The 94,635-nt window shown below is 64.3% G+C and carries 80 protein-coding genes and 8 tRNA genes; 31 read left to right on the plus strand and 57 right to left on the minus strand.

The window, feature by feature from the left end; genetic code table 11:
- Nucleotides 1-189: 189 nt before the first annotated feature.
- From coq7 to purD, 4 genes are all read right to left on the minus strand, one after another.
- Nucleotides 190-831: a 2-polyprenyl-3-methyl-6-methoxy-1,4-benzoquinone monooxygenase gene (gene coq7, locus DOM57_RS10060; protein WP_110649076.1), complete on the minus strand. Its 642-nt coding sequence runs from the start codon at nt 829-831 to the stop codon at nt 190-192.
- Nucleotides 832-893: 62 nt separating this feature from the next.
- A complete protein-coding gene (locus DOM57_RS10065) occupies nt 894-1,238 on the minus strand; it encodes a histidine triad nucleotide-binding protein (RefSeq protein ID WP_110649077.1) in 345 nt (114 codons plus the stop codon).
- Between the two features lie 49 nt (nt 1,239-1,287).
- Nucleotides 1,288-2,160, minus strand: a complete 873-nt coding sequence (locus DOM57_RS10070) for a phosphoribulokinase (RefSeq protein WP_110649078.1) — start codon at nt 2,158-2,160, stop codon at nt 1,288-1,290.
- A gap of 191 nt (nt 2,161-2,351) precedes the next feature.
- Nucleotides 2,352-3,647 (minus strand): phosphoribosylamine--glycine ligase, encoded by a 1,296-nt coding sequence (gene purD, locus DOM57_RS10075; protein WP_110649079.1) that lies wholly within the window; start codon nt 3,645-3,647, stop codon nt 2,352-2,354.
- A gap of 149 nt (nt 3,648-3,796) precedes the next feature.
- Between purD and DOM57_RS10080 the strand changes: the two genes are divergently transcribed.
- Complete coding sequence (locus DOM57_RS10080; protein WP_110649080.1) at nt 3,797-4,507, plus strand: 16S rRNA (uracil(1498)-N(3))-methyltransferase; 711 nt, start codon at nt 3,797-3,799, stop codon at nt 4,505-4,507.
- Here DOM57_RS10080 and DOM57_RS10085 read toward each other — a convergent pair.
- The 3 genes from DOM57_RS10085 to DOM57_RS10095 form a co-directional block, all read right to left on the minus strand.
- Nucleotides 4,504-4,911 carry a hypothetical protein gene (locus DOM57_RS10085; RefSeq protein ID WP_110649081.1) on the minus strand — a complete coding sequence of 136 codons (408 nt, stop codon included), beginning with the start codon at nt 4,909-4,911 and terminating at the stop codon, nt 4,504-4,506. The two genes, DOM57_RS10080 and DOM57_RS10085, sit on opposite strands and share 4 nt — an antisense overlap.
- On the minus strand, nt 4,908-7,184 hold the full coding sequence (gene flhF / locus DOM57_RS10090; RefSeq protein ID WP_110649082.1) for a flagellar biosynthesis GTPase FlhF: 2,277 nt from the start codon (nt 7,182-7,184) through the stop codon (nt 4,908-4,910). Before flhF ends, DOM57_RS10085 begins: the two co-directional genes overlap by 4 nt.
- Nucleotides 7,185-7,354: 170 nt before the next feature.
- Nucleotides 7,355-8,725: a lytic murein transglycosylase gene (locus DOM57_RS10095; protein WP_239496175.1), complete on the minus strand. Its 1,371-nt coding sequence runs from the start codon at nt 8,723-8,725 to the stop codon at nt 7,355-7,357.
- A gap of 281 nt (nt 8,726-9,006) precedes the next feature.
- On the opposite strand from DOM57_RS10095, the gene DOM57_RS21780 reads away from it, so the two are divergent.
- The 7 genes from DOM57_RS21780 (at nt 9,007) to DOM57_RS10125 (ending at nt 15,340) form a co-directional block, all read left to right on the plus strand.
- Nucleotides 9,007-9,183 (plus strand): hypothetical protein, encoded by a 177-nt coding sequence (locus DOM57_RS21780; protein WP_162619506.1) that lies wholly within the window; start codon nt 9,007-9,009, stop codon nt 9,181-9,183.
- 324 nt (nt 9,184-9,507) lie between these two features.
- A complete protein-coding gene (locus tag DOM57_RS10100) occupies nt 9,508-12,312 on the plus strand; it encodes a monovalent cation/H+ antiporter subunit A (RefSeq protein WP_110649083.1) in 2,805 nt (934 codons plus the stop codon).
- Nucleotides 12,312-12,662 carry a Na+/H+ antiporter subunit C gene (locus DOM57_RS10105; RefSeq protein WP_110649084.1) on the plus strand — a complete coding sequence of 117 codons (351 nt, stop codon included), beginning with the start codon at nt 12,312-12,314 and terminating at the stop codon, nt 12,660-12,662. The genes DOM57_RS10100 and DOM57_RS10105 overlap by 1 nt, the downstream gene beginning before the upstream one ends.
- Nucleotides 12,659-14,176, plus strand: coding sequence for a monovalent cation/H+ antiporter subunit D (locus tag DOM57_RS10110; RefSeq protein ID WP_110649085.1), 1,518 nt, complete (start codon nt 12,659-12,661; stop codon nt 14,174-14,176). The genes DOM57_RS10105 and DOM57_RS10110 overlap by 4 nt, the downstream gene beginning before the upstream one ends.
- Nucleotides 14,173-14,670, plus strand: a complete 498-nt coding sequence (locus DOM57_RS10115) for a Na+/H+ antiporter subunit E (protein ID WP_110649086.1) — start codon at nt 14,173-14,175, stop codon at nt 14,668-14,670. Before DOM57_RS10110 ends, DOM57_RS10115 begins: the two co-directional genes overlap by 4 nt.
- Nucleotides 14,667-14,936: a K+/H+ antiporter subunit F gene (locus tag DOM57_RS10120; RefSeq protein WP_110649087.1), complete on the plus strand. Its 270-nt coding sequence runs from the start codon at nt 14,667-14,669 to the stop codon at nt 14,934-14,936. Before DOM57_RS10115 ends, DOM57_RS10120 begins: the two co-directional genes overlap by 4 nt.
- An 11-nt stretch (nt 14,937-14,947) precedes the next feature.
- Complete coding sequence (locus tag DOM57_RS10125) at nt 14,948-15,340, plus strand: Na+/H+ antiporter subunit G (RefSeq protein WP_110649088.1); 393 nt, start codon at nt 14,948-14,950, stop codon at nt 15,338-15,340.
- Nucleotides 15,341-15,355: 15 nt separating this feature from the next.
- Here DOM57_RS10125 and hemH read toward each other — a convergent pair whose 3' ends face one another.
- The 11 genes from hemH to rnr form a co-directional block, all read right to left on the minus strand.
- A complete protein-coding gene (gene hemH, locus DOM57_RS10130; protein ID WP_239496176.1) occupies nt 15,356-16,339 on the minus strand; it encodes a ferrochelatase in 984 nt (327 codons plus the stop codon).
- Nucleotides 16,340-16,602: 263 nt separating this feature from the next.
- Nucleotides 16,603-16,905, minus strand: a complete 303-nt coding sequence (locus tag DOM57_RS10135; RefSeq protein WP_110649090.1) for a DUF6482 family protein — start codon at nt 16,903-16,905, stop codon at nt 16,603-16,605.
- A 169-nt stretch (nt 16,906-17,074) separates the two neighbouring features.
- Nucleotides 17,075-18,853, minus strand: a complete 1,779-nt coding sequence (locus tag DOM57_RS10140; RefSeq protein ID WP_239496177.1) for a bifunctional diguanylate cyclase/phosphodiesterase — start codon at nt 18,851-18,853, stop codon at nt 17,075-17,077.
- A gap of 89 nt (nt 18,854-18,942) precedes the next feature.
- On the minus strand, nt 18,943-19,236 hold the full coding sequence (locus DOM57_RS10145) for a hypothetical protein (protein WP_110649091.1): 294 nt from the start codon (nt 19,234-19,236) through the stop codon (nt 18,943-18,945).
- 39 nt (nt 19,237-19,275) lie between these two features.
- Nucleotides 19,276-20,661 carry a replicative DNA helicase gene (dnaB, locus tag DOM57_RS10150; protein WP_110649092.1) on the minus strand — a complete coding sequence of 462 codons (1,386 nt, stop codon included), beginning with the start codon at nt 20,659-20,661 and terminating at the stop codon, nt 19,276-19,278.
- A gap of 168 nt (nt 20,662-20,829) precedes the next feature.
- Entirely contained in the window at nt 20,830-21,276 is a 447-nt protein-coding gene (gene rplI, locus DOM57_RS10155; protein WP_110649093.1) for a 50S ribosomal protein L9, read from the minus strand.
- A 16-nt stretch (nt 21,277-21,292) separates the two neighbouring features.
- Nucleotides 21,293-22,144, minus strand: a complete 852-nt coding sequence (locus DOM57_RS10160; RefSeq protein WP_110649094.1) for a hypothetical protein — start codon at nt 22,142-22,144, stop codon at nt 21,293-21,295.
- Between the two features lie 43 nt (nt 22,145-22,187).
- Complete coding sequence (rpsR, locus tag DOM57_RS10165) at nt 22,188-22,415, minus strand: 30S ribosomal protein S18 (RefSeq protein ID WP_035472385.1); 228 nt, start codon at nt 22,413-22,415, stop codon at nt 22,188-22,190.
- Between the two features lie 26 nt (nt 22,416-22,441).
- Nucleotides 22,442-22,852, minus strand: a complete 411-nt coding sequence (gene rpsF, locus DOM57_RS10170) for a 30S ribosomal protein S6 (RefSeq protein WP_110649095.1) — start codon at nt 22,850-22,852, stop codon at nt 22,442-22,444.
- A gap of 218 nt (nt 22,853-23,070) precedes the next feature.
- Nucleotides 23,071-23,892 (minus strand): 23S rRNA (guanosine(2251)-2'-O)-methyltransferase RlmB, encoded by an 822-nt coding sequence (rlmB, locus tag DOM57_RS10175; RefSeq protein ID WP_239496178.1) that lies wholly within the window; start codon nt 23,890-23,892, stop codon nt 23,071-23,073.
- On the minus strand, nt 23,892-26,333 hold the full coding sequence (gene rnr / locus DOM57_RS10180) for a ribonuclease R (RefSeq protein ID WP_110649097.1): 2,442 nt from the start codon (nt 26,331-26,333) through the stop codon (nt 23,892-23,894). The genes rlmB and rnr overlap by 1 nt, the downstream gene beginning before the upstream one ends.
- Nucleotides 26,334-26,654: 321 nt before the next feature.
- Here rnr and DOM57_RS10185 point away from each other — a divergent pair.
- The 3 genes from DOM57_RS10185 (at nt 26,655) to DOM57_RS10195 (ending at nt 26,982) form a co-directional block, all read left to right on the plus strand.
- A tRNA-Leu gene (locus DOM57_RS10185) sits at nt 26,655-26,741 on the plus strand.
- A gap of 49 nt (nt 26,742-26,790) precedes the next feature.
- Nucleotides 26,791-26,877: transfer RNA gene (locus DOM57_RS10190), tRNA-Leu, on the plus strand.
- Between the two features lie 18 nt (nt 26,878-26,895).
- A tRNA-Leu gene (locus DOM57_RS10195) sits at nt 26,896-26,982 on the plus strand.
- Between the two features lie 131 nt (nt 26,983-27,113).
- Here DOM57_RS10195 and DOM57_RS10200 read toward each other — a convergent pair.
- The 14 genes from DOM57_RS10200 to DOM57_RS22295 form a co-directional block, all read right to left on the minus strand.
- Nucleotides 27,114-27,968 (minus strand): DNA/RNA non-specific endonuclease, encoded by an 855-nt coding sequence (locus tag DOM57_RS10200; protein WP_239496179.1) that lies wholly within the window; start codon nt 27,966-27,968, stop codon nt 27,114-27,116.
- A gap of 5 nt (nt 27,969-27,973) precedes the next feature.
- The gene (locus DOM57_RS10205) at nt 27,974-28,249 is read right to left on the minus strand and encodes an Lrp/AsnC family transcriptional regulator (protein ID WP_075571652.1); all 276 of its coding nucleotides are present in this window, start codon (nt 28,247-28,249) and stop codon (nt 27,974-27,976) included.
- Between the two features lie 100 nt (nt 28,250-28,349).
- Nucleotides 28,350-29,906 carry a SpoVR family protein gene (locus DOM57_RS10210; protein ID WP_110649098.1) on the minus strand — a complete coding sequence of 519 codons (1,557 nt, stop codon included), beginning with the start codon at nt 29,904-29,906 and terminating at the stop codon, nt 28,350-28,352.
- A 42-nt stretch (nt 29,907-29,948) separates the two neighbouring features.
- Nucleotides 29,949-31,232: a YeaH/YhbH family protein gene (locus DOM57_RS10215; protein WP_110649099.1), complete on the minus strand. Its 1,284-nt coding sequence runs from the start codon at nt 31,230-31,232 to the stop codon at nt 29,949-29,951.
- A 108-nt stretch (nt 31,233-31,340) separates the two neighbouring features.
- Complete coding sequence (locus DOM57_RS10220; protein ID WP_110649100.1) at nt 31,341-33,263, minus strand: PrkA family serine protein kinase; 1,923 nt, start codon at nt 33,261-33,263, stop codon at nt 31,341-31,343.
- A 326-nt stretch (nt 33,264-33,589) separates the two neighbouring features.
- Nucleotides 33,590-34,639 (minus strand): threonine aldolase family protein, encoded by a 1,050-nt coding sequence (locus tag DOM57_RS10225; RefSeq protein ID WP_110649101.1) that lies wholly within the window; start codon nt 34,637-34,639, stop codon nt 33,590-33,592.
- A gap of 243 nt (nt 34,640-34,882) precedes the next feature.
- Complete coding sequence (locus tag DOM57_RS10230) at nt 34,883-36,907, minus strand: NADPH-dependent 2,4-dienoyl-CoA reductase (RefSeq protein ID WP_110649102.1); 2,025 nt, start codon at nt 36,905-36,907, stop codon at nt 34,883-34,885.
- Nucleotides 36,908-37,124: 217 nt separating this feature from the next.
- A tRNA-Asp gene (locus DOM57_RS10235) sits at nt 37,125-37,201 on the minus strand.
- A 4-nt stretch (nt 37,202-37,205) separates the two neighbouring features.
- Nucleotides 37,206-37,282: transfer RNA gene (locus DOM57_RS10240), tRNA-Val, on the minus strand.
- A 59-nt stretch (nt 37,283-37,341) separates the two neighbouring features.
- Nucleotides 37,342-37,418, minus strand: a tRNA-Asp gene (locus tag DOM57_RS10245).
- A gap of 87 nt (nt 37,419-37,505) precedes the next feature.
- Nucleotides 37,506-37,582: transfer RNA gene (locus tag DOM57_RS10250), tRNA-Asp, on the minus strand.
- Between the two features lie 40 nt (nt 37,583-37,622).
- Nucleotides 37,623-37,698, minus strand: a tRNA-Val gene (locus DOM57_RS10255).
- Between the two features lie 77 nt (nt 37,699-37,775).
- Nucleotides 37,776-38,090, minus strand: coding sequence for an alpha/beta family hydrolase (locus DOM57_RS22290; RefSeq protein WP_239496180.1), 315 nt, complete (start codon nt 38,088-38,090; stop codon nt 37,776-37,778).
- Between the two features lie 98 nt (nt 38,091-38,188).
- Nucleotides 38,189-38,503 (minus strand): alpha/beta family hydrolase, encoded by a 315-nt coding sequence (locus tag DOM57_RS22295; RefSeq protein ID WP_239496181.1) that lies wholly within the window; start codon nt 38,501-38,503, stop codon nt 38,189-38,191.
- Nucleotides 38,504-38,593: 90 nt separating this feature from the next.
- Between DOM57_RS22295 and hpxO the strand changes: the two genes are divergently transcribed.
- Complete coding sequence (hpxO, locus tag DOM57_RS10265) at nt 38,594-39,766, plus strand: FAD-dependent urate hydroxylase HpxO (RefSeq protein WP_110649103.1); 1,173 nt, start codon at nt 38,594-38,596, stop codon at nt 39,764-39,766.
- Nucleotides 39,767-39,841: 75 nt separating this feature from the next.
- On the opposite strand, the gene ttcA is transcribed toward hpxO, so the two are convergent.
- Nucleotides 39,842-40,768 (minus strand): tRNA 2-thiocytidine(32) synthetase TtcA, encoded by a 927-nt coding sequence (gene ttcA / locus DOM57_RS10270; protein WP_110649104.1) that lies wholly within the window; start codon nt 40,766-40,768, stop codon nt 39,842-39,844.
- A gap of 236 nt (nt 40,769-41,004) precedes the next feature.
- Between ttcA and DOM57_RS10275 the strand changes: the two genes are divergently transcribed.
- The 3 genes from DOM57_RS10275 to DOM57_RS10285 are packed head-to-tail and all read left to right on the plus strand — an operon-like array spanning nt 41,005 to nt 43,955.
- Nucleotides 41,005-41,901, plus strand: a complete 897-nt coding sequence (locus DOM57_RS10275) for an amidohydrolase family protein (protein WP_110649105.1) — start codon at nt 41,005-41,007, stop codon at nt 41,899-41,901.
- A 26-nt stretch (nt 41,902-41,927) separates the two neighbouring features.
- Entirely contained in the window at nt 41,928-42,692 is a 765-nt protein-coding gene (locus DOM57_RS10280) for an MBL fold metallo-hydrolase (RefSeq protein WP_162619507.1), read from the plus strand.
- Between the two features lie 12 nt (nt 42,693-42,704).
- The gene (locus DOM57_RS10285; protein ID WP_110649106.1) at nt 42,705-43,955 is read left to right on the plus strand and encodes an Nramp family divalent metal transporter; all 1,251 of its coding nucleotides are present in this window, start codon (nt 42,705-42,707) and stop codon (nt 43,953-43,955) included.
- 72 nt (nt 43,956-44,027) lie between these two features.
- Here DOM57_RS10285 and DOM57_RS10290 read toward each other — a convergent pair whose 3' ends face one another.
- The 5 genes from DOM57_RS10290 to DOM57_RS10310 form a co-directional block, all read right to left on the minus strand.
- Nucleotides 44,028-44,252, minus strand: a complete 225-nt coding sequence (locus DOM57_RS10290; protein ID WP_204352921.1) for a hypothetical protein — start codon at nt 44,250-44,252, stop codon at nt 44,028-44,030.
- A gap of 41 nt (nt 44,253-44,293) precedes the next feature.
- Nucleotides 44,294-44,938, minus strand: coding sequence for a 3'-5' exonuclease (locus DOM57_RS10295; RefSeq protein ID WP_239496182.1), 645 nt, complete (start codon nt 44,936-44,938; stop codon nt 44,294-44,296).
- 3 nt (nt 44,939-44,941) lie between these two features.
- Nucleotides 44,942-46,774 (minus strand): putative nucleotidyltransferase substrate binding domain-containing protein, encoded by a 1,833-nt coding sequence (locus DOM57_RS10300; protein WP_110649108.1) that lies wholly within the window; start codon nt 46,772-46,774, stop codon nt 44,942-44,944.
- A gap of 108 nt (nt 46,775-46,882) precedes the next feature.
- Nucleotides 46,883-48,667 (minus strand): sodium:solute symporter family protein, encoded by a 1,785-nt coding sequence (locus tag DOM57_RS10305; protein WP_110649109.1) that lies wholly within the window; start codon nt 48,665-48,667, stop codon nt 46,883-46,885.
- Between the two features lie 48 nt (nt 48,668-48,715).
- Complete coding sequence (locus DOM57_RS10310; protein ID WP_110649110.1) at nt 48,716-48,973, minus strand: DUF4212 domain-containing protein; 258 nt, start codon at nt 48,971-48,973, stop codon at nt 48,716-48,718.
- A gap of 419 nt (nt 48,974-49,392) precedes the next feature.
- Between DOM57_RS10310 and DOM57_RS10315 the strand changes: the two genes are divergently transcribed.
- A complete protein-coding gene (locus DOM57_RS10315) occupies nt 49,393-53,349 on the plus strand; it encodes a hybrid sensor histidine kinase/response regulator (RefSeq protein ID WP_110649111.1) in 3,957 nt (1,318 codons plus the stop codon).
- Nucleotides 53,350-53,476: 127 nt separating this feature from the next.
- On the opposite strand, the gene rpoD is transcribed toward DOM57_RS10315, so the two are convergent.
- The 3 genes from rpoD to rpsU form a co-directional block, all read right to left on the minus strand.
- Nucleotides 53,477-55,330 (minus strand): RNA polymerase sigma factor RpoD, encoded by a 1,854-nt coding sequence (gene rpoD, locus DOM57_RS10320; protein ID WP_110649112.1) that lies wholly within the window; start codon nt 55,328-55,330, stop codon nt 53,477-53,479.
- 271 nt (nt 55,331-55,601) lie between these two features.
- Nucleotides 55,602-57,494: a DNA primase gene (gene dnaG / locus DOM57_RS10325; RefSeq protein ID WP_110649113.1), complete on the minus strand. Its 1,893-nt coding sequence runs from the start codon at nt 57,492-57,494 to the stop codon at nt 55,602-55,604.
- A 221-nt stretch (nt 57,495-57,715) separates the two neighbouring features.
- Nucleotides 57,716-57,931: a 30S ribosomal protein S21 gene (rpsU, locus tag DOM57_RS10330; protein ID WP_110649114.1), complete on the minus strand. Its 216-nt coding sequence runs from the start codon at nt 57,929-57,931 to the stop codon at nt 57,716-57,718.
- 258 nt (nt 57,932-58,189) lie between these two features.
- On the opposite strand from rpsU, the gene tsaD reads away from it, so the two are divergent.
- Nucleotides 58,190-59,233: a tRNA (adenosine(37)-N6)-threonylcarbamoyltransferase complex transferase subunit TsaD gene (gene tsaD, locus DOM57_RS10335; RefSeq protein ID WP_110649115.1), complete on the plus strand. Its 1,044-nt coding sequence runs from the start codon at nt 58,190-58,192 to the stop codon at nt 59,231-59,233.
- Here the strand turns inward: tsaD and DOM57_RS10340 are convergent.
- A complete protein-coding gene (locus DOM57_RS10340; RefSeq protein ID WP_204352927.1) occupies nt 59,214-59,858 on the minus strand; it encodes a glycerol-3-phosphate acyltransferase in 645 nt (214 codons plus the stop codon). The two genes, tsaD and DOM57_RS10340, sit on opposite strands and share 20 nt — an antisense overlap.
- Before the next feature lie 302 nt (nt 59,859-60,160).
- Between DOM57_RS10340 and folB the strand changes: the two genes are divergently transcribed.
- From folB to DOM57_RS10360, 4 genes are all read left to right on the plus strand, one after another.
- Nucleotides 60,161-60,514 carry a dihydroneopterin aldolase gene (gene folB / locus DOM57_RS10345; RefSeq protein WP_110649116.1) on the plus strand — a complete coding sequence of 118 codons (354 nt, stop codon included), beginning with the start codon at nt 60,161-60,163 and terminating at the stop codon, nt 60,512-60,514.
- A complete protein-coding gene (folK, locus tag DOM57_RS10350) occupies nt 60,514-61,044 on the plus strand; it encodes a 2-amino-4-hydroxy-6-hydroxymethyldihydropteridine diphosphokinase (protein WP_110649117.1) in 531 nt (176 codons plus the stop codon). The genes folB and folK overlap by 1 nt, the downstream gene beginning before the upstream one ends.
- Nucleotides 61,045-61,168: 124 nt before the next feature.
- Nucleotides 61,169-62,641: an ATP-binding protein gene (locus tag DOM57_RS10355; RefSeq protein ID WP_110649118.1), complete on the plus strand. Its 1,473-nt coding sequence runs from the start codon at nt 61,169-61,171 to the stop codon at nt 62,639-62,641.
- Complete coding sequence (locus DOM57_RS10360) at nt 62,638-63,327, plus strand: response regulator (protein ID WP_110649119.1); 690 nt, start codon at nt 62,638-62,640, stop codon at nt 63,325-63,327. The genes DOM57_RS10355 and DOM57_RS10360 overlap by 4 nt, the downstream gene beginning before the upstream one ends.
- Before the next feature lie 12 nt (nt 63,328-63,339).
- On the opposite strand, the gene DOM57_RS10365 is transcribed toward DOM57_RS10360, so the two are convergent.
- The 4 genes from DOM57_RS10365 to ptsP all read right to left on the minus strand — a co-directional run bounded on the left by DOM57_RS10365 (nt 63,340) and on the right by ptsP (nt 69,633).
- Nucleotides 63,340-63,870 (minus strand): O-acetyl-ADP-ribose deacetylase, encoded by a 531-nt coding sequence (locus DOM57_RS10365; protein WP_110649120.1) that lies wholly within the window; start codon nt 63,868-63,870, stop codon nt 63,340-63,342.
- Nucleotides 63,871-63,974: 104 nt separating this feature from the next.
- Nucleotides 63,975-65,774: a PTS fructose-like transporter subunit IIB gene (locus DOM57_RS10370; RefSeq protein WP_110649121.1), complete on the minus strand. Its 1,800-nt coding sequence runs from the start codon at nt 65,772-65,774 to the stop codon at nt 63,975-63,977.
- The gene (gene pfkB, locus DOM57_RS10375; RefSeq protein ID WP_110649122.1) at nt 65,771-66,736 is read right to left on the minus strand and encodes a 1-phosphofructokinase; all 966 of its coding nucleotides are present in this window, start codon (nt 66,734-66,736) and stop codon (nt 65,771-65,773) included. Before pfkB ends, DOM57_RS10370 begins: the two co-directional genes overlap by 4 nt.
- A complete protein-coding gene (gene ptsP / locus DOM57_RS10380; protein WP_110649123.1) occupies nt 66,736-69,633 on the minus strand; it encodes a phosphoenolpyruvate--protein phosphotransferase in 2,898 nt (965 codons plus the stop codon). Before ptsP ends, pfkB begins: the two co-directional genes overlap by 1 nt.
- 257 nt (nt 69,634-69,890) lie before the next feature.
- Here ptsP and cra point away from each other — a divergent pair, with 257 nt between their 5' ends.
- From cra to DOM57_RS10395, 3 genes are read left to right on the plus strand one after another with little or no spacing between them, the layout of a single operon-like run.
- Nucleotides 69,891-70,874 (plus strand): catabolite repressor/activator, encoded by a 984-nt coding sequence (gene cra / locus DOM57_RS10385; protein WP_110649124.1) that lies wholly within the window; start codon nt 69,891-69,893, stop codon nt 70,872-70,874.
- A gap of 8 nt (nt 70,875-70,882) precedes the next feature.
- Complete coding sequence (locus DOM57_RS10390; protein WP_110649125.1) at nt 70,883-72,790, plus strand: metallophosphoesterase family protein; 1,908 nt, start codon at nt 70,883-70,885, stop codon at nt 72,788-72,790.
- Complete coding sequence (locus DOM57_RS10395; protein ID WP_204352922.1) at nt 72,787-73,236, plus strand: GNAT family N-acetyltransferase; 450 nt, start codon at nt 72,787-72,789, stop codon at nt 73,234-73,236. The genes DOM57_RS10390 and DOM57_RS10395 overlap by 4 nt, the downstream gene beginning before the upstream one ends.
- Nucleotides 73,237-73,311: 75 nt before the next feature.
- On the opposite strand, the gene DOM57_RS10400 is transcribed toward DOM57_RS10395, so the two are convergent.
- From DOM57_RS10400 to DOM57_RS10420, 5 genes are all read right to left on the minus strand, one after another.
- Nucleotides 73,312-74,118 carry an MOSC domain-containing protein gene (locus DOM57_RS10400; protein WP_110649126.1) on the minus strand — a complete coding sequence of 269 codons (807 nt, stop codon included), beginning with the start codon at nt 74,116-74,118 and terminating at the stop codon, nt 73,312-73,314.
- Nucleotides 74,119-74,195: 77 nt separating this feature from the next.
- Nucleotides 74,196-76,796, minus strand: coding sequence for a TRAP transporter permease (locus DOM57_RS10405; protein WP_110649127.1), 2,601 nt, complete (start codon nt 76,794-76,796; stop codon nt 74,196-74,198).
- A gap of 261 nt (nt 76,797-77,057) precedes the next feature.
- Nucleotides 77,058-78,032, minus strand: a complete 975-nt coding sequence (locus DOM57_RS10410; RefSeq protein WP_110649149.1) for a TAXI family TRAP transporter solute-binding subunit — start codon at nt 78,030-78,032, stop codon at nt 77,058-77,060.
- Nucleotides 78,033-78,356: 324 nt separating this feature from the next.
- Nucleotides 78,357-78,857 (minus strand): DUF192 domain-containing protein, encoded by a 501-nt coding sequence (locus DOM57_RS10415; RefSeq protein WP_110649128.1) that lies wholly within the window; start codon nt 78,855-78,857, stop codon nt 78,357-78,359.
- 27 nt (nt 78,858-78,884) lie between these two features.
- Nucleotides 78,885-79,499, minus strand: a complete 615-nt coding sequence (locus DOM57_RS10420; RefSeq protein ID WP_204352923.1) for a DedA family protein — start codon at nt 79,497-79,499, stop codon at nt 78,885-78,887.
- A 199-nt stretch (nt 79,500-79,698) separates the two neighbouring features.
- Between DOM57_RS10420 and DOM57_RS10425 the strand changes: the two genes are divergently transcribed.
- From DOM57_RS10425 to DOM57_RS10435, 3 genes are read left to right on the plus strand one after another with little or no spacing between them, the layout of a single operon-like run.
- On the plus strand, nt 79,699-80,568 hold the full coding sequence (locus tag DOM57_RS10425; RefSeq protein WP_110649130.1) for a DMT family transporter: 870 nt from the start codon (nt 79,699-79,701) through the stop codon (nt 80,566-80,568).
- Nucleotides 80,565-81,032 carry a GNAT family N-acetyltransferase gene (locus DOM57_RS10430; RefSeq protein ID WP_204352924.1) on the plus strand — a complete coding sequence of 156 codons (468 nt, stop codon included), beginning with the start codon at nt 80,565-80,567 and terminating at the stop codon, nt 81,030-81,032. The genes DOM57_RS10425 and DOM57_RS10430 overlap by 4 nt, the downstream gene beginning before the upstream one ends.
- 48 nt (nt 81,033-81,080) lie before the next feature.
- Nucleotides 81,081-82,673: a GGDEF domain-containing protein gene (locus tag DOM57_RS10435; protein WP_110649132.1), complete on the plus strand. Its 1,593-nt coding sequence runs from the start codon at nt 81,081-81,083 to the stop codon at nt 82,671-82,673.
- A 4-nt stretch (nt 82,674-82,677) separates the two neighbouring features.
- Here the strand turns inward: DOM57_RS10435 and DOM57_RS10440 are convergent, their stop codons facing one another.
- The 5 genes from DOM57_RS10440 to DOM57_RS10460 all read right to left on the minus strand — a co-directional run bounded on the left by DOM57_RS10440 (nt 82,678) and on the right by DOM57_RS10460 (nt 88,845).
- Nucleotides 82,678-83,505: an ABC transporter ATP-binding protein gene (locus DOM57_RS10440; protein ID WP_110649133.1), complete on the minus strand. Its 828-nt coding sequence runs from the start codon at nt 83,503-83,505 to the stop codon at nt 82,678-82,680.
- Nucleotides 83,502-84,611, minus strand: a complete 1,110-nt coding sequence (locus tag DOM57_RS10445) for a FecCD family ABC transporter permease (protein WP_204352925.1) — start codon at nt 84,609-84,611, stop codon at nt 83,502-83,504. The genes DOM57_RS10440 and DOM57_RS10445 overlap by 4 nt, the downstream gene beginning before the upstream one ends.
- A gap of 6 nt (nt 84,612-84,617) precedes the next feature.
- Complete coding sequence (locus tag DOM57_RS10450; protein ID WP_110649150.1) at nt 84,618-85,586, minus strand: FecCD family ABC transporter permease; 969 nt, start codon at nt 85,584-85,586, stop codon at nt 84,618-84,620.
- A 252-nt stretch (nt 85,587-85,838) separates the two neighbouring features.
- Nucleotides 85,839-86,765: an ABC transporter substrate-binding protein gene (locus DOM57_RS10455; RefSeq protein ID WP_110649135.1), complete on the minus strand. Its 927-nt coding sequence runs from the start codon at nt 86,763-86,765 to the stop codon at nt 85,839-85,841.
- A 94-nt stretch (nt 86,766-86,859) separates the two neighbouring features.
- Entirely contained in the window at nt 86,860-88,845 is a 1,986-nt protein-coding gene (locus DOM57_RS10460; RefSeq protein WP_110649136.1) for a ligand-gated channel protein, read from the minus strand.
- Between the two features lie 156 nt (nt 88,846-89,001).
- Between DOM57_RS10460 and DOM57_RS10465 the strand changes: the two genes are divergently transcribed.
- The 4 genes from DOM57_RS10465 (at nt 89,002) to DOM57_RS10480 (ending at nt 93,459) form a co-directional block, all read left to right on the plus strand.
- Nucleotides 89,002-89,922: a LysR family transcriptional regulator gene (locus DOM57_RS10465; RefSeq protein ID WP_110649137.1), complete on the plus strand. Its 921-nt coding sequence runs from the start codon at nt 89,002-89,004 to the stop codon at nt 89,920-89,922.
- Between the two features lie 254 nt (nt 89,923-90,176).
- Nucleotides 90,177-90,395 carry a DUF1656 domain-containing protein gene (locus DOM57_RS10470; RefSeq protein ID WP_110649138.1) on the plus strand — a complete coding sequence of 73 codons (219 nt, stop codon included), beginning with the start codon at nt 90,177-90,179 and terminating at the stop codon, nt 90,393-90,395.
- Nucleotides 90,395-91,393: an efflux RND transporter periplasmic adaptor subunit gene (locus DOM57_RS10475; RefSeq protein ID WP_110649139.1), complete on the plus strand. Its 999-nt coding sequence runs from the start codon at nt 90,395-90,397 to the stop codon at nt 91,391-91,393. The genes DOM57_RS10470 and DOM57_RS10475 overlap by 1 nt, the downstream gene beginning before the upstream one ends.
- 5 nt (nt 91,394-91,398) lie before the next feature.
- Complete coding sequence (locus tag DOM57_RS10480; RefSeq protein WP_110649140.1) at nt 91,399-93,459, plus strand: FUSC family protein; 2,061 nt, start codon at nt 91,399-91,401, stop codon at nt 93,457-93,459.
- 7 nt (nt 93,460-93,466) lie between these two features.
- On the opposite strand, the gene DOM57_RS10485 is transcribed toward DOM57_RS10480, so the two are convergent.
- Nucleotides 93,467-94,501 carry a trans-3-hydroxy-L-proline dehydratase gene (locus DOM57_RS10485; protein WP_110649141.1) on the minus strand — a complete coding sequence of 345 codons (1,035 nt, stop codon included), beginning with the start codon at nt 94,499-94,501 and terminating at the stop codon, nt 93,467-93,469.
- Nucleotides 94,502-94,635 lie beyond the last annotated feature (134 nt).

Raw genomic sequence — 94,635 nt, forward strand, 5'->3', positions numbered from 1 at the left:
TAATCTCGGTCATAGCGTATCCGGTAAATTCACAGGTATTGGTAAAAGCCGTAAGCCGTAAGCCGTAAGCCGTAAGCCAGCATGCAACCTCTGGTCTCCATCGAAACAAACGGTTTTGACCCGGCTTTTCGTTTTTGACCTTTCTTACAGCTTAAAGCTTATGGCTTACAGCTCCGGGCGAAGCCCGGTTCAGATCCGATAAACGCTCTTCGTCATCACCTTCGACACCAGCCGCATGCCCCAATTCACCGGTAGCGGGAAGCGGCTGCCGCCGGATTCCAGCGCCCAGCGTTCGTGCTGGGCCTCGTCGATGGACATCTGCTCGAGTATCGCCCGCGAACGCTTGTCGTCGATCGGCAGCTTGCGCAGGTGCGACTCCAGATGGCGTCCGACCTGCTCCTCGGTGGCGGCGACGAAGCCGAGGCTGACGCGATCGCCCACCGCTCCCGCCAGCGCGCCCAGCCCGAAGGAGGCAGCGTAGAACGCCGGGTTGAGGTAGCTGGTGCGGCTGTCGAGCTCCTGCAGGCGCTGGTCGCACCACGCCAGATGGTCGATCTCCTCGGCGGCGGCCTCTTCCATGCGTGCCCGCGTATCGCTCAGCTTGGCGGTCAGCCCCTGCCCCTGGTAGAGCGCCTGGGCGCAGACCTCGCCGGTGTGATTGATACGCATCAGCCCGGCCACGTGGCGGCGCTGTTCGTCGTTCAGTGCACCTTCGGGCTGGACGTTGGCCGGTGATGGCCGGCTTGGCTGGGCCGCTTTCGGCACCAGCGTACGCAGTACGGTATCGAACTGATGAATCAGATTGTCGACGCGGGAAATCTGGCGAGTCATGGAAGCCTCCTTGGAAAACACTACCTGAATGTCTGCGCTTCCCTTGCGCTTTTCAGGTCGGTTCAGCCCGGCGGCCACTGCATCCGACGACCGCCGAGCAAATGCATGTGGATATGATAGACCGACTGCCCGCCGTGTTCGTTGCAGTTCATCACCACCCGGTAGCCGTCTTCGGCGAAGCCGAACTGCTTGGCCAGCTTGGCCGCGGTGTATGTGAGCCGACCCACCAGCGCCAGGTCACTTTCCCCGATGTCGTTGAGGGTGGCGATCGGTTTCTTGGGGATTATCAGCACATGCGTCGGTGCCTGCGGATTGATGTCGTTGAAGGCCAGCACGTGTTCGTCTTCGTAGACGATGTCGGCCGAGATCTCGCGGTCGATGATCTTGCTGAACAGTGTCGGTTCCATCGGTACTCCTTCGTCGAAGTTCGCAAATGCCCGCCAACCGCCCCGGCGATCAGCGGAAGCGCCGCTGGGCCAGCAACTGGCGCACCTGCGGCGCGAGAATCAGATCCATCGCCAGCGACAGTCGCGCACCGGGTACCACCAGCGTATTGGGGCGACTCATGAACGAATCATGGATCATGGTCACCAGATAGGGAAAGTCGACCGCCTCCGAGTCGCGGAAGCGGATCACGACGAAGGATTCGCCGTCGTTGGGCACGTCCTGATGCTCGAACGGGTTGGAGGTATCGACCGTCGGCACGCGCTGGAAGTTGATGTGGGTGCGCGACAGCTGCGGCTGAATGTAGCGCACGTAGTCCTGCATGCGCCCGAGGATGGTGTCGATCACCGCCTCCTGGGAGTAGCCGCGCAGCTTGGTGTCGCGATCGATCTTCTGCAGCCATTCCAGGTTGATGGTCGGCGCCACGCCGATCAGCATGTCGACGTGGCGCGCGATATCGAATTCGTGCGTCACCAGACCACCATGCAGGCCCTCGTAGAGCATCAGGTCGGTGCCGCTGGGAATCGGCTGCCAGTCGGTGAAGGTGCCGACCTGCCAGCCGGCCTCGATCATGCGCTTGTCCTCGGCGTGGATGTAGTGCCGATAAGTGCCCTTGCCGCTCTCGCCATACTCCTGGAACAGCGCGTCGAGGCGGTCGATCAGGTTGGCATCGACCGAGAAGTGGGACAGTTCCGCCTTGCGCTCCGGTTCGGCCTGCAGAATCTGCGCCAGTTCCGCCCGCGAGTAACGATGGAAAGCGTCGCCGTCGATAAAGGCCGCGTGCACATCCTCGCGCGCGAACATGCGCTCGAAAGTACGTTTGACGGTGGTGGTGCCGGCTCCCGAAGAGCCGGTGACCGCGATGATCGGGAACTCACGCGACATGCCGTGCCTCCGCCTCGGTGTGAACGCGAGCGCGCGAGTCCGGAGTCTTCCGCCAGCCGGCGGCTTCGAAATGTCGTGTTGTCATTCGCGGCATGCAGAGTTCCCTTGTGCCAGGCGTAACTTCGGGCGCCAAGAACAGGCGCGGTTGCGGGCGCCCATCGAGCAGACGCAGGGAGAGTCCCCGGCCCTTTTTAGCGTTGCCGACGCTCGCGGGCAATCGCGCGGTGGGCGATATCGCGACGGTAGCCGGCACCCTCCCAGCGTACGACATTGATGCCAGCATAGGCGCGCTCGGCGGCGGCGGCGACGCTATCGCCCAAAGCGGTCACACATAGCACACGCCCGCCGCTGGTGACGACGCGACCATCGTCGCTGAGCGCGGTACCGGCATGGAATACCTTGCACCCGGCCGCGTCCGCCGCCTCGAAGCCACGAATCTCGTCGCCCTTGCGATAGCTGCCCGGATAGCCTTCCGCTGCCATCACCACGCCGACCGCAGCGCGCGCGTCCCACTCGCACTCGGCCCGATCCAGACGTGCTTCAAGCGCCGCCTGGCATAGCGCGACCAGATCGCTCTTCAGGCGCATCAGGATCGGCTGGGTTTCCGGATCGCCGAAACGGCAGTTGTACTCGATCACCTTCGGTGCGCCCCCGGCGTCGATCATCAGGCCGGCGTAGAGGAAGCCGGTATAAGGATGCCCCTCGGCGGCCATGCCCTCGACCGTCGGTAGAATCACCTCGTCCATGATCCGCTGATGAACGCTCGGGGTGACCACCGGCGCGGGCGAATAGGCACCCATACCGCCGGTGTTGGGGCCGGTGTCGCCGTCGCCGGCGCGCTTGTGATCCTGGCTGGTGGCCATCGGCAACACGTGCTCGCCGTCGACCATGACGATGAAGCTCGCCTCCTCGCCTTCGAGGAATTCCTCGATCACCACCCGCGCGCCGGCATCGCCGAAGGCGTTGTCCTCGAGCATGTCGCGAATCGCCGCCTCGGCCTCTTCTCGGGTCATGGCCACCACCACGCCCTTGCCGGCGGCCAGGCCGTCGGCCTTGATCACGATCGGCGCGCCCTTCTCCTGGAGATAGGCCAACGCCGGCGCCACTTCGCTGAAGGTTCGATATTCCGCGGTCGGAATCGAGTGCCGGGCCAGGAAATCCTTGGTGAACGCCTTGGAACCTTCCAGTTGCGCGGCGCCTTGCGACGGGCCGAAAATCGCCAGCCCGGCGGCCTGGAAGCGGTCGACGATACCGGCCACCAGCGGCGCCTCGGGGCCGACGATGGTGAGATCGATGGCGTTGTCGCCGGCAAAGGCGAGCAGCGCTTCGAAATCCATCATGTCGATGGCGACGTTGGTCAGCCCCGGCTCCCGCGCCGTGCCGGCGTTGCCCGGCGCGACGAATACCGTTTCGACCTGTGGCGATTGTGCCGCCTTCCACGCCAGGGCGTGCTCGCGCCCGCCCCCGCCGATGATCAGAACCTTCATTGCTAACCTTTCTACGGTGTAATGGATGGTACGGTGTGATTGATGCGCCGTGACCGAGCGGATCGATGAATCGGGCATTATGTCAGAAAGGCAGGCACAATGGCGCCCGTTCATTCCTTGCGCCCAAACGCGGAAAGATTGCGACCGCCATGAACCTGATCCTGCTGGAACCCGAAGACTGGGTGGACGAGAACCACGCCTGCGTGCGAGACACCCGACGCTTGCGTCATCTCAGCGATATCCACCACGCCGCACCCGGCGATCGCCTGACGGTCGGCGCGCTCGATGGCCAACTTGGGCATGGCGAACTGTTGTCGCTGACTCCTCTGGAGGCACGCTTCCGGGTGACGCTGGAGCGCGAGCCACCATCACCGCTGCCGGTCCACCTGCTGCTGGCGCTGCCGCGGCCACGCATGCTGGCGCGCACGCTCGAACACATCGCCGCGCTGGGGGTGAAACGGTTGACGCTGCTGCACACGCGGCGGGTGGAAAAAAGTTACTGGCAATCGCCGGAACTCCGGCCCGACAAGATCCGCCAGCATCTATTGTTGGGCCTCGAGCAGGCACGGGATACGCGCCTGCCGGAAATCACGCTCGAACCACGCTTCAAACCCTTCGTCGAGGATCGGCTACCCACGCTGATGGCGGGGCGTCGCGCGCTGCTGGCGCACCCGGGAATGGACATGGCCTGCCCCCGGGGCATCGATACACCGACGCTGCTGGCGATCGGCCCCGAGGGCGGTTTCATCGACTACGAGGTCGAGCGGCTGCTCGGCCTGGGTTTCGAGGGAGTTCACCTGGGCGAGCGCATTCTGCGTGTCGAGACCGCCGTGACCGCGCTGCTGGCACGGCTATTTTAAACCGCGCCGCGAGCCAGCCAGGTTCGCGGATTGCGGATCAGTTCGACGCCGAGAAAACGGCGTGCCGCCATCCCGAGCTTGTCGAGCCGTGCTGCTGCCTCGCCGTCCCCGCCATCCAGCCACAACAGCGTGGGCAGCCGTCCGACTTCGACGGTCATCCGCTTGAGTTGGCGATAGTCGGCGGTGATGTCCGCCTGCCATGCGTCGAGCCACAGCAGGGCGTAGGATGGCGCCCGACCAGGCGCTTGCGTCAATCCCACCGCTTGCCAGCCTTTCCCGCCCGGCGATGGCAACCGCGCCAGGGCTCGTTCGAGCGCCACCGGCTCCGGCCGGCCCAGCACCAGCAGCGTTGCGTTGTCATGTTGCTGGTGCCAGGCGCGCAGCCCAGCGGCCTGATCGCTCATGCTGCGGGAACGCTCGGCTGCGGCTTGACCACACCGGTCCGGCTCAGAGTTTCATGCGCGCTGAATACGTCCAGCAACCCTTCCAGCAGCGCCTTGGGGCGGCGGCCGCAGCGACGCTGGGCGATCCCCGATATTCGCGCGCGAACGTCCATCGCCCAGGGGGCTTCTTCCTGCGCCAGACGCAGAGCCAAGGCTGCCAGCGCGGCGGCCAGTTGCCAGCGCTGGGCGCGGTCTTCGAGCGCCGGCCGGCGCGCCGCCAGCAGCTGGTTGGCCTGACGCGCCAGACCCGGCAGCGCTTCCAGCGCCAGCGCCGAGGCCAGGCGCGAAGCCGTGTCGAAGCCAGGCTGGGCGTTGCTGAGCCAGTAGCGGCAGCCGAGCCGGCGGCCATCGTCGGCATCGTGCCAGACGCCCTGCCAGGCGATCACCGGCAGACCATCGGGGTCGTCGCACCGGCGGCTCAGGGTGGTTTCCAGCCGCCACACTCGCAAGCTGGCACGCCGTCCGCGATGAAGTACATCCTGCGCGGCCTGTTCTTCGCCCAGTTTCAGTGCCTCGGACAGCGGCAGCCACTCGCCGGCATGGCGCACGCGGCGACTGCCCGTGACGCTGGAGAGCCAGCCCTGCCGGCGCGCATCGAGGCGGGCGAGAGTAGCGAGATCCGGCAGTTGCCCCAGCAGATGCCACTGCGCACCCAGCGACTCGGCCCACTCGAACTGCGCTTCGCTGCCGGCGGGTAGCCGGTAACGCGGCCACACCAGCGGCTGCGGCATTCCCTGCCAATCCAGCGTGACCAACGGCATCGCCTGCTCGATGCCGCTCACGGCAGTGGATTTCGACCACCACAGCGCGTGTTCCGCCTGGCTGCCCACCAGCAGGTTCTTCTGGGTCATGTCGGCCATCAGCCGTGCGAACGTCTTGCCCGGGTCGCCCTCGCCACGGCGCTGCGTGTCTTCTGCCTGGCCGGCCTGGGCCCAGACCTGCTCCAGCAAGGTCGTGCCGAGGAGGTGGCTGCGCAGGCTGGCAAGGGTCGCTTCCAGCGCATCGCCCTGGCGCAGGATGCCTCGAGACAGCGCCTGCTGGCGCCCCTGAGCCGGCGGCAACCGCTGTGCCGAGAAATCCGGTAAAAACGGCGATTCGCCCCCTTGCACCAACGCTTCGGCCAGCAGGGCCTCGGTATTCACCGTTTCCAGATCCTCCGGTACGCGCTGGCCGCGCGAGAGATAGCAGAGCTTGAGCCGGTGACGGATGACCACATCCAGCACCGGCCCCAGGCGGGCGGCTTCGTCTAGCTTGGTCAGGATGCAGCCCCACAGCGGCTCGCCGGCTTCGGTGGAGGCCTGCTGCCAGGCTTCGATCACCTGCTCCAGCGTGTCGCCATGGCGGGCCGCGTCCAGCACCAGCAGCCGGCGTACCGTCACCGGCGCGCTTCCTAGGCGGGATATCTCCCCCATCAGACGCTGGTCGCGCTGGCTCATGCCGACGGTGTCGACGACCATCATGCGCTTGCCGTCGGAGCGTCCCATCAGGGATCGCCGCGGCTGCACCAGACGGCCGAGCAGGCCACCCAGATCGCCCTGCTCGTCCAGCGCATGGATTTCGACCCCGAGCAGGCGGGCATAGATACGCAACTGCTCGGCGGCACCGATACGGTAGCTGTCCGTGGTCACCAGCGCGGTCTCCCGCGGGCCGTGACGCATCACATAGCGCGAAGCCAGCTTGGCGGTGGTGGTGGTCTTGCCGGCGCCGGTCGGGCCGACCAGCGCGAACACGCCGCCCTGATCGAACAGGGCATCTTCGCGTTCGAGCCGCTCGAGCCGGGCGGCGAGCTGGCGTACCAGCCAGGCATCTCGCACAGACTCGGCGGACTCTCCGGGAGCCAGCACTTCCTCGGGAATATCCTGCACCAGCTCCTCGGTCAGCAGCGCACTGAAGCCGGCCTGGAGCAGGCGGTGACGCATCCACGCCAGAGCGTCCCGGCGGGGGTCTCCGATCGACGGCGCAACCGTCTCGCGCAGCAGCGTGCGCATCTCGTCGAGCATCCGGCGGTTGAATGCCTGCCAGTCCGGCGGCACTGCCACCGCTTCGGGCTCGGCGCCGGCGGCTTGCGGCGAGGCCGTGAGTGCCTGTTCGTGCGCCTGCTCGGACATGGCGATGATCTCGACGCCGCCCTCGACCATGCGATTGGACAGGATCAGGACATCTTCGCCCAGCGCCATGCGTACCTGACGCATGGCATCGCGACTGTTGGCTCCCGTGAATCGTTGCACTCCCATGACTTGCCCCGTGGCGCGCCGGCGCCGATATGCTCCGCCGCCGGCTGCAGCGCTCTCATCAACGAAAGCGCCCAGTGTGGCACGGCGGGAAAGGGATCAAATAACGGAAAACGCGTCGAACCGATGCCAATTCGGCGGCGCTGGGCGTCGGATCGAATTCAGCCGCCCTCTTAACTCTCGGTGAGACGCTGGATCAGCGCTTGCGTGGGATAACCGTCGGGGATCGCGCCGATGCTGCGCTGATAGGCGCGCAGCCCCGCGCGGGTATTGGGGCCGACCAGGCCGTCCGGGGTGCCGACATCGAAGCCATGATCGTTGAGCGCCTGCTGCATCCGGCGAATCTGGCTGCGCGACAGCGCCGGTTCGGCGCGCGGCCACTCGCCTTGTATACCCGGCCGACCGGCGATGCGATCGGCCAGCGTCGCCACCGCCAGCGCATAGCTGGTCGAGGCATTGTAGCGCATGATCACGCGGAAGTTCGGGCCGACCAGAAAGGCCGGCCCCTTGGCACCGGCCGGCGCGATCACCGCGGCTTGATCGAAGTTCGGCAGCGGCTCTCCAGTGACGCTCTTCACCCCCTGGGCGGCCCACTCACGGCTGTCGTGACGCACCGAAAGCTCGGTCTGGGCGTAGTCGAAACCGGGCGGTAGCGTGACTTCGGTCCCCCAGCGCTGGTCACGCTGCCAGCCGGACTTGGCCAGGTAGTTGGCGGTCGATGCCATGACATCGGGGATGCTGCCCCAGATATCCCGTCGGCCGTCACCGTCGTTGTCCACGGCATACGCCAGGAAACTGCTCGGAATGAATTGGGTATGTCCCATGGCCCCGGCCCAGGAGCCGCGCATCCGCTCACGGTCGATATCGCCGTCCTGCAGGATCTTCAATGCCGCCATCAGCTCACCGCGGGCGAAGGACTGTCGGCGGCCGTCGTAACCCAGCGTCGCCAGCGCGTCGATGGTTTCGAAATCGCCGAAGTTGCTGCCGTAATTGCTTTCGATTCCCCAGATGGCCACGATGATTTCACTGGGCACACCGTACTGCCGTGCCACGGAGGTCGCCGTGTCCCGATTGGCCTCGAGGCGTTCGCGGCCGTTGGCCACGCGCTGCGGCGACACGGCGGTATCCAGATAGCTCCAGATCTGGCGGGTGAACTCCGGCTGCGAGCGGTCCAGTTCGAGAATGCGCGGCTGGAAACTGGCCCGATCGAAGGCTTCCGCCAGGGTCGTCTGATCGATCCCCTCGGCCGCCGCCTGGCGCCGAAAGTCGTTGACCCATGCCTCGAAGCCGGCAGCGTCCCGGTTCGGGACCTGCTCGGGCGACCCGACGCCGGTATCGGAAGATGCCGTCGGCGTACCCGATGATGTCGAACCTTGCTGCTGCTGTGCCGCGGGAGCATCGCCATCCTGCGCCGTGGAGGAAGCTGCGGGCGCCGTGGCCGCCGACGGGGGGTGGGTGTCGGCGACACTTTGACAACCCGCCAGGGCCAGCGACAGACACAGCGAGAGGGTGGCAGAACCTCTGATCGGAGTTACACGCTTCACGGAGCTTCTTCCTTAATGCCGGGTATCCTTGGGAACCACCGTCATCCCGCTTCCGGTGACGGTCGCGTCAGCAGTGTAGCGCATCCCGGCCAGGAGGAAATCCCGGCCGAGTCACTGCGACCGATTGCCTCAGGAGGGCGATTCGAAGCTATGGCTAGGCACAGACCGGCGTGATAGAGTCGGTCGAAAGCTACCGCTCGGCTCCCACAAATATCTAACATTTTCAATAATCTTGCCGGATACGGCCAATCGCCGAGCGTTCTGAAGGGAGGAGAGACACCATGCCGGGCCACATGCCTAGCCAGCTATCGCTGACATGCGCGACCTGCCGTATCGGTGCCCAGACTCTGTCGTCCGATGCCGGCACGATGACGGTTCAGGACAGAACCCCTGCCTGGATGCTGGCACCCCGCGGCGTTCGCCGCCCCTATCTGACCGATCCTCCCCAAGGTCGCTGACTGGCGTGGCGGTCGTCCGACGCCAACCGGCGAATGCTCGCCGTGGCGCGGCCGCACCTGTATAGCAACACGTCCGTTCCTGTGACGAATGCTCGTGCCGCCTAGTGCGGAAAAGATCATCAGGCCATCGCATCCAGCATAACGGAAGGCCGTCTGCCTTGTGCTTGACGCCATGCGCTGCGAGCGACATCGCATACACTTAACGCGAACGATGTCCGGAACATCGGGATGCCTGCGAGAGAAGGGAATGCCAACCACCGGTTGCCGTCGTTTGGCGGGGCCGATGGCCGAACTCTTCTGGCCCAATAATAGAGCGACACTTTCATGTCATTGCCGCTGATCGTCCTGCTACCGCTGCTGGGTAGCTTGATGCCACTGCTGAGTTCGAACCGGCAACGCAATCTGAATGCGTTGTCCTCCGCCCTGCTTCCCGCCATCGCACTCGGCATCGTCATCGCTCACGCACCAAGCGTTCTCGCGGGTCAGGTCCTGCGCTTCAGCCTGAGCTGGATTCCTCAGCTCGGACTCGATCTGGCCTTCCGTCTGGATGGGCTTTCGCTGCTCTTCGTGCTGCTGATTCTCGGCATCGGGCTGCTGATCATTCTCTATGCGCGCTATTACCTGTCACCGGAAGACAGCATGCCGCGTTTCTACTCCTACCTGATGCTGTTCATGACCTCGATGATCGGCATCGTGATGGCGGACAATCTGCTGCTGCTGTGGGTATTCTGGGAGCTGACCAGCCTCTCTTCTTTCCTGCTCATCGGGTACTGGTATCAGCAGAGCGAGGCGCGCCGCGGCGCACGCATGGCGCTGGCGATCACCGGCATGGGCGGTCTGGCGATGCTGGCCGGCTTCCTGCTGATCGGCCACGTCGTGGGCACCTTCGACCTGCAGACGGTGCTCGACAGCCGCGAGCTGATCCAGGCCGATCCGCGCTACCTGCCAGCGCTGCTGCTGATCCTGCTGGGTGCCTTCACCAAATCGGCCCAGTTCCCGTTTCACTTCTGGCTGCCCCACGCCATGGCCGCGCCGACTCCGGTCTCGGCGTTTTTGCATTCGGCGACCATGGTCAAGGCCGGGGTGTTTCTGCTGGCCCGGCTGCATCCGGCATTGGCGGGCTCCCAGCTATGGCTCTACATCGTCACCCTTACCGGCCTGGTGACGATGATCTACGCGGCCTATTTCGCCTTGCTCAAGTATGACCTCAAGGGCGTGCTGGCGTTTTCCACCGTGAGCCACCTGGGGCTGATCACCATGTTGTTCGGGCTCGACAGCAAGATGGCGGTGGTCGCCGGGCTGTTTCACATCATCAATCATGCGCTGTTCAAGGCCTCGCTGTTCATGTCTGCGGGCATCGTCGACCATGAGGCCGGTAGTCGGGATATCCGCAAGCTCAGCGGGCTGCGCCGCAGCATGCCGATGACCGCGGCACTGGCCGGGCTCGCCGCGGCGTCGATGGCCGGCGTGCCACTGCTCAACGGCTTCCTGTCGAAGGAAATGATGCTCACCGAAACGCTGGAAACCGGCATTCTCGGCGGGCTGGCATGGCTGATCCCGGTGCTGGCGACCGTGGGCAGCCTGCTCTCGGCGGCCTATTCGCTGCGCTACGTGCGCAACGTGTTCTTCGGCCCCGAAGCCAAGGAGCTACCCAAGACCCCGCACGAGGCACCGTTCATGATGCGCTTGCCGATGCTGGTGATGGTGACGCTGTGTGTCGTTATCGGCCTGCTACCCGCGTTGATGGTCACCGGCATTCTCGAGGCGGCGGCGCAGGCGACTCTCCTCCCACCACGGCCCGAACTGCATCTGGCCCTCTGGCACGGGTTCAATCTGCCGCTGCTGATGAGCGTCATCGCACTGGCCGGCGGTATCGGGCTCTATACGGTGCGCCGTAACCTGTTCAGCTTCCAGCGTCAGTTCACGCAGCGTAACGCGCTGATGACCTTCGAGTTCAACGTGCGCCGGCTACTGGGCTGGACCCAACTGGGCATCGACCGGCTGGAGAATGGCTCGCTGCAACGCTACATGCTGTGGCTGATCGTGGTGGTGCTGTTTCTGACCGCCAGCGGCCTACTCGACTTGAGCCAGTTGAAAGGCTCCCGCGAACTGCAGCCGCTTGATGGCTTGCTGATCGTCGGCGGTGTGATCACCATCCTCGCCGGGTTGGGCACGGCGATCCTGCATCGCCGTCGCCTGGTCTCGCTGATGATGCTGTCGGTCGTCGGCCTGATGGTGTCGCTCGCCTTCGCCCGCTTCTCCGCCCCCGACCTGGCACTGACCCAGTTGGCGGTCGAGGTGGTGACGGTGATCCTGCTGATGCTGGCGCTGTTCTTCCTGCCCCAGCGTACGCCGAAGGAGTCCAGCGGTACCCGCATCGTGCGCGATGTACTGCTGGCGGCCGGCTTCGGCGGCATCGTCGCCAGTCTCAATTACGCATTGCTGACGCGCCCGCTCGAGAGCATATCCAGCTTCTTTCTGGAGAACAGTGTCAGCGGCGGCGGCGGCCACAACGTGGTCAACGTCATTCTGGTCGACTTCCGTGGTTTCGATACGCTGGGCGAGATCACGGTGCTGTGTATCGCCGCCGTCGGTATCTACAAGTTACTCAACCGCCTGCGGCTGTTCATGCCCTCGAGCGACAGCGAAGGACGCCCCTGGTCGAGGGACCTCCATCCCATGCTGCTGGCGACCGTCTCCCAGACCCTGCTGCCGCTGGCGCTGCTGGTATCGGTGTTCATCTTCTTGCGCGGCCACAACGAACCCGGCGGCGGTTTCATCGCCGGCCTGGTGACGGCGGTGGCGCTGATTCTGCTGTACATCGCCCGTGGCGTCGACTGGGCCCAGGAGCGATTGTCGTTCCAGTATCAGCCGATCGCCGTCGCCGGCGTCGTCATCGCCGCGCTGACCGGCCTCGGCAGTTGGTTCTTCGGACACAATTTCCTGACCTCGGCCTTCGGCCACTTCTCGATTCCTTACATCGGCGAGGTCGAACTCGCGACCGCGATGCTGTTCGACCTCGGGGTCTACCTGACCGTCGTCGGCGCCACGCTGATGATTCTGGCCAATCTGGGCAAGCTGACCACACGGCACCGGCCCAGCAAAGAGAACGAAAAGGAGACCCTTTGATGGAAGCGCTGTTTGCCGCCGTGACCGGTTTCCTCGCCGCCAGCGGCCTCTATCTGGCCTTGCGCGGACGAACCTTTCCCGTCGTCGTCGGGCTGACCTTGCTCTCCTACGCGGTCAATCTGTTCCTGTTCTCCACCGGCGGACTCACCACCGATGGCGCCGCCGTGATACAGCAAGGCGTGAGCCACTATGCCGATCCGCTGCCCCAGGCCCTGGTGTTGACGGCGATCGTCATCGGCTTCGCCATGACCGCCTTCTCGGTGATTCTCGCCATGCGCGTACGCGGCGACCTGGGTAGCGATCAGGTCAACGACCAGCGTGCCGAAGAGTCCCGGGAGGACAAGTCGTGATGCAGCATCTGATCGTCCTCCCGATTCTGCTACCGCTGTTGAGCGGGCTTGCGATGCTGGCCAAGCGCGATGCGAGCGTATTGCCGCGACGTGCCATTGGCATGATCAGCACCGGGTTGCTGGTGGTTGTCGGCATGCTCCTGGTCGCCCAGAGCGCCGGTGGCCAGATCACCTATTACGCTCTGGGCGACTGGCAGCCGCCGTTCGGCATCATCCTGGTGCTCGACCGGCTCTCGGCATTGATGGTGTGCCTGACCAGCTTCCTGGCGCTGGGCAGCCTGGCTTATGCCTGCGCCGGTGACGACATGAAGGGCAGTAATTTCCATGGGCTGTTCCAGCTACAGTTGATGGGGGTCAACGGGGCCTTCCTGACCGGCGATATCTTCAACCTGTTCGTGTTCTTCGAGATCCTGCTGATCGCCTCCTATTCGCTATTGATGCACGGTGGCGGCAAGGAGCGCACGCAGGCGGGCTTCCACTACGTGGCGCTCAACCTGGCCGGTTCGGCGATGTTCTTGATTGCGCTTGGGGTGCTCTACGGCACTACCGGCACGCTCAATATGGCGGACATGTCGCTCAAGGTGGCGGAGCTCGATCCCAACCGGCTGGGCCTGCTCAAGGCCGGCGCTTTCATGCTGCTGGTGGTATTCGGCTTGAAGGCGGCGATCCTGCCGCTCTATTTCTGGTTGCCCCGCGCCTACAGCAACGCACCGGCACCGGTGGCGGCGCTGTTCGCGATCATGACCAAGGTCGGGGTCTACGCCATCCTGCGCGTCTATACCCTGATCTTCGGCGGCAAGGCCGGCGAGCTCGCCGATTTCGTCCAGCCCTGGCTGTGGTGGTTCGCGCTGGCCACGCTGGCGTTGGGCGGCGTCGGCGTGCTGTCGGCTCGCGACTTGCGCAGCCAGGTTACCTATCTGCTGTTGATTTCGGTGGGAACGTTGCTGGTCGGCGTGAGCATGAACCGTGAGGCGCCGATCGCCGCCCTGCTCTACTACATGATCCATACCACGCTGGTCAGTGGCGGCCTGTTCCTGCTCGCCGACGCCATCGGCGAACAGCGAGGCAAGGCCAGTGCGCGTATCGTGCCCGGACGCGGCGTCACCCAGCCGGCGCTGCTGGGGCTGTTCTACTGCGTGGGTGCCGTTACCGTGGTCGGCTTACCGCCACTCTCCGGCGCCATTGGCAAGGCCTTGTTGCTCGAATCGGCACTACCCGATGAACAGCCCTGGCTGTGGTCGATACTGCTGCTCAGTAGTCTGGCGGGATTGGTGGCGATGTCCCGCAGCGGCTCGACCGTGTTCTGGAAGGCGGGCCGGAGAGACAGCGAGGGGCCGCGCCTGAAAGCCATGATGCTGACAGGCCTGATCCTGCTGCTTGGCGCGTCACCGATACTGTCGATCCTGGCCGGACCGATCACCGAGTTCACTCGGGCCAGCGCCGTGCAACTGCTCAATCACGGCGCCTATGTCGAAGCGATCCTGCCCCACAACGTTGCCGGAGGTGGCCCATGATTCCTCCCACTCGCTGGCTGCCGATGCCGGTGCTGTCACTGTTGCTGTTAATCGTGTGGCTGTTGCTGCAGCAGAGCATCGCGTTGGGCCAATGGATTCTCGGTGGCGCGCTGGCCATTGTCATTCCCGTCGTCTGCCGTCCCTTCTGGGAGCGTCAGCCGACGATCAAGCGGCCATGGAAGCTGATCGTGTATATCCTGCGCGCACTGAAGGACATCGTGGTGGCCAACCTGCAAGTGTCCAAGCTGATCCTTGATCCGCGCGGCCGCATGCGCCCGGCTTTCGTCGAGTACCCGCTGACGCTGAAGGAAAACTTTCCGATCACGATTCTCGCCAGCACCATTACCCTGACGCCGGGGACCGTCTCCGCGCATTTGCGACTCGATGGCCGGACACTGTTGATCCATGCCCTCGACGTCGCCGACATCGACAATCTGGTCGACGAGATTCACCAGCGCTACGAGCGCCCCCTGATGGAGATCTTCGAATCATGATCGATATCGCCCTGTGGATCGCCCTGGCGCTGTTCTGCGCCGCGGTGGCACTCAATTTCTATCGCGTGGTGATCGGTCCCAGCCTGCCGGACCGGATTCTCGCCGTGGATACCATGTACATGAACTCGATCGCGCTGATCGTGCTGTTCGGCATCTGGCTAAATGGCAAGAACTACTTCGAGGCGGCACTGCTGATCGCCATGCTCGGCTTCGTCAGCACCGTCGCCGTCTGCAAGTACCTGCTGCGCGGCGATATCATCGAATAGGAGAGGCAAGCATGCTCGATAGCATTCTGGAAGGCGTGATCGCTTTCATGCTGGTGGCCGGCGGTGCCTTCGCGTTCATCGGCTCGCTCGGCCTGACGCACCTGAAGGATTTCTATATGCGCCTGCATGGGCCATCGAAGACCACCACCCTGGGCGTCGGCTGCACGCTAATCGGTTCGCTGATCTATTTCAGCCTGCGGGAAGGCCCGGTGGTCCAGGAATTCTTGATCACCATCTTCGCCTTCATCACCACGCCGGTCTCCGCGCATATGCTGGCCAAGAGCGCACTACACCACAAGCTGGAACCGGACCCGCGCACTCGCGGCAGGCCGATGGAGCTCGAAAACGAAAGGCCCAAGCATACCATCGAGGAAGCGCCGCAGGGCAAGTCGCCACTGCCCTGACCGGCATACGGCAGCTCACCAGCCGATGGTGTGCTGCTCGACGAGATTACCCAGCAGTTCGATGTGCTCGGGGCGGTCGTTCAGCGCCGGAATGTAGCGGTAGCGGCCACCACCCGCTTCCTGGAAGTAATGCCGATTCTCGGCGTCGATCTCCTCGAGCGTCTCCAGGCAGTCGGCGGCGAAGGCCGGACTGATGACATCCACGCACTCGGTTTTGGCTTCTCCCCAGGCTTTCAGCGTCTCGTCGGTATACGGCTTGAGCCACTCCTCGCGTCCGAAGCGGGACTGATAGCTCTGGAACCACTCATCCTCGCTCAGGCCCAGCGCTTCGGCCAGCAGATGACTGGTGGTCTCGCAGTGTTGCGCGTAGGGGTCGCCCTGATCGACGTAACGTTTGGGAATTCCGTGGTAGGACATCAGCAGGCGACCGCGATCGCCCTGGGTCTCCCAGTGCTGGCGAACACTGGCAGCCAGTGCCGCGATGTAATCAGGATGATCGTGGTAGTCGCGCACGAAACGCAGCTCGGGCAGATTCGGACAGGCATCCAGAGCCTTGGCGAGGCGCTGGAATACCGCCCCGGTGGTCGTGCGGGAGAACTGCGGATAGAGCGGCAGCACCAGAATGCGCTCCACGCCGGCCTCGCGCAGCCTGAGCCCGGCTTCTTCCATGCTCGGCTTGCCGTAGGTCATCGCCAGCTCGACCGGGATCGACTCGCCGTTGCGCGCGGCGAGATCCGCTGCAAGCGCCCGCTCCTGCTTGCGCCCGATGGCCAACAGCGGCGAGCCCTCCTGTTGCCAGACCGAAGCGTACGCCTTGGCGACCCGCGGTGGACGGATGCGCAGGATCACGCCGTGCAATATCGGCCACCACAACCAGCGTGGGGCATCGATGACCCGAGGGTCCCCCAGAAACTCGGCCAGGTAACGCCTGACCGCCTTGGGGGTCGGCGCCTCGGGCGTTCCCAGATTGACCAGCAGCACTCCGTAACGGGCCGCCATAACTGCTCCTTTCCCGGTTTTCGACCGCCGCAATTCTAGCATTGCCGACCCGCTCACGGCCCATCGGCTTATCTCATCATGCCCATGCGCACGGGTTATGACGGTTCATACCGTTCGCGCGAAGGCCGCCGGTAATGGCGACAATATCGAGTGGTGGGAACGCAGGAGTTTCCCTCCGTGATCGGCCAAGTCAGCGTTCGACTTGGCGGAGGGATGTCGGTTGGGTTGGGGGCAGGATAATGATGGGGGTAATGGACGCCGAATCAGAAGACCAGCGGCATCCGCGACAGCATCGGATCGTGGTAATGCGGCTCGTGGCCCACGATCTCGTCGTTGGCGGCCTGCTGCACCAGATAGGCACGATGAACGCCGGCCTGCTTCAACTCGCCGTAGACGTCGTCGAGCGAACGAAACAGCATCGGCTTGCCGCGCCGCGTCAGCACCTGGGTGGGGCCGTCTTCCGGTTCCAGCACGAGCTGGTAATAACGACTTCCGGCATGCGCAATGACGCGAATTTCGAAGTTGTCGTGATGTTGGGTATAACTTTTGAGCTCCTTGAGTTCCATGGTTCCCTCCTGTGGGTGTGAATGGAATCGTTATTCATGGAGATCGGCCTTCCCTGCCGCTCTCTCTGCGGGCGATGTCGTCGGCAATCCGGGCATTCGCGCCCATGGCCAGACGCCATCCAGACCATTAGGTCCGATGATTGTTAAGACTATGTTGCACCATAAGAGTTCATTGTTCCCTGTCTTGCGGGCCGGCTTTCAGCGTCACTACCACTCGTCCGCTCTCGGCACGCTTGGCGGTCGGCTTGAAACGGCTCCAGAAGTCGCCGCAACTGTGCTCCCGGGCCTCGGGCAGAATCCTCAGCGCGGTGATCGAGACCCGGGTCAGCGGAAAGAACCGCAGTTGACCGAAGCGATCCTTGGCGTGGAAGCCACCGGACCGACGTTCCGACTCCGGCAGCAGCGCCAGGCTCTCGTCGGCGAAACGGCGCTGTAGCGAGCCTAGCCGGGCGTGCAGGTCGTGGTCGCTGTCGAGTAGCAGGACGAAGTCGTCGCCGCCCAGATGACCGAGGAAGTCGTCACGTTCCAGCGCTTCACTCAGCACTCGGGCCAGTGTCAGGATCATCTGATCACCCAGGGCATAGCCGAAGCGATCGTTGAATGGCTTGAAGTGATCGAGATCCAGGTAGCAGGCGACGAAGGACCGCGACCGGCGCTGGTAATGCTCCAGCGCGGTTCGAATCGGGCGATTGCCCGGCAGTTGGGTCAGTGGATTGGCCTGACGGGCGATCTGAACCTGCTGCTCGGTGACCAGTTGCAGCAGGTTGATGACATGGCCGATACCCAGATAGCGTCCACCGTCGGTGATGACGAAATCTTCGTCCCGCGTTGCCTCGTCGCGGCCGGTCACCTTGCGCGAAACCCGTTCCAGGGGCTCGTTTGCCTCGACGCACAGCACCCTGGTCTGCATGACCTTGCCGATCGGCTGGCGACCGTAGAGGTCGAAACCGAATCGCTTGCCCAACAGCGCCATCAACTGCTGGCGACCGAGCAGGCCGACCGGCAGCTGGCGTTCGTCCACCACGGCCAGGGCATTCACTTCCGGCATACGACTGAAGCGCTCGGCGGCAGTGGCCACGCTCAGCGTGGTTTCCAGCGCCGGCAGCGTGACGCAAAGCCGCCGGATCTCGGTTGCGGCGACACTGGGGCGACGCGACGCCGCCAGAGCGACAAGACAGGAATCCAGCTTCTCCCGTGCCAGATGGGGCGCTGGATTGGGGCGCGCGAACAGCCACCCCTGGCAGTAGTCGGCGCCGAGTTCCAACAGCGCATCCAGTTCCCCTTCCTGTTCGACGCCCTCGGCGATCACGCGGCTGCCCAGACTGTGGGCGATATCGATGATCGAGCGCACGAAGCGACGCTTGACCCGATCGTGATCGAGGCCGCTGACGAAGTGCCGATCGAGCTTGACGTAGTCGGGATCGAGCTGGGACCAGAGGCGCAGCCCGGCGTAGCCGTCGCCCAGGTCATCGAGGGCGATCGAGAAGCCCATCGACTGATAGTGTTCGGCGGCCTCGGCCATGAGGCCCGGGTCGATACCCGGCGACTGTTCGGTGATCTCGATGACGATGTGCGGGGGCGTCAGACCGTGATCCGCCAGCAGCTGAATCGTGATGCCACTGATATGCGACGGATCGATCAGCACTTCGGGGCTCACGTTGAGAAACAACAACTCGCTCAAGCCGGTATCGACCCAGCTCTCGATCGCCCGTTCGCGACAGACCCGTTCCAGCGACGCCAGCAGGCCATGCTCGCGTGCGGCTTGGAACATCGGTAACGGATTGGCATAGGCGGAGCCTTGCGGCCCGCGGGAAAGCGCTTCGTAGGCGAGCACGCGGCCGGTAGGCACGGACACGATGGGCTGGAAATGCACACGCAGAGCGCGACGTGCTATCACGTCTGCCAGGGTCGCGGGCTCAGCGGCGGTATCGGGGTTCATGAGTGCCATTAACAGGCAACATCATGACAACCAAATTACACAAAAACTTACAATAATGAAAAAATGGTAAACCCCACCGTTCCGAGCCCGCAGGAGGCTCACTGGTAACCCGATGGATCGATCGCCTTGCCCAGCGAGTTGCGGTCGATCCACTTGCCGGCCTTGGCTTCCTTGTAGCGGAAGACCACCCGGTCGCCGACCGCGACCGGCAACTCGGCATCTTCCGTCTGGTAGCTGTAAAGCTCGCCATCGACGGTCAGCCAGTGCCGATAGAGATCCGGCATGCCCAGCCACTCCTTGAACGGCCCTTCCCGCTCGAGCTTCTCCAGTTGGCCACGCACCTCGATCTTGGGCGTGCGTTGACGACGACCACGCTGAAAACCGCCTGCCATGTATGACTCCTTGATATCGCGCCGGTGGCCCGGCGATGCTTACTCGTAGTGTTGACCGTAGCTGTCCGGTGCCAGGTCCTCGAACCGGGTATACTTGCCGATGAAGGCCATGTGGACGGTGCCGATGGGACCGTTACGCTGCTTGCCGATGATCAACTCCGCCAACCCCTTGTTGTCGGGATTGTCGGTATTGTAGACCTCGTCACGGTAAACGAAGGCGATGACGTCGGCATCCTGCTCGATGGCTCCGGATTCGCGCAGATCCGACATCACCGGACGCTTGTTGGGGCGTTGCTCCAGCGAGCGGTTGAGCTGGGAGAGCGACACTACCGGGCAGTTGAACTCCTTGGCCACGCCCTTGAGCGAGCGCGATATCTCGGAGATTTCGGCGGTACGGTTCTCGGAAAGCCCCGGTACCTGCATCAATTGCAGGTAGTCGATCATGATCATGCCGATATTGCCGTGCTCACGGGCGATACGTCGCACCCGCGAACGCAGCTCATTGGGCGACAACGCCGGCGTGTCGTCGATGAACAGTTGGCGATCCTTGAGCAGGTTGACCGCCGAGGTCAAGCGTGGCCAGTCCTCGTCCTCGAGCTGGCCGGTACGCACCCGGGTCTGATCGATCCGCCCCAGCGACGATAGCATGCGCAGCATCAACGACTCCGCCGGCATCTCCATCGAGAACACCACCACCGGTTTGTCGCCGGAGACCACCGCATGCTCGACCAGATTCATGGCGAAGGTGGTCTTACCCATCGAGGGGCGCCCGGCAATGATGATCAGGTCCGACGGCTGCAATCCCGAGGTCATCTCGTCGAGATCGCGAAAGCCGGTCGAGATACCGGTCATCTCGCCCTTCATGTTGAACAATTCGTCGATGCGATCGACCGCCTTCGTCAGCAGCTGACTCATGCCGATCGGTCCGCCGAACTTGGGCCGCGACTCGCTGATCTGAAACACCAGCCGTTCGGCTTCGTTGACCAGTTCGTCCGATGCCCTGCCCTCCGGGGCGTAGGCGCTGTCGGCGATCTGGCGCGAGGCCTGGATCAGCTTGCGCAGGGTCGCCCGCTCGCGAACGATGTCGGCGTAGGCACGAATGTTGCCAGCCGAGGGCGTGTTGCGTGCCAGCTCGGCGAGATAGGCGAGCCCGCCCACGCTCTCGAGCTGGTCGCGGCGTTCCAGCGCCTCCGAGAGCGTCACCACGTCCAGCGGCTGCGCGCTTTCGGCGAGCTCGGACATGGCATTGAAGGTCAAACGATGCTCGTGGCGATAGAAATCGTCCGCCACCAGGCGTTCCGATACCGTATCCCAACTGCTGTTATCGAGCATCAGCCCGCCCAGCACCGACTGCTCCGCTTCCAGCGAATGCGGCGGTACCTTGAGCTGCGCGGTCTCCTGATCGTTGTCGACGCTTTGGTTCATGCTTGGCTGCTACCTTCGGTTGCACAGCTGGCGCGCAAGAGCTGTTTGCCGCTCATTCTACTCAGTCGGTCGCGATGCCTGCCACGACCGCCAGCCATGAAAAAGGCACGCAGGGCGTGAACCCTGCGTGCCTTGCGCCAGGCATTGCTTCGCGGCGATGGTCGAGACTTACTCGGCGACCACCACGACACGAACGCTGGCGGTGACTTCGGCATGCAGCTGCAGCGCGATGTCGTATTCGCCGGTCTGGCGAATCGGGCCTTCCGGCATGCGCACTTCGCTCTTGGCGACGTCGATGCCGGCCTGGGCCATGGCTTCGGCCAGGTCGCGCGGACCGATGGAACCGAACAGCTTGCCTTCGTCACCGGCCTTGGCGACCAGCGACAGTTCGATCTCGGACAGCTGCTCCGCGCGGGCTTCGGCCTGGGCCTTGCGTTCGGCGGCTTGTGCTTCGAGTTCGGCGCGCTGGGTTTCGAACGCTTCGACGTTGTCTTTGGTCGCCGGTACGGCCAGACCGTAGGGCACCAGATAGTTACGGCCGTAACCGGGTTTGACGGTGACCTTGTCACCCAGATCGCCCAGCTTGCCGATGTTATCGAGCAGAATGACTTCCATTCTCGTGAACCTCTCGTCAATCACTGCGTGTCAGGCGACCGCGAAAATCCGCGAAGGTATCCACCAACGCCAACAGCAGTACAATCAAAATCGTGGGCCAGGTGGTCAACAAAAGCGCATAGAAGCCAACCAGCCAGAACCCGCTCATTCCCTTCAAACCAACAAAACCGTGAACCAGCGCCACGCCGGCGACCAGCAGCGGCACCCAGGCCAGCAAACTGGCGGCAGGAATGGCCAGGACCATACCCAGCACCATCAGCCCCACCAGCAACAGCAGCTGTTTGCGAGAGAGTCTCAGGGCGTGAAACTCCTCGCGAAAGCCACCGGGGTTGTAGAGCCCCGCCTGCCAGCTGCGCGCCAGCGCCAGACAGGCGATGCCGGCGAGCAATACCACCAGGCCGGTCACCCCGCCGATCACCAGCGTCGCCATCAGCTCGGTGTCGACGCCCTGCGCCGAGAGCTGATCCAGCATGCCGGAAACCTCGGAAGAACTCCGGCGAAGCTCCGCCAACAGCGGCCCCGCCCCGCCGGCCGGCACGAAGATCCCCAGGTGGACCAGTACCATGCAGACCACGCTGCCGACGATCAGTGTTTCCGACCAGCGCATGCGCGCGCGCAGGACGGTGGCCATCAACGTTACCAGCAGAATGCTCGCCAGCGGCACCGAATCGCCCTGCATCCACCACCAGCCGGCGGGGAGCGCAGCGGCGATCAGTACCGGCGCCGCCGTGGTCAGGCCGCGGCGCAGCGTGACCAGTCCGGTAACGGCTGCGCTGAACCAGAACAGCCACGGCACCAACGCTGTCAGGGCAGCCGCCACGATCGCTTGTGGCGCACCGCGCATGATCCAACGGGCCAGTGCCAGCATGATGCCTCGCTATGCTTACCGGACGCAGACGACCGGATCGGGTTTACTGGTGGCTGTCGGAGTACGGCAGCAGCGCCAGGTAGCGCGCCCGCTTGATCGCGGTGGACAGCTGACGCTGATAACGCGCCTGGGTACCGGTGATGCGGCTGGGAACGATCTTGCCGGTCTCGGTGACGTAGGCTTTCAGCGTATCGATGTCTTTGTAGTCGATGTACTTCACGCCTTCGGCGGTGAAGCGGCAGAACTTACGACGACGGAAAAAACGTGCCATGCGAGTCTCTCCTTACGCGAAATGAATCAGTTGGCTTCGGCGGCGGTTTCGGAACGCTCGGAACGCTCGCGGTCGCCACGCTCGGAGGACTTGTCGTCACGGCGACGGCTCTTCTCTTCGGCCGGCTTCATCATCGGCGAAGCTTCGGTGACGGCTTCTTTGTTGCGCACGATCAGGCTGCGGATGATGGCATCGTTGAAGCGGAAGATGTTCTCGATCTCGTCGAGAGTCTCGCCGCTGCACTCGATATTCATCAGCACGTAGTGCGCCTTGTGGATCTTGTTGATCGGGTAAGCCAGATGACGGCGACCCCAATCCTCGAGGCGATGCACGGTACCGCCGTTCTCGGTCACGAGGCTGGTATAGCGCTCGACCATGGCCGGAACCTGCTCGCTCTGGTCCGGATGGACCATGAACACGATTTCGTAATGACGCATGTTAGCTCCTTTCGGTTTGGCAGCTTCCGCGCGGTGCGCTCACCGCGAGAAGCAAGGAGTCAATATCGGACCACCGCGTCTCGAACTGCCCGCGTGCCGGATATTCAGACCTTAAGAGGGCTTTCCGCGCGGAGGATACCACGCGCAAGCCACGCTCCATGAGCATAGCCTGCCCATAGAACCGCGCAATTGTAGAGATTGGGCGGGCTCGACGCAAGTCAGCCGGGCATCGCGCCGGCACGCTGGCGTAGCGCTTCGAACAGACAGATACCAGTGGCCACCGAGACGTTGAGGCTCGAGACACTGCCCAGCATCGGTAGCTTGACCAGGCCGTCGCAGGCTTCGCGGGTCAGGCGCCGCATGCCCTTGCCCTCCGCTCCCATGACCAGCGCACAAGGCCCGGTAAAATCGGCCTCGAACAGCAGTGCATCGGCTTCACCGGCGGTACCGGTGATCCAGACGCCCAACTGCTTGAGCTTCTCCATGCAGCGCGCCAGATTGGTAACCTGGAATACCGGCACGCTCTCCGCCGCCCCGCAAGCGACCTTGCGCACGGTGGCATTGAGCGGCGCCGACTTGTCCTTGGGCACGATCACGCCGTGCACGCCGGCGGCGTCGGCACTGCGCAGACAGGCGCCGAGATTGTGGGGATCGGTCACGCCATCGAGGATCAACAACAGCGGCGGACGCTCGTCCCGCCACTGCTCCAGGCGCCACCACAACGCGGTTTCGTTCTCGGCGACCAGCGGCTCACAGAAGCCGATCACGCCCTGGTGTGCGGCCTGACCCGAGAGCGCATCGAGAGTTTCGCGGGGAACGCGCTTCAGCTCGCATCCGGCCGCCCGAGCCCGTTCCAGCAGCGCCTCCAGACGCTGCTCGGCGTGTCCCTGCTGGATCCACAGCGCCCGCGGCGGCTGGCCACGCTCGAACAGTGCACGTACGGCATGCACTCCATGGATCGGCTCCAGCCCGGCCGGCGTGCGCGGCATCGCCGAGGCATGTTGCTGACGCCGCCCCATGCGGGGTTTCTCGCGCGGCATCAGCGTTTACCGCGATTCTGGCGGGACTTGCGCGAGCGACCCGCAGCGGAGCCGTCATCGTTGCCGCCCTGGCGTTCACGCTTGCCCGGACGCTGCTTGCGCCGGCGCGGCGGATTCTTGGCCTGGGAGTCGGACTCCGCACCACCGCCCGCCGCGGCGCCCGGCTTGCGGGATCTCGGCGTGCGGCGGTGGCGCGGGGTCGCGTCGGCCAGGTCGAAGTCGATCTTGCGATCATCGAGATCGACCCGTGCCACGCGCACCGTGACACCATCGCCGAGCCGGTAGGCGACACCGCTGCGCTCACCCTTGAGGCGATGCTTCTCGGCCTCGTAGTGATAGTAATCGGACGGCAGCGAGGTGACGTGGACCAGCCCCTCGACATAGACGTCGTCCAGGCGCACGAAAATGCCGAACTGGGTGACGGAGGCAATGGTCCCTTCATAGACCTCGCCGACCTTGTCGGAGAGGAACTCGCACTTGAGCCAGTCGGTGACGTCGCGGGTGGCGTCGTCGGCGCGGCGTTCGGTCATCGAGCAGTGTTCGCCGAGCTCCACCATCTGCTCGAAGGTGTAGGGGCACCAGGTGGAGGGTTTCTCCACCGGCGCGCCTTCGGCACGCAGTACCGTCTGGGTCTGACGTGGCCCACGAATGACCGAGCGGATGGCGCGATGCACCAGCAGGTCGGGATAGCGCCGAATCGGCGAGGTGAAGTGGGCGTAGGCCTGGTAGGCCAGACCGAAGTGTCCTTCGTTATGCGGCGAATAGACCGCCTGGCTCATCGAGCGCAGCATCACGGTCTGGATGATGTCGGCATCCGGACGGTCCTTGATCACCTCGCGCAAGGCCTGATAGTCCTGTGGCGAGGGCTTTTCGCCGCCCCCCAGCGTCAGCCCCAGCTCGCCCAGGAACAAACGCAGGTTTTCCAACCGCTCCGGTGCCGGCGGCTGATGCACGCGATAGAGCGCCGGCAAATCGTGCTTGTCGAGGAAGCGTGCGGTAGCAACGTTGGCCGCGAGCATGCACTCCTCGATCAGCTTGTGGGCATCGTTGCGGGTGCGCGGCACGATCTTCTCGATCTTGCGATCGTCGTTGAACACGATCTGGGTTTCGGTGGTCTCGAAATCGATCGCCCCTCGCGCTTCGCGTGCCTTGCGCAACACCTTGTAGAGCGCGTGGAGATTTTCCAACGACGGCACCAGATCGCGATAGCGCTCACGCAGCGCCTGCCCTTCCTCGCTCTCTGGTGCCTGCAGCATGGCACCGACCTGGTTGTAGGTCAGGCGCGCATGGGAGCGCATCACCGCCTCGTAGAACTTGTAGCGACTGATCGTGCCGTTTTGCGAGATGTTCATCTCGCACACCATGGTCAGGCGGTCGACCTGCGGGTTGAGCGAGCAGAGCCCGTTGGAGAGCAACTCCGGCAACATCGGCACGACCTGCCCAGGGAAGTAGACCGAGTTGCCGCGAATGTAGGCCTCGTTGTCGAGTGCGCTGCCGCCACGTACGTAGTGGGAGACATCGGCAATCGCCACGACCAGCTTCCAACTGCCGGACTTGGTCTTCCAGGCGCAGACCGCGTCATCGAAATCCTTGGCATCCTCGCCGTCGATGGTGACCAGGGGCATCTCGCGCAGGTCGATGCGGGCCTGCTTGTCGGCCTCCTGAACCTCGGCGGACATGCCGGCGATCTGCCGTTCGACTTCGGGCGGGAATTCGGCGGGAATATCGTGGGAGCGAATCGCAATGTCGATCTCGAGACCGGGATCCATGCGCTCGCCGAGAATCTCCACCACTTCGCCCACCGGCTGCTTGCGCGTTTCCGGCTGCTGGGTGATGTTGACCGAGACGATCTGCCCGTCCTTGGCTCCCCCGCTGGCGCTATGCGGGATGATCACCTCCTGGCTGATACGCGAGTTCTCGGGAATCAGAATGGCGAACTCCGAGCTGTTCTGGCGAAACACCCCGACCAGCGTCTGCGTATTGCGTACCAGCACCTCGGCAATCGTCGCCTCGTCGCGGCCGCGGCGATCGCGTCCACTGACGCGGGCCAGCACGATGTCGCCATCGAATACCCGACGCATCTGTCGCGGCGGCAATACCAGGTCGGGTTTGACGTTGTCGTGGCGAATCAGGAATCCCATGCCGTCACGGTGGCCCTGTACCCGTCCCTTGATCAGGTCGAGCTTGTCGATCAGCGCGTAGGCGCCCTTGCGGTCGCGCAGGATTTGGCCGTCACGCTCCATCGCCGCTAGGCGCCGACGCACGGCCTCCTGCTGGTTCTCGTCTTCGAGCCCCAGCATGGCGCTCATGTTTTCATGGGTGATCGGCTTGCCATAGGCCTCGAGACGCGACAGCAGATATTCGCGGCTGGGCACGGGATTGGCGTATTTTTCCGCTTCACGAGCCGCGTGCGGATCGTCATCCAACGTCCAATGAGTCATGCAACCATCGTCCTTGCGTTGGGCCGGCTGGGCCCGAATTGGGTAAAGAGAGCACGCGGCAGGCGGCTTGTGCCGTTACAGCTTTTATAGGTCATGGCATGAGTATAGCGGTCACGCCTGCCCGACCCAACCATGCAACACACATGAGCCGGAAACGACGCCGACTGACCAAGTACTGAGTTTTAGGGGCTGTCGACGTTTCGGCATGGCCGTGGATGAAACCTCGATAGCCCTGAAAAACCGGTATAGAACATCGCTTGGGGAGCCGCAAAATAGACGCTTGCATTCGAACGCAGAGTCGGTATCATGCATCGCGCCTTGGCCCAGATGGCGGAATTGGTAGACGCGCTAGCTTCAGGTGCTAGTGTCCTTACGGACGTGGAGGTTCAAGTCCTCTTCTGGGCACCATCGAATCCATTCGATGGCGTCTCTTTCGACGGAAACAGGGCCGAATAAAGCCCGGATGGCGGAATTGGTAGACGCGCTAGCTTCAGGTGCTAGTGTCCTTACGGACGTGGAGGTTCAAGTCCTCTTCCGGGCACCATCGAAAGACACATGACACGCCCAGGTGGCGGAATTGGTAGACGCGCTAGCTTCAGGTGCTAGTGTCCTTACGGACGTGGAGGTTCAAGTCCTCTCCTGGGCACCAGGTGTCATGCTTATCGCTATTTTCCTCTCGCTGCTTCCCGCTTCCCCTTGTCGATAGCGATATCCCGCGACGATACGGGATTATTGTCGTGGCGCTGGCGCGCGAAGCCATGGATTGTTGTGAATCCATGGTTATTGATAGCGCCCCGGCTGGTCGGCAATCGCCTCCAACCCCCATCCCGAGGTTTCGACGCGCCCTTCGAGTCGACGCTCGACGGCATCGTCCAATAGCGGAAAGAAATCCAGCCCCGTACGCGCCTCGACCTCATCGATGGTGACCAGAAAACGATCGAGCGGCTCCTTGCCGTTGACGTTCTGCGGCATGAGAAATGCCAGCGCCCGTGGTGTCGTGCCCGGCACGACCAGAATCTTGTAGAAGGCCACCGGTACCTGGGAAAAGCCGATACGGTGCAGCCACTGGTTGTCGTAGACCGGTCCGGTCATGACCCAGACGCCGCCGAAGCGTGGCACGAAGTCATCGATGACCGCCTCTTCCAGGCGCTGCCAGAGCTGGCGATTGAGCTTGGGCCGCTGCGGCGTGATGTTGGTCATCAGAAAGCTGGCGGCCTGCGCGTCACGGCCATACACCACCGACATGGCATAATTCGGCGCCATGTGGCCGCGATCGTAACCGCTGCCGGTATAGTCATCGCTGATTATGGGCCACAGGCTGCGCCAATCCTGCTCGAAATGGTCGGGACGCGGCAGACTGCGCGGATCGTCGACCCGTTTCAGGGCGTAGCCGACCCACAACGGCCCGGCACGAAGGTCCGACCATCCCAGCAGAAAACCGTCATTGCGCAGGACCCGATTCCAGCCGCGCCAATCGTCCCACTGCCAGTCGGGCACGCCCATCCAGCTCAGCTGGTCGCGGACATCGCTTTCGTGCCAGTACCACAACCCGCCGATGACGACGACGAACAACAGGGAAATCTTCGAGGTGCGAGCCAGCCGCGCCAGCGGCCCTCGCCGTTGACCACGCGCCACCCGACTCAGAGGCCGACGGAGAACATGGCGTCGAGGTCGTGGCGCGAATGCACCTGCATGGCATTGAGGGTTTCGGTATCGCGTATCCCCTCGACGCTCATCAGGCGTTCGGTGACCAGGGTGGCCAGGGATTCGAAATCGCGGGTACGGGCGATGGCAATGAGATCGTAACGACCGCAGGTCGAATAGACCTCGCTGATTCCCTCGAGATCAGCCAGCCGCTCGGCAACACCGCGGATCCGGCCTTTTTCGACATTGATCAGAATGACGGCGTTCTGCATTTCCCTCTCCCACCGGCGTTTGGCCCCACATCGTGCGGACCGTAAAAGAACGAATCGGCACGGAGTATACCAGTTCCTCGGCCGACCGCCCGCAGGGAAGTCAGGCGGACTCCCGCGCCGGCTCGGGGATCGGCCACTGGTAGCGGCGGACGATGTCGTTATTCTCGACCGATTCCAGCTTGATCGGGAAACCCCATAGTTGATGCAGATGGCGCAGCACCGGGAACAGGCTCTGCCCCAACGGGCGCCGACGATCCTGCACGTGGCGCAGGGTCAACGAACGATCGCCGCGTATGTCCGCCTCCCATACCTGGATGTTGGGCTCCCGCGCCGATAACGCGTACTGCACGCTGAGCGCCTCGCGAATCCTACGGTAACCGCGATCGTCGTGGATCGCCTCGACCTGCAGGCTGTCGTCGCGGTCGTCGTCGACCAGGCTGAACAGGCGCAGATCGCGAATCACCTTGGGCGACAGGAACTGCTGAATGAAGGACTCGTCCTTGAAGTTGTGCATGGCGAAATGCAGCGTCTCCAGCCAGTCGCTGCCGGCGATCTCCGGGAACCATTCCCGGTCCTCGTCGGTCGGTGCCTCGCAGATCCGCTTGATGTCGCTGAACATGGCAAAGCCCAGCGCATACGGATTGATGCCGTTGAAGTAGGGACTATCGAAGTCCTGCTGACTGACCACCGAGGTATGCGACTGCAGGAATTCCAGCATCAGGCCTTCGTCGATCAGCCCATCGTCGTACATGCGATTCATCAGGGTGTAGTGCCAGAAGGTCGCCCACCCTTCGTTCATCACCTGGGTCTGGCGCTGCGGGTAGAAGTACTGCGCCAGCTTGCGCACGATACGCACGATCTCGCGCTGCCAGGATTCCAGCAGCGGTGCGTTCTTCTCCAGAAAATAGAGCAGGTTTTCCTGCGGTTCGCTGGGGTAACGGCCATGACGGTGAAGCCCCAGCGGATCGTTCTCGTGGTCGTGCCAGGACTCGGCGTCTTGCCCGCCGGCCCGCGTCGGAATGGTACTCCAGAGCGTGTTGACCTGGGTTTGCAGATACGCCTCGCGCTCCTCCTGACGCCGCGCCTCCTCTTCGGCAGAGATCGGCGACGGCCGCTTGTAACGATCGACGCCATAGTTTTGCAAGGCATGGCAGGCATCCAGCAGTTGTTCGACCGCCTCGACACCGTGACGCTCTTCGCACTTGGCAATGTATTTGCGTGCGAAGACCAGATAATCGACGATCGCCGATGCATCCGTCCAGGTCTGGAACAGGTAATTGCCCTTGAAGAAGGAGTTGTGGCCATAACAGGCGTGGGCGATTACCAGCACCTGCATCATCAGCGAGTTCTCCTCCATCAGATAGGCGATGCAGGGGTTGGAGTTGATCACCAGCTCATACGCCAATCCCATCTGGCCGCGACGATACGCCTGCTCGACCGACAGGAACTGCTTGCCGAACGACCAGTGATGGTAGCCGATCGGCATACCGACACTGGCGTAGGCGTCCATCATCTGTTCGGAGGTGATGATCTCGATCTGATTGGGATAAATGTCCAGACGATACTCGCGGGCCAGCTCGGCGATCGCGCGCTCGTACGCTTCGAGCACTTCGAAATTCCAGTCCGACCCGGTGGCGATGGGCTTGCGTCGCGTCATTGATCTCTCCTCATCCGTTCCCGTTTCGATGAGTGCATCGATTCAGGCTTGAGAGCGCTGGCGGAAAAGCTCGCGAAAGACCGGATAAATATCTTCCGGCTGAACGATCTGCTGCATGGCGAAACGCTCGGGATAGGCAGCCCTGACCATATCATAGGCCTCCCACAGCGCCTGATGCGCGTGCGGAGTGATCTCAACGTAGGTGAAATACTGCAACTTGTGCATCAGCGATTCGTCGAGCAGTTCCAGGCAGGTCGAAGAGTCGTCGTCCCAGTTGTCGCCATCGCTGGCCTGGGCGACATACAGATTCCACTGCTCCGGCGAATAACGCGCCTCGATGATGCTGTCGACCAGGCTGAGCGCGCTGGACACGATCGTGCCGCCGGTCTCGCGCGAATAGAAGAACTCCTCCTCGTCGACCTCCTTGGCCACCGTGTGGTGGCGCACGAACACCAACTCGACCTTCTCGTAGTTGCGCTCCAGGAACAGGTAGAGCAGCAGGAAAAAGCGCTTGGCGATGTCCTTGTGGGCCTGGGTCATCGAGCCGGAGACGTCCATGACGCAGAACATCACCGCTTGATTGGACGGCATCGGCTGGTTGGTCAGATGGTTGTAACGCAGATCATAGGTGTCCAGGAACGGAATCGCCTCGATGCGTTTCTCCAACCGTTCGATCTCGGCCTTGAGCTCGTCGATCCGCGACGGGTTGCGCAGTACGGGATCCTTGCGTTCCTCCGTCTCCAGGGCATCGCGGGCTTCGCGCAGAGCGCGCTTGAGCGGCGCCCGCATGCCGATACGTCGGGCATGCGCCTCGCGCATCGAGCGCACGATGTTGATTCTGGCCGGCACTCCTTCCCGAGAAATTCCCGCCCGCACCGGTCGCGTCTCCTCGAGCACCCGCAACTGCTTGCGCTCCAGATGCGGCAGCTCGAGACCGTCGAAGACGAAGTCGAGAAACTCTTCGCGGGATAGCGAGAAGACGAATTCATCCATCCCCTCGCCCTGGTTGGAGGCCTGACCCTCGCCGCTGCCACCACCACCGCCCCCACCGCTAGGGCGGCGCAACCGATCGCCTTCGGCAAACTCCTTGTTGCCCGGGCTGACCACCGTGCGCCGCCCGCCGGGCCCGTGCTGGAACACCGGCTCGGAAATGTCCTTGGTGGGAATCGAAACCTTCTCGCCGCGCTCCATGTCGGTGATCGAGCGCCGGTTGACCGACTCTTCCACCGCCCGCTTGATGTGGGAACGGTAACGCTTGAGAAACCGCTGACGATTGACCGCGCTCTTGTTGCGCGCGTTGGGGCGTCGATCGATGAAGTAGCTCATGGCACCTCCCGCAGACTGGCTGCGACAATGGCCACCGCAAGATGGCCTCTGTCTATTGGGGCCGCCGGCTCGAGGCGACGGCTCCGATGACACCGACTGATTGAGCGATCACTGCGATTTACGCACCCGCAGATACCACTCGGACAACAAGCGGACCTGTTTCTCGGTATAGCCCCGCTGCACCATGCGATCGACGAAATCCTCGTGCTTGCGCTGATCCGAGGCCGACGCCTTGGCGTTGAACGAGATCACCGGCAGCAGCTCCTCGGTATTGGCGAACATCTTGTGCTCGATCACACCCTTGAGCTTCTCGTAGGACTGCCAGTTGGGATTCATGCCGTTATTGTGGGCGCGGGCCCTGAGCACGAAGTTGACCACCTCGTGGCGAAAGTCCTTGGGATTGGAGATTCCCGCCGGCTTCTCGATCTTCTCGAGATCCTCGTTGAGCGCCTGGCGATCGAACAGCTCGCCGGTCTCGGGATCGCGATACTCCTGATCCTGAATCCAGAAATCGGCGTAGGTGACGTAGCGATCGAAGATGTTCTGCCCATACTCGGTATAGGACTCGAGATAGGCAGTTTGAATCTCCTTGCCGATGAAATCGACATAACGCGGCGCCAGGTACTCCTTGATGAAGCGCAGGTAGCGCTCGTGAGTCTCCTTGGGCAACTGCTCGCGCTCCAGCGCCTGTTCCAGCACGTAGAGCAGATGCACCGGGTTGGCAGCGATCTCATGAGCGTCGAAGTTGAACACCTTGGAAAGGATCTTGAAGGCGAAGCGGGTGGAGAGCCCGTCCATCCCCTCGTCGACCCCGGCCGCGTCGCGATACTCCTGAATCGACTTGGCCTTGGGATCGGTATCCTTCAGGTTCTCGCCGTCGTAGACCCGCATCTTGGAGTAGATGCTGGAATTCTCCGGCTCCTTGAGCCGCGACAATACCGAGAACTGCGCCAGCATGCGCAGCGTATCCGGCGCGCAGGGCGATTGGCTGAGCGAGGAGTGCTCGAGCAGCTTCTGGTAGATCTTGATCTCCTCGGAGACGCGCAGGCAGTACGGCACCTTGACGATATAGACGCGATCGAGAAATGCCTCGTTGTTACGATTATTGCGGAACTGCTGCCACTCGCTCTCGTTGGAGTGAGCCATGATGATCCCTTCGAAGGGAATCGCGCCCATCCCCTCGGTCGGGTTGTAATTGCCTTCCTGGGTGGCGGTCAGCAATGGATGCAGCACCTTGATCGGTGCCTTGAACATCTCGACGAACTCCATCAGCCCCTGGTTGGCCTTGCACAAGCCACCGGAGAAGCTGTAGGCGTCGGGATCGTCCTGGGAATAGAGCTCGAGCTGACGGATGTCGACCTTGCCCACCAGCGAAGAAATGTCCTGATTGTTCTCGTCGCCCGGCTCGGTCTTGGACAAGGCGATCTGATTGAGCCGCGACGGGTGCAGCCGTACCACGCGGAACTGCGACAGATCGCCGCCGAACTCCTTGAGTCGTTTGGCCGCCCAGGGAGACATCGGCCCGCGCAGATAACGTTGCGGGACGTTGTACTCCTTCTCCAGCAGTTCGCCATCCTCCTCCGGCGAGAACAGCCCGAGCGGCGACTCGAACACCGGGGAGCCCTTGATGGCGTAGAACGGCACTCGCTCCATCAACAGTTTCAAGCGCTCCGCCAGCGACGACTTGCCGCCGCCCACCGGACCCAGCAGGTAGAGGATCTGCTTGCGCTCCTCCAGTCCCTGAGCGGCATGACGGAAATAGGCCACGATCTGCTCGATCGCCTCTTCCATGCCATAGAACTCGGCAAAGGCGGGATAACGCCGGATGACCTTGTTGGAGAAAATTCGTGACAAGCGGGGGTCTTTCGCCGTATCGATCGTCTGCGGCTCACCGATGGCGGCAAGCATGCGCTCGGCGGCGTTGGCGTAGACGCTGGGATCCTTCCGGCACAGCTCTAGATATTCCTGCAGGCTCATCTCTTCCTGTTGAACCTGCTCGTAACGGCTCTGCACGTGATCGAAGATGCTCATGGAAGCCTCCTGGTCGTGACCCCCAACCGGACAAGGCGAGCGCCTCGTCAGCCGGGTTAGCTGACTATCAGCATAGACAGATGCACGAAGCGTCGGGTAGACCCATTTTGCGAGTCTTTTCAACGCAGCGTCGGAATATACGCTTTAGAACACGCTACCACGATCCAGGTTCGATGCACGGGGATTTTGCGTCGGAAAACCACGCAATCCTGCCCGACCGTCTGTAAGCCAAGGAAATGGCAGCAGAAACCGGCCGGCGTGAAAAGATGTAAGAGGCAGAAAAGCGACGCCCGCCTGGGCGAGCGCCGGAGTCACGAATACGGCGGTCAGGCGCCGTCGAACGCGGCCCGCGCATCCGTCAGCAATTGGTCGAGAAGCTCGGTGGTGGTGTTCCAGGAGCAGACGAAACGGGCACCGCCGGCACCGATGAAGGTATAGAAGGTCCAGCCTTTCGCTCGCAGCTGACCGATGACCGGCGCCGGCAGGCTGACGAAGACACTGTTGGCCTGGGTCGGGAACATCGGCTCGGCCCCCGGCAACGAGGCCAGGCCGTCGGCCAGATAGCGCGCCATGGCGTTGGCATGCTCGGCATTGCGGCGCCAGGCACCCGACTCCAGAAGCCCCAGCCAGGGCGCGGCGATGAAACGCATCTTGGAGGCCAGTTGACCGGCCTGCTTGCAGCGATAGGCGAAATCCTCGGCCAGCTCCTTGTTGAAGAACAGAATCGCTTCGCCCATCGGCAGGCCGTTCTTGGTGCCCGAGAAGCACAGCACATCGACGCCCACCTGCCAGGTCAATTCCGCCGGCGAGGCATCCAGCGCGCTACAGGCGTTGGCGAAGCGCGCGCCGTCCATATGAACGCGCAAGTCGTACTTGTCGGCGACCGTACGGATCGCCAGCAGCTCCTCGCGGGAATAGACGGTCCCCACCTCGGTGGCCTGGGTGATGGAGACCACCCGCGGCTTGGGGTAGTGAATGTCGCTGCGGCGCACGACCAGGCGCTCGATGCCCTCGGGCGTCAGCTTGCCCTCTTCGCCCGGGCTGGTCAGCAGCTTGGAGCCGTTCGAGAAGAACTCCGGTCCGCCGCATTCGTCGGTTTCGATGTGTGCCAGTTCGTGGCAGATCACGCTGTGATAACTCTGTCCCAGTGCCGCCAGCGAGAGCGAGTTGGCAGCGGTGCCGTTGAACACGAAAAAGACATCGCAATCGTAGTCGAACAGTTCGCGGAAGCGATCGGCGGCGCGATGGGTCCAGACGTCATTGCCATAGGCGAGATCGTCGCTGGCATTGGCCTGGATCAGGTAATCGAGGGCTTCGGGACAGATACCGGAGGTGTTGTCACTGGCCAGAAAGCGAGGGCTACAGTCAGGTGTCATTTGGGGGTCCTTGTACGATCCCTCCATCGAGAAAAGCTCGACGACCGGTGACCGCCGCCGAGTTTTCCGGGGGCCAGGCAAAATGGCCTGGATAACGAAAAAACGCGACACCGCACCGATGGGATCGCCATCGAACGGGCACGCTCCGTGGAGAACGTTTCTAGTCTAACACCTGACTTACAGGCTCGGCAGCGGATCGCGTCTCGCCGCCCACGCTGGCTCAACGCGACGTGTCGGCACCGCTCAGAGCCGCGCCGCCAACCGCGTGCCCTGATCGATCGCGCGCTTGGCATCGAGTTCGGCGGCAACGTCCGCTCCGCCAATGCGATGGACGGTGATACCGGCAGCCTCCAGGGCTTCGACGAGTTCGAGCTGTGACTGTTGACCAGCGCACACGACGATGGTGTCGACCGCCAGCTGGCGCCGCTCGCCATCGACACTGACATGCAATCCCTGGTCATCGATCCGCCGGTAGACGCATCCCGCCAGCATTTTCACGTTTCTCGCCCGCAGCGCGGCGCGATGCACCCATCCGGTCGTCACGCCAAGCCCGGCGCCGGGTTTCTCCCGCTTGCGTTGCAGCAGCGTGATCCGGCGCGGCACCGCCGGCGGCACGCGCGGCTTCAATCCTCCCGGGTTGCTGACCTCGAGATCGACGCCCCACTCATCGCACCAGCGTTCGGTATCCAGCGTCGGCTGCCCGGTGTGAGAGAGCAGCTCGGCCACGTCGAAGCCGATCCCTCCGGCGCCAATGATCGCCACCCGCCGCCCGACCCGCTCAGGGTGCAGGATCGCCATCGGATAGCTGAGCACGCTGGGGTGGTCGATGCCTTCGAGTTCGATCCGACGCGGCTTGACACCGGTCGCCAGAACGACCTCGTCGAAACCGCGAAGCTGCTGCACATCGGCCGCGCACTCCAGATGCAGTTCTACGCCCCGACGCACCAGCTGGGTCGAAAAATAGCGCAACGTCTCGGCGAACTCCTCCTTGCCGGGAATACGGCGCGCGAGCCGGAACTGGCCACCGATCTCGGGCTCGCGTTCGAATAGCGTGACCCGGTGCCCCCGCTCGGCGCAGGCGAGCGCCGCCGCCAGCCCCGCCGGACCGGCGCCGACCACCGCCACCCGCTTGGGCGTCGCGACCGGCACCAGCACCAGTTCCGTCTCATGGCAGGCGCGGGGATTGACCAGACACGAGGTGAGCTTGCCCTGGAAGGTATGGTCGAGACAGGCCTGGTTGCAGGCGATACAGGTGTTGATCTCCTCGATCCGGCCCTGCTCGGCCTTGGCGACCCACGCCGGATCGGCGAGGAACGGGCGCGCCAGCGACACCAGATCGGCATGCCCGTCCGCCAGCACGCGCTCGGCGACCTCCGGCATGTTGATCCGGTTGGTGGCAATGGTGGGAATCGAGACCGCTGCCCGTACCGCCTGCGACACGCCGACGAAGGCCGCCCGCGGCACGCTGGTGACGATGGTCGGCACCCGCGCCTCGTGCCAGCCGATCCCCGTATCGATCGCATCGGCTCCGGCTGCCTCGACATCGCGAGCCAGCGCCACGATCTCCTCCCGCGTACTGCCCTCTTCCACCAGATCGATCATTGACAGGCGGAAGATCAGCAGAAAATCCTCGCCGCACGCGGCACGAATGCGGCGCAATATCTCGCGCGCAAAGCGCCGGCGACGTGCGCCATCGCCACCCCAGGCGTCGTCGCGATGATTGGTGCGGCGGCACAGGAACTGGTTGATCAGATAGCCTTCGGAGCCCATCACCTCGACGCCGTCGTAGCCGGCACGCCGGGCGAGCGTGGCGCAGCGCACGAAATCCTCGATCTGGCGGTCGATCTCGCCTTCGCCCAATGCACGCGGCGTGTAGCGGTTGATCGGCGCAGCGATCGCCGACGGCGCCACCAGATCCGACGAGTAGGCGTAGCGTCCGGCGTGCAGAATCTGCAGGCAGATACGGCCGCCTTCGGCGTGTACCGCCTCGATCACCGGCCGGTGTCGCTCGGCTTCTGCTGCATCGGTCAGCTTGGCGGCACCAGGAAAGACCGCACCCTCGGCGTTCGGCGCGATGCCACCGGTCACGATCAGCGCCACGCCATGCCGGGCGCGCTCGGCATAGAAAGCCGCCAGGCGGGCGAAACCGTCCGGCGCCTCCTCGAGATTGGTATGCATCGACCCCATCACCACGCGATTGCGCAGCGTCAGAGAGCCGACCCGCAAAGGACGAAAGAGATGGGGGAAGCCGGTCACGATCAGTTCCATTTATCGTCGTGCTGCCAACGCACGGTTCGGTGGCGCGCCAGCATTCAAACGCGCGTATGAATGCCAGTGTAACGCAATCCCGGCGCGGGACTATTCCACCAAAGCGGCATCGAACATGGCTAACGGATACGAAGACGACGATGCATACGGCGCGGCATCGGCGTGTATGGAATCGGCAAAGGGAAAAGCGTCACGAGAGGCAGGCAGTGGACGTCAATGGCGGACCGGACGGGACTCGAACCCGCGACCTCCGGCGTGACAGGCCGGCATTCTAACCGACTGAACTACCGGTCCGTCGTGGTGGGTGGTACAGGACTCGAACCTGTGACCCCCAGCATGTGAGGCTGGTGCTCTAACCAGCTGAGCTAACCACCCAGACGTCAAACGATGCTTGGCAAAACCAGGCTTGATACAACAATGCTCGGCGCGAAGCGTGGCGGACCGGACGGGACTCGAACCCGCGACCTCCGGCGTGACAGGCCGGCATTCTAACCAGCTGAACTACCGGTCCACTCGATGCATCGGGTCTGAGTCGAGACACACACCATCGATACGGCTACGCGACTAGCGGTGATACTCTTGCGAATATCGGTGGAAATGGCGGACCGGACGGGACTCGAACCCGCGACCTCCGGCGTGACAGGCCGGCATTCTAACCAGCTGAACTACCGGTCCGCATGTTCCATTACGTGAACCCGGACACCGCGCGAGGCGATGGTGGGTGGTACAGGGTTCGAACCTGTGACCCCCAGCTTGTAAGGCTGGTGCTCTCCCAGCTGAGCTAACCACCCGTGGTCACGTGGCGCTGCATTCTACCTGTGGGCGGTTGAAAGTCAACCGCTTTTAGCACTGCGTTTCTCCATCCGGATCATCGACTTGCGCACAGGCGCCGCGCGATCAGCGCTGCCGCCTGATCGATCAGCGTTGCCTGCGTCTGCGGCTGGCGTTTCGGCGGCTGCCAGTCATGATCTCCGCCCTCCAGAAAGTGGCATTCGACGTGTGCCGGCAGTGTGTAGTTTTCGACCTCCTCGCGGCGGCCGAACGGGTCCCGCGTGCCCTGCAGGAGCATCAGCGGACAGTCGATCGCCGGCCAGTGGTCGAGCCGCAGCCGTTCCGGCTTGCCCGGCGGATGGAAGGGGTAGCCGCACAACACCAACCCGGCCGCCCCCGACCGGGAGGCCATCAGGCTCGCCACGCGTCCGCCCATCGACTTGCCGCCCAGCTACAGCGGCGTGACGGCATCCAGTGCCGTCAGAGCCCGTTGCCATGCGGCGAGTTCGGTCACCAGCGTATCGACTTCGGCGGCGGGCGACGCCGGCCTTCCCGGCGGATTCTCGCCATGTAGCCGAACTCCACCGCGACGACCTGAATCCCCGCGGCCAGCCGTTGCCGCAGCCGAGTCAGAAACACGGAGTCATGTCCGGCGCCGGCGCCGTGACACAGCAGCAATCGGCCATGCTCGTCCCGGCCGCGCACCTGGAAACCGCCCAGCGTCGTTTCATGCAACCGATCGTCGGCTTGGTCCAGCGCCTGCCGCAAGCGCTCGATATCCGCCGTGTCCAGCCCGGTCGCCTGGCACTCCGTCGACATTCCCATGTACCCTCGTTTTTGCGTAGGATAAAAAACCTGTTCGATCGGTCAGCTTTGCGAACGATCCCATTCCAACGACAACACCCAGGACATCGAATGGCTTTAGACATCCTCGTGATCGGCGCTGGCATGGGCGGCTTGACCGCTGCCTTGGCGCTGCAACAGTCCGGCCACCGGGTACGCGTGGTCGACCGCGTCGCCGAGTTGCGCCCGGTGGGCGCGGCGATCTCGGTGTGGTCCAACGGCGTCAAGGTGCTCAAGGCGCTCGGCATCGGCGATGCGGTCGAAGACGTCAGCGGCCGCATGAACCATATGCGCTATATGAGCCGTGACGGCGAGCTGCTCACCGACTTCAGCCTTCAGCCCCTCTACGACCAGGTCGGCCAGCGCGCCTGCCCCATCGCCCGTGCCGCACTACAGCAACTGCTGCTCGAGGCGGTGGGCGAGGACAACGTCACCCTCGGCCTCGCCTGCAGCGACTATCACGCCGGCGACAGCGGCGTGACCGCCCGCTTCGCCGATGGCAGCCAGCGCCGGGCGGATCTGATCGTGATCGCCGACGGCACCCATTCGAAGCTGCGCGAGCGCGCGTTAGGCCGTCAGGTCGACCGTCGCTATTGCGGTTACGTCAACTGGAACGTGCGCGTGCCGGCCAGCGCCGATCTCGCTCCGCTCGATCACTGGGTGCAGTATGTCGGCGATCATCAGCGCGTCTCGATGATGCCGATGAGCGGCGATGCCGAGGCGCCGGAATTCTACTGTTTCTTCGACGTTCCCCTGCCCGCCGGCACGCCCAACGACCCCGCTGGCTATCGCGACGAACTCGCACGGCATTTCGCCGGCTGGGCGGCACCGGTGCAGCGGTTGATCGAACGCTTCGACCCCGCCGCCATGGCCCGGGTGGAGATCCACGACATCGAACCGCTCGAAACGCTGATCGGTCCACGCGCCGCCATTCTCGGCGACGCCGCCCACGGCATGGCGCCGGATCTCGGTCAGGGCGGCTGTCAGGCGATGGAGGATGCCTGGGTGCTGGCACGAACCCTCGACAATGCCGCCGGAGACATTCCCAGGGCACTGACGGCCTATGACGCTGCCCGTAGCGAACGAGTCGGCGAGATCGTCGCCCGCGCACGCAAACGCGCCGAGACCACCCACGGCGCCGATCCCGCCGCGACCCAGGCATGGTATGCCGAACTCGCCGACGAGGATGGCAGCCATATCATGGCGGGGATGAGCAAGACGATTCTGGGCGGCCCGCTGGGTTAGGTATTGACCAGCAAGGCCCAACGCAAAGGCCCGCCGGAAACCACATTTGGCGGGCCTTCTGGACTCCGAACTCGCTCAGGCTTCGCGGGCGAGCAGATCGAAGGCCTCGATCCGCGTCTCCTGCATCTGCTGCTGCTTCGCTTCCAATCCCTCGAAATCGAACAGGTTGCGATCGGCGAGCTGTGACGGCGCCACGTTGGTGACCGCCTTGAACATGGTTTCCAGCCGTCCCGGATGCTTGACCTCCCATTCCGCCAGCATCTCCTTGACCACCTGGCGCTGCAGGTTGGGCTGCGAGCCGCACAGATTGCAGGGAATGATCGGGAAGGCCATCTGGCGCGCGTACTCGGCGATATCCGCTTCGCGGCAGTAGGCCAGTGGACGGATGACGATGTTCTTGCCGTCGTCGGAAAGCAGCTTGGGCGGCATCGCCTTGAGCGTGCCGCCGAAGAACATGTTGAGGAACAGCGTCTCGAGAATGTCCTCGCGATGGTGGCCAAGCGCCACCTTGGTCGCCCCGATCTCCTCGGCGAAGCCGTATAGCGAACCGCGCCGCAGCCGCGAGCAGAGCGCGCAGGTGGTCTTGCCTTCCGGTGTCTTTTCCTTGACCACCGAATAGGTATTGCGCTCGAGGATATGAAACGGCACGCCCCTGGCGCTCAGGTACTCGGGCAGCACATGCTCGGGAAAGCCCGGCTGCTTCTGGTCGAGGTTGACCGCCACCAGTTCGAAATCGACCGGCGCGTTGCGCTGCAGATTGAGCAGGATCTCCAGCATGGTATAGGAGTCCTTGCCGCCGGACAGACACACCATCACCTTGTCGCCGTCGTGGATCATGCCGTAGTCGATGATCGCATTGCCGACCTGGCGCCGCAGACGTTTCTGCAGCTTGTTGAACTCGCGTTTTTCCCTGGCCGCGCTGGCGGACGATAGCGCCTCGCCGTCGGCGTCGGTGGCAGTCGCGGCCTGCCGGCTCTCGATGGGATCGCTGGCTCGTTGCATGGTTCGCTCTTTCGCGCCCGGCGGGCCGACGCCTCGTGGATCGGCATCGCCTCGCGCCCTCTTGCGCGGGTCTCATTCGTGGGGCGCCTATGCTAACACCGCCTGGGACCGGGGCGAAGTGCCCACCGCGGCGACCGCAGCGAGAAGTGATCGAGTTAGCCGAATTGATTATCGCCATAATTATCGACAATACCCAGAATGGCTCTCCCCCTTAAGATCGCGAGAGCGACGACGCCATGCTCGAGCCACGCCAGTATCGCCATGGGTTGCCCTGCCCCGGTCCCGATCCGTGGATCGAACCAGCCAGTTTCAGCGTGCCCGAGGGTGCCTGCGACTGCCACGCCCATGTCATCGACGACGGCAGCCGCTTTCCCCTCTCCGCCGAGCGCAGCTACACCCCGCCCCCGGCCTCGGAGCGCGACTACCTGGCGATGTTGGATGCCACCGGCATGACCTACGGCGTCCTGGTCCAGGTCAGCGTCCACGGTCTCGACAATCGCTTCATGCTGGAAGTACTCGCACGCCATCCCGAGCGCCTGAGAGGCGTCGCCGTGATCGACGACAGCTTTTCACCGTCCACCTTGGCCGCCATGCACGAGCTCGGCGTTCGCGGTACCCGGGTCAACGTGCTGTTCGGCGGCGGCGTCGCACTGGACCAGTTGGAGACGCTGGCGACGCTGATCGCGCCCTACGGCTGGCACCTGCAGCTGCTAGTGGGTGCCGAGCAGTTACCATCGCTGCTGCCGCGCCTGGTGCGTTTGCAGACACCACTGGTGATCGACCACATGGGCCATCCTGCCGCCGCGGCCGGGGTGGAGAGCGAGGGCTTCCGTGCCCTCTGTCGATTGATCGGCGACCATGGCCACTGGGTCAAGCTTTCGGCGCCCTACCGCCTGGAGCCCGAACACGACGACTACGCCGCCTCGCGGACCATGGCACGGCGGCTGGCGGCTATCGCGCCGGAGCGGGTGCTCTACGGCAGCGACTGGCCGCATGTCGCCATTCCCTATCAACGGCCGAACACCGGCCACATGCGCAACCTCGTCGGCGAATGGTTCGACGACGCCCAGATCCAACGCCTGCTGGTGAGCAACCCGGCCACGCTCTACGGCTTCGGCAGCGACGCCGGCTAGCCCATTCCCCACGACATGGAGCGATCATGACTTCCCGATACCGGCTTCACCCGCTGTTCTCCGGCATTCCCGTGGCCGGCAGTCAACGCGGGCCATTGGGCTGGAGCAGCGCCTTTCTGATCGAGGTGACGACGGCAACACGCCAGCGCCACGTGCTGTTCGACACCGCCGGCTACAACGAGCGCCAGGAGTTGCTGAAGCGCCTGTCGGCCCTGCGGCTCTCGCCTGCGGACATCGATGCGGTGGTGATCAGCCACCTCCATTTCGATCATGCCGTCAACTGGCCGCTGTTTCCCGATGCCGAGATCTACCTGCCGCGCAAGGAGCTCGAACCGCCCGAGCCGTTCGACGACTTCGCCGTGCCCGAACTGCACCGCGGAGCCCTGGCCAGGCATCCGCGGCTGCACCTGATCGAGGACGACGACCGCATCGAAGGCATGCAGGTCATCGAGGCCCCCGGCCATACCCAGGGATTGATCGCGCTGGCGTTCGACGACGTCATTCTCGCCAGCGATGCGATCAAGAACCGCCACGAGCTGCACCCCGACGCCGAGCTGAGCAATACCTGGAACCGCCAGGTCGCCCGCGATTCCATACGCCGGCTCTGCGCCCGGGCGGCCACGCTCCATCCCGGACACGATGCGCCGCTGCACCGGATCGAGGGTCGCTGGCAGGTGCTGGATGAACTCACTGCGACCATTCGTCTTTCCGAATCCCTCACCGACACCGCCGGCGAACGCCAGTGGCGGATGACAATACCGCCGGGCCCCTGCGGCGCTATCGACCCATAAGGAGAAACCGTCATGGCACAGGAATCGAAGTCATGGACGATCGGCGGCATGCTGCGCCAGCTCGGCCCGGGAATGCTGGTCACCGGTGCCTTCATCGGCACCGGCACCATCACCACCAGCATCGTCGCGGGAACCAACAACGGCTACACCCTGCTGTGGGCCTCGGTCACCCTGGCGATCATCATGGTCATGGTGTTGCAGGAGATGGTGGCGCGCCTGTCCCTGGCGACGGGCCTGTCGCTGGGCCAACTGATACGCGACAAGATCGGTCTATGGGCCAGCATCATTGCCGTGCTGGCGATCACGGGAGGCAACACCATCTACTCGGTGGGCAACCTGGCGGGGGTCAATCTCTCCCTGGACGGCCTGATACCGGGCGTTTCCGGCACCCTGTGGATGGCGATCGTGACCCTGCTCTACTGGATCCTGCTGATGCTGGGGCGCTATGCGTTGCTGGAGAAGACCATCATGCTGCTGGTCGGCGTGATGAGCCTGACCTTTCTGTTCAACATGTTCTACGTCACGCCGGACTATCCGGCGGTGTTCAAGGGCCTGATCACGCCGCGCTTTGCGCTTTCCGACACCATGCTGGTGCTGGGGCTGATCGGCACCACGGTAGTGCCCTACAACCTGTATCTGCACTCATCGGGGGTCATCGAGCGGCAGTGGCACCGCAATCCCCAACACTATTTCCGGCTGATGCGTTTCGACACCTTCGTACCGATCTTCCTCGGCGGCATCGTGACCATGTCGGTGGGCGTGGTCGCTGCCGCCGTACTGCATCCGCTGCATGAGTCCCAGGGTCTGGAAATCACCAGCGCGCGGGAGATGGCGATGTCGCTGGAACCGTTCCTGGGGCCCGCCGCCTATACCTTCTTCCGCATCGGCCTGTTCGCGGCAGCGGTTTCCTGCATGCCGATGGCGGCGCTTTCCGCGGCCTACGTCTTCACCCAGAGCTTCAAGCTCTCCACCGATCTCAAGAGCACGCCTTTCCGCCTGGTCTTTTCGTTCGTGGCCTGGGTGCCGCTGCTGCTCGCACTCAGTATCGAACGCCCGGTCTGGACCATCATCCTGGCCCAGACGGTCAACGGCATGCTGCTGCCGATATCGGCGGTGCTGATTCTCTATCTGATCAACAAGAAAGGCATGGTCGGCGAGCAGTACCGCAACGGATGGATTACCAACACGCTGGGCGGCATCGCCGTGCTATTCGCCATCTATATGGGCATCACCAACATTCTGTCGTCGCTTGGCCTGGTCTAAGGCCTGTTGCCGTTTCAGCGCGAGCCGCGTTGCCGCGTGAAACGACAACGGATCCCAGGACACCGTACCGCGCTACGCCAGGTGCACGATGTTGGCGTAGCGCAACAGGATGCCCACGAACAGAATCACGATGCCGGCCCGCTGCAGCTTGAACTCTCCCGGCGACAGGGCCATGCGCCGCAGCCAGAACAGCATGAGACCGCGCAGGTCACGGGTGCGCCAGATGTAATGCAGATAGCTCGCGCAAACCACCATCAGGCCACCGAGCAGCGCTGTCTTCTCCATCCACTCCATCATCCTTCCTCCCAGAGAATCGAACCCACTCGCGTCACGTGTCGTCAGACTTCCCGTTCGAGGCGCAGATGAATCAACGCCGCGGTCACGGCATCGCCGATGGCGGTGTGTCGGCCCAGCATCGGCAGATCCAACGCCGCCGCCACCGCTTCGAAGCGCAGGTCCGGTTCGACCGACGGTCGAGCCCGGCGATACCATCGGGCATAGCGACGGCGCACGTCGACCCGCCGATTGGGCAGCGCGAAGCCGAAGCGTGGCCGCAGTTGGCGGTCGATGACGGCCAGGTCGTAGTCGATGCACCAGCCGAGCAGCGGCCGATTGCCGATGAAGCCGAGCAGGCGCGCCAGGGCATCGCCCACCGTTTCACCGCCGAGCAGGTCGACGCCGCGCAAGCCGTGAATGCATATCGAATCGGCCGACAAACTCTCCGGACGCTGCAGGCGCAGATCCAGTGCCTGGCTGGTCTGGATCCGGTCGCCGACCACCTTCACCGCCGCCAGCGACACCAACTCGGCCCGGCGCCGGTCGAGTCCCGTGGTCTCGCAATCCAGCGCCACCCACTCGTCTCCCTCGTAGGGCTCGAACAGGTGCCGATAGCGAAGATCGCAGACCTGTCGTCCACGCCGACGACGCCAGCGCTCCATCAGCGTCACGGCTTTACCCGATGCATTGGCGTCGGCGGCATTCATCGTTCAATACTCGAGGTGGTAGCGATGGGTCAGGCGCTGCTTGAACGCCCGCACCGTGTGCAGCGCTTCGCGTAGCAGGTCGCGCTCGAAACCGCTCAGACGCTGGACCACCACGCGATCGTCACCGACGCGGCCCCCGGCCCGTAACCGCTCCAGCTGCTGGCGCAATCGAAGCTCGACGAACAGCGCCAGCGCTTCCGCCAGGTCGTCGGCGAAGGCGCGATCCAGCCGCCCGTCGTCGACCAGCGCGTCGAGTCTGTCGAGGGTCGAGGTCGCCGCGATGCGCCGTTCCAGTGCCAGCGTGCGCACGCCGTGCACGATCGGAAACAGCCCCGCCTTCTTGACATCGACACCATGCTCGCGACGCTTGAGCGAGCCGAACAGCGTCAGCGGCGAGCCGAAGCGCAGTGCCGCGCGGGCGAAATGCGACAGCAGCAGTTCGTCGCGCGAGCAGCGCCGGAAGAGCGACTCGCGCAGCCCCTCCAGCAAGGTTGCCTGCCCCCCCACCGCGCGGGCATCGAGCAGGATCGCCAGCTGCATCAGCGAATGAGGGTCGCGGCTCGAGGCCCAGCGCGCGATCTTGCCCCGCCACACCGACTCGCTGGCCACCCAGGCCGGGTTGGAGACCATGATCTTCCCCGGACAGGGCGGATAGCCGAGCCGCTGGAGCCGCTCGCTGAAGTCCTGCATCACGGCCATCAACGGCTCCTGCCGGGTGGCGTCCGACCATGCGTTGCCATCGGTCAGAATCAAGCCGTTGTCCTGATCGGTCTTGAGGATCTGCTCGCCGCGTCCCTCGCTGCCCATGACCATCAGGCAGCTCTGGGCGCGCAACGATTCCGGCACGCCGAACTCGAAGGTCCTGTGAACGATCCTGGCGTTGAGCGCCGCCAGCAGCGCCATCACGAAGCGCAGTTTGACGCCCTGGGCCATCAGCCCCTCGACCAGCGCCGTCAACCCGCCCGCGGCGGCGACGAGATCGTCGAAGTCACGCGCCTGTTCGATCTGCAGGCCGACGACGTGGGCACGACTGGAGAAGTGGCTGAGCACGTCCGGCAGTTCGACCACGCCGGCCACCTCGCGGCCGTCGAAGACCACGACCCTGGCGATGCGATGCCGGGTCATCGCCACCAGCGCGGCGAACAGATAGTCGTCGATGTCCACCTGGATCAGCGGGCGATGCCCCAGCTCGCCGATGGCGGACCGGGGAGTCGATCCGCCGTTCACCAGTGCGTCCAGCAGATCGCTCTTGGTGACCATGCCGAGGCGATTTCCCGCTCCCGTCAGCAGGCTGTCGACTCGGCGCTCGCGCAGCAGCGCCGTCGCCGTGGCGATGGAGGTCGCGCGGGACACGATCAGCGGCTCGCGCAGGCATTCCCGCACCTTCGCCAGCATGAAGCCGGCCAGGGTGGAACCGAATGCGCCACGGCGCGCCAGCAGGCGCTGGGTCTTGTCCGCCAGGCGCTGGCGGAAATAATCGGCGAATGCCGGGCACTCGTCGCACAAGGCGCGGAACAGCGCCGCCGGCAGCAGATGGCACAGCGCCTCCTGCTCGACCTGGAAGCGATAGCGGCTGTAACCGTTGAGCACGCTGATGCCACCGAACAGATCGCCAGGGGTGTAGTGGCCGATCCACGCCTCATCCCCCGTCTGCAGCGGATCCACCTCGGCGATCTCGCCTTTGAGGATCAGATAGACGCATTCGGGGCTGGCGCCAGCCTCCAGCAGCACCTGACCGGTGGCGTAGTAGCCGAGGTCCAAACCTTCCAGCACCCGCCGACGCTGACCCGAATCCAGCAGCGTGAAGGGGATACGGTTCAGGTCGGGTTCTAGCATGATCGCGATCTCGACGTTTCCGCCCCGGCGTACCGGGGCGGCACTCTCTTCAAGTGGCTAACGGCTTTCTTCAGTGACTGAAGGCTTTGTCAGTGGCTGAAGGCTCCGTCAGTGATCGACGGCCCCGCCGGCACCCCGCGGGACGCGGATGTCCTCGACGATATGCTGGATCGATTCCGGCGGCGGCGCGGTGAGCCTGGACACCACCAGCGCCACCACGAAGTTGAAGATCATCCCCAGCGTGCCGATGCCTTCCGGCGAGACGCCGAACCACCAGTGTTCGGGCGTGCTCATCTCCGGCGCGATGAACTTGAAGTAGACGATGTAGCTGAAGGTGAAGATCAGCCCCACCAGCATGCCGGCGATCGCCCCTTCCTTGTTCATCCGCTTGTAGAAGATCCCCATCAGGATGACCGGGAAGAAGCTCGACGCCGCCAATCCGAAGGCGAAGGCCACCACCTGGGCCACGAAGCCCGGTGGATTGATGCCGAAGTAGCCGGCAATGACGATCGCCACGGCGGCCGAGATGCGCGCCGCCAGCAATTCGCCACGCTCGGAGATGTCCGGCTTCAACTGCTTCTTGAGCAGGTCGTGGGAGATCGCCGAAGAGATCACCAGCAACAGCCCCGCTGCGGTGGAGAGCGCCGCCGCCACGCCACCGGCCGCGACCAGCGCCACCACCCAGGCCGGCAAGTTACCGATCTCGGGGTTGGCGAGCACGATGATGTCGCGGTCGATATAGACCTCGCCCGGATTGTCGGTCGGGGGGTTGCTCAGCAGCCGCTCGCCGTGGGGGCCACGCTCGCCGGTGTAGGCCGGAGTCCCGGCGAACGGATCGCCAGCGGACATCTGCACCTCACCGTCGCCATTCTTGTCGGTCCAGGCGATCAGCCCCGAGTTCTCCCAGTTATGGAACCACTCCGGCAGCGCTTCGTAGGCGGTGTCGTTGACGGTCTCGATCAGGTTGACGCGAGCGAAGGCACCGACCGCCGGCGCACTGGTGTAGAGAATGGCGATGAAGAACAGCGCCCAGCCGGCGCTGACACGGGCGTCGCGCACCCGCGGCACGGTGAAGAAGCGCACGATGACATGCGGCAGCCCGGCCGTCCCGCACATCAGCGCGGCGGTGATGAAGAAGACGTCGATGGTCGACTTGGTGCCGGAGGTGTATTCGCTAAAGCCCAGATCGGTCACCAACTGGTCCAGCCGCTCGAGCAGATAGACCCCCGAATCGTTGCCGGCGGCATCCAGCAGTGTGGCGCCGAAGCCGGTCTGCGGCAGGACATGGCCGGTCATCATGATCGACAGGAAGATGGCCGGCACGGTGAAGGCGAAGATCAGCACGCAGTATTGCGCCACCTGGGTGTAGGTGATGCCCTTCATGCCGCCGAGCACGGCGTAGAAGAACACGATCACCATGCCGATCACCACGCCGACGTCCACGTCCACCTCGAGGAAGCGGGCGAAGACGATACCGGTACCGCGCATCTGGCCGGCGACGTAGGTGAACGAAACGAAGATCACGCAGATCACCGCCACCGTGCGCGCCACGTTGGAGTAATAGCGATCGCCGATGAAGTCGGGCACCGTGAACTTGCCGAACTTGCGCAGGTAGGGCGCCAGCAGCATCGCCAGCAGCACGTAGCCGCCGGTCCAGCCCATCAGGTAGACCGAGGCATCGTAACCGGAATAGGCGATGATCCCGGCCATCGAGATGAACGATGCCGCCGACATCCAGTCGGCCGCCGTGGCGGCACCGTTGGCGACCGGAGAAACACCGCCCCCGGCGACGTAGAACTCCTTGGTCGAGCCCACTCGCGACCAGATCGCGATACCGATGTAGAGCACGAACGAGGCACCGACGAACAGGTAAGTCAGTAGTTGAACATCCATCACTCGGATCCTTTATCGTTTTTTGATTTGGGTTCGGGTGTATGCGCGTTACTGCTCTTCCACGTCGTGCCCACGGTCCAAGCGATTCATCGACCATGCATAGACCACGATCAACGCCAGAAAGACGTAGATCGAACCCTGCTGGGCGAACCAGAAGCCGAGCTTGAATCCGAAGAAGTGAATGGCATTGAGCGGCTCCACCAGGAGCACACCGAAGCCATAGGAGGCGATGAACCAGATCACCAGCAAGGTGGCGATCAGGCGCATGTTGGCCTTCCAGTAGTCCTGTCTGTTTTTCCCCGTCATGGAAATTCCCCCTCGCCCTCGTCGGCAAATGCGTTAGCGTTCGAGAAATCAAAGATTTGTTATGCATGGACTCATGGCGAGCCTATGTCAGAGGGGAACGATGCTGTCAGGCGGACTTTAGTCGAGTGCTTGAACGAAGCCCCGGCTCCACTGCAAACGCTAATGAAAAACAAAGTCTTAGAAAAACCTTCCGGACGCTAAACCTTGGTCTATCAACCCAAAGCATGAGCTTGTCGCGGCGTTTGTCGTGCCTGCCATCCCCCCCTCCGGGCCGTCGGCGAGTCTTGGTTGGCGCACGGAACGCGCCATTACCGGATCTTTCGGCCTTCGGCAGCGGCGGCGGATGGTGTCTGTGAACGCCTGTGCTGGCAAACTATGAGCGTCAGGCGTCGGTGACGCCGGGAATCAGCGGGGGAAGCATGTTCGAAGGCGGGTTGTTGATCGTCGTGGCGCTACTCTACGTCGCCACGCTGTTCGCCATTGCCTGGCGTGGCGATCGCCACGCCAGGCGCCATGGCCCGGCCAGTCGTCGGCCGATCGTCTACAGTCTGGCCCTGGCGGTCTACTGTACCTCATGGACGTTCTACGGCAGCGTCGGTCAGGCGGCGACCTCGGGCTGGTCCTTCGTCAGCATCTTCGTCGGCCCGGTGCTCACCTTCCTGCTGTTCTGGCCGGTGATCACCAAGATGATCCGGGTCGCCAAACGCCAGAACGTGACCTCGATCGCCGACTTCATCGCTTCGCGCTACGGCAAGTCGCAGTCGCTGGCGGCCTTCGCCAGCCTGATCGCGCTGATCGGCACGCTGCCTTATATCGCGCTGCAGCTGAAGGCGGTCTCCAGCGCCTTCCAGGTGATGACCAGCGACGGCAACACGATCAAGGCACCGATCGTCGACGATACCGCCTTCTACATCGCCATCGTGATGGCGGTGTTCGCGATCCTGTTCGGCACCCGCGACACCAACGCCACCGAGCACCACGAGGGCCTGATCCAGGCGATCGCCTTCGAATCGGTGGTCAAGCTGGTGGTCTTTCTGGTGCTCGGCGCCTATGTCACCTGGGGCATGTTCGACGGCTTGCAGACACTGTTCGTCCGTGCCGACGACTATCTGCAACTGCAACGGCAACTGACCGAACAGAACTTCGACACCAGCTTCTGGACCCAGACGCTGCTGGCGATGCTGGCGGTCTTCTGCCTGCCACGACAGTTCCATATCACGGTGGTGGAGAATACTCATACCGACGACGCCAGGCGCGCCCGCTGGCTGTTTCCGCTCTATCTGATAGCCATCGGGTTTTTCGTCCTGCCGCTGGCCGCCGCCGGGCTCTCGCTGTTCCCCGGCGACGATCTTTCTCCCGACAGCTATGTGCTGGCATTGCCGATCGTCGCCGACCAGCCGTGGCTGGCGATGCTCACCTTCGTCGGCGGCCTATCGGCGGCCACCGGCATGGTGATCATGGCCGCGGTGTCGAACTCGATCATGATCTCCAACGAGATAGTGTTGCCGGCGTTGTTCCGGTTGCGCTGGTTCGAAGCGCAACCCCGCGATTACGGCCGCCTGGTACTGCGTGCCCGGCGCATCACCATCGTCGTCATCCTGATCCTGGCCTATCTGTTCTATCAGCTGGTGGCCGAATACAGCTCGCTGGCCGCCACAGGCATGCTGTCGCTGTCCGCCGCCGCCCAGTTCGCGCCGGCGCTGCTCGGCGGCCTGTACTGGAAACGCGGTAACCGTCTCGGCGTGGTCACCGGCCTCAACGTCGGTTTCGCGATCTGGGCCTACACCCTGCTGCTGCCGGCACTGATCCGCGCCGGACTGTTGCCGGAAGCGTGGCTGGCGGGCGGCCCGCTGGGCATCGAGTGGCTGTCGCCGCTGCAGCTCTTCGGCCTCAACGTCACCGACAGCTTCGCCCACGGCGTGATGCTGTCGCTGGCCTTCAATCTGTTCTTCTACATCTTCATTTCGCAACTGACACCACAGCGGGTGGTCGAGCGCATCCAGGCCTCGCTGTTCGTCGACAGCATCGAAACCCGCCAGACCACGGTCAACCGCCCCTGGACCGGCGCCACCACCGTCGGCGACCTGAAGGTGCTGTGCGAACGCTTCCTGGGCAAGTCGCAGGTCGAACGCGCCTTCGACGACTACGCCCGACGCAACGCCAAGCCGCTGGAGAACAACGCCCGCGCCTCGATCGACGTGATCCAGTTCACCGAGCGGCTACTCGCTTCGGTACTCGGGGCTTCGTCGGCACGCATCGTGGTCAACTCGGCGCTGCAGGGCCGCGGCATCGGTATTTCAGACGTCATCTCGATCGTCGACGAAGCCTCGCAGGTCCTGGAGTTCAACCGCGCCCTGCTGCAGGCCACCATCGAGAACATCAACCAGGGCATCGGCGTGGTCGACCAGAACCTCAACCTGGTGGTGTGGAACCAGCGCTATCTGGAGATCTTCCGCTTCCCCGACAATCTGATTCGCGTCGGCACGCCGATGGAAAAAGTGTTCCGCTACAACGCCCACAACGGCGAGTACGGTCCCGGCGATCCCGAAGAACACGTCGAGCAACTGATCGACAACATCCGCAGCGGCCAACCCCACCGCTACGAGCGATACCGTCCCGACGGCACCGTCCTGGAGGTACTCGGCAACCCGATGCCCGGCGGCGGCTTTGTCTACACCTACCAGGACATCACCCAGCAGAAGCGCACCGAAGAGGCGCTGATCCGCTCCGAGAGCAATATCCGCATCTATACCGACAACGTGCCGGCACTGATCGCCTATTTCGACAAGGATTGCCGCTATCTCTTCACCAACCGCGCCTATGAATCGGTGATGGGGATTGACCGCAACGCGGTGATCGGCGAGCGGGTCGAAAATGTCATGCCGCCACAGGCGGCGCGTCAGCGCGGCCCCTGGATGCGCCGCGCGCTGGACGGGGAACGTGTCACTTTCGAAATCTCGCTGGACGACGGCGACGGCGGCATCCGCTACATGCTGGTGACCTATACGCCACACTTCGGCGAGGGCGGACGCATTCTCGGTTTCTTCGCGCTCTACCAGGACATCACCGAGCGCCGCCTGGCCGAGATCGCCCTGCGCGAAACCAACGAGAATCTCGAGGAGCGCGTGCGCGAGCGCACCCAGGCGCTATCCAAGGCCAATGCCGCACTGCGCCAGGAAAACCGCGTGCGTGCCGAGGCCGAACAGGCGCTGCGCCAGGCCAAGCAGACCGCCGAGGACGCCAACGCCTCCAAGACCCGCTTCCTCGCTGCCGCCAGTCACGACCTGCTGCAGCCGCTCAACGCCGCGCGCCTGTTCACCTCGGCGCTGGGCCAGCAGGTGGCGGATAGCGACCACAAGCGCACCATCGGGCATATCGACAACTCGCTGCAGGCCGCCGAGGAGCTGCTCGGCACCCTGCTCGACATTTCCAAGCTCGATGCCGGCGCCCTCACCCCTCGCCGCAGCCAGTTTCCGCTGGCCGATATCCTGCGTCCGCTGCGCGCCGAATTCGAGGTCATGGCCGATGATCGCGGCCTCGATCTCGACATGGTCGCGACCAGCCTGTGGGTCGACAGCGACGCCCAGATGCTGCGCCGGATCATCCAGAATTTCCTCTCCAACGCTCTGCGCTACACCCAGCAAGGCCGCGTATTGCTGGGCTGCCGGCGCCAGGGTGAACGGGTAGTGATCGAGGTATGGGACACCGGTCCCGGCATTCCGGAATCCAAGCTGAGCGAGATCTTCCAGGAGTTCCGGCGTCTCGATCAGGCCTCGCGCCACAAGGAGAGCGAGCGCGGACTTGGGCTGGGGCTGTCGATCGCCGAGCGCATGAGCCGGGTGCTCGATCACCCGATCCGGGTCCGCTCCAAGGTCGATGTCGGTACCGTGTTCTCGGTCTCCGTACCGCTGGTGGCCGACCGTCGTGGCGCGGCCAAACCGGAAGAGGTGGCACCGCGGCGCAGCGGCAACAAGCTCATCGGCACGCGGATCCTGTGCATCGACAACGAACGCCTGATTCTGGAAGGGATGAAGGCGATGCTGGAAGGGTGGGAGTGCGAGGTGTTCACCGCCACTTCGATCGGCGGCGCCAAGTCGGCGATCCGCAACATGGGCGGCGACCCCGACGCCATCCTGGCCGATTACCATCTCGACAACGAAGTCACCGGCATGATGGCCCTCGAGGCATTGGAAGAGCTCTGCGAGCAGGCGGTACCGGGTATCGTCATTACCGCCGACCGCACCGAGGAAGTCGCCGAGGAGGTCAAACGCAGCGGCTATCACTTGCTGCTCAAGCCGGTGCGGCCGGCAGCGCTGCGTGCCCTGCTGACACGCACGCTGCAGGCGAGTCGCGCGGCGAGGATTTCGGGGGATTAGGAATAGAGCAGGAAGAGGGAAGAGGGGAGAGAAATTGTCTTATCCCTTCAAGGTGCGAAGCACCGTTCTTCCCTCTTCTAGCCGCGCAGCGGCGCTTACCTCTTCTAACTCCCGGGCGAAGCCCGGATTACTCGTCGAGGAACGAGCGCAGCGGCTCGGAACGCGAGGGATGACGCAGCTTGCGCAACGCCTTGGCTTCGATCTGGCGGATACGCTCGCGGGTGACGTCGAACTGCTTGCCGACCTCTTCCAGCGTGTGGTCGGTGTTCATGTCGATACCGAAGCGCATGCGCAGCACCTTGGCCTCGCGCGCGGTCAGGCCGCCGAGCACGTTGCGGGTCGCCTCGATCAGGCCTTCGCCGGTGGCGGAGTCGATCGGCAGCACCATGGTGCTGTCCTCGATGAAGTCGCCCAGATGCGAGTCCTCGTCGTCGCCGATCGGCGTCTCCATGGAGATCGGCTCCTTGGCGATCTTGAGCACCTTGCGCACCTTGTCTTCCGGCATCTCGAGGCGCTCGCCCAGTTCTTCCGGGGTCGGCTCGCGGCCCATCTCCTGCAGCATCTGGCGGGAGACACGGTTGAGCTTGTTGATCGTCTCGATCATGTGCACCGGGATGCGGATGGTGCGCGCCTGGTCGGCGATGGAACGCGTGATCGCCTGACGAATCCACCAGGTGGCGTAGGTCGAGAACTTGTAACCGCGACGGTATTCGAACTTGTCCACCGCCTTCATCAGACCGATATTGCCCTCCTGGATCAGATCCAGGAACTGCAGGCCACGGTTGGTGTACTTCTTGGCGATCGAGATCACCAGACGCAGGTTGGCCTCGACCATTTCCTTCTTGGCACGCCGTGCCTTGGCCTCGCCGATGGAGAGACGACGATTGACCTCCTTGAGCTGGCCGACGTCGAGCTGGACCATCTCCTCCTCGAAGCCGATCTTGCGCTGCGCACGCTGAACGTCGGCGCGGAACGGCTCGAGGCGCTCGGCGTACTTGTCGTGCTTGGCGATGAAGTCGTCGAACCAGGTAGCGGACGCCTCGTTGCCGAGGAAGGAACCGATGAAGGTCTTGCGCGGTACGCGGCCCTGCTTGACGAACACCTGCATGATCGCCTTTTCCTGCTCGCGCACCTGCTCGACGCTGACCCGAACCTGACCGACCAGACGTTCGAAATGCTTGGGCGCCAGCTTGATCGGCGAGAACAGCTCGGCCAGGCGCGCCTGCTCGGCATTGGCTTCGCTGGAACCGAAACCATGCTTGGCGATCGCCGCCTTGGCGCGCTCGTTCTGCTCGCGGATCTGCTCGAAGCGCACCCGTGCCTCTTCGGGATCGGGGCCGCCTTCACTGGAGTTGTCGTCGCTGTCTTCGTCTTCGTCTTCGTCGTCGCTGGCGTCGTCATCGCCGGCAATGTCGGACTCGAGTTCTTCGGGCAGTTCGACCTCGGCAACGCCGGGAATGCCTTCGTCGGGATCGATGAAACCGGAGAACAGGTCCGACAGCCGACCGGGCGCCTCTTCGTCCTGGGTCTGGTCGTAGACCTCGAGGATGGAATCGACCGCGCCGGGAAGATAGGCCAGTGACGACATCACTTCGCGCAGGCCTTCCTCGATACGCTTGGCGATTTCGATCTCGCCTTCGCGGGTCAGCAGCTCGACCGTGCCCATTTCGCGCATGTACATGCGCACCGGGTCGGTGGTTCGACCGACATCGCTCTCCACCGCCGCCAATGCTGCGACAGCCTCTTCCGCCGCGGACTCGTCGGTGGAATTGTCCGACATCATCAGGGTGTCTTCGTCGGGCGCTTCCTCGACGACGTTGATCCCCATGTCGTTGATCATGGAGATGATGTCTTCCACCTGATCGGGATCGGCGATATCTTCCGGGAGGTGATCGTTGACCTCGGCATAGGTCAGGAAGCCCTGCTCCTTGCCGCGTGCGATCAGCTCCTTCAAACGTGACTGCTGTGTATTTCCAGCCATAGAAACCCTACTCGACGAAGAAGAATGAAGCACCTGGGGTGACAGCGCGACGCCCCAAAAGCCCGCTAGTATAGCGCGTACCGCCATTTTGCTGCCAACTTCTATTTGCCTTGCCTGCCAGGTGTGCTAGTGTGTTTGGTTACCCTATTTGGTGGCGATTGCCGCCATTTCAACCTTTTCGACACTCCTGTCGCTGCCCTTCACGCTTCCCTGTCGCTTGCCTTTCCGGCATGTCCGCCCGATTCAAGGCTTTGTTCGCGTTCGTCCCGTTTCAGGAGCCCGCGGTCAGCTTGCCGATCAATTCTCGCAGCCGCTGCTTCTCCTCGGCGCTCAGCGCGCCCGGTTGGCGGCTTTTTGCCAATAATTGCCGGTACTCTTCGGCCGGTGTCAGCCGCTCGCTCTCGCGTTGTAGATGGCGCACCCAGCTCTCCAGCTCGCTGGCCCGCACTTCCCGCGGGATCGCCAGTTCACGTCGAGCCAGCTGGTCGAGGCGTTCGCCATCGGCACTGCCGTGGAAATGCGCCAATAGCACCTGCGGGCTGCGATAACGCCCGGCGCGCAGTAGTTGCACCACGTCGCGGCAAAGGCGACCGTCGGGCACCTCTGGCGGGCACCAGTCGAGCGTCTCCGGCAGGGTTTCCGCCAATCCCGGCTCGTGCAGCAACAGATGCAAGATTCGCGCCGGGAGACTCAACGCAAGCGTAGCAGTTCCCGCGCGAGATGCCGCAAATCCCCGCTGCGGCCGATTGATGTCTCTATCGGCAGCGGCAGCCATCGCTGAACCGGCCTCGGCGTCACTCTCTGCCGACACCATCAACGCCTCATAGCCGCCGTCATCGACGCTCGGCGCAGGCTTGGCATGCGTCGACAGCCAGTCGGCAAAGTGCGACTGTTCAATGCCGCTGCGCACCGAAAGTTCTTTCAGCAGCAGCGATTTGAGCACCCCCTCGGGGAGACGCTTGAGCGCATCCAGGACCGCGGTGACGAAGCGCTCGCGACCTTCGACCTGCTTGAGATCGCGCCCTTCCGCCGCCTGTTCGAACAGGAATTCGGACAGCGGGCTCGCGCAGGTGACGCGGTCTTCGAACGCCTCGCGCCCTTCCCGGCGCACCAGCGTATCCGGATCCTCGCCTTCCGGCAGGAACAGGAAGCGCACCTGACGTCCGTCGATCATCGCTGGCAGTGCTGTCTGCAACGAGCGACGCGCCGCCTGTCGACCGGCGTTGTCGCCATCGAAACAGAACACCACTTCATCGACCAGGCGAAACAGTCGCTGCAGATGATCCGAGGTCAGCGCCGTACCCAGGGTGGCGCAGGCGTTGCGAATGCCGAACTGGGCCAGCGCCACCACGTCCATATAGCCTTCGACCACCAACAGCCGCGACAACTGCCGGTTGGCCTGGCGCGCCTCGAACAGGCCGTAGAGCTCGCGCCCCTTGTGAAAGACCGGCGTTTCCGGCGAGTTGAGATACTTGGGCTTGGCATCGCCCAGCACACGCCCACCGAAAGCGATGGTGCGCCCCTTCCAGTCGCGAATCGGGAACATCACGCGGTCGCGGAAACGGTCGTAGGTCCGTCCGCTCTCCTCACGATGCACCAACAGGCCGTATTCGACCTGAACCGCCTCGCTGATACCTTGTTGGAGCAGGTAGCGCTTGAGCGCCTCCCACTCGTCCTCGGCGTAGCCGATGCCGAAGTCGCGAATCACCTCCGGCGTCAGGCCGCGACGCTCGAGGTACTCCCGCGCCTGACGTCCACCGCCCAGCGCCAGGCGTTCACGGAAGAAGCGCGAGGCCAATTCCAGCAGGTTGACGCCTTCCTCGCGTTTCTGCCGACGCTGATGCGCCCCGGGATCGTCGCCGCCTTCCCGCTCCACCTGCATGCCCGCGCGGGAGGCCAGTTGCTCCACCGCCTCGGGAAAGCGCAGGTTGTCGTACTCCATCAGGAAGCGCAGTGCATTGCCGTGAGCGCCGCAACCGAAACAGTGATAGAACTGCTTGTCGTGACTCACCGTGAACGACGGCGAATTTTCCTGGTGGAACGGACACAGGCCACTGTGGTTGCGCCCGCTCTTCTTGAGCTGGACCCGTTCGGAGACGACATCGACGATGTCGGTACGTGCCAGCAGGTCATCGATGAAACGCTGTGAAATCTGTCCGGCCATGTCGTCAAGACGCTCTCGAGAGTCCGATCGTCAGCGACACGGCGGCCACTGCGATCCTTGTCATGAGGATAGGACAGTTAGGGGCTGTTGACGTTTCAGCGCGGCCGTGCGTGAAACGTCAACAGCCCCTGGACGATGGCGAGAGACAAAAACAAACGGCCACCGAAGTGGCGGCCGTTTGACTATCCCTCTGGAGCGGCCAAGGCCACCCTCAGTACGGATCAATACAAGCGTTCGAAACGCTTACGCTCACGCTGCAGTTTCTTGGCGTGACGCTTCACCGCGGCCGCAGCTTTACGCTTGCGAACGGCAGTGGGCTTTTCGTAAGTTTCGCGACGACGCACTTCGGACAGAATTCCGGCTTTTTCGCAGGAACGCTTGAAGCGACGCAGCGCGACGTCGAACGGCTCGTTATCACGTACTTTAACAGCGGGCATGAAGCACTCACCTACCTTGGGAATCGAGTTCGGTTTGAACGCACGCCCAGACGATGACCCGAGGGAATTCGGACGGCGCTACGAAAGGCCAGAGCCGTTTCGCGTCGCAATCCCGGATCTTCGGAGCGCACGACCCAGTCCTACAGAGCAGCGTATTCTAGACTTCGCTCCCAACCAATGCAAACGACTTTTCGAGGGCGTAGAATGGCGCCCTTTTCCGCCTTCTCCGCCTTCACCATACCGACGGATTGACAGACCATGCGCGTGCTGGGCATCGAAACCTCCTGCGACGAAACCGGCGTCGCCCTATACGACACCGACCGCGGGCTGCTGGCCGATGCGCTCTACAGCCAGATAGCGTTGCATGCCGAGTTCGGCGGCGTGGTGCCGGAACTCGCCTCCCGCGATCATACCCGCAAATTGCTGCCGCTGATCGATCAGGTACTCGCCGACGCCAGCCTCGACAAGCGCCAGCTCGACGCCATCGCCTACACCGCCGGACCCGGTCTGGTCGGCGCGCTGATGGTCGGCGCCTGCACCGCCCATGGCATGGCGCGGGCACTCGACATCCCGGTGCTCGGCGTGCATCACATGGAAGGCCATCTGCTGGCGCCGATGCTCGAGACGGAAGCGCCGGCCTTCCCGTTCGTCGCGCTGCTGGTCTCCGGCGGCCATACCCAGTTGGTCGACGTGCGCGGCCTGGGCGACTACCGCTTGCTGGGCGAGTCGGTCGACGACGCCGCCGGCGAGGCCTTCGACAAGGTCGCCAAGATGCTCGGGCTGCCCTACCCCGGCGGCCCCCAGGTCGCCGCCCTGGCGGAAAAGGGCAATACGGAGCGCTTTCGTTTCCCCCGCCCGATGACCGCCCGCCCGGGGCTCGATTTCAGTTTCTCGGGCCTGAAGACGCACACGCTGACCGCACTACGCGCGCTCGAGGCCGACGGAGCGCTCGACGACCCAGCCCTGGAAGAACAGGCTCGTGCCGACATCGCCCGCGCCTTCGAGGACGCCGTCGTCGACACGCTGGTGATCAAGTGCCGTCGGGCGCTCAAGGCGAGCGGCCGGACGAGACTGGTCGTCGCCGGCGGAGTCAGCGCCAACCGACGGCTGCGCGAGACGCTGGACGCCGCGCTGGCCAGACAGGGCGCCCGAGCCTTTTATCCGCGCGGCCGTTTCTGCACCGACAACGGCGCGATGATCGCCTACGCCGGCGCCCAACGCCTGCTCGCCGGTCAGCGTAGCGAGACCATGCAGCCGCGCCCGCGCTGGCCACTGGCCGAGCTCACTCCTCCGGCCGCTTGAGCGCCCGCCTGTTGCGTAGCGCGTCCTCTTCGTCGAGCGGCGCGTGCGATCCATGACGTCGCTCGCGCCAAAGGCGGATGTTCCAGGCATGCCGCGCCAGTACCAGCAGCGAGAACACGCAGATCACGCCGGTCATCGCCGGCGTCAGCCAGTAGCTCAGCAGCGGCGCCACTAGCGCCGCCGACAACGACGCAACGGCAGCCGTACGTACCCGCCAGGCCAGCACGAACCAGCAAGCCGCACAGATCAGCGCCACCGGTGTCGCCAGCATCAACAACACACCGAAAGCGCTGGCCACCGCTTTTCCTCCGCGGCCGCGATGCCATAGCGGACAGCTATGCCCGAGCATCACGCTCAACCCCACCAGTCCCTGCGCCCACACCGACAGCGACGCCGCTCCCGCCAGCCACAGTACCGGCATGCCCTTGACCGTATCGATGACCAGCGTCACCAGCGCCGGACGCCAACCATGGGCACGCAGCACGTTGGAGAAGCCGGGGTTGCCCGAACCCGCCCAGCGCGGATCGCGTAGTCCCCAGACACGGCATACCCAGATCGCCCCGAGCAGCGAACCGCTGAGATAACCGGCGCCAACCAGCAGGCCGGTCGTGAGAGTCGGTGGCAACACGCATCTTCTCCTGAAGCGAGGCGATCGACGACGTTCGGGAAAACCGCGCCGCGAGCCCTGATTCTGCCACTCTCATGACGTACAATCGACGCCCAAGGAAATGCTGAATAAATCGGCGAGCAGGATGAAGCGCAAGGCGCACGCAGCGCAAAAACCGGAGTCTATGGGATATAGGTGAGGATTTTGACCGGGCTGACGCTCCAGCAGCGCGCAACGCAGCGATTCGCCTGCGCAGACATTTATACAACGTTTCCCCAATGGGCCGTTGCCCCATCGTTTCATCCGGACGAGGAACTCGCGTGGACCAGGTATTGATCGAAGGCTTGACGCTGGAAACGGTGATTGGCGTCTACGACTGGGAACGCAACGTGCGTCAGCGCCTCGAGCTGGATCTCGAACTGGTGACCGACATCCGCCCGGCGGCGCAGCACGATGATCTCACCCGGACCCTCGACTACGCCGCCATCTGTCAGCGTCTTGCCGATTACGCCGACGCCAACGCTCACGGCCTGGTCGAAACCTTCGCCGAGCGCGTCGCGGCGCTACTGATCGACGAGTTCGGCGTGCGCCGGCTGCGCCTCACCGTACGCAAGCCCGGCGCCGTGGCCGCCGCCCGCGCCGTAGGGGTGCGGATCGAGCGCGAGGCCGGCTGATGGCCCTGGCGGTTCTCGGACTCGGCAGCAACATCGAGCGCGAGCGCCATCTGAGCCGGGCGCTCGACGCCCTGGCGACGCTGGCCGCTCCCGCGACGCTCCAGCCTTCGCGGGTGTTCGAAAGCCCGCCCGTCGGCTTCGAGGACGAGCGCCGTTTCTTCAACCTGGTCGTCGCCCTGGAAACCGAACTCGCTCCCACCGTGCTCAATGCGCGCTGCAAGGCGATCGAGCACGCCAACGGGCGCCCCAGCGGGCCGTCCAGATTCGTCGCACGCACCTTGGATATCGACCTGCTGCTGTGGGGCGACAGCGTCGGCAAACAAGGCGGCGTAGTCCTGCCGCGCAGCGATATCGAACGCTACGCCTTCGTCCTGCACCCGCTGGCCGAACTGCTGCCGAACCACCGCCATCCGGCTCTCGGCGTGTCGTTCGCCGAACTATGGGCCGCGTTCGATGACAGCACACAGCCTCACTGGGCGGTCGATTTCATCTGGAACGGCACGGCGATCTCGCGTGCCGACCCCGACTGACCATGGCGATGGCATCGGCAAACCGTCACAATCTCCATAATCTTTGCCCATTGCCTGAACCGTCGCTACATCGGCCTGCGACACACTCGGGAGATCGATCCGGTCCGTGAAAAAAACCGACCCCATGTTTCTATCGCTTAGTAGCCGACGCGACTGGCCCCGGCTGTCGCGCCTCAGTTTCAAGCTGTTCGCCATCATCCTGCTGACCAATGTTCTGATCAGCGGACTGGTTTTCGTATTCGTCTCGCGCAGCCTCGATCAGGGCTTCGTCAACTATCTCGAACGCAGCCAGACGACCCGCGCCGAGACGCTGGCCAACGCCCTCGGCGAGCAGTGGGCAAGCCGCGGCAGCTGGCAATGGCTGCGCGACAATCCGCGCGCCTGGCAGAGTCTGGTACGCAGTCAGCTGTGGCCGAGCGAGCGTCGCCCGCCCAGCGGGATCGACCGCGAACTCAGCGACGCCCGCGGCTATGTCCTGCTCGATGAATTGAGCAATCCCGTCATCGGCGAGCCGTTGCTCAACCCGCCGCCACGGGATCCCGACATGCCACCACCGCCTGAACCGCATTTCGTGCCCATCCGTAGTGGCGACAGACTGGTTGGACAGCTTGGCTACCTGCCACCGGAGCGGCTGATGGCGCGCATGGACCAGATCTTCCTCGAGCGCCAGCAGCGCAGCCTGATGATCATCGTCGGCTCACTGTTCCTGGCCTCGCTGCTGCTGGCCGGCGGCCTGGCCTGGTGGCTCGGTCGCCGCGCCCGCTACATGACCCTGGCGACACGACGACTGACGCTCGGCGACTACAGCGTGCGCCTCTCGGAGCGAGGCCGCGATGAACTCTCGCGACTGTCGGCCGACTTCAATCAGCTCGCCGAAACCCTCGAGGCCAACCGCCGTGCGCGTCAGCACTGGGTTGCCGACATCGCCCATGAGTTGCGCACGCCGCTGGCGGTGTTGCGTGGCGAAATCGAAGCGATGCAGGACGGCGTGCGGGCGTTGACGCCGGACAACCTCGGCTCGCTGCAGCAGGAAGTCGACCAGCTCGGCCATCTGGTCGAGGATCTGCGACTGCTGGCCCAGAGCGATGCCGGCGCCCTCGACATGCACCTGGTCCCGCTGGATCTCGAAGAGTCCCTGGTGCAACGCCTGGAGGACAGCCGCCTGCGGCTGGAGAGCCACGGCCTCGAACTCTCGCTGGAGACGCAGTCGGCGCTGGTGCGCGCCGACAGCCAGCGCCTGCGCCAATTGTGGGACAACCTGCTCTCCAATACCCTCGCCTATACCGACAGCCCCGGCAAGCTGAGAGTCACCCTGAGGCGTCGCCGACAACAGGCGGAGGTGATCTGGGAAGACACCGCTCCCGGCGTGCCGGAGGCCGAACTTCCCCGCCTGACCGAGCGTCTTTACCGGATCGAGGCCTCGCGCAACCGCCGCAGTGGCGGCAGTGGCCTGGGACTGTCGATCGCCAGCGCCCTGATCGAAGCCCAGGGCGGCACCCTGGTGCCCTCCACCTCGCCACTCGGCGGGCTACGCTGGACTCTCTCCTTTCCGCTGGAAATGGCGACCACGCCATCTGTCATGGAGCTGGCTAGATGAACGACACCATCCTGATCGTCGAAGACGAACCCAAGATCGCGCGCCTGATCGCCGACTATCTGTCGAAGAGCGGCTACGCCTCCGACCACATCGATCACGGCAATACCGTCATGGAGTGGCTCGAAGAGCAGACTCCGCTGCTGATCCTGCTCGACCTGATGCTACCCGGCACCGACGGTCTGACCCTGTGCCGTCAGATTCGCGAGCGCTACCCGTCGCTGCCGGTGATCATGCTGACCGCCCGGGTCGAGGAAGTGGACCGCCTGCTGGGACTGGAACTGGGTGCCGACGACTACATCTGCAAGCCCTTCAGCCCGCGCGAGGTCGTGGCACGGGTCAAGGCGGTACTGCGACGCACCCACGGCAGCGTCCTCGGCGAGTCCCCGGCGGAAGGCGATCGCCTGGTACTCGACGAGGACGGCTGGCGCGCGCTGGCGGGCGGCCAGGACCTGGGCCTCACGGCGGTCGAGTTCCAACTGCTCAAGGTGATGATGCAGAGCCCCGGGCGCATCTTCTCGCGGGACCAGCTGATGGATCACATGTATCGCGACCACCGCATCGTGTCGGAACGCACCGTCGACAGCCACGTCAAGAAGCTCAGACGCAAGATCGCCGACATCTGGCCGGAACGGGACATCATCCGCTCCGTCTACGGTGTGGGGTACAAGTACCAGCCGGAGGAGTAGGCGACACCGAGCCTAGGCATGGCGCAGATAGACTTCGGCATCCGCCGCCGAAAAGAACATCAGCGTCACCTCGAGGCCGGGAAGCGCGGGCAGCAGCTCGCGCATCACATCGGAGACGATACCAGCGGCGGCATCGGCCGGATAACCGTAGATGCCGGTGGAAATGGCGGGAAACGCCAGGCGGGAAAAATGCCGCTCCGCGGCCACGCGAAGCGAGTTGCGATAGCAGTTGGCGAGCAGTTCGGAGCGGTCCTCGGACTTGGCGTAGACAGGGCCGACCGTATGGATCACATAGGCTGCCGGCAACCGAAACCCCGGCGTGATCGCGACTTCGCCCACCGGCAACCCATCCGGCCATTCACGCGCGCGTAGCTCGCGGCACGCCTCGAGCAGTTCGGGACCGGCCGCCCGGTGGATCGCGCCATCCACGCCGCCACCGCCCAGCAGGCTCTTGTTGGCGGCGTTGACGATGGCGTCGCCGTCGAAGCGGGTGATATCGCCCTCGGCGACGATCAGACGCTCGTTCTGCCAGTGGATCTTCATGCTCCCTCCAGCGTTGTTCGGGATTGTCTTTCCAGCATAGATCGTCCCGGGCGCCAAACACGAGCCGGCGGAAGTGGCGGGAGCCTCGCCCGGTCACGCCGGCGTCAGGAAGCCCTGCCCTCCGCCGGGGCGGTCGCGTCGGCGCCGGAAGCCGCCGGCAGCGCCATCTCGCCGCGCTTGAGCAGCGCATAACCGACCCCGGTGACCAGCGAACCCGCCGCGATAGCCAGCAGATAGAGCAGTGCCTGATTGACCGCGTTGGGAATCAGCAGCACGAACAGGCCGCCATGCGGCGCCATCAACTTGATGCCGAACCACATCGACAACGCGCCGGTCACCGCGCCGCCGATCATCGACGCCGGAATCACCCGCAGCGGATCCTTGGCGGCGAACGGAATCGCTCCCTCGGTGATGAAGCACAGCCCCAGCACGAACGACGCCTTGCCCGCCTCGCGCTCGGCCTGGGCGAACCGGCTGCGTCTCAGCAACGTGGCCAATCCCATCCCGATGGGTGGCACCATGCCCGCGGCCATGATCGCCGCCATCGGCATGTAGGTCTCGCTCGACAACAGTCCCACGCCGAAGGTATAGGCCGCCTTGTTGACCGGCCCGCCGAGATCGAAGCACATCATCGCGCCGAGCAGCACCCCGAGCAGCACGGCATTGGTGGAACCCATGTTGTTGAGAAATCCGGTCAACGTCGAGAGCAGTGCCGCCACCGGCGTGCCGACCACGTAGATCATCACCAGACCGGTGAACAGGCTGGCCAGCAGCGGAATGATCAGGATCGGCTTGAGCGACTCGACGCTGGCCGGCAGCTTGACGTAGCGCGTCACCGCCTTGGCCGAGTAACCGGCCAGGAAGCCGGCGAGAATGCCACCGATGAATCCCGCTCCCAGCGTCGAGGCCAGCATGCCGCCGATCATGCCCGGCGCGATCCCCGGACGGTCGGCGATCGAGTAGGCGATATAACCGGCCAGCACCGGCACCATCAACGCGAAGGCGGTGCCGCCGCCGATCTGCATCAGCGCCGCCGCCAGCGTGCCTTCCTGTTCGTAGGCCTTGATCCCGAACACGAACGAGAGCGCGATGCACAGCCCACCCGCCACCACCATCGGCAGCATGAACGAGACCCCGGTCAGCAGGTGCTTGTAGAGCCCGCGCTCCTTGGCGCTCTTGTGCTCGCTGCCGGCACCTTTTTCGCTGCCGGCCGACTCCACTTGTGCCTCATCGAGTGCCCTCTGAATCGTCTGCCGGGGCTGCTTTAGCGCGGTTCCGGTGGACGTACGATAAACCGGCTTGCCGGCGAAGCGGGCATCGTCGATCTCGATATCGCAGGCCAGCAGCACCACATCCGCCGCGGCGATGTCGGCCTCGCCGATCGGGTTCTGCGCGCCCACCGAGCCCTGAGTCTCGACATGGATCGCGTGCCCCATGTCGCGGCCGGCCTGCTCCAGCGCTTCGGCGGCCATGAAGGTGTGAGCGACACCGGTCGGGCAAGCGGTAACCGCCACGATGCGCTTGCCCATGTTCGCCCCGGCAGCCGGCCCGACGCCGCCCTTCGCCATCTCTTCGGTCGGTTCGCTGCCGGCATCGAAGGCGTCCGCCTCGCGAGCGGCGCGCTCGAGGAAGGCGTCCGGGTCCGGCAATGCCTGATGGATCGGCGCGCGGTAGAGCCGCTTGCCAGCGAAGCGCGCCGCCTGCGGTACCCGCTCGGCGGCGACCACGATCAGCTCGGCGGCGTCGAGCGCCTCTTTCGATACCGGCGTAACCGCTTCGAGTTCGCCGTGCATCTCCACCGCGACCGACCAGCCGCGCCGCCTGGCGGCCTGCTCGAGCCGGCGCGCGGCCAGAAAGGTCGTCGCCATGCCGCTGGGGCAGGCGGTGATCAGAATGACGTTCATGCGTTTCCCCCGACGTGCGCCTCGCCACAGCGGTCGACACGCGTCTGTTGCAGTAATTCATGGAAATCGCCGGCATGCGCCTCGCCGACGCCGATATGGCGGACCGCCTCGGCCGCCAACGCGGTGGCATAGCGCAGCGCCGACGCCGCTGGCTGGTTCCCGATCACGCCATGCAGCATCGCCGCCAGCAGGGTATCGCCGGCACCCACGGTGCTGACCACCTTGACCTTCGGCGGCGTGGCCAGCCATTCGCCGCGCCGACTGACCCACAGCACACCGCCGGCCCCCAGCGACAGCAGCGCCTCGCCGACGCCGATGGCGTGCAGGCGACGCGCGGCGCAGAGTTGGGCATCGAGATCGTCGAGCCTGTTGCCGGCCCACTCGGCCAGTTCCTGCTCGTTGGGCTTGACCGCATCGGGCGGAACTTCCAGTGCCGCCGCCAGTGCCGGGCCGCTGGTGTCGACCCAGACCGGCATGCCGCTGGCCTTGAGCGCCTGAATCAGCGCCGCCAGCGCCTCCGGCGTCACGCCCGGCGGCAGGCTGCCGCTCACCACGACCGCTGCCGGCGATGTCGCCTTGCAACGCGCGGCGAGATCGGCGGTCAATTCGGCCAACGCCGATTCAGAGACCTCGATGCCCGGGCCGTTGATGTCGGTCACGCGCCCATCGTCCTCGGCCAGTTTGGCGTTGATCCGCGTCTCGCCGGGCAGGCGCAGACTGGCATCCTCGATGCCGAGGCGCCGGCAGGCGTGAACGAATGCCGCGTCGTTGTCCGCGCCCAGAAAGCCGCAAAGCGTCACCCGGTGCCCCAGCGCAGCGAGTACCCGAGCGACGTTGAGCCCCTTGCCGGCGGCCTCCAGATGGGTGGCGCGGGTGCGGTTGACGGTGCCCGGTTCGAGCCGCGGCAACCGGATCGACAGATCCAGCGCCGGATTGAGCGTCACCACCAGCACGTGCGCCATCACAATGCCTCCAGCGCATCGCGCACCGCCTGGCTGGTGGCCTGGGCGAGCGCCGTCTCGGCATGCCGCCGCGCCGTCTCCCGGGTGATCCCGCGCAGGCGCGCCTTGACCATCGGCACCTGGCGCACCGAGACCGAGAGCTCGTCGACACCCAGCCCGACCAGCACCGGAATCGCCGCGACATCGGAGCCGAGCTCGCCGCAGACGCCGACCCACTTGCCCTCGGCGTGGGCGGCGTCGACAGTCATCCGGATCAGCCGCAGCACCGCCGGATGCAGGCCGTCGGCCTGGGAAGAGAGTTCGGGATGGCCACGGTCGATCGCCAGGGTGTACTGGGTCAGGTCGTTGGTGCCGATGGAGAAGAAGTCGACCTCGGCGGCCAGGCTCGGCGCCAGCAACGCCGCCGAGGGCACTTCGATCATCACGCCGACCTGCACGTCTGGCGCGGCGATCTCGGCTTGCAGCCGGTCGACGATCGCCTTGGCCTGACGGTATTCGTCGATATCCTTGACCATCGGGAACATGATCCGCAGCGGACGCTCGCCGGCGGCGGTCAGCAGCGCCCGCAGCTGGGTCTCCAGCACCTCGGGCCGGGTCAGCGCCAGGCGGATGCCGCGCAGGCCCAGAAACGGGTTGTCCTCCGCCGCCACCGGCCAGTAGGGCAACGGCTTGTCGCCGCCGACGTCTAGCGTGCGTGCCACCAGCGGACGGCCACCCAAGGCATCGAAGGCGCGCCGGTATTCGCCGATCTGGGTCTCCAGGTCCGGCGCCTCCGGGTGGGCCATGAACAGGAATTCGGTACGCAGCAGGCCGACGCCTTCGGCGCCATGTTCCACCGCGTCCTCGGCGTGGGCGGTGTTGCCGAGATTGGCGGCGACCTCGATGCGCTTGCCGTCCGCCGTGCGCCCTTCCTCGAAACGCCGGCCATGGGCCTCGCGGCGCAGTCGTTCGAGCTCCTTGAGCCGCAGTTCGGCGCGGTCGCGGCGCTCGCGGGATGGCCGCACGATCACCCGGCCGAGATCGCCGTCGAGGATCAACTCGTCGCCGTCGGCCAGCGTCAGCACCCGCTCTCCGGCACCGACCACCGCCGGGATGCCCAGCGCCCGGGCCAGGATCGCGCTGTGCGAGGTGGCGCCACCGCGCGCGGTCAGCAGGCCGCGCACCTGGGCGGTGTCGAGGCGCGCGACGTCGGAAGGACCGATGTCGTCGGTGACCAGCACGTAGGGATGCGGCGGCGGTGTCGGCAGCTCGACGCCACACAGCACGCCAAGCACGCGACGCCCCACATCGCGCAGATCGGCGGCGCGCTCCGCCAGCAGACGATCCGCCAGCACTTCCTGGGCCCGGGCGGCGGTGTCGATCGCCTGCCACCACGCCGCCTCGGCACTCAGCCCGTCGCGCATGCCCTCGAAGGCGGCCTCGTGCAGTTCGGGGTCGTCGAGCATTTCGGCATGCATGGAGAGAATTTCCGCCACGTCGCCGCCCTTGGCGGTATCGATCAGCGCCCGCAACTGGTCACGCGCCTCGACCAGACTGGCAAGCAGGCGCTCGCGCTGGCACTCGGCGTCGCCCTGCTTGCCGGCCGGCAGATCTCGGGCGCGTTCCGGATAGTCGAAACTCGGCGCGCGCATCACGAAGGCTGGCGCAATCGCCAAGCCCGGAGAAGCGGCGGTGGCCGGCAGTGCGGTGTCGTCGGCCAGCGATTCGGGGGCTTCCTCGGCGCTTCCCGCGCGCCGCACGGCACGCGGTTTCGCCGCCGCCCCGGCGCCCTCGGAGAGCGGGCGCACCGCCTCGCCCAATCCGCCTTCCACCGCCGCGACCATGGCCGCCAGCGCCGCTTCGGCGCCCTCGCCCTCGGCGGAGAAGACCAGGGTCTGGCCACGCCTAGCCCCCAGGCCGATCACCTTGGTCAGACTGGCGGCGGAAACCGTCTCCGCGGCGCCTTCCGCCAGCCGTACCCGGATCGGCAACGGCTGTTCCCGCGCCGTCTGTACCAGCAGCTTGGCCGGGCGCGCATGCAACCCGTGGGCATTGAGCAGCGTCACGCGAGCGGTTTCGGCACGACTCGACTCGCCGGACAGTCGTGCCAAGACATGGTCCGCATCGGCGTCGGCCAGCGCTTCGCCTTCGCCGCTATCGAGCAGATCCACCAGTCGTTCCAGCAGTTCGCGGTGGGCGTCATTCCGGGCCGCGACACAGAAGACGCCGTTGACCGGCCCGCGCGGGCCGACGAAGGCACGCTCCGGCGTCGCCAGCGACAGCGCCGGCTGACTGACGCCGGTGGCGGCGCTCACCAGCCACAGCCCCTGACCCAGCGATACCGGCTCCTGCTCGCTGATCGCGGCGACGAAACCGGCATCGACGCATTCGGCCTGGCGCAGGCGCGCGGCGGCGGCCAGCGCCAGCTCGAAGCGATCCCGCGCCGGAAAGCCCAGGCAGAGCGTATCGGCATCCAGACGCGCCCTGCCCCGAGGCTTGGCCAGCAGGGCAACCATCGCCTCGGCGGTATCGGCGCTGGCCAGACGCTCGGCCATGCCTTCGTCGTCGAGCACGTGGGTCAGCCGGCGCAGCACGTCGAGGTGCTCGTCGCTGGCGGCGGCGATCGTTACCAGCAGAAAGACGCGATTGCCGTCGTGCCACGTCACGCCCTGCGGAAACTGCAGCAGCCGCACGCCGGTACGGTGGATCTGCTCGCGGCTTTCCGGGGTGCCGTGGGGAATAGCGATACCGCTGCCGAGATAGGTCGAGCCCTGGGCTTCGCGGGCATGCAGCGCATCGCGATAACTCGCCTCGACCAGCCCGGCGGCATGCAACGAGGCCGCGGCCTGGTCGAGCGCGTCCTGCCAGCTCTCGGCCCGGCAATTGAGCGCCGCATCTTGCGGCTGGAGGGTCAGCATAGGTCTCTCCGTATCATCCACGTGTGACACGAAGCGCATGCTACCGATGAAACATGGCATAGTCCGCCGAGTTCTGTCGGAACAGAGCTGAATCGTGTCACCTAATAGTCGCCATGCTCGCCGTTCGGTCATCGTTTGACAAGCTAGACCTTCGCCCAAAGTCCTTCGCAAAGATTTCAAGGATGACCTGGGGACTGTGCCTTGGCGCCGCGACAAGGTATGGTCCAAGCGGTCGTCCGACTCGGAGTAAAGTGTTCATGAAGCTGGCCGATATCGCCCGCCTGGCCGGAGTCTCACGCACCACCGCCAGCTACGTGCTCAACGGGCAAGCCAAGGCGCGGCGGATCAGCGAGGCAACCGTGGGGCGCGTGCTGGCGATCGCCAAGGCGCACGATTATCGCATCGATGCCCACGCCGCCGCGCTGCGCGGCGGCGATAGCCGCACGCTGGGGCTGATCGTGCCCGACCTGGAAAACAGCAGTTACGCGCGCCTGGCCAAGCGACTCGAGCATGGCGCCCGCTGCCAGGGCTACCTGCTGCTGATCGCCGGTTCCGACGACGATCCCGCCAGCGAACGCGAGGTGGCGCTGTCGCTGCGTGCCCAGCGCTGCGACGCGCTGATCGTCGCCAGCAGCCTGAGCCCCGACGACGACTTCTATCCGGGACTGCTCGAGCGCGGCCTGCCCATCGTGGCCATCGACCGCCCGCTCGACCCCGGACGCTTCGTCAGCGTGGTCACCAATGGCCGTGCCGCCGGCGAAGCGCTTACCCGCTCCGTGCTCGCCGACGAGGTGAACCGCGTGGCGTGGTTCGATGCCGTTCCCGACCTTTCGATCAGTGCCGAACGTCGGCAGGGCTTTCTCGACGCCTGCGCCGCGGATGCCCGCCGGCGCTACCGCTGCCTGAGCGGGGAGCGCTACGACCGCGACAGCGGTGCCGCCCTGATGCGCCGACTGCTCGCTGACGACGACCTGCCGGACGCCATCGTCACCGCCTCCTACACGCTGATGGATGGCCTGCTGGACGTGCTGCTCGAGCGGGGGGCGCTACCCGAATCGCTGCGCCTGGCGACCTTCGGCGACGATCGCCTGCTCGACTTCCTGCCCTGCCGGGTCAATTCCCTGCCGCAGGACCATGATCGCGTGGCGGAGCGTGCGCTGACCCGTGCGTTGCAAGCGGTGCGTGGCGAGTATCGGCCCGGGCTCGACGTCATCGAGAGAACGCTCAAACGCCGGCGCTGAGAACTGACATGACCGCTACCCTGCCCGACATTCTTGCCGGACCGATCGTGCGCCGCGCCGAATCCCGACGACTGGTGCTGTGGCTGGTCGCCAGCCGACCGCTGGCACTGCGCCTGACTCTGCAAGCGGACGCCACCGCCCGCAGCCATGACCTCGAGGCCGCCACGATCCGGCTGGCCTGCGGCACGCATGCCCATCTGCATCTGATCGACCTGGCGCTGGAGATACCGCTGCCACGGGACGCGCGGATCGGCTACGACCTGGCCTATCGCGACGCCGCCGGCGCATGGCGCTCGATCCGCGATTGGGGAGAGGCGCTGTGCTACCCCGGCGAGGCGCTGCCCAGCCTGGTGCTGCGCTCGCGCCATGACGACTTGCTTCACGGTTCCTGCCGCAAGCCGCATCACGCAAGCCCCGACGGCCTGGTCCGCGCCGACCGCTGGTTGCGGGAACGCCACGCGGATGCCAGCCAGCGCCCGGCGGCGCTACTCCTGACCGGCGACCAGATCTATGCCGACGACGTCGCCGGCCCCATGCTGGCCGCGATTCACGCCTTGATAGAACGGCTCGGTCTGTTCGACGAGTGCCTGGAAGGCACCGAGATCGCCAACGGCCGCGAGCTCTACGCCAGCGACAAGACCTACTATCGCCGCGACGAACTGCTGCCGGCGGTCAAGTCCACCGAAGCGCTGCGCGAGAGATTCTTCGGCGGCGTGCGCAAGCCGGTCTTCACCACCGCCAACGCCGAGAACCACCTGATCACCTTCGCCGAGCTGCTGGCGATGTATCTGCTGGTGTGGTCGCCGACGCCGTGGCGCCTGATCGCGCCAGAGGAGCCGACGCTCGATGCCGGGCAGCGCGAGCGCTATCGGGCCGAACGGCACCATATCGACGCCTTCGTCGAGGGTCTGCCCGGTGTCGCCAGGGTGTTGGCGCACCTGCCGACCCTGATGATCTTCGACGATCACGACATCACCGACGACTGGAACCTCAACGCCGCCTGGGAGGCGGTGGTCTACGAGCATCCGTTCTCGCGGCGGATCGTCGGCAACGCGCTGATCGCCTACCTGCTGTGCCAGGGATGGGGCAACGACCCGGACGGCCTGGCCGAGCCGCTAGTCCGAAGCCAACGCTGGCTCGCATCGGTGGATGCCGACGGCCGGCTCGACTGCAATGCCCACGATGAGCTGATCACCCGCCTGCTGCGTTTTACCGGCTGGGGCTATGTGCTCGATTCGACGCCTCGTCTGGTGGTGCTGGATACCCGCACCCGGCGCTGGCGCAGCGAACGCCGGCGCCAGCGCCCCTCCGGATTGATGGACTGGGAAGCGTTAAGCGAATTCCAGCAGGAGCTGCTCGAGCACCCCTCGGTGATCATCGTCTCCCCGGCGCCGATCTTCGGCGTCAAGCTGATCGAGGGCATCCAGCGCATCTTCACCTGGTTCGGCAAGCCACTGCTGGTGGATGCCGAGAATTGGATGGCGCATCCCGGCGCGGCCCACACCATGCTCAATATCCTGCGCCATAGCCGCACGCCGCAGCGCTACGTGATCCTTTCCGGCGACGTGCACTACTCCTTCGTCTACGCCATCACCATCCGCCAGCGGAACAACAGTCCGCGGATGTGGCAGATCACCAGCAGCGGCCTCAAGAACCGCTTTCCCGATACCTTGCTCGACTGGTTCGATCGCCTCAACCGTTGGCTCTACGCGCCCTTCTCGCCACTCAATTGGCTGACCAAGCGCCGCCGGATGCTGGTCGAGCCCTATCGGCCATCCCGCGCCGCCCGCGGCGAGCGCCTGTGGAATCGCGCCGGCATCGGCCATGTGCGCCTCGATGCCGAAGGCAAGCCCCAGCAAGTCACTCAACTTGGCGCCGACGATGTCGACACCCATTTTACCCGGGAGGAAAGATGACCATCCTGCGCCTGGCCACAACGGCGGACCGCGCCAGCGTCGAGGCGCTGGTCGAGGCGGCCTACGCCCATTACGTCGAACGCATCGGCACGATTCCCGGGCCGATGCGCGACGACTACGCCGCCTATATCGCCGCCGACTACGTCGAGCTGCTGTTCGATGGCGCCGAACTGGTCGGCCTGCTGGTGCTGATACCCAAGCCGTCGACGCTGTTGCTGGACAACGTGGCCATCGCCCCTTCCGCCCAGGGACGGGGCTTCGGTCGGCTGCTGATGCGGCATGCCGAGGCGCGGGCCCGGGAGCTCGGCTACGATAACGTCACGCTCTACACCCAGGAGCGCATGCACGAGAACCTGGCGATCTATCGCCGCTACGGCTATGTGGAAACCCACCGTGCCGAGGAACTCGGACTCAAGCGGGTCTATCTGCGCAAGACACTGGCGTGAGGCCGGAAAAGTGCCAGGTCGCCGCATCCTGCCGGAACGGATAACGGCAGGCATCGGGACCTTGCGCGAAGCGCCTCACTCCAGAATTTCAATCTCGTCGTTCAGGCGAATCTCGCCGCGGCTCTCCGCCACCAGATTCTGGCCGAAATAGACCTTGCCTTTCTCGCCCCGGCGATAGCCCGCCAAGGTCTTGAGCGGCTCCTTGTCGGCGCGTTTTTCGCCCCTGGAGGGATCGACGGTCACCATGGCGCAGCGGGAACAGGGCGCATCGACGCGGAAGATCGCCTCGCCGATCCGAATGCGCTTCCAGCCATCCTCGGCATAGGGCTCGGTGCCGGTCGCCACCAGATTGGGACGAAACTGCGCCATCACGTGACTGTCATCGGTGCGGGCGTTGAGGTCTTCGAGCGAGGCCTCGGAGATCAGCAACAGCGGATAGCCGTCGGCAAAGCTTACCCGGACCCCGATGGCCTCGCGATAGCGCGGCGACCGCTCGCCCACCCACAAAAGCCTTGCCGACTCGCCGGCGGCCTCGCTGAACCAGTCGTCCAGGGAAACGTGGGTGGTGGTCGCGGCAAAGCTGTCCGCCCAGACCTGAGTGTCGAGGGGCTCGCCGGCGAATTCCCGGCGCTCGACCGTCAGCGGAGCCAGGGTGTCATGGGCCTGGCTTTTGTGGACCACGACCAATCGCTCACCGTCGAAGCGCGCCTGTACCCGCTGAAGCTGCGGATGGGTACGCGCGGTCAGGAAGGTGCCATCCGGCTTGACCACCATGAAGCGACGGTCGCCGGCGATCCCTTCCTCTTCGACCCGGGCCCGCTCGAGCGACTCCCCTGCCGTGGACTTGATCGGATAGCGGTGAATGGCGGCCAGTGTTGGCATAGGTATCTCCTGTCAGTCTCACAACGTTTCCGCCCGGCAGGCGCCGGGCGGAAACGTTCGTTCATGAAACCGCGTTGTCAGCGCGCGATCGCCGCCTGACTCGGCGCCGGTTCGGATCGACGCCGACGGCGCTGCAAGGCGACAACCAACCCGAACAACACCAGCGCCGGGATCCACATCAGTTCCTTGGGCATCTGGTCGGCGGGAATCCGCACCGCAACGATCTGCTGATCGAAATCGAAACCCAGCTCTTCCGCTTCGCTGCCGAAATCGGTCATGTCGACCAGTACCTTGCCGTCTTCCTGCATCAGATGCAGGCCGAGACTGGAGAGCCGCTCGCTACCGGTGTCGCCCTCGGTCGCCGGCACCTGGACCACGAAGCTGGTCGGCGCACCGTAGGCATCGAGGCCATCGACACGCACCATCAGATGATCGTCGGGGCCGATCTCGCCCAATGCCTGTTCGAACTGGGTCGGCGGCACATCTTCGTAGGGCGCGTCGACCATGTCCATCCAGAATCCCGGGCGGAACAGCGTGAAGGCCACCAGCAGCAGCAGGACGCTTTCGTACCAGCGGTTTCGGACCAGCATGAAGCCCTGGGTGGCAGCGGCGAATATCAGCATCGCCACCGTCGCCACGACGAAGATGATGACGCCGTGCACCCAGTCGACGTTGATCAGCAGCAGGTCGGTATTGAAGATGAACAAAAACGGCAGTGCCGCGGTCCGCAGGCTGTAGTAGAACGCCTGAAAGCCGGTACGGATCGGATCGGCGCCGGAGATCGCCGCCGCCGCGAACGAGGCCAGCCCCACCGGTGGCGTCACGTCGGCCATGATGCCGAAATAGAACACGAACAGATGCACCGCGATCAACGGCACGATCAATCCATTCTGCTCGCCGAGCTGGACGATCACCGGCGCGAGCAGCGCGGAAACCACGATATAGTTGGCGGTGGTCGGCAGCCCCATGCCGAGGATCAGACTAAGGATGCCGGTCAGCAACAGCATCAACAGCAGATTGCCCATCGACAGCACTTCGACCAGATCCGCCAGAACCAATCCGACACCGGTCTGTGCCACGGCGCCGACGATGATTCCCGCCGTCGCCGTGGCGATGCCGATGCCGATCATGTTGCGTGCGCCGTCGACCAGACCTTCCCACAGATCCACGCCACCGCGCCTGATGTCCATGGCAAGATCGCTCTTGCCGCGGAACAGCGCATCGATCGGCCGCTGGGTCACGATGATGAAGATCATGAATGCGGTGGCCCAGAAGGCGGAGAGCCCCGGCGACAACCGTTCGACCATCAGGCACCAGACCAGCACGATCACCGGCAGGAGATAATGCAGCCCGACCAACACGGTCGGCTTGGTACGCGGCAGCTGGGTGATTTCCTGCGTCGGGTCGTCCACTTCCAGTTCGGGATAGTTGGAGCCGAGCTTCAACAGCGCGACGTAGATTGCCGCGACACCCACGCCGATGACCCAGGGCGCGGCGCCGCCCAGGGCGGGCTTGAGCCAGCCGATGCCGTAATAGACGGCGAAGGCCAATGCCATGATGCCGACCAGGCCGGTCAGGAAACCGATGATCTTGTTCAGCCAGGGGCGCTGCGGATTGCCGCTGGGCAATCCCCGCATGCCGGCCTTCATCGCCTCCAGATGGACGATGTAAAGCAGCGCGATATAGGAGATCACCGCCGGCACGAAAGCGTGCTTGATCACTTCGATATAGGGAATGCCGACGTACTCGACCATCAGGAAGGCGGCGGCGCCCATGACGGGCGGCATGATCTGGCCATTGACCGAGGAGGAGACCTCCACCGCACCGGCCTTGGTGGCGCTGAAGCCGACCCGCTTCATCATCGGAATGGTGAAGGTACCGGTGGTCACGGTATTGGCGATCGACGAGCCGGAGATCAGCCCCGTCAGCCCGGAGGAAACGACGGCGGCCTTGGCCGGGCCACCGCGATAGTGGCCCAGCAACGAGAACGCCACCTTGATGAAATAGTTACCGGCGCCGGCCTTGTCGAGCAGTGCGCCGAACAGCACGAACAGAAACACGAAGCTGGTCGAGACGCCGAGCGCAATGCCGAACACGCCCTGCGTGGTCAGCCACTGGTGATTGACCAGCCCGGAAAAACTCACGCCACGGTGGGCCAGAATGCCGGGCATGTAAGGACCAGCCAGTGAATAGATCAGGAAAACCAGGGCAATGATCGTCAGTGGCGGGCCGAGGGAACGCCGGCACGCCTCGAGCAGCAGCACGAGGCCGATGACGCCGACGATGACATCCTGCAGGATCGGCGCGCCCGGGCGGCTTGCGAGCTGGGCGTAGAAGAAATAGAGATAGGAAGCGCAGAACGCAGCCACGATCGCCATCAGCCAATCCTGGATCGGCATGCGGTCGCGCGGTGAGCGTTTGAAAGCCGGGTAGGCCATGAAAGCCAGGAACACGGCAAACGATAAATGGATGGAGCGCGCCTCGGTAGCGCTGAAGACCCCGAAGCCGAAGATGAACGGCAGCGGCGAGGCGATCCATAGCTGGAACAGCGACCAAAGCGCCGCCACGCCCAGCAGAATGCGATTGGAAAATCCTGTCAGCTTGCGGCCACCGGTATCGGCGGCGGCCAGCTCGTCCAGCGTGGCCTGATCGGGGCCGGAAGTCTTGTTGTCCGTCATGAGCAGATCCTGACTTGACAGCCGGTCGGCGGAAGTCAGCCTGAAAGGCGTCGCTTCGCGGTCATGGCCGGGTATGAGGCATACCTCGGGTCGATCCAAATGCGCGGCGGCTGCGTGCAGCCACCGCGCTCACGTTTCGGCGGATTCTCTGAGAACCGCCGAACCGCTCCAGGACGTTTAGGGAAACGCTGAATAAATCGGCGAGCAGGAGCACCGCGCAACGACGCGATTCGCCTGCGCAGACATTTATGCAGTGTTTCCTTAGAGCCAGCCCTGCTCCTTGTAGTAGCGCTTGGCCCCTTCATGCAGCGGCGCGGACAGGCCATCGCTGATCATCTCTTCCGGCTTCAGGTTGGCGAAGGCCGGATGCAGACGCTTGAAGCGGTCGAAGTTGTCGAACACCGCCTTGACGGTCTGATAGACGACTTCGTCATCGACATCGGCGGAAGTCACGAAGGTCGCCTTGACCCCGAAGGTCTCGACGTCGTCCGGGTTACCCTCGTACATGCCGCCCGGAATGGTGGACATGCTGTAGTACGGATACTTCTCGACCAGCCCTTTGACGGCCTCGTCGTTCAGCGGCACCAGGTTGGCGTCGACGGTGGTGGTCGCTTCCTGGATTGCGCCGTTGGGGTGACCGACGACGTAAGTGATTGCATCGAGGTTGTTGTCGGAGAGCGCCGAGGCCATCTCGGCGGCGCCCAGCTCGGAAGCCAGCGAGAACACGCTGGTATCCCAGCCCTCCGCGTCCATCAGCACTTCCATGGTGGCGCGGTTGCCGGAGCCGGGGTTGCCGATATTGACGCGCTTGCCTTTCAGGTCCTGCACGGAATGGATGTTGGCGTCCTTGCGCGCCAGGAGCGTCAACGGCTCGCCATGCAGCGAGAACACCGAGCGCAGGTTCTCCATCGGCTGATCGAACGGCGCTTCACCGTTGTAGGCGTTGTATTGCGTATCGGACTGGGCCACGCCCATGTTCAGTTCGCCGGACTTGATGCCGTTGATGTTGGCGACGGAACCACCGGTGGACGGCGCGTTGCAGCGAATGCCGGTCTCTTCGGCACTCCGGTTGACCATGCGGCAGACGGACTGGCCAACCACGTAGTAAACCCCGGTCTGCCCCCCGGTACCGATGGTGATGTACTGCTGATCCTGAGCCATTGCCGGTGTCGACAGCGAGGCGGCCCCCATCAGGGCGGTGGACAGTACGGCGGCGGTCAATGCATGGCGTTTCATGCGCATACCTCATTTTCCATTTATTGTGTCGGTCGGCGTCGCGACCCCTTGAAGACGGGCGGCTGGCGTGCGTCAGGTTTATGATTTCAAGCCGCGCCCGTAAACCTCTCTCGTGCAACATAGCTTATCCTGACGGCGCGCCATCATATAGCGAGATGAACAGCGGCAAAACCGGATGGCATCGCTCGAATGCCATGCGCGGATCTCGATCTAACCTTTCGGTCAGCCCCGAGCCACCGCCATCAAGCCGATTGCGGTCGTCGCTGCCGGTGTGGCGCTCCGCATGGCCACCATTATTGGAATGGCTTATGCAAGACATGAATGTCAATCGGGCTCGAGCCAGGGCGACAGATCCAGCCGGTCGCCAACCGTCAGTTCACGCTTCTCGAAGTAACCGGCGTTGGTTTCCAGCGCCGCACGGAACGGAGCGCCGGCGGGATAGACGGGGCAATCCCGTGAGGACGCCGAGCGGCACGGCGACATCGTCTTCAGCGAGCGGATAATGCCGTCGCTGTCGACGAAGGCGATGTCCAGCGGGATCCGCGTGCGGTACATCCAGTAGGCGCTGCTACCCGGCTGTTCGCTATCGTACAGGAACAGCATGCCGGCATTCTCCGCCAGCGTCTCGCGTTCCATCAAGCCGCGAGAGCGCTGCTGCGGTGTCGCGGCCACCTCCACCTGGAGCCTGTACTGCTGCTCGCCATTGCCAAGGGTGAGTGTCTCGCGCGCTAGCGACTCAGCCCAAACGGCCGTCGTTCCCAGCAGCGCAACCAGCAAGGCTGTCCAACCAGCCGTCCCCCAGCCAATCCCCTTCTTCGATGGCATGTTTCCCTCCGCAACGCCCTCGCCCCTTCAACCGCCTCGACGATGGCGGCTCCAATAATGTCTACCGATCCGCAAGATCCACAGCACCACCAGAAGCGCCAGCAACCATTGGGAAAGCGGCCCGATGATTCCCTGCAGCGCGCGGAAGTTCTCCCCCAGCTGATAGCCGGCCACGGCCAGAAAAGCGCTCCACCCCGCGCTGCCCAGTGTCGTCAGTACCAGGAAGCGGCCAAGCGGCATGGCATAGAGACCCGCCGGCAGCGAGATCAGCGAGCGCACGCCGGGCACCAATCGCCCAAACAGAACGATCCAGCCACCGTAGCGTTGGAAAATGCGTTCGGCGCGTTCGAGGTCCTGCCACGACAGCGCCAGCCAATGGCCGTGACGCTCGACGAAATCCGTCAGGCGCTCGTGCCCGAACCAGCGCGCCAGAGCATAGAAAGGCAGTGCACCGAGAACCGACCCGATCGTACTTGCCACGAGTATGCCGAACAGCGACAGCCGGTCCTGGCTCGACAGATAACCGGCCAGCGGCATGATCAGTTCGGAAGGAATCGGCGGGAACAGATTCTCCGCGAACATCAGCAAGACCAGGCCGAAATAACCCAACGTGTCGATTGCCTGCTGAATCAGCGGATACAAGTGGCGACTCCTTGGCCGTTGCGTTGACGGTTGTCTGTGTGAGATATGCCACAGCCTTTCTGGCACCGAATGAAGCATACTAGATCGAGCCTTGGCAGGGACCAAGCTGCGCTTGCCGCTTGACGCCCTCGTTTGCGGCATTGAAAGTCGTCCCTTGTCGTCGGCAAACCACATACCTCAATGCCACGGGAACCAACGCGTGCCCCTCAAGGACTTACTGATCGGCCTGGGCATCATTGCCATCTGGGCTTTCAATATCATCGTGATCAAGCTCGGCGTTGCCGAACTGCCACCGCTGCTGGTCACGCTACTACGCTTCATCCTGGTGGCTGTGCTGATCGTGCCGTTCACGCGTATCTCGCGTCATCAGCTACGCTGGATTCTGCTGCTCGCGGTCACCTTCGGCGGACTGCACTTTCCGCTGCTGTTTCTCGGCCTGCAGCAGGCGGAAGCGGGCACCGGCGCGCTGCTGGTGCAGATGGGCACCCCGTTCGCGACGCTGCTGGCGGCGATCTTTCTCAAGGAGAAACTCGGCTCGCGCCGGATCGTCGGCCTGGTCCTCGCCTTCGGCGGTGTCGTCGTGCTGGCGGGAGGTCCGTCGCTGCCGCCGCCGGCCGCGACCGCACTGTTACTGGCCAGCGCCTTCTTCTGGGCGGTTTCGACCATGATCATCAAGCTGGCGCCGCCGATCGCACCGTTCACCATGACCGGCTGGATATCGCTGTTCGCCATTCCGCTGGTGGGGTTGGGCAGCGCGCTGTTCGAGTCGGGACAATGGCAGGCCATTCACAACGCCGGCTGGGCCGGTTGGGGAGCCATCGTCTACACCGCGGTCATGTCATCGATCGCGGCCTACGGGCTGTGGTATCGGCTGCTGCAGAAGCACCCCGTCAGCCGCGTGGTCCCGCTGACGCTACTGATGCCGGTGTTCGCGGTGATCCTCGGCGTCTGGCTGCTCGACGACCCGCTGGGCATCAACAAGCTCGCCGGCGGGGCCATGGTCGTCGCCGGGCTGGGCGTGATCAATATCCGTTTCCGTCGCATCCATGTCACGAGGCCATCTCCATGAACCCAACAGCTAATGTCGTTGCCGCCCACATCGAAGAAATGACACCGGCCGATCATGCCGACTTCGTTGCCATGATGAGGCGCACCCCCGGTGTAGTCGTGCGCAATGCCGACGGTTTCGAGGCCACCGAGCGCTACCTGGCGCGCAATCCCGGCATGAGCTTCGTCGCCCGAATGCCGGGTCACGCGGGCATCGTCGGTTGCGCCATGGCCGGTCACGATGGCCGCCGGGGCTATCTGCAGCATGTGATGGTGGAGCCGGACTGCCGGGGTTTGGGGTTGGCGCGTGCGCTGATCGACCGTTGCCTGGCGGCACTGCTGGCGGCCGGCATCGAGAAGGTGCATCTCGATACGCTGACGGACAACCACGAGGCGCACCGCTTCTGGACTCACCTGGGCTGGTCGAATCGCAACGCCGAAATCGTCAGGTTCTCGCGGGTGCTGGTCGACGATGACAATGCATAGGCTTTCTCCGGTCACAGCGACCGCGGGCCACCATCGATACCGAACGGTATGGCAGCCGAGCGAACCACGCCTGCAGTAACCGACGCCCGCCCCGCCGGTGGCAATCGGCATTGGCCGGTGATCGTGCTGATCCTGCTGGCCGGAACGATGATCGTCGCGGCCCTGGCGGGCCTATGGCTGGTTTCCCATAAAGAACGCGACTACGCCTCACCCGGGCAGCACATCGAGGTATGGCAGAGCTACAACCTGCGCCTGCAGCTCGAGAGCCTGATCGACATCGCCAGAGCAGTCGATGACAGCCACGCACGGGCGGCGGAACTCAAGCTGCGTCTCGGCGTCATGCGCACGGCGCTGAGTCCGCTGCTACACACCCATGCCTTCGATTTCCTGGACCCGCCCCGTCGTGCGGCGGTGCGAGCGACCCTGGAACGTCTGGCGCAGCACAGCGACAGTTGGTTGCAAGCGCTCGAACGGCGGGACCGGGCGAGCGCGCATCGGATCGCCGGCGAAGTGCTCTCTTCACTGCCCCAGGAGCGCCAGGCGGTCCACGACGTCATCGCCGCCGCCAATGTCGCCGTCGCCACTCAGCTCGACCACGAGCGCCGGTCCCTGCAGCGCACCTTTCATTGGCTGACAGCCACGTTGATCATCCTGGCCGTCGGTTGCCTGCTGCTGGCCCTGGAAATCTTCATCACGCAGCGCCGTACGCGCCGACTCGCCATCGAACTACAGCAGCTCAATGCCTCGCTGGAACGCCGCGTGCTGGAGCGAACGCGCCTGCTTCACGAGCGCGAAACGCTGCTCCGGACGATTCTCGAATCGACCCCCAGCGACGTGACGCTGCTCAGTGCCGATCAGCGTCGGGTCTTCTACGTCAGCGACAACCTGCTGATGCAGAGCGGAATCGACCGCGCCGAATCCTTCAGGCTGGAGGCCCTTTTCGTCGACGCCGACGATTACGCGCACTTCCTCGAGCGGCTCGAACGCAACGAGGCCATCCATCAGATGGAAACCCAGTTGTGCCCACACGCCCCCTACTGGGCGCTGCTGACCGCCAGGCCGCTGCAGGTTCACGCTCAGTCCGCCTGGCTGATCTGGTGTCTCGACATCACCCGGCACCATCGCATGCAGGAAAGGCTCGAGCAGTTGGCGGCTACCGATGCGCTGACCGGCCTCAACAATCGCCGCGCGCTCCTGCGCGCCACGGTGTATCACCTGCGGCGGCGGCGCAGTGCGCCGCTGAGCGTGCTGTTGATAGACATCGACCATTTCAAGCGAATCAACGATCAGCACGGCCACCCGGTCGGCGACGAAGCGTTACGTTCGATTGCTCGGCGGCTGCAGGCGCTGCTACGCGAGGAGACGCTGATCGGACGCGTCGGCGGGGAGGAGTTCGCCGTGGTGCTGCCGGACACCCCCATCGAAGATGCCGTTACCGTTGCCGAACGTCTGCGCGGCGCCATTGCCGAAACGCCGCTCGAAATCGACGCCACGCTGTCGCTGTCGGTGACGCTGAGCATCGGCCTGACCCGCTGGCTCGAGGGCGACACGCTCAAGCGCATGATGCGCCGCGCCGACCGCGGGCTCTATCGCGCCAAGGCCGAGGGCCGTAACCGCGTGGTCCTCGCCGACGAGGAGTGACGGCTCAGTTCGCCCTCGCACCGGCCGAACGAATGTTGGTCAGGATCGGGCTCCCGGTTGCCGGGTCCTGGATCAAGGTGCACTCCACACCGTAGAGCTCGCGGACCAGTTCCGCCGTCACCACTTCGCTCGGCTTGCCGGCGGCGACGATCCTGCCTTCCAGCATCGCCACCAGGTAGTCGGCGAAGCGACAGGCACTGACCAGGTCGTGGACGACCATCGCCAGCGTCTTGCCCGATGCCGCCAGCTCGCGGATGAGCTCGAAGACTTCGAGCTGGTGGCCGAGATCGAGGGCCGAGGTCGGCTCGTCGAGCAGCAACAGCGGTGTCTGCTGAGCGATCGCCATGGCGATCCAGGCACGCTGACGCTGGCCGCCCGACATCGCTTCCAGCGGCCGATCGGCGAGCGCGTGCAGATCGGCTGCCGTCAGCGCTTCCTCGACCACCCGCCGATCCTCGGCCGACCACTGCCGCAGCAGCCCTTGATGCGGCTGGCGCCCGAAGCGGATCAACTCAGCCACCGTCAGGCCTTCCGGTGCCTGTGTATCCTGCGGCAGCAGCGCTAGCCGTCGGGCCACCTCCCGCGCCGGCAGGCGCTGGATGTCGCGACCGTCGAGCAGCACCGCGCCGGCATCCGGCGCGTGCAAGCGCGCCAGGCTGGCGAGCAGGGTCGACTTGCCACAACCGTTGGGGCCGACGATGGCCGTCACCTGGCCGGCGGGCAATTGCAAGTCGAGCGCATCGATTACGCTGCGTCGCGCATTGCCTCGTCCATAGCTCAGGGAGAGCTGGCGGGTGACCAGCGGCGGTGCCATATCGGCAGGCGAGTTCATGATTGAAACCTCGGTGCAGGACGTAGCAGTATCCACAACAAAAAAGGCGCCCCGACGATCGCGGTGACAATACCGACGGGCACCTCGATCGGTGCCAGCAGCAGCCGTCCCACCAGATCCGCGGCGACCATGACCACCGCCCCGGCGAGCGCCGAGGCGATCAACGGTACGCCCCTGTGCGAGGAGAGCTGTCGTGCGATCTCCGGCCCGATCAGCCCCACCAGTCCGACGGGGCCGGCCACCGCAACCGCGAGTGCCGCCAGCGCCACCGACAACGCCAGCGCCACGTAGCGGCAAGCACGCACACGATGGCCGAGGCCCTGGGCCACGGCGTCGGAGAAGCGCAGTATGCGCATCGCGCGGGCCAGATAGCACGCCACGACGATGCCGGGCGCCAGGCCGCAAAGCAGCCATGTCAGGGCGACGTCATCGCGGGCGTTGAGGCTGCCGACGGTCCACGGGTAGGCGGAATTGGCGGCATCGATGGCGACGCGGGACATCAGCAGCTGAGTCAATGCGCCGAAGACCGCGCCGACGCCGATGCCGGCCACGATGAAACGGTAGCCGCGGGTGCCGACGTCGCTGGCCAGGGCGAACGTGATCGCCGTCGCCGTGGCGGCCCCCGCGAGCGCCATCGGCGGTGGCGAAAGGCTGACCCCGACGCCGACCACCGAGGCGACCGCGAAGGCCGTGGCGCCGTTGTCGATCCCCACGATGCCGGGTGTGGCCAGCCGGTTGCGAGCCAGTGTCTGCATCAGGCAACCGGAGAGCGCGAACGCGGCACCGGTCGCCACACCGGCGACCAGCCGTGCCAGGCGTAGCTCCCGGACGACGAATACGTTCATTGGCGCGCCATGACCGAACAGTCCCGCCAATGCCTCGCGCGGGCTCAGCGCCAGACTGCCCAGACACAGCGACAGCAGCGATATCGCCAGCAGCACGACCAGCAATCCAAGGCTGGCGAAGCATGCGCGGCGATCGATCAACACGGCGTAATCGCGCCCGGCAAGCGTCCAGCCAAGACGCCAGGTGCCGGTTGGCGGTGGCACGGATGTATGACGGCGATTCATCAGATTGACGGGCGGAGTCAGCGTACGGGTTCTCATCGGGCGTTACAGCGCAGGCAAGCGGTGAGCGCGGACGACCGCGATCAGCACCGGCGCCCCGACCAGGGCCGTGACCACGCCCAGCGGCATCTCGGAAGGCGCGACCAGCAACCGTGCCAGAATATCGGCACACAGTATCATGATCGGACCCAGCGGCAGCGCCAGCCACAGCGCACGACGAATGTCGGGACCGGCCAGCGCCCGCGCGACGAACGGCACCACCAGCCCGACGAAAGCGATCGGCCCGGCGACGGCGGTGGCCGCCCCCACCAGCATCGCCACCGCGACGATGCACAGTAGCCGAATCCAGCGTGGATGATGCCCCAATCCGACGGCGACCCGCTCGCCAAGGGCGAGCGCCGCCAGCGGTCGTGCAATGACGACGACCAGGACGCCGGCGAACGACAGACTCGGCAGAATAGCGCGAAGATCCTCGAGCCGGCGCCCGGCCAGACTGCCGATCACCCAGAAGCGGATCTCGTCGGCGCTGCGCTGATCGACCAACAGAATCACGGAAGTCAGCGCCCCCATCAGTCCCGACAGCACCGCCCCAGCGAGCACCAGCCTCACCGGGTCGCTACCGACACCGTTGACCCGCGCCATCGCCAGCACGAACAGACAACCGCAAAGCGCTCCGAGCTGCGCCACCGAGACCCGAAGCGTGGCCGCGCTGGCCCCCAGCACCAGCGCGATCGCCACCGCCAACGCGCTACCCGCGCTGACGCCGAGAAGCCCCGGTTCCGCCAGCGGGTTGCGCGCCACCGCCTGAATCAGCGAGCCGGCCACGCCCAGCGCCATGCCGACCGCCACGCCGACCAGCGTACGCGGCAGGCGCAGCGACTCGACGACGAAACGTGCATCATCGCTACCGCCGCCGGTCAGCACCGACCAGGCGGCGACCGGACCGACGTCGCCGGCACCAAAGAGCAAACTCATCAGGCTGACCAGCCCCAGGCCGGTCAGCAGGATGAGCATCAACTTGACGAGCGACAGTCGTTCACGGGAAGACAGACGTTCACGGCAAGACACGCGTTCATGGGAAATCGGTTCGGTCACACTTTACTCACGGCATCTGTGGCTCACTCAGGAAATGCTGAATAAATCGGCGAGCAGGATGAAGCGCAAGGCGCACGGAGCGCAGGAACCGGAGCCTATGGGTATAGGTGAGGATTCCGAGCACCGCGCAACGCAGCGATTCGCCTGCGCAGACATTTATGCAGCGTTTCCTTACTGAGGAAGAATCCCCTCGATATCATCAAGAATCCGCTCCGCCGCGATGGGCCCCGAGGCACTGGTCCAGAGCTGACCATCCACCGTCACCACATGATTCTGCCGAACCACGTTCAGGCGTTCGAACGCCGGCGACTGGCGCGCGGATTCGAGCGCCGCCTCGCCGTCTGCGTTCAGTGTCGCCAGGAACAGCCAATCGCTATCGATACTCGACAGGTTCTCCAGGCTCAGCGAATCGCTGTGCGGGCGCCCGGCCTTGACCACGCCGCCATCCTGCACGTCGAAACCGCAGGCGGCGAGCAACCCGGTCGAGAACAGTTCCGTCGACATCACCAGCGGGCCGTTCGCCATCCACCGCGCCAGGGTGGCAGTAGTTTCGCCATCGGGCTGGCGTTGTGCAAGCGATTGAGAACGATTTTCAACCGCTTCGATAGCATCGTTGACCGCGTCCTCGCGCCCCAGCGCTTCAGCGAACAGCCGCGCCTCGTCCTTCCAGGACTCCGGGGTAAAACCCTCGCTCTTGGGTACGATCGTCGGCGCGATCTGCGACAGCAGCTCGTACTGCGCCTCGGGCAGACGCGACGAGGCCAGGATCAGATCCGGCTTCTGCGCGACGACGGCCTCGATGTTGGTTTCCCGCGCCGTGCCGACGATGGCGATATCGCCCACCTTATCGCCGAGGTAGCTGGCGACGCCTTCTCCGCCTCGGGTCGCCACGGCGCCCAGCGGCGTCACGCCCGCCGCCAGGGCGGCGTCCAGGGCGCCTTCGTACAGGGTCACCACGCGTTCGGGCTGGCCATCGATTTCGATCTCGCCGTAGGCGGTGTCGAGGGTGCGGGCCTCGGCCGGCAAAGTGATCATACCCAGAATCAGGGTGGCAAACGCTGCAGTCGTCCATCGACGACTGGTTGCTAACAGGGACATGGAATTTTCTCTCGCTCTAACGGGACTGATCAAACCGGCATGTCCGTCATCATTTGTGGTGCATGCCGATGCCTGCCATCGGACGCCCACGGCGTCAGAATTCTATCGTGATGCCGGCGTTGTAGCGCCGTCCGTCCAACACCTTCTCCCAGGTGTCGTAATCCACGTTCTTGTCGAAGACGTTGTAGACACCACCGAACACAGTCGCACGTTCGCTCAGCCGATACGCCACGCCGGCATCGACGAAGGTATAGGACGGCAGTTCTTCCGTCATGCTGACACGGCTCAGGCCTTCCGTGGTGCGGCCTCGATAGTTGACCCGCGTCCAGGCCGAAAGCGGCCCTTCAGGCTGCCAGTCGAGCGTGGCGTTGGCCATATGCTTGGGCAGCCGGTTGAGTGGCTCGCCCTTGAATTCGCCACTCTTCTGTTCGGAGTCGGTGTAGGTGTAATTGGCGGTCAACGAGTAGCCCCTGGCCAGCGGCAGGGTCAGCGTCGCCTCCACCCCTTGCATGGTCACCTTGTCGACGTTGAAGCGCTGGCTGATGAAACGATATTCCGTGCCATTGAAGGTACAGCTGGCGTCGCCCGCGTCGATGTCGCATACCCTCTCTTCGGTGATCTTGTCGTCGAATTCGGTATAGAACAGCGTCAGGCCGGCCTGGGTGCCGCGCTGGTTGTCCCATATCACGCCCAGTTCATGGTTGAAACTCTTTTCCGGCTTCAGATCGGGGTTGCCGAGGATGACGGCCGGCACGGCGGCACCGCCGCCCCCCGTTATCTGGCCCCACCCCGGCGACGATTGGCGCAGGTCCGGCGCCCGGTATCCACTGGTCACGCCACCCTTGACAGTCCACTCCGGTGCCACATTCCATACCCCGTACAGGCGCGGGGACCAGTGATCGCCGTAGTTCTCGTCCTTGTTGAGACGTGCACCGCCAGTGAGCGAAAAGTCGTCGGTGAGCATCCACTCATCTTCCAGGAACAAGGCCCACTGCCACCGCGTCAACTCATCCAGATCGCCAGCCTGGTTGCCTCCGTCCGTCAGCTTCTGATCCTGGTATTGACCTCCAACGGTCAAAATGTGCATGCCCAGCGGGATAACGGTTTGGTTGTTGAACACCGTACTGTCGTATTCCATGTCGCGAGAGGGATTGTCGACCTCTTCACGCTGCACGTAACTCTCGGTAGTACCGAATCCCCAGCGTCCATTGTGAGTCACGGCATAATGGCGACGGGTATAGTCCTGTTCGGAACGCTGGTTTGGCCCCCTCTGACCCACTGCAGCAACGGACTCTCCCGGAGTGGAGACTCGCTTCTGTTTACTGACTCCCGCCTCGAAGTCGAAATCCTGATCGGCCGTGGGTGTCCAGCCCAACTTGGCGGTACCACTTCTCATGTTCTGGTCGTTGTAGCCGTTCTCGATATGGTCCTCGTCGCGCTGCGAATACTGGCCGTATACCTGCAGGCCCAGCACGTCGTCCTTGAGTGGCCCACCGACGTAGAAGCGAGTCTGATCGATGTCGCCGGAGTCGGAGTCTTCCTGGATGGTGGTATCGGCGGTCACGCTGCCTCCCCACGTCTTGGCGACCTTGCGGGTGATGATATTGATCACGCCACCCAACGCATCGGAGCCGTACAGTGACGACATCGGACCTCGAATCACCTCGATTCGCTCGATCGCCGACAGCGGCGGCAACCAGCCTTGTTCGATTCCCGGGCCATCGCTGTTGGGACGGGTCTCGCGCGAGCCCTGCCGCTTGCCATCGACCAGGATCAGCGTGTATTTGCCCGCCATGCCACGCATGCTGATGTCCTGGGACGAGCCGCCACCGGTGACGACCACGCCCGGTACCTCCTGCAAGGCATCGGTCACGTCGCGGTAGAACTTGTTCTCGAGCTGTTCCCGGGTGATCACGCTGATCGAAGCCGGAGCCAGGGTCCCCCGTTGCTCATATCCCGAAGCGGTCACGACCATCGGCGCAAGCGAGTCGCCCTCTTGCGCTGCGGCCACGACGACATGCCCCGTGGCAACGGCGATGGCAACGGCCGACAGGCGGTGGGCGGTCTTTCTCGTTTTCATCGATTTCCCTTGTCTGTTCCCTGGATTTGGTCTCGGCGCTGAAGCGCTGCTGATTATTAACGCGAATCTTTATCATTTAGATTCTTCCATAGATTTACGTTAAAGTGCTGCGACGATTCGTTGCAAAATCCGCAACGGCAGAGGAAGGACGGCGCAATGGCGACATCGGGGTTCGATCATGAGGCACTGACGACTTTCGTCGAGGTGATGCAGACCGGTAGCCTGACCCTCAGCGCGCGTCGCCTTGGCGTGGCGAAGTCGACACTGAGTCGGCGCATTGCCCATCTGGAGACCCGGTTGGGCCAGCCGTTGCTGCGGCGACAGGCCAATCGATTGCTACCCACCGAAGCCGGAGCCCTGTTCCTGGAGTACGCGCGCGAGATGTTGCATCTCTCCGAACGGACTCAACTCGCTCTGGACGACCTGCGCGCCGAGGTGCATGGCGAGTTGGTGATCAAGGTTCATTCCGCCTTGGCAAGAGGCTGGATGGCCCGACAGGCGGAGCAGTTTCTAAAGCGACACCCCAGGGCTCGGATCGAGTTGCGCCTGCTGCAGGCACCGCCGGCCACGCCCGATGCCGGTGCGGTCCATCTCTGGGTCGGGGACGCACCGGACTGCGGGTTGCGGCAAGAGACGCTGGGCTGGTTGGGCCGGGGAATCTACGCGCACCCCAGCTATCTCCGACGCCATGGTACGCCGCAGCACCCGCGGGACCTGGAACGCCACGCCTGGCTGGACCTGCTTGGCGACGTCGATCGTGGTATCGTGTTATCCCATCACGAACATGGCGACTATCCACTGGCACCGACCGGCTCACGCCTGAAGGTCGATCAGCCCGTGTTGCATGCCGATGCCATCGTCCGAGGGCAAGGTCTGGGGCTGATGCCGCACTGGATGGCGAGCAAGCGCCTACTCCACCATCCCGGCACGCTGACACCCTGCCTCGGCGACTGGCAAGCCTCGGCGCTACCGGTGGTGTTGCTGTATCCTTACGGTCGCCTCCCGCGCAAGGTGGGAGCCCTGTTGGAGCATTTGCGTCAAGGCGTTCCGGATGCCTGGCGAGAAAATTCCGGTTAGGGACTGTTGACACTAACGCCTGGGGAAATTCTGGTTTGCGCCATGTTTTGATGCCATCGATTGGAAGGCAATCGTGAACCGACCCGGCGAAAAATAGGCCCAAGCTCGCTTTTTCACACAAGAACGGCCTACGGCCCGACAGGCTGCTAGACTTAACAGGAAAATGAGATGCATCAGGCCACGGCCCAAGGCCATTTCAATAGCATGCTAATATCGTATCCTGATCGAACCATGGGATTGCCAACGGGGAAGGTATGGGTCTACAGGAAATCGCCGTTGGCGGAATCTTTCTCAGTCCGCTGCTGCTCTATGCCATTCTCGGCTTCATCGCGACTTTCGTGACCCGTATGTTGCTGCACTGGCTCGTCGGTCAGCGGGCGCTGTGGTACGAGGCTTGGTTCGATATTTCCCTGTTCGTACTCTTCACTGCCGGCGCCACCTTCCTGTTTTCCGTTTTACTCGAGAGTTCTTGATGCGCAATTCGCTACGTATCCTCATGACCCTCGTTGTCGTCGCGGTCGCCGTGGCTGCCGGCTTATGGCTGTGGAACTACTATCTCTATACGCCCTGGACCCGTGACGCCCGCGTGCGCGCCGAGATCGTCACCATCGCCCCGGACGTTTCCGGCTGGGTACGCTCGCTCAACGTCGGCGACACCGATGTCGTCAAGCAGGGCGATATCTTGTTCGAGATCGATCCCTCTCGCTATCGGGCGGCACTGGACAAGGCGAAAGCGACCGTCGATAACCGCGCGGCCACGCTCAAACTGCGCCAGCACGAAGCCGCGCGGCGCAACCAGCTCAGCAATAACGCGATCAGCCGCGAGGATCGCGAAATCGCCCAGATCAACAGCCAGATCGCCGCCGCCGACCTGGCGCAGGCCAAGGCCGATCTGGAAAGCGCTCAACTCGATCTCGATCGCACCCAGGTCGTCGCGCCGATCAGCGGCCACGTACTCAATCTTCAACTGGCCGCTGGCAACTACGTTACCCGTGGCTCACCGGTGATGGCATTGGTGCAATCGAACTCCTACTACGTCATGGGATACTTCGAGGAGACCAAGATGTCCTCCATCGACGTCGGCGATCCGGCGGAGGTCATTCTGATGAGCGGCAACACCCATTTGCGTGGCCATGTCGCTGGCATCGGCCGGGGGATCGCCGATACCAATACCAATCTCAACAACCAGTTGCTGCCTCAAGTCCAGCCGACCTTCAACTGGGTCCGCCTGGCCCAGCGCATTCCGGTCCGGGTCACGCTGGACGAGGTGCCGGATGGCACGCTGCTCAGCGCCGGCATGACGGCCACGATCAAGGTCCAGGCGCCGGATGACGACCATCCTGCCGCGCAGCCTTCAACGCCGATCAGCACGACGACACCGACGGACGTACCAGCGGACCGACGGCCGACCAAACAGTCGCAACTGCCCAACGCCATGCCGGCCGGGAACACCGCCGACGGCTCCCGGTAAGCGCCATGCCACCGCTCGTCCAGACCTACCTGTTGCCCAACGCCACGGCGGTCAAGTTCGCCATCAAGACCACGGTGGCGATGATGATCGCGCTCTACCTGGCGCTCTGGTTCGACCTCGATCGCCCCTACTGGGCACTGATCTCCGCCGCCTTCCTGCAGATTCGGCCGATGAGCGGCATGGTGATCGAAAAGGGCCTCTGTCAGATTAGCGGTACGCTGATCGGAGCCTTGGTTGGCATCGCCATCATGGCGCTCTTCGCCCAGGCACGGGTGCCGGCGCTGATCACACTGACCGGCTGGATCATGCTGTGCACGTACGTCGCCTCCCTGTGGCGCAACAATTACACCTACGGTTGCCTGATGGCGGCAGTCACGGCAATGCTGATCGTGGTGATCTCCAACGGCAGCACGCCGGGGGGAATCTTCGACATCGCAGTAGCACGACTATCGGAACTGGGACTCGGTGCCATTTGCGCCACGTTGGTGAGTTCGCTGCTATGGCCGTCCCACGTGGGTCAGCACCTTGCCACGCAAGCCGACAACGTCATCAATCAAGCCTTCGAGCATGCCGCGCTGCGACTAGAGGCCAGTGACGACATCCCGGCCATGCAGAAGGCACTCCGGGGCAGTCTGGGACCATTGACGATGCTCGAAAGCGACAGCCAGGCCGCCCGCTTCGAAGGGCCGGAAGGTCCGGGACGCGTACGCGCGACGCACGTACTGACTCGAAGTACGTTGCGTTTCCTCGCCAATCTGCAGGCGATGCACCAACTGATGCACGACCACGCCGACAAGCTCGCTCCACGCACTCTCGAAATCTCTCGACAGGTCGCTCAGGGATTTCGCGATGCGGAACACGTCAAGGGCGTTCCCAAGGCACGCCAGGAGCTTCAGAACCTGCGCCATCTCGTCCACGAAAGCGACGAGGCGGAAATAGCGCCTCTGGACCGCCGGATACGATTGGGCCTGCGTGAATCGATCGGACACGCCATGGTGATGCTCGATGCCCGCGAAGCCATCGCCGCCCCCGGCACCTACAAGCTTCGCTCGGCCTCGCTGGCGTGGCACCGCGACCATCTCGCCGCCGGTATCAATGCCATTCGTTCGGGACTCGTCTTCGGGGCATTGGCGACGTTCTGGATTCTGACCGCCTGGAACAGCGCCATGGTCGCGATGCTGCTGGGCACCCTGTTTTCGTCGTTCTTCGCCAGTCAGGACAATCCGGTGGCGATCACCATGATGTTCTACAAGGGGATGCTTGCGGCGATTCCCAGCGCTTTTCTATTCGGCCATGTGCTGCTGTCGCAAGCCGACGGTTTCCCGATGCTGGCAATGTTGTTCGGTACGCCGCTTTTCCTGGGCCTGATGGGCGCGACCAACCCGGCGACCCTGGGCTATTGCTTGTCGTTCGCCATCTTCAACATTCTGCTGACCATGCCCGGCAACGGCATGGATTTCTCTTTCGACAGTTTCGCCAACCGCGCGATCTCGGTGGTGATCGGGCTGAGTTGCGTGGTGATGGGGTTTCGGCTGCTACCGGGACTCGGCACGAGCCTGCGACGACGGCGGCTGATCAACGCCATCTCGAAGGACATCCAGCAGTTGCGGCGGCGTTCCATCCGCGATGCGGAGACCCGCTTCAGCGGGCACATGGCAGATCGTATGCTCCAACTGGCACGGCACGACGACATGTTGCCTCAAGATCAGCGGTATCTGTTCATTCTGGGGCTGACAGGCTTGGATCTCGGTACCGCGACGTTGCGCCTGCGCGACCGCCTCGACAACGCGCCACACCCGCTGGTCCGTCGCGCGCATCGCCAGTTGCTGCGGGCACTGGCCAACGGCTTCGAAGAGGCCGCCAATGGCCGCCAGCCACGGGGCATTCGCGAGGCCGGCAGGCGGTTGGAAGAAGCCATCATCGCCCACGGCGACATTCCCGCCGATCACCGTGTGCTGCTGGAGGGCTTGATCGAGCGCCTCGAACTGGCGCTGGAGCGACTCGGCCGGATCATGGCCGAACGCCCGCACCTCAAAGCGAATCCGACACCGGCGCCGGCCAGCTGATCGGCACTCAGATGCCGAACCGTGGCCAGGTATCGGCAATACGGTAACCGCCGGGCCACGGGTCGCGGGGATCAAGCGTGTGCTGGTGCGTGCCGGTGACGAAGGCGCGGCCGCGAATCAGCGGCGTGACGGCGGCGCGCTCGCCCACCGTCGTGGCGCCATCCAGGCGGCAGTAGAACCGCGAATCGATGATCGACTCGCCAATGAAGGTCTCGCCGAGCTTGAGCTTGCCCTGGGCATGCAGCAGCGCCATCCGCGCCGAACAGCCGGTGCCGGTGGGCGAACGGTCGAGCTTGCCCGGCTGGATCGCCACCGTGTTGCGACCCAGCCAGGCATCGCCCTCGCGCACCACTGGCGCGGCGATCTGGCAGAACGAGACATGGCGCCAGTCGGGGTTGGAGGGATGACGAAAACCGACCTGCTCGTTGACCGCGTTGGTGATGCGGATACCGGTCTCGACCAGTTCCCGCGCTTCGTCCGGGGCCAGCCGGAAGCCGAGATCCTCGGCGTCGACGATCACGAAACTGTCGCCGCCGAAGGCGGTATCGACGCGCAGCGTACCGATGCCGGCGACTTCGACCTGATGATCGCGGCGGTCGACGAAGGCCGGCAGATTGCGCACCGTGACGTCCAGCACGCGACCGTTCTCGCACCGCGCCACGGCCTCGATCACGCCGCCGGGCGCCTCCAGCACCAGCCGGGTCTCCGGCTCCTGCATCGGCAAGATTCCGGTCTCCAGCAGTACCGTCGCCACGCACAGGCTGTTGGAGCCGGACATCGGCGGCGTGTCCTCCGGCTCCATGATGATCCAGCCCATCTGCGCCCGCGGATCCTTGGGCGGCACCAGCAGATTGACGTGGCGAAACACGCCGCCGCGCGGCTCGTTGAGCATGAAGTTTCGCAGCGTCTCGTCATTGGCGATCCAGCGCGACTGCGCCCACAGCGTTTCGCCCGGTGGCGGCGCGACACCGCCGACGATGACGTCGCCGACCTCTCCTTCCGCGTGGCAACTGACACTGTGAATGACCCGGCTCGTCTGCATCGATCAATTCTCCGTTAGGGAAATGCTGAATAAATCGGCGAACAGGATGAAGCGCAAGGCGCACGGAGCGCGGCGACCGGAGCCTATGGGGTATAGGTGAGGATTGCGAGCACCGCGCAACGCAGCGATTCGCC

Origin of the sequence: Salinicola peritrichatus (genome assembly GCF_003206715.1) — a bacterium.
In the GTDB taxonomy this organism is placed as follows: Bacteria; Pseudomonadota; Gammaproteobacteria; order Pseudomonadales; family Halomonadaceae; genus Salinicola; species Salinicola peritrichatus.

Excerpts from the sequence above, each read along its gene's own strand:
- coq7 (WP_110649076.1), bottom strand. The coding sequence starts at position 831 with ATGACTCGCCAGATTTCCCGCGTCGACAATCTGATTCATCAGTTCGAT.
- DOM57_RS10065 (WP_110649077.1), bottom strand. The coding sequence starts at position 1,238 with ATGGAACCGACACTGTTCAGCAAGATCATCGACCGCGAGATCTCGGCC.
- DOM57_RS10070 (WP_110649078.1), bottom strand. The coding sequence starts at position 2,160 with ATGTCGCGTGAGTTCCCGATCATCGCGGTCACCGGCTCTTCGGGAGCC.
- purD (WP_110649079.1), bottom strand. The coding sequence starts at position 3,647 with ATGAAGGTTCTGATCATCGGCGGGGGCGGGCGCGAGCACGCCCTGGCG.
- DOM57_RS10080 (WP_110649080.1), top strand. The coding sequence starts at position 3,797 with ATGAACCTGATCCTGCTGGAACCCGAAGACTGGGTGGACGAGAACCAC.
- DOM57_RS10085 (WP_110649081.1), bottom strand. The coding sequence starts at position 4,911 with ATGAGCGATCAGGCCGCTGGGCTGCGCGCCTGGCACCAGCAACATGAC.
- flhF (WP_110649082.1), bottom strand. The coding sequence starts at position 7,184 with ATGGGAGTGCAACGATTCACGGGAGCCAACAGTCGCGATGCCATGCGT.
- DOM57_RS21780 (WP_162619506.1), top strand. The coding sequence starts at position 9,007 with ATGCCGGGCCACATGCCTAGCCAGCTATCGCTGACATGCGCGACCTGC.
- DOM57_RS10100 (WP_110649083.1), top strand. The coding sequence starts at position 9,508 with ATGTCATTGCCGCTGATCGTCCTGCTACCGCTGCTGGGTAGCTTGATG.
- DOM57_RS10105 (WP_110649084.1), top strand. The coding sequence starts at position 12,312 with ATGGAAGCGCTGTTTGCCGCCGTGACCGGTTTCCTCGCCGCCAGCGGC.
- DOM57_RS10115 (WP_110649086.1), top strand. The coding sequence starts at position 14,173 with ATGATTCCTCCCACTCGCTGGCTGCCGATGCCGGTGCTGTCACTGTTG.
- DOM57_RS10120 (WP_110649087.1), top strand. The coding sequence starts at position 14,667 with ATGATCGATATCGCCCTGTGGATCGCCCTGGCGCTGTTCTGCGCCGCG.
- DOM57_RS10125 (WP_110649088.1), top strand. The coding sequence starts at position 14,948 with ATGCTCGATAGCATTCTGGAAGGCGTGATCGCTTTCATGCTGGTGGCC.
- hemH (WP_239496176.1), bottom strand. The coding sequence starts at position 16,339 with ATGGCGGCCCGTTACGGAGTGCTGCTGGTCAATCTGGGAACGCCCGAG.
- DOM57_RS10135 (WP_110649090.1), bottom strand. The coding sequence starts at position 16,905 with ATGGAACTCAAGGAGCTCAAAAGTTATACCCAACATCACGACAACTTC.
- DOM57_RS10140 (WP_239496177.1), bottom strand. The coding sequence starts at position 18,853 with ATGGCACTCATGAACCCCGATACCGCCGCTGAGCCCGCGACCCTGGCA.
- DOM57_RS10145 (WP_110649091.1), bottom strand. The coding sequence starts at position 19,236 with ATGGCAGGCGGTTTTCAGCGTGGTCGTCGTCAACGCACGCCCAAGATC.
- dnaB (WP_110649092.1), bottom strand. The coding sequence starts at position 20,661 with ATGAACCAAAGCGTCGACAACGATCAGGAGACCGCGCAGCTCAAGGTA.
- rplI (WP_110649093.1), bottom strand. The coding sequence starts at position 21,276 with ATGGAAGTCATTCTGCTCGATAACATCGGCAAGCTGGGCGATCTGGGT.
- DOM57_RS10160 (WP_110649094.1), bottom strand. The coding sequence starts at position 22,144 with ATGCTGGCACTGGCCCGTTGGATCATGCGCGGTGCGCCACAAGCGATC.
- rpsR (WP_035472385.1), bottom strand. The coding sequence starts at position 22,415 with ATGGCACGTTTTTTCCGTCGTCGTAAGTTCTGCCGCTTCACCGCCGAA.
- rpsF (WP_110649095.1), bottom strand. The coding sequence starts at position 22,852 with ATGCGTCATTACGAAATCGTGTTCATGGTCCATCCGGACCAGAGCGAG.
- rlmB (WP_239496178.1), bottom strand. The coding sequence starts at position 23,892 with ATGCCGCGCGAGAAACCCCGCATGGGGCGGCGTCAGCAACATGCCTCG.
- rnr (WP_110649097.1), bottom strand. The coding sequence starts at position 26,333 with ATGACTCATTGGACGTTGGATGACGATCCGCACGCGGCTCGTGAAGCG.
- DOM57_RS10205 (WP_075571652.1), bottom strand. The coding sequence starts at position 28,249 with ATGCAGAACGCCGTCATTCTGATCAATGTCGAAAAAGGCCGGATCCGC.
- DOM57_RS10210 (WP_110649098.1), bottom strand. The coding sequence starts at position 29,906 with ATGACGCGACGCAAGCCCATCGCCACCGGGTCGGACTGGAATTTCGAA.
- DOM57_RS10215 (WP_110649099.1), bottom strand. The coding sequence starts at position 31,232 with ATGAGCTACTTCATCGATCGACGCCCCAACGCGCGCAACAAGAGCGCG.
- DOM57_RS10220 (WP_110649100.1), bottom strand. The coding sequence starts at position 33,263 with ATGAGCATCTTCGATCACGTGCAGAGCCGTTACGAGCAGGTTCAACAG.
- DOM57_RS10225 (WP_110649101.1), bottom strand. The coding sequence starts at position 34,639 with ATGACACCTGACTGTAGCCCTCGCTTTCTGGCCAGTGACAACACCTCC.
- DOM57_RS10230 (WP_110649102.1), bottom strand. The coding sequence starts at position 36,907 with ATGGAACTGATCGTGACCGGCTTCCCCCATCTCTTTCGTCCTTTGCGG.
- DOM57_RS22290 (WP_239496180.1), bottom strand. The coding sequence starts at position 38,090 with ATGGCCTCCCGGTCGGGGGCGGCCGGGTTGGTGTTGTGCGGCTACCCC.
- DOM57_RS22295 (WP_239496181.1), bottom strand. The coding sequence starts at position 38,503 with ATGGGAATGTCGACGGAGTGCCAGGCGACCGGGCTGGACACGGCGGAT.
- hpxO (WP_110649103.1), top strand. The coding sequence starts at position 38,594 with ATGGCTTTAGACATCCTCGTGATCGGCGCTGGCATGGGCGGCTTGACC.
- ttcA (WP_110649104.1), bottom strand. The coding sequence starts at position 40,768 with ATGCAACGAGCCAGCGATCCCATCGAGAGCCGGCAGGCCGCGACTGCC.
- DOM57_RS10275 (WP_110649105.1), top strand. The coding sequence starts at position 41,005 with ATGCTCGAGCCACGCCAGTATCGCCATGGGTTGCCCTGCCCCGGTCCC.
- DOM57_RS10280 (WP_162619507.1), top strand. The coding sequence starts at position 41,928 with ATGACTTCCCGATACCGGCTTCACCCGCTGTTCTCCGGCATTCCCGTG.
- DOM57_RS10285 (WP_110649106.1), top strand. The coding sequence starts at position 42,705 with ATGGCACAGGAATCGAAGTCATGGACGATCGGCGGCATGCTGCGCCAG.
- DOM57_RS10290 (WP_204352921.1), bottom strand. The coding sequence starts at position 44,252 with ATGATGGAGTGGATGGAGAAGACAGCGCTGCTCGGTGGCCTGATGGTG.
- DOM57_RS10295 (WP_239496182.1), bottom strand. The coding sequence starts at position 44,938 with ATGAATGCCGCCGACGCCAATGCATCGGGTAAAGCCGTGACGCTGATG.
- DOM57_RS10300 (WP_110649108.1), bottom strand. The coding sequence starts at position 46,774 with ATGCTAGAACCCGACCTGAACCGTATCCCCTTCACGCTGCTGGATTCG.
- DOM57_RS10305 (WP_110649109.1), bottom strand. The coding sequence starts at position 48,667 with ATGGATGTTCAACTACTGACTTACCTGTTCGTCGGTGCCTCGTTCGTG.
- DOM57_RS10310 (WP_110649110.1), bottom strand. The coding sequence starts at position 48,973 with ATGACGGGGAAAAACAGACAGGACTACTGGAAGGCCAACATGCGCCTG.
- DOM57_RS10315 (WP_110649111.1), top strand. The coding sequence starts at position 49,393 with ATGTTCGAAGGCGGGTTGTTGATCGTCGTGGCGCTACTCTACGTCGCC.
- rpoD (WP_110649112.1), bottom strand. The coding sequence starts at position 55,330 with ATGGCTGGAAATACACAGCAGTCACGTTTGAAGGAGCTGATCGCACGC.
- dnaG (WP_110649113.1), bottom strand. The coding sequence starts at position 57,494 with ATGGCCGGACAGATTTCACAGCGTTTCATCGATGACCTGCTGGCACGT.
- rpsU (WP_110649114.1), bottom strand. The coding sequence starts at position 57,931 with ATGCCCGCTGTTAAAGTACGTGATAACGAGCCGTTCGACGTCGCGCTG.
- tsaD (WP_110649115.1), top strand. The coding sequence starts at position 58,190 with ATGCGCGTGCTGGGCATCGAAACCTCCTGCGACGAAACCGGCGTCGCC.
- folK (WP_110649117.1), top strand. The coding sequence starts at position 60,514 with ATGGCCCTGGCGGTTCTCGGACTCGGCAGCAACATCGAGCGCGAGCGC.
- DOM57_RS10355 (WP_110649118.1), top strand. The coding sequence starts at position 61,169 with ATGTTTCTATCGCTTAGTAGCCGACGCGACTGGCCCCGGCTGTCGCGC.
- DOM57_RS10360 (WP_110649119.1), top strand. The coding sequence starts at position 62,638 with ATGAACGACACCATCCTGATCGTCGAAGACGAACCCAAGATCGCGCGC.
- DOM57_RS10365 (WP_110649120.1), bottom strand. The coding sequence starts at position 63,870 with ATGAAGATCCACTGGCAGAACGAGCGTCTGATCGTCGCCGAGGGCGAT.
- DOM57_RS10370 (WP_110649121.1), bottom strand. The coding sequence starts at position 65,774 with ATGAACGTCATTCTGATCACCGCCTGCCCCAGCGGCATGGCGACGACC.
- pfkB (WP_110649122.1), bottom strand. The coding sequence starts at position 66,736 with ATGGCGCACGTGCTGGTGGTGACGCTCAATCCGGCGCTGGATCTGTCG.
- ptsP (WP_110649123.1), bottom strand. The coding sequence starts at position 69,633 with ATGCTGACCCTCCAGCCGCAAGATGCGGCGCTCAATTGCCGGGCCGAG.
- cra (WP_110649124.1), top strand. The coding sequence starts at position 69,891 with ATGAAGCTGGCCGATATCGCCCGCCTGGCCGGAGTCTCACGCACCACC.
- DOM57_RS10390 (WP_110649125.1), top strand. The coding sequence starts at position 70,883 with ATGACCGCTACCCTGCCCGACATTCTTGCCGGACCGATCGTGCGCCGC.
- DOM57_RS10395 (WP_204352922.1), top strand. The coding sequence starts at position 72,787 with ATGACCATCCTGCGCCTGGCCACAACGGCGGACCGCGCCAGCGTCGAG.
- DOM57_RS10400 (WP_110649126.1), bottom strand. The coding sequence starts at position 74,118 with ATGCCAACACTGGCCGCCATTCACCGCTATCCGATCAAGTCCACGGCA.
- DOM57_RS10405 (WP_110649127.1), bottom strand. The coding sequence starts at position 76,796 with ATGACGGACAACAAGACTTCCGGCCCCGATCAGGCCACGCTGGACGAG.
- DOM57_RS10410 (WP_110649149.1), bottom strand. The coding sequence starts at position 78,032 with ATGAAACGCCATGCATTGACCGCCGCCGTACTGTCCACCGCCCTGATG.
- DOM57_RS10415 (WP_110649128.1), bottom strand. The coding sequence starts at position 78,857 with ATGCCATCGAAGAAGGGGATTGGCTGGGGGACGGCTGGTTGGACAGCC.
- DOM57_RS10430 (WP_204352924.1), top strand. The coding sequence starts at position 80,565 with ATGAACCCAACAGCTAATGTCGTTGCCGCCCACATCGAAGAAATGACA.
- DOM57_RS10435 (WP_110649132.1), top strand. The coding sequence starts at position 81,081 with ATGGCAGCCGAGCGAACCACGCCTGCAGTAACCGACGCCCGCCCCGCC.
- DOM57_RS10440 (WP_110649133.1), bottom strand. The coding sequence starts at position 83,505 with ATGAACTCGCCTGCCGATATGGCACCGCCGCTGGTCACCCGCCAGCTC.
- DOM57_RS10445 (WP_204352925.1), bottom strand. The coding sequence starts at position 84,611 with ATGAGAACCCGTACGCTGACTCCGCCCGTCAATCTGATGAATCGCCGT.
- DOM57_RS10450 (WP_110649150.1), bottom strand. The coding sequence starts at position 85,586 with ATGCTCATCCTGCTGACCGGCCTGGGGCTGGTCAGCCTGATGAGTTTG.
- DOM57_RS10455 (WP_110649135.1), bottom strand. The coding sequence starts at position 86,765 with ATGTCCCTGTTAGCAACCAGTCGTCGATGGACGACTGCAGCGTTTGCC.
- DOM57_RS10460 (WP_110649136.1), bottom strand. The coding sequence starts at position 88,845 with ATGAAAACGAGAAAGACCGCCCACCGCCTGTCGGCCGTTGCCATCGCC.
- DOM57_RS10465 (WP_110649137.1), top strand. The coding sequence starts at position 89,002 with ATGGCGACATCGGGGTTCGATCATGAGGCACTGACGACTTTCGTCGAG.
- DOM57_RS10470 (WP_110649138.1), top strand. The coding sequence starts at position 90,177 with ATGGGTCTACAGGAAATCGCCGTTGGCGGAATCTTTCTCAGTCCGCTG.
- DOM57_RS10475 (WP_110649139.1), top strand. The coding sequence starts at position 90,395 with ATGCGCAATTCGCTACGTATCCTCATGACCCTCGTTGTCGTCGCGGTC.
- DOM57_RS10480 (WP_110649140.1), top strand. The coding sequence starts at position 91,399 with ATGCCACCGCTCGTCCAGACCTACCTGTTGCCCAACGCCACGGCGGTC.
- DOM57_RS10485 (WP_110649141.1), bottom strand. The coding sequence starts at position 94,501 with ATGCAGACGAGCCGGGTCATTCACAGTGTCAGTTGCCACGCGGAAGGA.